This window comes from Cytobacillus sp. NCCP-133, assembly GCF_026011715.1.
Lineage (GTDB): Bacteria > Bacillota > Bacilli > Bacillales > Cytobacillaceae > Cytobacillus.
The window spans coordinates 644,363-759,705 of the sequence record NZ_BRVM01000001.1 but is presented as its reverse complement, the minus strand read 5'-3'; the positions used below and the strand labels follow the sequence as shown (position 1 = coordinate 759,705).

Here is a 115,343-nt window from a genome sequence, read left to right as displayed (position 1 = left end):
AGATTAACCCCAACTTGAAGAGAAAATCGCAGTAAATTATCCTTGCTTTAGTCAAAATGCATGATGGAAAAAGGGCTCCTATCCAAGGAGCCCAAATTTATAGCCCTTTGCTTCGCCTAACCGGCATGGTGCAGCAGCGGAAGGCACCGCCGGATTTAATGATCTCAGTAATATCTACTTCGATTACTTCATAGCCTCTGGCCCGCAGTTCTTTATTCACATTTTTATTGACAGGAAGGCTAAAAACTTTTTTATTTCCAATGGAAAGGACATTGGTTCCAAGTGTAAATTGCTCTTCCTCAGATACTCTGATTAAATCATAGCGGGACTCAAGCATTTTGACTTTTTCTCCATGGATTTCTCCCGGAAAGATTAGTGCTTCCTCCGGGGAGAGGATGTTAAATACACAGTCAAGATGGAGGTAAGTATCTGTGAAAGGGACAGATATGATTTCATAATTAGGAAGAAGATTGCGCAGATGATCGATTGCTTCCTCGAATGTCCGGTTACTCACCCCCGCATATATCGTATTTCCGTCAATGAGTATGTCCCCTCCCTCAATGCGGTCACCCGTTAAATTGTAAAATGGCATCTGTTTCTGCTCCAGCCATTGTTTCAAAACATTTTCTTCCCCTTGGCGGATATCAGTAGCCATTTCGGCTACGTAGACCTTTTCGCCAAGGGTAAATCCAATATCCCGGGTAAATACCTGTTCGGGATATTTTTCAAGAGACGGCAGTAAAACAACCTCCACTCCCTGGTCCTTTAAAGCGCTGATAAAATGTCTATGCTGCTTCATTGCCAAGTCTATATGGATGCCTTCTTTTTTATAATGCTTTTGAGTTTCATTAATCGTATCGACAATTGTCATATATTGTGGTTCACATAATACCACTTGCTCCAGCTTGTCATATTCAGAAAAGCATGCGGCTATATTTCGTTCAGACATAATAGGCCTCCCAGCAATTTATTCTCAATTTATGTAAATGCAATAGGTTTTGATTGAGGCGGAGATCAACAGCATGGTTCTAAAAGATAATATTTCCTATGGGCAAAATTTTACTCTATAGCGCGAAAATATTAACAATAATTTCCACTTTAAAAAAGGTTTAAAAACCCTGATAATATAATCAATAGATATTAAGGGGGAAGCTGTTAAATGTACCAAATCGAGAAAGGATCAATGGAAGAAGTTTTGCTGCATCTTCAGAATATTGGACTGCATCTTAATGAATTCGAGAAGACAAATGAATCCATTCCGGTGAAAAACTATAAAGAACTGCTGGAATTCAGCATCTCCATAGCCCGCCGTACAAATGACGTTTCTGTTACAATCGATGAGATTATCCAGGATATCGAATCTAAGTTATAATATAAGGTAGTCTTATTTTTGCCATATGACATATAAAAAGCGATGCCCCAATGGGGGCATTGCTTTTTGCTTTATTCTTTATCATCATCCACATAACCATCTGTCTGATGGTATGGGACATCTCCATAAGGGGCTTCAATGTCATGTTCATCCAGCATGGCTTCGTATTCTTCATGCTTTTTCGAAGGGTAAATTTTTCTTTCTGTGCCTTTCATGTCGTTTCCTATAAAGGTTTCATAGTCTTCGGTGAAGCCTTCATCGTCATGCCCCTCATTATAAAGGGAGTTGTAATCTTCATAGTCGCCTCTTAAATCGGATGGTGTTTCGGAAGTGCCAAACCGGGCAACTTCCTGGAAGCTGTCCTCATTATCAACGACTTCCCTGAACTGATGATGCTGGAATGTATTGCCGTGTGCAGGTTCAAGGACATCTTCTTCTGCGGGGCGGTCTCCCGGGACATTTTGCTCAGGGCTGTGCTCTTTACAGTAAAGAGCAGCAGGCACCACTTCAAGGCGTTCGTATGGAATTTCAGTACCGCACTCTCTGCATTTTCCATATGAACCATCTTCCAGTGCCTGCAGTGCTGTATTTACTTTATTCAATTCTGAATCATGATGCTCTTCTAACGCAAAATCCTTTTCACGCTCATAAAGTTCAGATCCCATATCTGCAGGATGATTATCGTAAAGGGATAGCTCGCCTACAGTATCTCTGGCACTCGCACCCTCCAGACTACCTTCTTTATTGCCTTGAAGCTGTGCTTCCAGTGATTTTTTTTCATCGGTTAATTCTTTTTTTAAACTGTTGAGTTGTTCATTTGTCAACATAATGAGTCACATCCTTATCAGATTGGTTTCATTTGTTTTTATAAAAAAGCTCTGTTAGGCCGAATATTAAACAATAGTCTATATGGGTTTAGTATGGACGTTATTGGCAAAATCATGACGGAAGAAAGTTTTAATTTTAGGTTCTTTTCTCAAAGATTGTGGTATTTTAGCCCGTTGACTTCCGCTGCGGGCACGCAGCGGAAGTCAACGGAGGAACAGAGCTCCTCGACGCCCTGCGTCTGTGGGGTCTCCCGATCCCTCTCTGCAGGACATTGAATAAACTTCTCCGGATACACACCGCACGAAGAAAATGCAAATGCATTTTCGAGGATCAAGTGCCCTCCGTCCAATCAACTCACCAAATGAAACTAAGTTATTGAAAAGCAACAAAACAAACCCTACAAAAACAGCCTAATTTTATGATACATGGCCAATCAGCTTCCTTGAATAAAAAATACCCGTTATCGAAAGGACGAAACCCTGAAAATGATTTCTGTTGTTTTTTCCAAACAAAAAACCTCTGCTTCTAGAAAAGCAGAGGTTTAAAAACTATAATAAATAACCAAGAAACAGCCCAACTGATAATAGGAAACCAAAAATGGTATTTGTTTGGGCAGTTGCTTTCATTGCCGGCATCATTTGCAGGGGCAGTGTTTTTCCGATAAATCCTTTGGTTGCTTTAATGGCTTTAGGCGCACTAAGAACAACAATAGCAAGCCATGGCGATATGATGTTAATGGCAATTAATACAAAAACCCATACATATGAGACAATAAACATTCCTGCAAGCAGGATAATCGCACCTTTCTTGCCCAGTAAGATTGCCAGGGTTTTACGTCCGAATTTTTTATCTCCATCCAAATCCCGGATATTATTCGCAAGCAATATGGCACCAACAAGAATCAGAATTGGGAAAGAAACTAAAACGCTTGTTGCCGTTACTGTATCTGTTTGAATATAGAAGGAAATAAGGATAATCAGCATACCCATGAAGAATCCGGCAAATAGTTCGCCGAATGGCGTATAGGCAATAGGCAGCGGTCCGCCTGTATACAAATAGCCTACTGCCATTGCTGCAAGGCCAATCACTGCAATCCACCAGCTTGTATTCATGCAAATATAAATACCAAGCAAAATGGATATTCCATATAAGCCAAATGCCAGGTATAAAACTGTGTTTGGCTTGATTCCTTCACGGACGATTGCTCCGCCGATTCCAACAGATTCTTCTGTGTCCAGCCCTCTTTTATAGTCGTAATACTCATTAAACATATTTGTAGCAGCCTGAATCAGCAAGCTTGCTGCCAGCATGGCAAAAAATAATCCAAAATGAATTTCAGTGAGTTCCATTGCTAATGCTGTTCCGAGCAGAACCGGTACAAATGCTGCAGTAAGAGTGTGAGGTCTAGTCAACTGCCACCATACTCTCCAGTTCCTTGAATTGGAAGCAGGCGGAAAATTGGTCTGTGCTTGTGGTTGCATATAATTCTCCCCTTATTATATCTATAGTCTGTCCTATTAAAATTGACTGCGTCATATAAACTTGTTTATTTTAACCGATATTAAGGGTATTGTCAAAGGAACTTAAGTCTTCTGGCAAGAGAAAGTATACCATTCCGTCCAGAAAGGTAAAGAACACCTTTCCGTACGGCTCGTCTTGTGCTTGAGGCAGATAGGGGGCGCATTGCGCACTTCTTATTCCATAAACCACTTTAAGTGTAGGAAAAGTAACAGGCGCTGTCAACGTATTTTTACCGTAAAAAGAGGCGGGATTTACCATGTGAAAAGGGTCTGAAAAGTTAATCTTTCGGGAAACTAAGTGCAATTCATATTACCGGAGGCAAAATTAAGCTATAATATAGTAGAGATATAAAAAGGGACCCAGTGATTGACTTCGTTGACATTCACCGATCCAGAGGTGTATCTTAGAATAAGTTTAAAGAAGGATAACGGCTGTTCTGGGCTGTTATTGGAGGGATTTTTTTGGTTACCATACAGGATACGGAACTAAAAGAAGGGATCCAAGAGGCAATTGAAAGGGCAAAGGCCTTATCGAAGCCTATATTAGTGAGTGAAGTTCAAAAAATAAATCATATAGAACCCCTTTCTTTTTATGCGGCAGGAAAGAGCCGTTTTTTTGGTGAACGATTTTTCTGGAAGGATCCTTCTGGTGAAACTTATATAATCGGTCTTGGTGTTTGCAAGCAAATTCAGTCAGATCAGAATGCCGGACGATTTGAACGTGTCGAAAAAGAATGGAAGCGCTTTATAGGGGATAGTATTGTATTTAATCCTTATGAAGAGAACGGAACTGGACCTGTAATGTTCGGCGGTTTTTCCTTTGACCCATTAAAGCCGAAAACCAAGCTGTGGTCGAAGTATTCTGATTCGCTTTTCCATGTACCAACCTACATGTACAGTGAAGTAAATGGACAGGCCTATTTAACAACCAATGTGGTTTGTACCCAGCATGATGACCAGACCCTTTTTGAAAAGGTTGGGGCTGAACGCGGATTGATCCTGTCATCAATGGAAGGCGATCTTCCTGAAAGTGATAACGCCCTTTTGAAGGAAGCCGACATCAATCCTGAAAAATGGATGAGCATAGTTGAAGCAATTGTTGATGAGCTGAAAGCAGGCTCTTTAAAAAAGGTGGTACTTGCCCGGGAGTCCCGGCTTGTATTTGAAAAGCCGATTGAGATTGAAAGTGTCCTTTCAAACTTGATGAAACTTCAAAGAGAAAGCTTTACCTTTGCTTTTGAATCAAATGGAGACTGCTTTATTGGAGCCTCTCCAGAACGGCTGATAAAAAAATATGGAGAAAACGTATTTACGACATGTCTGGCGGGATCCATACCAAGAGGCAGGAATGAAAAAGATGACAACATTCTTGGAGAAGCCCTCCTTAGTGACCAAAAGAACTTGACTGAGCATCAATATGTGGTGGATATGATAAAAGATGCGATGGAGGAATCCTGTACGGAAGTTGAGCTTCCGAAAGAGCCGCAGATAATGAAAATGAGAGACATTCAGCACCTATACACCCCTGTAATTGGAAAAACAAGGGGAGATGCATCTCTCCTTGCTTTAGTTGACCGCCTGCATCCAACTCCTGCACTTGGAGGTCTGCCGAAAAAAGAAGCGGTAGAAAAAATAAGAGAGGCTGAAGAATTGGATCGGGGCTTTTATGCAGCACCGTTAGGTTGGATGGATTTCAGAGGCAATGGCGAATATGCTGTAGCCATACGATCTGGTCTGATTCAAGGCAATGAAGCATCCATTTTTGCGGGCTGCGGGGTGGTCCAGGATTCAAATGCCGAAAGCGAATATCAGGAAACAAAAATTAAATTCCGGCCAATGCTGACGGCTCTTGGGGGTTATGAAAGATGAATCATCAGGAAGCTTTAACTTCATATATTGCCGCTTTTGTAGCGGAAATGGCAAAAAGCGGGGTGGAGCATGTCGTGGTCAGTCCCGGCTCACGTTCTACCCCGATGGCTATGGTAATGGCAGAGCATCCTGAGCTTCGTGTGCATATCCATGTAGATGAACGTTCGGCTGCCTTTTTTGCGTTGGGGATTGCGAAAGCTTCTCATAAACCTGTGGCCTTGCTATGTACATCAGGAACTGCGGCTGCTAATTACTACCCTGCAATTGTAGAAGCCTTCTATTCAAGGGTTCCCCTGATTGTGATAACGGCCGACCGGCCTCATGAACTCAGGGATGTGGGGGCTCCTCAGGCAATCGACCAAATTCATTTGTACGGTAAAAATGTGAAATGGTTTGTTGAGATGTCTCCTCCAGAAGATACGGCAGAGATGCTGCGTTACGCCAGGACGGTATGTGCAAGGGCTCAAGCCATGGCACAGCGTTCTCCGGCAGGCCCTGTCCATCTCAATTTTCCATTCCGTGAGCCGTTGGTGCCGGATCTAGACAGGGAAGATTTATTTGAGTTGAGTGAGCGCAGGGATGGATTTGTAAGCGTTCAGACAGGTCAGCTTTGCCTGCAGGAAAAAGAGCTAAAACAAGTGGCAGGAGGTTTACCACAAGCCGCTAAGGGCATCATTGTATGCGGTCCGATCGAGAAGCCGGATTTTCCGGAGGCTGTCATTCAGCTTGCAAAAAAGCTGAACTTCCCGATTCTGGCAGATCCGCTTTCTCAGATTAGAAGCGGAATCCATGAAGGAAGCCACGTTATTGATGCATATGATACCTTTTTGAAAAATGAAGATGCCCAAAAGGCTCTTAAACCAGATGTTATTATCCGTTTTGGTGCAATGCCTGTGTCAAAGCCATTAATGATTTTTATGAAGGAAAACAGCACTGCCCGCCAAGTCATTGTGGATGGAGGCGGAGGCTGGCGAGATCCCGCTCTGCTTTCTGCTGAAATGGTCCATTGCGATGAAATTCAGTTTTGTAAGTCTGTTCTTCCATACCTCGATCACTCAGAAAATAATAAATATCTAACCTTATGGAAAGAAATAAATGATCTCACAAGAAGAAGATTGGCCGATATAAATAACATAGAAGAGCTAAGTGAAGGGAAATTATTTTATCAGTTAGCCGAAATGCTTCCTGAAGGCTCTACACTTTTTGTCGGCAATAGTATGCCGATAAGGGACTTAGATACCTTTTTTCATTTTAATCAAAAGGGCATTAGAGTGATGGCCAATCGGGGGGCAAATGGAATAGACGGTACTGTTTCAACTGCACTTGGGGCTGCTGCTTTTTCACAGCCGCTGTATCTTGTCCTAGGCGACCTTACGTTCTTTCATGATTTGAATGGTTTAATTGCCTCTAAACTGTATGGAATTGATCTAACTATTTTATTGATTAATAATAATGGCGGTGGTATATTTTCGTTTCTTCCGCAAGCGAACCATCCAAAGAACTTTGAAAAGCTATTTGGAACACCGCTTGATTTAGACTTCAGGCATGCTATTAAGATGTACGGAGGCCATTATGATCTCATTTCGGATTGGGGACATTTTATTTCTTCATTCAAGCAGAGTTTGAATACAAATGGCTTAAAGGTAATGGAACTTACGACAAATCGGGACAAAAACGTAACCGAGCATCGAGAATTGTGGGAATCTGTTTCCCGGGAAATAAGTCGATTGCTGGAAGGGTGAATGCCGATGAATTATGTCATTAACGGTGTTCGATATCATGTCGATACTTGGGGAAATGGTTTTCCGCTCCTGCTGCTACATGGCTTTACAGGAAATGGAGAGAGCTGGAGAGAATTTGTGCCGTGCTGGGAAGGCCATTCGCAATCCATCGCTATAGACATCATTGGACATGGAAATTCAGAATCCCCCGCTGATATTGTTCACTATGGTATTGAGGAATCCGCTGATGTGATTAACATTCTTTTAGAAAAGATGGAGATCGATACAATAGATGTTCTTGGTTACTCCATGGGCGGGCGGCTTGCCATGACGTTTGCGCTGAAATATCCGGAGAGAGTTCGCAGAATTATTTTGGAAAGCGCCACTCCAGGGCTTCGTACAGAAGAAGAAAGACAAGCCAGGCGACAGCAGGATGCGAAGCTTGCAGAAAAAATAAGGGAAGAGGGAATCATACGTTTCATTGACTATTGGGAAAACATTCCTTTATTTCAAAGCCAAAAAAAACTTCCTGAAAGCAACCGGGCAGGAATAAGAAATCAGCGTTTGGCCAATTCTATTGAAGGCTTGGCAAACTGTCTAAATGGAATGGGGACAGGAGCCCAGCCATCCTGGTGGAAAGACCTTTCTAAAATGGACTTACCTGTCCTTCTAGTTACTGGAGGACTGGACCGGAAGTTTTGCAGGATTGCTGAAGAAATGTCGAAGGTTCTGCCAAATTGCCAGTGGGAGTCTGTACAAGGTGCCGGACATGCAATTCATGTGGAGAAACCTGAAATATTTGGTACAATAGTAAGTGGGTTTTTGTCGCAAAAAGTTGATAGGTGAAAAGCATATTGAATAATGTCACTTATTGCTGTCAAAAAAAGTGCAAAAAAGATTGCGGCAAATAACACGATTATTAATACATAATGAGGAGGAATCTTATATGTCAGCAGTTGAATGGGTTGCAGGAAAAAAATACGAAGAGATATTATATGAAACATACAATGGCATTGCTAAGATTACGATTAACCGACCGCAAGTTCATAATGCATTTACGCCAAGAACAGTTATGGAATTGATTGATGCGTTTGCTTATGCGCGAGATGACGAAAATGTAGGCGTAATCGTCTTGACCGGTGCCGGAGACAAAGCGTTTTGCTCAGGCGGGGACCAAACAGTAAGGGGACATGGCGGATATGTGGGCGATGACCAGATCCCACGTTTAAATGTTCTTGATTTACAGCGCTTAATCCGTGTAATTCCTAAGCCTGTTATTGCGATGGTAAAAGGGTATGCCATCGGCGGAGGCCATGTTCTTCACATTGTATGTGACTTGACTATTGCAGCTGATAACGCTGTATTCGGGCAAACAGGCCCTAAAGTGGGAAGCTTTGATGCAGGCTATGGTTCAGGTTATCTTGCAAGAATCGTCGGCCATAAAAAAGCCCGCGAAATTTGGTACCTGTGCCGCCAGTATGGTGCCCAGGAAGCATTGGATATGGGATTAGTCAATACAGTTGTGCCGCTTGAAAAAGTGGAAGAAGAAACCATACAGTGGTGTGAAGAAATTCTTGAGAAAAGCCCGACTGCTATCCGCTTCTTGAAGGCTGCCTTCAATGCTGATACAGATGGACTTGCAGGGATTCAGCAATTTGCCGGAGATGCAACTCTTTTATATTATACAACTGATGAGGCTAAAGAAGGCCGCGATGCGTTCAAAGAAAAGCGCAAGCCGGACTTTGGGCAATTCCCTCGTTTCCCTTGATTTGAAAATAAGATCTGTTGCAGCTTGATGGCATATCCATCAGGCTGTTTTTATATATTTAACCATTCTTAACAATGGGGTGTTTATGATTGATGCACAGATAATGCCGAATTTTCTTTTGAAACGGGCCTTTTTAACGCCTGAGCGACCAGCTATCTATTTTTCTGGCGTTACCTACTCCTTTAAGGAAGTATATGACCGGGCTTATACTATTGCTGGGCAAATGGAGGCTGTGGGGTTAAAAAAAGGGGATTACGCTGGCGTGCTGCTTAGAAATCATGTGGATACTGTTTTTATCCTTTTAGCTTTACAGCTGATAGATATAAAAGCAGTCATTTTAAATAACAGGCTGACGGCAGAAGAATTAATCTTTCAAATGAATGATTCACAGTCACCTTTCCTCTTAACTGAGAGTGTCTTTGATGATGTAAGTCAAAAGATCTCCGATTCCCTAACAGTATCCTCGATCCTTAAAGAAGATTTATTTAAGTGTGCCCATACAGAACCTGCTGTTGTTGAAGAAATTAGTCTTGATGAGGTTTGCACAGTTATGTATACATCGGGTACCACGGGGAATCCAAAAGGAGTTTTACAAAGCTACGGAAACCATTGGTGGAGTGCTGTTGGCTCTGCTCTAAATTTGGGCTTGAATGAACAAGACAGATGGCTGTGTGCAGTTCCCATCTTTCATATCAGCGGATACTCGATTCTGATGAGAAGCATTATTTATGGCATGAAAATGGTTCTTTTTGAATCCTTTCATGAGAGCAAAGCAATTGAAGCGATTTCGAGCGAAAAGGTTACGATCATGTCTGTTGTTAGTACAATGTTAAGCCGAATAGTGGTGAAACTTCAGGATGAAATGCTGCCGTCATATTTCAGATGCATGCTATTAGGGGGAGGACCTGCAGCAAGATTCCTGCTGGAGGCATGCAAGGAAAAGGATATTCCGGTTTATCAGACCTATGGAATGACGGAAACCTCCTCACAGATTGTAACGCTTGCCCCTGAGTACAGCTTTAGCAAACTTGGTTCAGCTGGCAAGCCCCTATTCCCGTCCCAGCTGAAAATTGTTGGAGCAAGCGGGGAAAAAACCGATGCAGGCGAAGCTGGTGAAATTCTTGTTAAGGGGCCGAATGTTACGAAGGGATATTTAAACCGTGACGATGAGAACTCAAAAGGAACTAAGGATGGATGGCTTTCGACTGGTGACATTGGATATCTTGATCAAGAAGGATTTTTATATGTGCTAGACCGGAGATCAGACTTAATTATATCAGGCGGTGAGAATATTTATCCTGCTGAAATCGAAGGAGTCTTAGTTTCCCATCCAAGTATTAATGATGCTGGTGTAATCGGCATGAAGGACGATGTTTGGGGAGAAGTACCTATAGCCTTCATTGCAGGGGAGGAGAACCTGGATACAGAGGAAGTTACACAGTTTTGCTTAGGAAAGCTTGCCAAGTATAAGGTGCCAAAAAAAATCTTGACCATTAGTGAAATTCCGAGAAACGCTTCTAAAAAAATTTTGAGACGGAAGCTTCGGGAACTGCTGGAGGAAAGCGGGAAATAGACATGGATATAAACAAAATCACCTTATATAAAATTTCCATGCCTCTAAAGACACCTTTTACCACTCATTTAGGGACAGTCAAGGACAGAGAGGGAATCATTGTCGAAGTGGCAGATCAAGAGGGGCGGAAAGGGTACGGTGAAGGAGTGGCTTTTTCGTCTCCCTGGTATACTGAAGAGACAGTTGACACGAGCTGGCATATGCTTAAAAAATTTCTAATCCCGTTATTAGAGAAGAAGGGCTTGTCCCATCCTTCCGAAGCCGGACCAATATTTGATCCCTTCCGTCGGAACCTGATGGCAAAAGCTGCTTTGGAAACTGCTTTATGGGATCTGGCGGCCAAAAGGGTAAATGTTTCACTTTCTAAATGTATTGGAGGGGTAAAAGAAAAAATTCCCTCCGGAGTGGTAGTCGGTGCCAAAACGAAGGAAGAGGTAAGAAGACAAATAGAGTCGTACCTTCAGGATGGCTATCAAAGAGTAAAAATAAAAATCAGCCCGGAAAATGATTATGATTTCATTTCAGAAATCCGCCGCTATTATCCAAAGCTTCCGCTGATGGCGGATGCGAATTCAGCTTATACGCTGGATCATATCGAACATTTAAAAAGGCTCGATGAGTTTGGGCTTATGATGATTGAACAGCCGCTCGAATACGATGATATTGTTGATCATGCGAAGCTGCAGAAAGAATTGAAGACGCCCATATGTCTGGATGAAAGCATTGTCACTTTTAACGATGCACGAAGGGCTGCTGAGCTGGGAAGCTGTAAAGTAATCAATATAAAAATTGGCCGGGTTGGCGGTTTGGGAACAGCAAAAAAGATTTATGACTATTGCACTGAAAAGGGGATACAAGTCTGGTGCGGTGGAATGCTGGAATTCGGTATTTCCCGAGCACATAATATTGCACTCGCTTCCCTGGAGGGCTTTACAATTCCAGGTGATATTTCAGCATCGAGCAGGTATTGGGAAGAAGACATCATATTGCCGGAGGTGACCGTAAAAAATGGAGGCATAATGGTTCCTGATAAGCCTGGGATTGGGTTTGAGATCAACGAGAAAAGATTGAAGGAAGTTACCATCTTAAAGGAAACATTTGCTTTCTGATAATATAAAAGCAGTTCTAATTTAGAACTGCTTTTTATCACTAAGTGAAATAATAAATATATACCGCTAGGGCGACAACAGATAGAAATATAGCAATAATATAAATAGTTGTCAGGTTAGCGGTGTTCTTTTTAGTTTCACTGGAATAGTCTTCATCGCTTTTTCCGGTTAATAATAAAGTAAAAACAACGGAAGCAATAAGAATGATAACGACAAGAATAATGGCAAAAGTCAAAATAAGCACCTTCTTTTTAGTTTCTATCTTAATTATAGTGTATATTTCTTTATTTTGAACCGCGAATATTTTGCGTTTTTGTGAAAGTCGCTGGAATACAAAAAAATAAGACGCTTCGGCAGCGTCTTTTATGATAAATTATTGAGTTATTTGATCCTCATTAAATGAATCTTCTTTGATTGCGAAGGAACTTAAACCAGCAGCAGCGGCAAAAGCAGCTCCAAGCATGATAACTGTTGATAGCATATGTATCACTCCTGTAAGTTGTTGTTGCTTTATACATTCCCTGTAATGGATCATATAAACATTTTTTTTTAAGAAAATGGCAATCCAGCCTAAAAAAGCGGTGCCCTAAATTGTACCTAGGCACCGCCTTTCTTATGGTTAACGGGAAGCCATTCTAAATCCTCCACACTTGGCACACTTGAATTCGGAAAAATTCGATCTATATCGTCACCCAAGATCGTGCGGTTCAAAGGTTTTACAGTCAGTTTCCTTGCTGTTGTCCGCTGTTTCTCCGGTATGGCTGACTACATAGATTTGGTCAGCACTGCAGCGGTTTCCGTTTTTCCAAAAAGAACAGTTGTTAACTTCACATAGAACATCTTTAGCCATTGTCTATCACTCCTTAGCAAATTTAAGACCCTAAATCCAGATTCGACATAATTCGGGTGGTACCTGGTACCAAGGTCGTTATTATTTTTTGCAAAGAGCGCCTATTAAGTCGTGGCATTTGCAGGGAATGTCAGGTCGCTGTAAAAAACTCCGCTTAGGATTTTTCGCGGACTAAAAAACCTCCCATGGCGGGAGGTCGATCAAACTATTCATATAGCGCTTTTTCAAGGGAAGCAAGATTCTTTTTCATTAAAGTGAAATAGGTTTCATTCTTTTGGATGTCCTCTTCTGTTAACACAGATAAATTATGCAGCATCAGAGGTTCTGCACCGATTTCTTTCTGCAATATTTCAGTTAGCCTTGAGCTGACATTCTGCTCGAAAAAGACGTATTTCAGATCATGCTCTTTCGCTTCTGCTATAATCTTCTGCAATTCCTTTTGTGTTGGCTCGCTGGAAGAATTTAAACCGGAAACACTGATTTGGTCCAACCCGTAGCGTTCTTCCCAATAACCATATGCAGAGTGGGAAACGATGATTTCTTTATGCTTTGCATTCTGAACAGTTTGCTCAAAGGCATTGTGCAAATCATCCAGCTCCTTTACGAGCTCCTGATAATTCTTTTCAAGCTGTCCTTCGTGTTCAGGCATCTTCTCCACTAGAGCATTTTTAATTGTTTCTGCCAATTCTTTGGAATATACAGGATCCAGCCATACGTGGGGATCAATGTCTCCGTGATTATGATCATCATGATCTTCTTCTTCGTGCTCATCTCCATCCGCATGGCTATCAGCGTCTCCTTCCTCTTCATGAGCGGGATCATGATTTTCTTCTGGGTGAACAAACTCAATGTTCTCACCTGCAGGGACCATCTTGACGTTCTCATTTTTCAAGGTTTCTTTAGCTTTTTCAACAAACCCTTCTAACCCAAGTCCAATAAAAATAAATAGATCTGAATCGGCCAATTGAATCATATCTTTTTGAGATGGCTCAAAAGTATGTTCATCAGAACCAGGAGGATAAATGGTTTTTACATCTACAAATTCAGCCCCGATGCGTTCAGTAAAATATTGAAGCGGATAGACTGTCGTGTAAACAGCTGCTTTATTGTTATCACCCTCATCTTTGGGCTTTTCGTCTGTACAGCCCGATAAAAACAAGACAAAACTTAATGCTATAAAGAAAATTCCTTTTTTCATGCTGTTTCTCCCCCTCTTTATAAAACGTATTTATTACGATTTATAAAACAAAAAAATTCAATACGTAATCATTACGATTTCACTTAGTAATCTTACAAAATTTATTGCCAAAAAGCAAGGATAAAAATTTGTTTAAGGACTAAGCTTTTTGTATCATTGATAATAAGGGGCATTTAAAAAGAAATTGTCCCTGTAGATATTATTGGCAATATGTTTGGCCATTATAGCAACTTAGATTACTGGTGAGTTTTCAAGCAATACATAAAATGACAGGGAGTGGTATGAATGAAACTTTTGGAAGAAATCTTAAACCATAATCAGCAATTCGTTGAAGAGAAGAGATATGAAGAGTTTGAAACAACAAAATTCCCCAATAAAAAAATGGTCATTTTAACCTGTATGGATACCCGATTGGTTGAGCTGCTGCCTAAAGCACTAAACGTAAGAAATGGTGATGTGAAAATTGTTAAAAATGCGGGCGCTCTAGTTACTCACCCTTTTGGAAGTATTATGAGAAGCATTCTGATTGCTGTTTACCAGCTGCAGGCAAAGGAGGTATTCGTGATCGGCCATCATGATTGCGGAATGAGTGGAATGAGAGCAGAAAATGTTGTCAGCAGCATGAAGGAAAGGGGCATTACAGATGATGCCCTTGATACGATTACGTATTCAGGAATTGCAGCAGAAGATTGGCTGAAGGGCTTTGAAAACGTAGAAGATAGCGTAGGACACAGTGTTCATATGGTCAAGAAGCATCCATTAATGCCAGCGGATGTGCCTGTGCATGGCCTTGTCATTCATCCGGGCACAGGCAAGCTTGACTTGGTAGTTGACGGATACGAGTCTTAATCTTTTTTCTTTCCCGGCCATTCCTTGGGTACAAGGTCAACCCCGCCGGGATGGAACGGGTGGCATTTAAGGATTCGTTTTATTGTAAGCCAGCCTCCCCTTAATGCGCCGAAACGCTTTACAGATTCCAGCCCATAATGGGAGCATGTCGGATAAAACCGGCATGTAGGCGGCTTTAGCGGTGAGATGACAAACTGGTAGATTCGAAATAGCATGATCAATACTTTTTTTAGCATGGAAAAGCCTTCCCTTTTACGAACATATTTTCTTTTAAAATAACATATAATCATGAAAACGTCTAAATTTTCGTATTAATTTGATGATTTTAGTCGGAAATACAGTTATAATAAAAGGAAAACTTTAGGGGAGTGTTTTTAATGCCTTCAGTAGAAAGCTTTGAATTGGATCATAACGCTGTTAAAGCGCCATTTGTAAGGCACTGTGGTGTGCACAAGGTCGGAAGTGATGGCTTGGTCAATAAATTTGATATTCGGTTTTGCCAGCCAAACAAACAGGCAATGAAGCCAGATGTGATTCATACATTAGAACATCTTCTTGCTTTTAATATCCGGACACACGCAGAAAAATATAATCATTTTGATATTATTGATATCTCTCCAATGGGCTGCCAGACAGGCTATTATCTGGTTGTTAGCGGGGAACCTTCAGTTGAGGAAATCATTGACTTGCTCGAACATACAATGAAGGATGCTATTGAAATAACCGAAATACCAGCAGCAAATGAAAAACAGTGCGGCCAGGCCAAACTTCATGACCTTGAAGGTGCAAAGCGCCTGATGAGATTTTGGCTGGATCAATCAAAGGAAGAATTAAAGCAGGTATTTGCATAGGAAAAGCGGGCTGTCCTCAGCCCGTTTTCTTGTGATATCAGAATTACTTTAACTGTCTAGCTCCAGGCGTCTACCCCCTCGAGGTCATAAGCTTGTTCCTTCGTGGTCAAGGCGCCTTGCTTTTCTTAATGATAAGAATGTATAAATTTTTCAACGCCGATCACTGTCTAGCTCCACAACGCCTTCCGCTTTTCTTACAGAATTGGAGAAAGAAGCCTTGAAATCGACTCTTTCAACTTTATGACCAGCGGTCTTTTGCTATATTCCGCAGCAGTCAGCTTTTTAGATAAGGCCATATCATCTTTAAAGCCTTTGGATAGACTGCTTGAAACCTCCTTATCATATATAAAGGCATTGACTTCAAAATTCAGCCTGAAGCTTCTGACGTCAATATTGGCTGTTCCCACTGATGAAACCTCTTCATCCACAATTAATGTTTTGGCATGGATAAATCCATTTTCGTAGATATAAATATTTGCACCGGCTTTTAGCATTTCTCCAATATAAGAGTAAGTCGCCCAGTATACAAACATGTGGTCAGGCTTGTTTGGAATCATGATATTGACTTCCACTCCGGATAGGGCTGCGATCCTTAATGCATCAAGCAGGCTTGCATCCGGGATGAAATATGGAGTTTGAATATAAATGGATTTGCGGGCTGATGAGGTCATTTTGATATATCCATTTTTTATTTGTTCCCATTCCGAATCAGGCCCGCTTGTTACAACCTGGATGCCTACGCTGTCTGTGGATGAAGCGATTGGAAAGTACTCAGGGGCATAATAAATATCGTGCCGATAGGAGGCCTGATTCCAATCAAGAATAAATCGCGTTTGCAGGGAATGAACAGCACTGCCCTCAATCCGCAAATGGGTATCGCGCCAGTAACCGAATTTCGGGTTCAGGCCAAGGTATTCATCACCAACATTGAATCCGCCGACATAGCCGATTTTGCCGTCGATAATGGCAATCTTGCGGTGATTGCGGTAATTAATCCTTAAGTTGATAAAATGCAGGCGCGAAGGAAAGAAGGCTTCAATTTCTCCACCGGCACCAATCAGATCTTTGAAAACTTTTTTATGCAAGCTTCTGGATCCCAGTTCATCATAAAGTATCCTTACTTTAACTCCTTCTTTGGCCTTTTCGGTCAGTAGATTGATCAGCCCTCTCCCAAGATTGTCTCTCTTGAATATATAATACTGCAGATGTACATGGTCTTTTGCGCCTTTAATATCCCGAATCAGCGAATCAAATTTCTGTCTGCCATCTGTAAAGATATTGACTGAATTATCTTGTGTCAATAAGGAGCCATTATTAACTAAGTGCATATAAATAAGGTCTTTGTTATTGAGGATGACGTCATTTGAAAAACGGATATCCTTGGTTTTAATCCGCTGAATTTGATTTGTGAGCAGTTCATCAATCCCAATTTTTTTTCGGTCTTCCCATTGAAACATCTTTCGTCTCGTTAAGTTTTGTCCAAAGAAAAGGTACATGAAAAAACCAAGCAGGGGCAGGAAAAATAGAACCATCAGCCATGCCCAGGTTGCACCTGCATCTCTTCGCTCTAAAAAAATAACAAAGACAGCAAGGATAATATTTAATACTAAAAAAACAGTTAGCATTATGGAGTAAATATCCATATGAAAGTCCTCTCCATATCAATAGTCATTATATCCAATCCCCTATTACAGAAAAGGAAAACCTCCGTAATCCCGGAGGTTCTATTTATATTAGCATATGCTTATCGTTTGTTTCGGTTGTCAGCTTTATCCTCTTCCTTTTGCTCACTTTCTTGTTCGCTATCAGGAAGCGAATCGATCGGGTCTACTGTATGTTTGTATTGGTAGGCTTTTGAAGTAGTTACAACGCTCAATAATAGAACCACTATGACGATGATGATTGATATAACTAGAACCGTATACATGCTTCTCCCCCTTTTCTATCCATATTTTATCATGAATTGGGCACCTTCATGAAAAATTTCGTGTAACAGGTCATCCAGGTTTTATTTCATTTTTTTGAGGGTACTCTATTGGTGGGAGGATGATTAATAATGAGTAAAGAATTAGTTAGTGCTGTTAACCAGCAGGTAGCAAACTGGACTGTTTTATATGTAAAGCTTCATAATTACCATTGGTATATTAAAGGGAAAAATTTCTTTACCCTCCATGCCAAGTTTGAAGAACTCTATAACGAAGCCAATGAGCATATAGATGAATTGGCAGAACGTATTTTGGCACTGGAAGGCAATCCGGTTGCAACGATGAAAGAGTGTCTGGATATAGCATCAATCAAAGAAGCAACGGGATCAGAAAAGGAAGAAGAAATGGTCCAATCAATTGTTGATGACTTTGAAAAAATGCTCGGCGAGCTTCAGGAAGCGATCGAGCTAGCTGAAGATGCCAAAGACGAAGGCACAGGCGACATGCTGATTGCTGTGAAGCAAAGCTTGAAAAAACACAATTGGATGCTAAAAGCATATCTGGGATAAAGAATCAGGACCGGTTAATAAACCGGTCTTTTCATATGTTCAAAATAAAAAGCGGCATATAGCCGCTGCATCATTTAAAAGATATCATTTAAATATCCTGATATGTATAGGTTAATGGATGTTTCGATGATGAATAATCGGATTGCGGCGCTGGCCATAATTTTCGCTTGCAAACTTTCCTTTCAAGCTTTCAATTAAATATAGCCCCATTAAGTCATATAGCTCCTGGTTTTCCATGTCCCGGATCATACTTAGCAAATCCTCTCTGTTCATTTCTTCCAGGAAAGCGAAAGCGAGCATATCAATATCTTCTTCGTCACCCGTCAACTTGTTGCGGTAAAGTTCGTAAAGCTCATCAATTAGTTTCATGGGATCCACCTCCTTCTAAAAAAATCCCCGTTTTAAATAGTATACTTATTTAATACCCTTGATGAAGAGAAATATTCCTGGCAGCTGTCCCGCCTTTAATAAGAGATCTGCCGTTAATTAAAGTTAGTATATGTAAACGAAGAGAGAATGATCTTAATTTCGTATAATTTTATCACAAGTGTGGAAACGATAACTAATAAATCATTAAATGCTTTGTTGACACAGGATATTTTTTCTTAAACTAAAAGGGGCTGACAGGATGGAAGGGAATAAAAAAACGTATTATATAACGCTTGGTACCGGAGAAATTTCCCAAAGCGCCACAGATTCAACCTGGAATTTTAAAATAGAAGCTACTGATGATGAGATCATCGCGCTAAGGGAATATTTTGATCAGAATTACTCATCTGAGTGGCAAAACTTTTTCAGGGCGCATGTTCCGTATGTCCAATACCATTATGACCGCGAAAACGACGCATATGATGATACCATGAAGAAAATCTATGGAATGATCTATAACCTTGGGGACGATGAGGCCCGGAAACATATTGAAAGTATGGGCATTCTCACAGAAGAGGAGCACAAATAAAAAAGCTGGGGGAAAGACCCGGCTTTTTTCACATTTCCATTTCTACAGCTGATTCTATGACTTCCTGGGGGACAGTGATGGATTCTACCTCATTGTAATTTGAATAGTGGCCATTCATGTTCTGTTTCATCGCTATTGTCTGGCCTTCAGCTGAGATTTCCATTTCCATGATCATGTTCAGAATGCTTGGATAGAACGTGTCCTTATCAATAACAATTTCGTATTTAACATCCAGAATTTTCATATTTTCAAGTGTTTCCCCATTGGCAGTCATTTCAGGCGGAAGTGTTTCTTCGGCTGTTTTCTTTACGAAGTCATTAAACTTCTCTCCGTTAGCCTTAAGTTTTAAAATATAGCTTTTGGCATCCTGCCCAAAAGTAAAGTCATCAACAAATTCCTGAAGCTTCTTTAGTTCTTCGCCAGGATTAGTCTGCTGGCTGGACATTTGCAGGAGATCATCGGACATTTCCTTCGGGAACTTCATCCATTGTTCGCCAGCTGCATCATAAAGAAACATCCCGTCTTCTGTAAAATAACTTTCAATATCATATGATTCTTCCGCGCCTTCCATGGTCATGGACATTTTTTGGTAAAAGGCAGTCGGATCGGTTGTAACATCCATATCAATAACAGAATCAATACTCATGTTTTCTGCTTCTGAATCCGATTTGATGTTCTGGCTCATATCCATTTTTACAGAAAAACTTTTTAGTTCTTCAGAAGCTTCTGTTGATTTTTTTAATACCTCTTCTAGTGTAAGCTCTGAAGTTTCTTCTGTTTTTGTTTTACTTTTATCTGTTTCATTGCCTGATTCTGTTTCACTGACAGGCTTTGCTGTTTCACTGCATGCTGCCAGCATAAAAATCAGCAGAAAGCCTGTAAGAAATGCTAAAGTTTTTCTCAAAATATACACTCCCTTTGCGTTAGTCAGTTATTTTACGTTGGAAGAAGCAGAAAGTTTCAAAAATAGGTAATATCCTTCGATAGGCCTAAAGTGTTTGAAGATGAAATTTCCCTTATAATGATAACATCAAGAATTATAATCGGGTGAGGGATTATATGGAAACATTTTTGGATGCTAATGGTGGGGAAGTTCGCCTCTCTTTTAAAAAGGGTGCTTTTTCGGATGATCCCAAGCACGTCCTGGTTATTTGCCGCTATAATGGCCGATGGCTCTTAACCCATCATAAAGTCCGCGGCTGGGAATTTCCCGGGGGCAAGGCCGAGCCGGGCGAAGAGATTGAAGAAGCAGCCCGGCGAGAGGTTTATGAAGAAACGGGTGCCATTCTAAAAAGTCTTGAATTTATTGGCGAATATGAGGTCCATGCGGATAACCGAAGCTTTGTAAAAGCAATTTTTTATGGAGAGGCTGGAAAGCTGGAGAAGAAACCACAGTATTACGAAACAAACGGGCCAGTGCTCCTAGAGGGAAACTTAATACAGCAAAGATGGGATAAAAAATTCAGTTTCATCATGAAAGATCTAGTTGTGGAAAAAAGTCTGGAGAAAATTTTGGAAGGAAAATAAAAAACGGCAATGATTCGTTGCCGTTTTTATTATGAATTATTTTTAATTAATTTCTTTTCAAGAAGTTCGACAAGCTGGTACATGATTGTCGCGAAGACAGCAATCACGAGCAAAGACAGCATAACAAGAGTGAAGTTAAATACTTGGAAGCCGTAAATGATCATGTAGCCGAGCCCTTTAGAGGAAACCAGGAATTCTCCTACAATTACACCCACCCATGATAAGCCAACATTCACTTTTAAGGTGGAGATGACTGTAGGAAATGAAGCAGGCAATATGGCTTCCCGGAAAATTTGGACTCTGTTAGCTCCAAAGGTCTGAAGAACCTTTATATAGTTTGGATCGACTTCCTTAAATGAGGTATATACCACAATCGTGGTGATAATGATTGAGATGATGGCACCCATAGCGACAATAGACGTAAAGCTGGGCCCTAGTGCTACAATCAAAATCGGGCCAAGCGCCACTTTTGGCATTGAATTGAGTACAACCAAATAGGGATCAGAAATTTTTGATATCAACGGTGACCACCATAGGATGGCTGCCAGGAATGTTCCTAAAAAAGTACCCAGCATAAATCCAAAAACCGTTTCTGACAAGGTGTATCCCAAATCGACCATTAATGAGCCGTTCTGGATTTTGGTTAAAAACAGTGCCCACACCTTTGAAGGTGCACTGAAGATTAAAGGGTCAATCCATTGTTTTTGGCTTGCCAGCTCCCAGCCTGAAAAAATGACGAGAAAGATGACTGCCTGATAAAAGCGGACCCATCTCTTTTCCCGATTCAGCGATTGAATATATTTTTGATGAAGGTATTTAACGTTCTCCTGGGGGCTCAAGGGACTCCAGCTCCTTCCATATCTTTTGAAAAATAGCTGGGTATGCTTCGTGATTACGGGCGTTAAATGGCGTTTCTTCTCTAATTTCTTTTGGGATGACAAACGTTTTATGAAGCTGGCCGGGCCTTGCAGAGAAAAGAAAAATGCGGTCACTCATGCTTATGGCTTCACCTATATCATGGGTAACGAGTATGGCTGTTTTACCGAATGATTTAAGTGTACTTGAAACCAGATCTTCAAGCTTCAGCTTCGTTTGGTAATCCAAAGCGGAAAAAGGTTCATCGAGCATCAGGAGCTTCGGTTCAGTCGCAAGCGTCCTAACGAGTGCAACTCGCTGCCTCATTCCGCCGGAAAGCTGCTTTGGAAATTGTGATTCGACCCCTTTAAGGCCCATTTTATCGAGAAGCTCCAGTGCATATGATTTTTTATCCTGTGATAGGCTCTTACCAATCTTCAGACCCAAAAATATATTCTCTTCGATCGTCTTCCAAGGAAAAAGATAATCCTGCTGCAGCATATAGCCAATTTCGTTTTCTGCTGTTTCTATTCGCTTTCCTTCCAGTGTCACACGGCCATCTGTCGGTTCAAACAGGCCTGCAATGATGGAAAGCAAAGTTGTCTTGCCGCATCCGCTTGGGCCGAGGAAGGAAACGAATTCCCCTTCCTCCACTTCAAGCGAAACATCGGAGAGGGCCGTAACAGCAGTGGTCTTCGTAAAGTAAGTGTGGTGAATGTGATCAGCTTTTAGAAAGTCCATGTCGGCCTCCTCTTTTAAAGATTTTTTTACTTCATTACACCTTCCGCAATTTCTGTATTAACAAGCCTGTCATGTTCGATGCGTTTCGGAAGCTCTCCTGCCTCATCCATGATGTTCTGCAGATTATCCCATTCTTCCGTATCCAAAATCGGATCTGCCGCAAAGGAGCCCTGGCTCTTATAACGGTCAACCACCATTTCGATTATGTCCAGCTCCGTGTTGTCAAAATAGCCTTGAATGGCTTCTGCGGTTTCTTTCGCACTGTGGCTTTCCACCCATTGCTGTGCTTTATACACCGCTCTTGTGAATTTCTCGACTGTTTCTTTATTTTCGTCAATATAGCTTTGTTTTGTCATGAATGTGGTATATGGTACATGACCAGACTCGGTTCCAAAAGAAGCCACAATATATCCTTTGCCCTCTTTTTCAAAGACACTGGCAGTCGGCTCGAACAACTGGACAAACTCGCCTGTGCCGGAAGCGAAGGCCGGAGCGATATTGGCATAATCAATATTTTGAATCAAATCCATATCTTCGTGCGGATCAATACCATGACTTTTCAGCACAAATTCGCCGACCATTTGCGGCATGCCGCCTTTTCGCTGGCCAAGGAATGTTTTCCCTTTCAGCATATCCCACGAAAAATGATCAATTTTATTGCGGGAGACCAAAAACGTACCATCCGTTTGTGTCAGCTGGGCAAAGTTAATGACCGGGTCATTGGAGCCCTGTGCAGATACGTAAATCGATGTTTCAGAGCCAACAAGCGCTACATCAGCACTGTTCGAAAGCAGCGCGGTCATCGTCTTGTCTCCGCCTGCCGTAGTCGTAAGCTCAACATTAAGCCCTTCTTCTTCAAAAAAGCCTTTCTCTATTGCAACATATTGAGGAGCATAGAAAATCGAACGCGTTACCTCGGCAACCCTGACGTTCAGCACGTCATCCTTGCCGCAGGCAGCTAAAGGAACAATAAGTATCGCCGTAAGCATTAATAGCAAGCTTGCTTTTAACCATTTTTTCATATGCCATAAGACCTCCCTTATGCTAAAAGATTCAGATTTTAAAAGCCTAGAATATCGTATGAAAAGGGAAAAAATGTGTGAATGCCTATATGAAAACTTTTTAGGAGCAGGGTGAAATGCTCATACTAGTAGTTGCAAGTAGAGAAAGCCGTGCAGTGTTAAAGACGCTGTTATTGCGAATTTTATAAATTTATATGTAAATTCACCTTCTAATGGCTTTCAGCCTGGTAACCTATTATAAAAGGGAGATGAGTGCGTGGACTTTGAAAACGGTCAAATCATAAAAAAATACAGATTTCCTTCACCAAATCAAGCCATTGAACTATCAGCTGTGACGTACTATGTGAACGGATTACATATTAAAGGCCTGCTTGCGGAGCCGAAAGGTAAGGAATTGTGTGAAGGTTTCCTCTATTTAAGAGGGGGGATTAAAAATGTCGGCAAAGTGCGCCCAGGGAGGATTGTCCAATTTGCCTGTGAAGGTTTTATTGTGTTTGCACCTTTTTACAGGGGAAACCAGGGAGGAGATGGAAATGAAGATTTTGCAGGTGATGACAGGCAGGATGCATTTGCTGCTTTTATGCTTCTTCAGGAGCATCCTCGGGTAAAAAGAACCCATGTCTTTGGATTCTCGCGCGGCGGCGTAATGGCCCTGCTGACGGCTATCCAATTTCCCGAAGCAGCATCTGTTGTAACATGGGGAGGAGTCAGCGATATGTTCCTTACCTATGTGGAACGCAAGGACCTTCGCCGCATGATGAAACGGGTGATTGGCGGTACCCCGACTAAATTTCCTGACCGATACAAATACAGGACCCCGCTTTTTCAGCTGGAAAAACTTCAGGCGCCAGTCCTCATTATTCATGGAGAACAGGATCAAAATGTTTCGGCAGAGCACTCCTATCGCCTGGAAAAAAGGCTAAAAGCACTCAAAAAAGAAGTGGATAGCTGGTATTTTGAAGACTATACCCATTACTTTCCGCCAGCTGTTAACCGGAAGATCGCTGAAGATTTAACAGCGTGGATGAAGAGCCATGAATAAGAAATGAATTTTTCTTAAGGACTTTCGGAGGGAATGAAGGTGGGGTAAAATAGAGAAAAAGATATTTTTTTAATGAAGGAGAGATACCAATGGGTATGCCTTTAGAGTTAAATACAATGATTGTAACAAAGGGCAGAGAAAAGAGGCTTGATGAGAATTATTTTTCACTTGTCAAAGAAGGGTACAGACTATACCCGCTGGAGATTCCCCTTGAGGTAAAAAGAATAATTGATGGCGATCTTAGCGGTACAGGCATTATTAAAAAAGTAGAATGGGAAAATAATCAGACAATTATTAAGTATCAGCTGGTTGCACTAAATTCAACAAATTAATGAGCGCCTGGACGATATCCGGGCCCTGGCGTTTTTTGCTGATTAAAAATTTCTCCATTAAAACTGTAAGAGGGACTTGATTGCATAAAGTGCAGGCACGTATGAATCGGATGCCCAGGCTTTGACGAGCTTCAGACGTTTGAAAAACATGGTGTTTGGAACTTGAAATTCTTGCTTGGGGATGCTAGGAAAAGATCAATCACGAACACAGCGGAGAATGCGTGTTGGAAGCGAAAGTGTATTACTCGTGCCCGAGCTTGGTGAGGAAATAGGAGGAAAGGAACGAAAGGGTCTAATCGTGCCCGGGTTCGGTGAGGGAACGAGAGAAGGGGAATGAAAGCATACCAATGGTGCCTGTACTCATTCCGAAAAACGGACCAAGGGAACGAATCCCTCCCAATCCAAATAAAAACTCCGTGAAATGATAAGTGAATACAATCAAGAAAGGATCTTCCCAATAAACAAGAAAATTTCATGATCAAAAAAGGAATTGCCGTTTGTGCGGCAATTCCTTTGCTATATTATGCGATTGGTCCGCCTTTTTCTGCGATGTCTGCTGAAACGCTTGTGAACTTTTTAAAGTTTTCGCGGAATTTAGATGCAAGTTCTTTTGCTTTTGTTTCATAAGCAGCCTGGTCAGCCCAAGTTTGGCTTGGCTGAAGGACTTCATCTGGTACACCTGTAACGTGCTGTGGAATTTCAAGGCCAAAGATTGCGTCTTTGATTGTATCCACGCTGTTTAGCTCCCCTTCAAGGGCTGCCTCTATCATTGCGCGTGTGTAAGCAAGCTTCATGCGCTCGCCGGCTCCGTACTCTCCGCCAGTCCATCCAGTGTTTACTAAGAAGACTTTTGCGTTATGCTCATCGATTTTTTCTCCGAGCATTTCAGCGTAGCGGTTTGCAGGAAGAGGTAAGAATGGCGATCCAAAGCATGTAGAGAATGTTGCCTGCGGTGAAGTAATGCCGCGCTCAGTTCCTGCAAGCTTGGAAGTGTAGCCGCTCAAGAAATGGTACATGGCCTGTTCTTTTGATAGTTTCGAGATTGGAGGCAATACGCCAAATGCGTCAGCTGTTAAGAATACAATTGTATTAGGATGTCCGGCTATGCTTGGGTCTACGATATTATCGATCGCCTGAAGCTGGTAGGCCGCACGAGTATTTTCAGTTAATGTACTGTCATCGTAATCTGCCACACGCGTTTCGCTGTGTACCACTACATTTTCCAAAACAGCCCCAAATCGGATAGCATCGAAAATTTGCGGTTCTTTTTCACGTGATAAGTTGATGCATTTTGCGTAGCATCCGCCTTCTATATTGAAGACACCATTTGCAGACCAGCCATGTTCGTCATCACCGATCAACTTGCGGTTAGGATCTGCAGACAGAGTCGTTTTTCCAGTTCCGGATAAACCGAAGAACAAAGCTACATCTCCTTCACGTCCCACGTTTGCAGAACAGTGCATAGGAAGGATTCCGTTCTCTGGCAGCACATAGTTCATCACTGAGAAGATGGACTTTTTCATTTCACCAGCATATTCTGTACCCCCAATTAAAACAGTACGGCGCTCGAATGAAATGATGATGAAAGTTTCGGATTTCGTGCCGTCAACAGCAGGATCTGCTTTGAAGTTAGGAGCCGAAATCACAGTGAACTCAGATTCATGATCCAGAAGCTCATCTTCTGCCGGGCGAATAAATAATTGGTGTGCAAACAGGTTATGCCATGCAAATTCATTGATAACCTGTATTGGCATGCGCTGTTTATTATCGGCACCTGCAAAGCCTTTGAAAACAAAAACTTCTTCTTTTTCTTTTAAGTAGTTTAAAACCTTATTGTATAAGTTGGTAAAAGCTTCTTCTGAGATTGGCTGGTTCACGTTTCCCCAATCAATTTTATCCTTATTTGATGTTTCTTCTACAATGTATTTATCTTTAGGTGAACGTCCTGTATACTTTCCTGTAGTAGCGCGTACCGCACCGGTAGAAGTTAGGGATCCTTCCTTACGGTTTAAGACTTTTTCCACAAGCTGAGGAACAGATAATTGTACTTGAATGTTGCTGCCATTTAATAATTCGCTCAATTCGTTTGATATGCTTACAGAGTTCATCTGATGAATACCTTCCTTTTTTTGATTTTTTTTCTTAATAAATATATATATATATATATATGAAAGTGATTACATCTCAAAATTAGTATAACACATTAAAACAATTAATCTATACTATTGCGATAAATTTTTATCGAATGTTATAAAAAAGTCATAATTGCCCAAAAATCTACATTTAAAAGCTTAATAACCGGTGTATGTTAAAATTGAAGAAAGCGTTAAATTTTGACTTGGGGATGATGGATATAATATGAAGACAATTACCCTATATGATGGAACATGTTCCCTTTGCAAGGAAACCAAACGGATGTCGGAAAAATTGGATTGGCTGAATAAAGTGGAGTGGATATCCCTTCAGGAATATGAAAAAAGCCCAAACTCCTTTTCATTCACGAACCAGGACTTGCGAAAAGAACTTCATATCATTGTCCCTAATGGTAATGTAAAAAAAGGCTATTATGCTGTGAGGAGGCTGCTGCTTCATTTTCCTGCAACCTCGATCGCCAGCATCCTATTATATATCCCTTTTATCGATAAAATAGGAAATCTCTTATATCATTGGGTCGCAAAAAACAGGCATAAATTTCTAAGAAAAAAATGTGATGACGGAAGCTGTTCACTTTAGGCATGGGACCTTGTTTTCTAAAGATGGATTTCAGCTAAAAAATAAACGAAATTTGTTGACAGGTTTCGATGAAATACGGTATGATTCAACCTTGAACGGATACTCTCTTATCCCGAGCTGGTGGAGGGACAGGCCCTATGAAACCCAGCAACCTGCTTAAAAGGCAATACTCAGCAAAGGTGCTAACCTGACGCAAGGACGTAATTCCTTGAACGATAAGAGTGAAAGGCGCGAATCGATTTGCTTTCAACCTTTTCACTATTGAGAAGGTTTTTTATTTTTTACCCAGCTCAAGCACCCAGCCCTCAATGGTCTACACATTCCCTTATAAAAGGCAAAAAAACGCCTTCCTCCAGGGAGTGTCTTATGCTTATCAGATTTGCACAGAATGTGCTGATTTCGGCGTTCGCCACAGGACGTGGCGGATTTTAGCCGATGTTACCTGTCGGGTGCTGGCGCTTTTACAGCAATGAAATGAACGGCTTTTGGAATGTACTATCTATGTGAGTTTTTGGCCACAGTTTCCAGTTTTCTTAATAAAAACTCCATGTTTATTTCATACTACTAAGGGAATGAGTTCCGTATCAAACAGAGATCCTTGAAATGGCAGGAAAAAGTTATCTTGGCCGCTTCTCCATTTCTGCTTCTCGCTCAATTTTCTATTTATAAGGAGGAAGCCAGATGTCAACAAAGCGTCGTTTGTTTACTTCTGAATCAGTTACTGAAGGTCATCCGGATAAAATCAGTGACCAAATTTCTGATGCAATCTTAGATGCAATTTTAGCTAAAGATGCCAATGCCCGCGTTGCTGCAGAAACTTCTGTAACAACAGGTCTTGTATTAGTTGCAGGTGAAATCACAACATCTACATACGTAGATATTCCAAAAATCGTTCGTGAAACGGTAAAAGATATCGGGTATACTCGGGCAAAATATGGTTTCGACTCTGAAACTTGTGCTGTATTAACTTCCATTGACGAGCAATCAGCTGATATCGCAATGGGTGTTGACCAGGCGCTGGAAGCACGTGAAGGAAAAATGAGCGATGAGGAAATCGAAGCAATCGGTGCAGGAGACCAGGGTCTAATGTTTGGTTTTGCCTGCAACGAAACGAAAGAGCTTATGCCTCTTCCGATTTCTTTAGCACATAAATTATCCCGCCGCCTGACTGAGGTGCGCAAAGAAGAAATTCTTCCTTACCTCCGTCCGGACGGAAAAACACAGGTAACCGTTGAGTATGATGAAAATGACAAGCCGGTTCGCATTGATACGATTGTTATTTCTACTCAGCATCACCCTGAAATCAGCCTGGAGCAAATCCAGCGCAACCTGAAAGAACATGTCATCAATCCGGTTGTTCCAAAAGGACTAATCGATGAGGATACAAAATACTTCATCAACCCAACAGGCCGTTTCGTAATCGGAGGTCCTCAAGGGGACGCAGGCTTAACCGGCCGCAAAATCATCGTTGATACTTACGGCGGTTATGCACGCCATGGCGGCGGCGCATTTTCCGGTAAGGATCCTACAAAAGTTGACCGTTCTGCTGCTTATGCTGCACGTTATGTAGCGAAAAACATAGTCGCTGCAGGGCTGGCTGAGAAAGTAGAAGTTCAGCTTGCCTATGCGATTGGAGTAGCACAGCCTGTATCGATCTCTGTAGATACATTCGGTACTGGAAAAGTAGGCGAAGATGTACTTGTTGACCTTATCAGAAAGCATTTTGACCTTCGCCCTGCCGGCATTATCAACATGCTTGATCTGCGCCGCCCAATTTATAAGCAAACGGCTGCATACGGCCATTTTGGACGTACAGATGTTGATCTTCCATGGGAGCGTACGGACAAAGCAGAAATTCTTCGTTCTGAAGCACAATAGAAAAACAGAACCACCTTGCTCACGAAGGAACGCAGACTAGGAATGCCACGTTCTGTGGCAACGTCTGCATGACCCGCATCCTTGGGAACTCAAGCACAAGACGGTTCCTGTAAGAAGGTGTATTTCCTTCTGGAGGGGATTGGCTTATGATCCCCGAGTCCCTAGGAGCCGCAACTAGACAAATTTGTGACCTCGAGGTGGTAGGCTGCTTGCGCTAGACAGCTATCAACGTTCGAAATTTTCTGCTTTCTTAACTTTTAAAAAAAGCGGGAGTTGCATATTACATGTAACTTCCGCTTTTTTTTTACGTCTTTATACATAAAGGTGAAAATTGCCCGTTTAGGGTCTTTCTGCCCTTTAGGTGTTTATCAAATTATGTTATCGTATAAACTTCTGATAATAGCTTTAATTTCCTCAGGTACTTTTTTTCATATTCCACGTGCTAATTTTAAATGATTAGTGGTAGTATTATAGGGTATGTTTTCTAGAAGCAGAGGACCCGTAAAAGGGCTTTTAAATATGAAAAAAGAATGGAGTAGGTGACGTACATAATGTGTGGTTTTATTGGTTGTGTACATGAAAAAACGCAAAATTACCGTGAAGCAGATAAAGAGCAATTCCAAAATATGAATGATATCATTACCCACCGCGGACCTGATGATTCAGGATATTACTTTGATGACCATATCCAATTCGGATTCCGCCGTTTAAGCATTATTGATATAGAGAGCGGGCATCAGCCGCTAACGTATGAAGATGAGCGTTATTGGATTATTTTTAACGGGGAAATCTACAACTATGTGGAACTTCGTGAAGAACTTCTCCAAGCAGGCTTAAGCTTTGAAACAAGTTCTGATACAGAAGTTATTATTGCCCTTTACAGCCATTTAAAAGAGAAGGCTGTTGAAAGGCTTCGCGGCATGTTCGCTTTTGTTATCTGGGATAAACAGGATCAGTCATTATACGGAGCAAGGGATTCATTCGGGATTAAGCCTTTCTTTTACTATGACAATGGAGATCGCACTTTCTTTGGTTCAGAAAAGAAAAGCATCCTTTTGGCTTTGCAAAATGATGTATTGAATTACGACTCTCTTCAGCATTATTTGACTTACCAATTTGTACCCGAACCGAACACGATGTCAGAAGGAATCCAAAAACTTGAGCCGGGTCACTATTTTATGAAAAAAATAGGCGCCCCAATGGATATCAGACGCTTTTGGAAGGCAGCCTTTAAACCAGTGAAAAAATCGGAAGCAGATTATACGAAGGAAATTAAAGATGTCTTATTTGATTCGGTTAAAATGCATATGCGTGCCGATGTTCCAGTTGGTTCATTCCTATCCGGCGGAATCGATTCTTCGATCATTGCTTCGATTGCAAAAGAATTCCATCCTGCTATTAAAACCTTTTCCGTAGGCTTTGAGAGAGATGGCTTTAGCGAGGTAGATGTAGCGAAAGAAACGGCTGAAAAGCTGGGTGTTGAAAATATCAGCTACATTATTTCACCTGAAGAATACATGAGTGAAATTCCAAAAATCATGTGGCATATGGATGATCCGCTTGCTGACCCAGCCTGTGTGCCTTTATATTTTGTAGCTAGAGAAGCGCGCAAGCATGTGACAGTAGTTCTATCCGGTGAAGGTGCCGATGAGCTGTTTGGCGGCTATAATATTTACCGTGAGCCGCAGTCGCTTGAAGTCTTCAATAAAATTCCCGCAATCGGCAAGAAGCTGTTGAGAATGATCGCAAACATGATGCCGGAAGGAATGAAGGGCAAAAGCTTTATCGAACGCGGCGTCACACCGATGGAAGAACGCTATATCGGGAATGCAAAAATGTTTACGGAAGAAGAGAAGCATCATTTGCTTCATGTATACAAGGATGGCTTAAAATATACTGATGTCACAAAGCCGCTTTATGAAGAAAGCAGAGGCTATGACCCGGTTGATCGCATGCAGTATATTGATATTCATACATGGATGCGCGGAGATATCCTATTAAAAGCGGATAAAATGACGATGGCTCATTCTCTGGAACTTCGAGTCCCTTTCCTTGACAAAGAAGTGTTCAAAGTAGCTTCTCAAATACCGACTAGTTTGAAAACAGCTAATGGCACAACGAAATACATTCTTCGGAAAGCAGCAGAAGGTGTTGTTCCTGATCATGTGCTGAACCGCAAAAAGCTGGGATTCCCGGTACCAATCCGCCACTGGCTAAAAGACGAAATGAACGATTGGGCTAAAAATATCATCCGTGAAAGCAATGTGGATCATTTAATCAATAAAGAGTATGTTTTAAGGCTTCTTGAAGACCATTGCCAGGACAAAGCAGATAACAGCCGCAAAATCTGGACTGTTCTAATGTTCATGGTTTGGCACCAGGTTTATGTTGAAAAGAAATATTCCTTTGAAAGAGAGTATTTGCTGAATAAAGACCTTCAGCCTCTAAAAGGTTAAAAAAACGTCCATCAGGGTTATCTGGTGGACGTTTTTCAATGAGGAAGATAAGTAAAAGCTTGTCTTTCCATCTGGACCCAGGCTTCCTCGAAGTCTTGGATGGATGCTGCTTTATTTTTTTCGCCGGTGAGCGGATCATTGAAATACATAAATTCCTGGTCATAGCCTGTCACTAAAACAGAATGCTCTTTATAGGTAATCTCAATTTCACCCTTTGGCGTATGCCATGTTTGGAAGAATTCATCTGAAAGCTTTTTGTAAGCTGTATTCGTAATGACCCAAATAGGCCTTCCATCCGATAGATGGGTTTTTATATCTTTAAAATCGGATCCGGTAAGGTCCAGAATAGAACCTGGCATGTAGTTCTCAGCCAGCTCTTTTACAGGCTTATGGTAAACGCCTAATCCTGGATTATCAAATGAGTACATATCGCCTACAAACCCATCATTTGGATGTCCAAAGTGAATTTTGCCATTTTCAATTTTATATGTTTCGGGATTTTTCTTTATTTCTTTTGCAAGAGTGAGCTTGTCAGCCTGGATTCCTGCATGCTGGAGAAGCATGGATAGGCTTGTCACTTCACAACCTCTTGGCAGTTCAGGAAATTGGTTAATAACTGGTGCATCGATAAGTGTTTCTTCCTTCATCGTCATAACAGCTGTATTGTGTTCCATGAAAGTACCGGTTTTTTTACCGGTTCATTTACCCATAAGAATAGCTGAGCAAACGCTGAAACTGGACGGCTTTGGCTCAGGCTATCATACACAAATGCAGCGGAGATCAGAATAAAGATGGATAAAAATATTGGCGCTGTTTTTAGCAGTGACTTTCTGAAAATCACAATTAAAAATAGAAAAGTCACTAGGGTAGCTGCATATAAAGACAATTTCATCACCCGCCATTTCGGTCCCTTACATTTATTATCGGCAGCATTCTAACCGAATTTAATTTTTATTGCTTCATTCACTTTAGATAGGGAATAGGTTAGAAGAGTTATTTATCAGCATTCTGCAAAGACTTATAGTATTGCCCTTTTTCGGCATATTCCCTGCTGATCCGTTCCATATCCTGAATATCATCCGGAGTCAATTTCCGGATCACCTTTGCGGGTCTTCCAAAGGCAAGCGTGTTTGGCGGTATTTTTTTTCCCTGCGGAATTAGGCTGCCAGCGCCAATAAAAGCCCCCTCGCCAATTTCTGCGTTGTCTAGTACAATAGAGCCCATCCCGATTAAGGCTTTCTTTCGGATTATACAGCTATGCAGGATCACCTGATGGCCCACTGTGACTTCATCTTCTAATATTAATGGGTTATTGGGACTTTGGTGCAGAACGGAATTGTCCTGGATATTGACTTTTTTGCCGATGATTGTTGGTGCAACATCCCCTCGGATAACCGTGTTAAACCATACACTGGATTCCTCGCCGATTTCTACATCACCGGTAATGGTAGTAAAATCAGCAATAAATGCCGAATCAGCAATTTTAGGCTCTTTATCTTTGTATGGATAGATCATGTTTGAACACTCCTGTATGTAGTTTGGTTATTTTGATTCTATCATAAGAATCCATTTAAGGTTATTTCCGCAAAGTGAAATACGGGTTTGATTCATGAACATTTTAAGCATCTAGGCTATAATATATGTACATAAGGCAGTTCGAAAAGGGCTAGGAGGATTGACTATGTGGAAGTGGGAAACTGAAGGAGAAGCAAAGGGCGTTATTGTTATGGTGCATGGGGCAATGGAGCATCACCGCCGCTACGGCTGGCTGATTGAAATGTGGCGCTTGGCTGGTTTCCATGTCATCATGGGAGATCTTCCGGGCCAGGGCATGACAACCAGGTCTAGAAGGGGCCATATTGATTCTTTTGATGAGTATATACTTGAATTGAAAGATTGGATCCAGGCTGCGTATGAATTCGAATTGCCTATTTTTCTTTTGGGTCATAGTATGGGCGGATTGATTGCAATTCGATTGCTTCAAGAGGAGAAAATGAATTTAGCGGGCGTCATCCTTTCATCGCCTTGTCTGGGCCTTATCAAACAGCCTTCCAAATTCCTTAACTTTTTATCGCTTGGGCTCAATTCAGTCGTGCCAAGCCTTAAAATGGATGCCGGCTTATCCGTCGAAATGGCAACGAGAAACCAGGATGTACGTGATGCTGATTTAAATGACTCCCTCTATGTAACCAAGGTCTCCGTCAGATGGTACCGTGAGCTTGTGGCTGCCATCAAGCTGGCTTTTGAAAACCTTAATAAAATCCAGGATGTCCCGCTTCTTGTCTTGCAGGGAGGGGATGATAAAATTGTCAATAAAACCACTGTCAGGGACTGGTTCAACATGGCGCCATTCTCCGAAAAAAGGTTCAAAGAATGGCCAAAGTGCTATCATGAAGTTTTTAATGAACCTGAGCGTGAAGAAGTATTTGAATATGCGAAGGATTTTGTTAACAGCCAATTAAAAGCTTTAGGCTATGTTGTTTGATTGGAAGTTACGTTAAATGGTCAAATGTAAGTGATTGAAGCAGCAACTACCCAAGCAAATTACCCTGTACAAAAGGAGGTATGGTCATTCATGAGTGTCCCTTCCATGCCAATTAGTTTGATGTCATATGTTTATCGAAAGGTTCTGCCTGCAGTGCATAAAGAACTAACCTATTGGAAGAGCCGTGCTGAAGCAATTCCTGATCCGGAGTTACGGAAACAAGCTCTTGCCAGCATCGAGCATAAAACCTTCCACTGTGAAGGCGGAGCGATTATGTCTTTAATGGCCAAGGAAAAATACGTTGAAGCAATTAAGTTTATTGTTGCTTATCAGACCATCAGCGATTATCTTGATAATCTGTGTGACCGCAGCACCTCACTGGATCCAGAGGATTTTGCTGCGCTCCATGAATCAATGGAGGATGCGCTGAATACCGAGGCAACCAGCAAGAATTATTACCGTCTAAGAAGTGAGCAGGATGATGGAGGCTATCTGTCAGATCTGGCAGCCGCCTGCCGGGAAGTGCTTTCAGGTTTGGAACATTATCCGCATATAAAAAGCCATCTGCTGGAGTTATGCCGCTATTATTGCGATTTACAAATACATAAACATGTGATGGTGGAGGAGAGGGTTCCCCGCCTCCAAAGCTGGTTCGATCAATATCGGTCAGACATTCCCGAAATGGAGTGGTATGAGTTTTCGGCCTGTTCGGGATCGACACTAGGCATTTTTTGCCTAGTCTCTTATGCCTTAAGAGATGACTTTCAACGGGAGCACGCCATTAATATCCGCAATGGGTATTTTCCATATATCCAGGGCCTTCACATTCTTCTCGATTATCTGATTGACCAGGAAGAGGACAGGGCAGGCGGCGATTTAAACTTCTGTTTTTATTATGAAAATGAAGAAAAGCTTTTTTCACGGCTTAGGCATTTTATTCTCGAAGCAGATAAGCATACTGAAAAGCTTCCCCATAAACATTTTCATAAGCTGATCAATCGCGGGCTGCTGGGCATTTATCTATCTGATGAAAAAGTAAGAAAGCAGCAGAATGTTCGAAGATTAGCGAAAAGCATGATCAAAACAGGCGGACTGGTTAGTTACTTCTTTTATATAAATGGCCGGGCTTACCGTGCAGTGCAGAAATGGGTGCCTGCCGGTGTTTCTAAAGCTTTCATCAAATAAAGCCTGCTTTTTAGCAGGCTTTTTGCATTTCACCGTTTTTCAATTGCTACAATAAACGGCGGATTATTCTTTTGATTGATAAATTGATATTGCAGGACGTGCACAAGACTTTGATCCAGCTGCTTGACAAACCGGAGTAAATAATCCCGCTCAACAGCACCTTCAATATGGCCATGATAAATAACTAAAAGGATGATTCCTTCAGGTGCCATCACCTCTAATAACTGGTCAATAGCAGAAATCGTCGTTTGCGGCCGGGTAACAATGGATTTATCTCCGCCAGGCAAATAGCCTAAATTGAAGATAGCAGCGGTTATTTTTCCATGATGGACAGGAGGGACATTCTCAAGAATCAATTCATGCCCTGAGTGAAAAAGCGTTGCCCTGTCGGCTAGTTCTTGAACCGTCAGGCGAGCATTTGTGGTTAGGACTGCCTCTTCCTGAATGTCAAACCCATAAACTCTTCCGTTTGGTCCGACTAAATTAGCCAAAAATACGGTGTCGTGCCCATTTCCTAAAGTGGCATCGATAACGATGTCTCCTGGCGAAACTGCTTTTTCCAGCAGCTGCCTCGCAAAAGGTAATATTCGTTCAAGCTTCATGACAATGCCTCCAATTGGCCTGGTTGATAAAATTTCCCCTGCCAGCTGTTTCTTCGCTTTAATTCAGCATCAATGCTATTGAGGACCTCCCATTTATTAACGCTCCACATCGGTCCGATCATCAAATCAATCGGCCCATCGCCTGTGATGCGATGAACAATGATTTCCGGAGGTAAAATCTCCAGCTGATCGCATACTAAATTTACATACTCCGCAAGAGACAGGAACTCAAGCATGCCTTTTTCAAATTGCTTTACCATTGGCGTTCCTTTTAATAAATGGAGAAGATGAATCTTAATTCCCTGAACATCCAGCTTTGCGACTTTCCTGGCTGTTTCCATCATCATTTCCGGCGTTTCAAGCGGCAGGCCATTAATAATATGAGTACAAACCCGAATATTATGCTTTCTGAGTTTGTTTACACCTTCTACATAGCATTGGTAGTCATGGGCACGGTTAATCAGCAGGGCTGTACGCTCATGGATAGTCTGCAATCCCAATTCTACCCAAAGGTACGTTCTTTCGTTAAGCTCTGCAAGGTATTCCACTACATCATTTGGTAGACAGTCAGATCGAGTCGCGATTGACAGGCCGACAACCCCTTCCTGCCCGAGCACTCTTTCATACTTTTCACGAAGCACTTCTACAGGTGCATGTGTGTTGGTGAAAGCCTGAAAATACGCCATATACTTAGAGTCTTTCCATTTGTAATGCATTTTTGTTTTTATTTCGCCGAATTGCGTTTCCAAATCATCTGCACGGTTTCCGGCAAAATCTCCGGAGCCTGCCGCACTGCAAAATGTACAGCCGCCATAAGCTACTGTGCCATCCCGGTTCGGACAGTCAAATCCGCCGTCCAGTGCGACCTTGAACACCTTATGGCCGAATTCATTCCGCAAATGATAATTCCACGTATGATAGCGTTTATGATCAGTTGCATATGGAAATGGATTGGGTTTATCCATGCCTATTTCCCCCTTTTAAAGATCTATATCGAAAGGTTTTTTAGGAGCTTTTTAGAAAAATGGTGCCTGCTGAATAGCAAAACCATTAGCAATGCTTGTATTAAAAAAATTAATTTTAACATGATTAATCTTAACATGAGGCAATTCCGTATCCAAGGGGAATTGGCAGGAAATAGGGTAGTAAGGATGGCGGAAAATGAACAAACTAATACATGAAGCATGCATGCTTCTATACCCATTCTTTAAGGAGGGGAACCTTTAATGGCAACTCGTGAATCGATGGATACACTCTTACAGCAATGTGAGGATGCGATCCGTTTTGCACAGGAGCAGTTCGAAGCCGGGCGGACTCAGGAACACTACAATGATGACGGTTATTCCAATGCTCTTCAATATTTGGAAGCTGCGTATAATGATATAACCCAAATGGCTCATAGTGCTAATTCCCAGCAGCGCGAACAGCTTCATCGAATGAGGCTTCAGCTGCAGCAGCTCCAAAATCAGATGATTATACTTCCTCATTAAGGAGTGTTCGATTTGGTTAAAAAACGTTCTAAGCAAAATAATCCTGAGCAAAAAACACGTAATGGGATTAATAACCAGGATCTCGAACTTGGGCATGAATTTGATGCTGTGAAGCAATCAAAAAAGAAATATGAAAAAACTGGCGGACAGCCAGTCAAATCAAAGTTCCATCCGGAACCGGAACAATCCTCCTAAAATAGAACATGGAAATGCCCCGATGCCTCTGCGTATCGGGGTTTTAATTAGTCTGAAATAGCGGAATTATTCTGTCTATAAAAAACGGATAAAAACCTATTGCAAGGACAGGAAAAAACATCTAAAATTATTTTGGATTTCGAAATATAAGTCTCTGGGGCAGCTGTCCTCAGGATAAAATAAAAATGGAGTAAAAGGGGCGTTTTGAATGCCGCGTACCTTATGGCTATTGATTATTGGTATGGCAGTGAATGTAATGGGCTCTTCTTTTTTGTGGCCGTTAAATACTATTTACATTCACGAACATTTAGGCAAGTCTTTATCTATCAAAAATCGAGCGAAATCAACAAATAACATAGTGATCACCTTAGCCGGCGCCCTCCAAATACTCTTCTGTTTGCTTGTCTGCAAATATAACCTCACCGAAAAAGCTTTTTAAAACCAGCCATCTTGCTGGATAGGAATCAATGAAATCTTTCAGTACTTTTTCGGAGTAGAGCAGAAGAATATCCAAATCTGTTTTATGCTGCTTCAAGTCATAAAGCAAAGCGTGGGGGATTGTGTAATAATCATTTAGCTGCCATTGATTGAGTTTTACAGGAAAGATATTCTGCTCTTCGATATATGCCTCCAAAGCTTGTTTTTGAAGCTGAACACTTTCCTCTTTGGACAAATTTCCGGATTGCCAGTGTGGGTTAATCAAATAAATGCCCTTCATTCGTACACCTCCCAAGCTTTCGGTTAGTATTGGTATGGTCAATTAAAGAGGGAAGAATACCTTTATTGCTAAAATAATTATCAGAAAAATGTGATAAAATAGAGAAAAGAGCTTGTCCTAAAAGGGGAAAGAAAGATGAGAAATGCATTGTTTGAGTTGCCAATCCAAATTGTTGAAACGATTGTAGAGAACGCTTTCGGCTGGCTGGTGGTTGTGAATGAACAAGGAGAAATTATTTATATCAATAAAAATTATTGCGATTTTCTTGAAGTAGAGAGGGAGCATATCTTGGGAATGCATGTCTCTCAAGTGATCGAAAATTCACGCATGCATATTGTCGCTGAAACAGGCAAGGAAGAAATTGCAGATCTCCAATATATAAAAGGGAATTATATGATCGCCAACCGGATTCCAATCGTTTCAGATGGGAAAGTAATTGGTGCCTTTGGGACGGTGTTTTTCAGGGATACAAAGGAATGGATGCAAATGAACAGCCATGTGAAGAGCATGCTGACAAAAATCCAAAGCTATATCCAGGACCTTGACCGGAGCGTTAAATATAGCCTTGACGATATTTTGGGCAGATCCAAACAAATTCATAGCCTAAAAGAAAAAGTTAAGATGGTAGCTGCCAGTGATATTTCAGTCCTCATCCGCGGGGAAAGCGGAACGGGGAAAGAACTGTTTGCGCACAGCATTCATCAGCTCAGCAATAGGAGCCATCAGCCTTTTGTCAAAATAAACTGTGGAGCTATACCGGAGCAACTGCTGGAATCTGAGCTGTTTGGCTATGAGGAAGGGGCCTTTACAGGTGCAAAAAAGGGAGGCAAAAAAGGAAAATTTCAGCTTGCTGATGGGGGAACCTTATTTTTGGACGAAATTGGCGATATGCCGCTGAATATGCAGGTAAAGCTATTGAGGGCACTCCAGGAGGGGGAAATTGAAAGCGTTGGTTCGACTTCACCGGTTAAAGTGGATGTCCGGATTATAGCAGCAACCAATAGGCCTCTTGAAAAGATGATGGAAGAAAAGCGCTTTAGAGAGGATTTGTTTTACCGCATTAATGTTGTGCCGTTTATGGTGCCGGCATTGCGTGAAAGGATGGAGGATTTGTCTCTCTTGATTGATTATTTTATTGAAAAAATAACCAAAAAATCAGGTAAGAGGATCGGGGCAATCGATTATGATGTTATTGAAAAATTTCATCAGTATAGCTGGCCGGGGAATATTAGAGAGCTCGAAAATGTCATTGAAGCATCTGTACATTTAACGAGCAATGAAACCATTACCGCGGAATCACTTCCAGATTATTTGAAAGAATCTGCGGTCTATCCGGTTGGCAAAAAGAATTTAAAAGATATTCTCGAAGAAACGGAAAAGAGGATTCTCACACAAAGTCTAAACAAATATAATAATGACCGCTTAGAAGCGGCGAAGGTCCTTGGCATTAGTAAATCTTCCATGTATGAAAAGCTAAAAAAATACGGAATTGTATAGATCTTCAACAGTCCAGAAATTCGGAATCCATTCCGAATTTCTGGACTGTTTGGATTCTAGTAAAAATATAAACAATATGTTGTATTTATGACGGAATAGTCTGAAAGATAATCTAGTAAATGATAGGACTTGCTATTTTCCTATTCCAGAATTCCGGAAAAAATATTCGGATTTTTTTCATTAGGCCTATACCTAAAAGGAAGTTCATGTTGGCACACTTCTTGCAAAACTAATTAGCAGATAAGTGATTGCTGCATATTTTTTGTAAACGGTTACAAATAGGAGGGAGCATTTAATTTTTGTCATATTTAAATTCAAGGGGGAAATGAAATGCTAAGTATGATTGGGTTAATAGGCGGGCTCGCCCTGCTGATTTTCTTAACGATGCGGGGGATGAACCTGCTGGTTGTTGGGCCATTATCCGCACTGTTTGTCGCTGTTTTTAGCGGCATGCCGCTGTTTCCGCAGCTTGCAGGAGAAGGCGAGGCCAATTTGGTTGGAAACTATATGTCCGGCTTTTCAGGTTTTGTCACGTCGTGGTATTTAATGTTCCTATTGGGAGCTATCTTTGGAAAAGTAATGGAGGATAGCGGTGCTGCGGACAGTGTATCAAAAATGGCTGTGGATAAACTGGGTATGAAATATGCAGTTCTCGCCATAGTGGTTTCCTGTGCCATTTTAACGTACGGAGGCGTCAGCCTGTTTGTCGTTGCCTTTTCTGTATATCCCATGGCATTAAGCTTATTTAAGCAGGCAAATCTGCCAAGAAGATTTATTCCTGCAGCGCTTGCTTTTGGTTCTGTTACTTTTACGATGACATCTGCAGGATCACCGGAAATACAGAACTGGATTCCAATCGAATACCTTGGAACTACTCCCTATGCAGGCTGGGAAGTCAGTTTGATTGTTGCCGTGTTTATGATGATTTTCGGTTATTGGTGGCTAAAGCGCATGATCACGAAGGCAGTGAACAAAGGGGAGGCCTTCGAATCCCGCAAACAGGACCCTGTAACGGAAAACAAGGATTTGCCGCATCCATTCATGGGCGTAGTTCCTTTGATCGTCGTACTAGTAATCTCATTTGTGTTCCATGATTCTCTTAAGCAATCTGCACTTATTCTCGCATTATTGGGCGGTGTCATTGCTGCGTATTTATTAAATCGCAAGTACTTTACGAATTTCTGGAATGCAGTTTCCGATGGAACGCTTGGTGCATTAATCGCGATTGGCAATACAGCCGCTGTTGTAGGGTTTGGCGGAGTGGCTAAGGCTGTTCCTGCTTTTGCAACTGCGGTAGATTGGATGACTAGCATCCCTGGCAGCCCATTGATTGGCGGCGCTATCGCTGTCAGTGTGATCGCAGGTTTGACCGGTTCAGCCTCAGGGGGGCAGGCGATCGCTTTGCCCATTTTGGCACCGCACTATATGGACATGGGCGTCAATGCAGAAGCCCTTCACAGGACTGTTGCCATTTCATCTGGAGCGCTCGACTCATTGCCGCATAATGGCTATGTCGTTACGACTGTAAGAGCAATTTGCGGAGAAACTCATCAGGCAGCATATGGAGCTGTTGCTGCTGTTACGGTAATTGTTCCGCTGATCGGACTTGCACTTGCTATAATCTTGTTCTCTCTTGGACTTGGAATCTAAATTCGGCAGGGGCTCACTCTAGCGAAGCCCCGGCTTTGTTTTCTGAAAGGAGATCATTCATGGTAAAAAATAAAGTAGTTTTCATTACTGGTGCAGCCCAGGGGATAGGCTATGAAATAGGAAAAAGGTTTGCTGAGAACGGGGCGCGAATTGTTCTAACAGATATACAGGCAGATGCCGTTAAAAAAGCTGCAGAGCAATTGCAGAAGGAAGGATTTAAAGCGATTGGCCTTAAATGTGATGTGACATCGGAAGCTGAAATAAAGGAGGCTATTCAGGAAACCGTCAGCCAATTTGGAACGCTGGATGTCCTCATTAATAATGCAGGGCTGCAGCATGTCTCGTTTATTGAAGATTTTCCAACTGAAACATTTGAGTTTCTCATTAAGGTCATGCTGACGGCACCATTCATAGCCATCAAGCATGCCATGCCAATCATGAAAAGACAAAAGTCGGGACGAATAATCAACATGGCTTCAATTAATGGCTTGATTGGATTTGCAGGAAAAGCTGCATATAACAGCGCGAAGCATGGCGTAATTGGCCTTACGAAAGTTGCTGCATTGGAAGCAGCCGGGGAGGGAATTACCGTTAATGCAATTTGCCCTGGCTATGTAGATACTCCGCTGGTAAGAAACCAGCTGAATGATCTTGCCAAAACGAGAAATGTACCACTTGCAAAAGCGATCGAAGAAGTCATTTATCCATTAGTGCCGCAAAAAAGGCTTTTAACTGTGGAGGAAATTGCTGACTACGCGATCTTTTTGGCTAGTGACGGGGCAAGAGGGATTACGGGTCAGGCAGTGGTAATTGATGGGGGATATACAGTACAGTAATTTATAAAAGTGGAAATAAGCTGGATGAAAGAGGGCGGAAATGCCCTCTTTTTCTATTGCAATAGGAATAGGAATAGGAATAAAACAGCTAAAAAGATGGGTATATTGGTGATAATGGAAAATGGCAGATAATTGGTGGAGATAAGATGTATTTGATAGTGGTTGTTCTAGTTTATCTATTTTTTGCATGGAAGTTTGTTGATTGGAAAAGGTGGAAGGATTATTACCCCACTGTTCAATTTTATATGATCTCCAACTTTCTTTATAACTTTTTATTTTATAATCATACTCTTTGGGCGTACAGGGCAGTTACCTTTGATTGGCTAAATCACACACTAATTGAAATTACCTTCACCTTGATCATCATTCCGATTGTCGTCATGATTTATCTTCGCTATTTTCCTGAAAAAAGCTTAAAGAAAAAGATCTTTTATATTGTCGTCTGGATCGCTTATTTTTCGGTGCTTGAGTATTTGTTCTCTAAGAAGGGCCTGTTTGTTTATGATAACGGCTGGAACTTTTGGTGGTCTGTGCTGTTTAATCTAATCATGTTCACGATGCTCCGAATGCATTATAAAAAGCCTGGGATTGCATTGCTGGTGTCGATTCCCATAATTGCTATACTTCTATGGTTCTTCCATCCTCATTTCACTGATTTGAAATAGCTTAAGAAATTTGGTTATGTTTGTGGAATATAAGCGAATGCAAGCACATAACCAATGAACTCTGCATAGTCTTAATATTAAATTTCCTGTCAGGGATAAGCCCGCTTGCATCCTGGCGGGAAATTTAATACAATAGTCATATCTTATACTGAAATGCTTTGATAAGGATCAGTAATGATGACGCAGCCCGATTTTAGAGAGTTGACGGACGGTGCAAGTCAGCCGGGCACATCATGAACTCGCCTTTGAGCAGCAAGTGTGAATTAGCAGTAATGCTTGCCGTTTTCCGCGTTAAGGATGAATGAAGTGAGTGACATTGTCACTAATGTGGGTGGTACCGCGGGAGATTTATACATAATCCTCTCGTCCCTTTTTGGGATGAGAGGTTTTTTTATTTTTTTAAGAAGTACAAATTTTTGAAGTCAGAAAGTAGTCTAGCTCGGTAATCCATCGGCTCTTGGGTATAAGCCAATCCGTCAAAAAGGTTAAAGAACAACCTTTCCGCCGGCTCGTCTTATGCTTGAGGCCCGCAGGACAAGGAAGGCTTCGTCAGCATTACCTTCGCACGACCAAAAGCGAAAGCTTTTGGGAGGATGCGGGTCATGCAGACGTTGCCACAGGACGTGGCGGTTTTAGTCTGCGGCCCTTGGATAAGCGGGCGCCCTGCACTTTCTGATATTAGGAGGAAACAAAAATGAGCTTCAATCACCTGGAGATTGAAAAAAAGTGGCAAAGCTACTGGGACGAAAATAAAACATTCAAAACAACTGAAGATAAAGGCAAGCGCAAGTTTTATGCGCTGGATATGTTCCCTTACCCATCGGGCGCAGGACTTCATGTTGGCCATCCGGAAGGTTACACAGCAACAGATATCCTTTCCCGCATGAAGCGCATGCAGGGCTATAATGTTCTTCATCCGATGGGATGGGATGCATTTGGTTTGCCTGCAGAGCAATATGCACTTGATACAGGAAATGATCCCGCAGAATTCACGGAGAAAAATATTAATACGTTCCGCCGCCAGATTAAGGCATTAGGCTTTTCATATGACTGGGAGCGTGAAGTGAATACAACAGATCCTGAATACTATAAATGGACTCAATGGATTTTCTTAAAGCTATATGAAAAAGGGCTTGCTTATATTGATGAAGTAGCGGTTAACTGGTGCCCTGCTTTGGGAACCGTTCTTGCCAATGAAGAGGTCATTGACGGGAAAAGTGAGCGAGGAGGACACCCTGTAGAGCGACGCCCAATGAGACAATGGATGCTGAAAATCACGGCTTATGCAGATCGCCTGCTTGAGGATCTTGATTTGCTGGATTGGCCTGAAAGCCTTAAAGATATGCAGCGGAACTGGATTGGCCGCTCTGAAGGCGCAGAATTGACATTCAATATCGAAGGTCATGATGGCACATTTACTGTTTTTACAACACGCCCTGATACATTATATGGTGCCACATATGCTGTTTTGGCCCCAGAACATGTACTTGTTGACAAAATTACAACTGATAAGCAGCGTGAGGCAGTTCAGGCTTATATTGAAAAAGTTAAAAGCAAGAGCGACTTAGAGCGTACTGATTTAGCTAAAGAAAAATCAGGCGTTTTCACAGGTGCGTATGCCACTAATCCTGTTAACGGCGAAAAAATGCCAATCTGGATTGCGGACTATGTTCTTGCAAGCTATGGAACAGGTGCGATAATGGCCGTACCTGCTCATGACGAGCGTGACTATGAGTTTGCCAAGCAATTTGGCCTTTCTATTAAGGAGGTAGTTGCCGGCGGAGATGTTGAGAAGGAAGCCTACACAGGCGACGGAGAGCATGTTAACTCCGATTTCCTTAATGGTTTGAACAAAGAAGATGCGATCGAAAAGATGATTGCATGGCTTGAAGAAAAAGGCATTGGCATGAAAAAGGTTACGTATCGCCTTCGTGACTGGCTATTCAGCCGTCAGCGCTATTGGGGAGAACCCATTCCAGTTATCCACTGGGAAGACGGTACCATGACTGCCGTTCCGGAAGAGGAGCTGCCATTGGTCCTTCCAAAAACAACGGAAATTAAACCATCCGGCACAGGTGAGTCACCTTTAGCCAACATTGATGACTGGGTTCATGTTGTTGATCCTGAAACAGGCAAAAAAGGCCGCAGAGAAACAAATACGATGCCGCAATGGGCAGGCAGCTGCTGGTACTATCTGCGCTATATTGATCCCAAAAACAGTGAAGCCCTTGCAGATCCTGAAAAATTAAAAGAATGGCTTCCGGTTGACATCTATATAGGCGGAGCAGAACATGCAGTTCTTCACCTTCTCTATGCCCGCTTCTGGCATAAGGTCCTTTATGATGTAGGAGTTGTCCACACGAAAGAACCTTTCCAAAAGCTATTTAACCAGGGCATGATTCTTGGTGAGAATAATGAGAAAATGAGTAAATCCAAAGGCAATGTTGTTAACCCGGATGAGATTGTTGCCAGTCATGGGGCAGATACACTTCGTTTATATGAAATGTTCATGGGACCGCTTGAAGCTTCCATTGCATGGTCTACAAATGGCTTGGATGGATCAAGGAGATTCCTTGACCGCATCTGGCGCTTATTTGCTGAAGAAACTGGCGAACTAAGCCCGAAAATCCAGGAGACTGAAGAAGGCGGCAGTCTTGAAAAGGTTTACCATCAAACGGTTAAAAAGGTAACTGAAGACTACGAAGGGTTGCGCTTTAATACAGCCATTTCGCAAATGATGGTATTCATCAATGAAGCCTATAAAGCAGATGTCCTTCCGAAGAGCTATGTCGAAGGCTTTGTAAAAATGCTTTCGCCAATCGCTCCGCATATTTCTGAAGAGCTTTGGACAAAACTTGGCCACGGTGAAAGCATTGCCTATGAAACTTGGCCTGCATACGATGAAGCTAAAATGGTTGATGATGAAGTGGAAATCGTTATTCAAATTAACGGCAAAGTTAAAGCTAAGCTTATGGTTCCGGCTGATGCCAAGAAGGATCTATTGGAGCAAATCGCCATGTGTGATGACAAAGTAAAAGAACAAATCGACGGTAAAACAGTCCGCAAAGTCATTACGGTACCAGGAAAACTGGTTAATATCGTTGCGAATTAAATTTTTGCAGCAACCACCTCTATTATGAAATAGGGGTGGTTATCTTTTATTGTAAAATATTAACAACACGTGGACTGACCAAAGGGTGGAGGAGCGATTAGTGCCTCTTTTTCATAGGGAGAGGGTAATACAGATGCCATCTTGCGGGGGCTGATGGAAAAGAGGTAACAAAGAGATGGATAGAAGCAACATCCAGAAGGGATTGATGGAGAAAATGCATCAAAAAAGGGTGGGCTGAAACATTTCCCGCTTATTATCAGTTAAGAGAGATCGACCAATAAAGGAAGCTCCCTATTATCTCAGGTTAATAGGAGGAATGCTAAAGGTTTATTAGATATAAGAAGTAGACACAGCTAATTGTTTGTACCTAAGATAAGAGAAACTCCATATTTATATTTTGTGTGCCATATAAGGTATTATAGAAGTGGCGGCAAGTATTAATGCTATATGCCTGTATTTATAAGTTTTTCGGAAAGGGTGTAAATAATGGACCGTATTGAAGAAATTACAACAGAAGAATTGCAAAAGAAGCTGGAAGCAGGAGAGAAGCTTGAGCTTGTGGATGTAAGGGAAGATGATGAGGTTGCATCTGGCATGATTCCTGGTGCGAGACATATCCGTATGGGGACAATTCCGGAAAATCTTGATAATTTCGATAAGGAAAAAGAATACATTTTCATTTGCCGCTCCGGCGGCCGCAGCGGAAATGTGTGCAACTATATGAAAGAACAAGGCTATAAGGTTCGCAATATGGTAGGCGGCATGCTGAACTGGCAAGGCAAGACAGAATAAAAAAAACGGAGCCGACAAGGCTTCGTTTTTTAATACTCATAATTTTAAAAATTAAGAAAATTGTCCAAACTGATTAAAAAAAGCCAGAAAGGAAGAGTTCTATGATAAAGGTGAAATTATTCGATCATGAACACGAAAAGGATCTAGAAAAGGATATGAACCACTTTTTGGAGAAGATCGAAGAGAAAAAGCTGCTGGATATAAAATATAATGTGGCAGCAGTCCAAGAGGATGAAGACGAGCAGATTTACTGTTTTTCTGCGATGGTCATATATAGAGCCTGAAGCCGCGGCAGGCATCAGGCTCTATATTTTTTATTTTGCTGTTTGTGCAGACTCGGCTGCGTTTATCCCTGCCAGCCTGCCGGTTACGAGAGCGGATGTGATATTGTATCCGCCTGTATAGCCGTGTATATCCAGGATTTCACCGCAGAAGAAAAGGCCGTCCATCTTTTTTGATGCCATCGTTTGCGGTTCAATTTCTTTAACGGATACACCCCCGCCGGTAACAAATGCTTTATCAAGCGGCAATGTGCCGTTAACAGTAAATTGAAAGGATTTGCAGCTTTTTATAAAGCTTCTGATTTTTTCATTAGAGATATTCGCTCCCTGTGCAGCAGGGTCGATTCCATTTTTGTAAAGAAGAAACAGCAAGTATCTTTCGGGCAGTAACCCTTTTAATAGATTCTTAATGCTTTTCTTCGGTTCATTCTTAATCATTTTGGACACTTCCTGGAATAAAGGTTCTTCCTTTGTTTCGGGAATGGCATCGAGATTCATTGTGACTTCTTTTAGTTTCCACTTTTTCATTGCCTTGACTACGTACTGGCTGCAGCGCAATACGGCTGGGCCGCTAAAGCCGAAATGGGTAAAAATCATATCCATCCGATGGGTGATAAGCGGTTTTCCTTTAGGATTCAAAACACTAAGCTCCACACTTCTAAGCGATAATCCCTGCAGCGTTTTTTCTTTAATAAATTTATCCGCCGAGGTCAAAGGGACTTCTGTAGGAAAAAGTTCTGTGATGGTATGACCCGCTTTTTCCGCCCATGCATAGCCATCTCCCGTTGAGCCTGTGTGGGGTACGGACTTTCCTCCGACTGCAATGACCACAGCATCGGCTTCATACAAATTGCCTGACTTAAGCTCCACCGACTTTACCCTGCCATCTTTATAATGGACATCCTGAATAGGGCTATTGGTTTTTAAATCAACCTTCAATTCTTTTAGTCTGGTTATCAGGGCATCCACAACAGATTGGGCTTTGTCTGTCACAGGAAACATCCGCCCATGGTCTTCCTCTTTCAGCTGTATGCCCAGATTCTCAAAGAACCTGATAATATCTTCATTGCTGAAGAGGGAGAAGGCGCTGTACAAAAAGCGTCCATTGCCAGGGATATGCTTAATGATTTCATCCACAGGAAGCCTATTTGTGACATTGCATCGGCCTCCGCCGGAAATCGCAAGCTTTCTGCCAAGCTTGTCCCCTTTATCGATCAAAAGCACCTTTGCTTTCTGTTCTGCTGCTCCAATGGCGGCCATTAATCCTGACGGCCCTCCGCCAATTACAATTACATCATATTTCATGTTTTCACCAACTTATCTTAATTCACTTTTTAAGCAATAGTTCTATTATAATGCAATTATTCGTTTTCTAAAAACAAAGCCTTTATATACAGGTTTTGTAAGTGGCATTTCTTCGTCAAGAAGAGTACACTACAAATAGTGTGTCTAAAAAGATAGAAAAATGACGAAATCTAATTTTATTTATGCTAAAATCATTGTCGCTATAAGCTTCAGTCTAATCATATTATTCTTGCATAGATTGCAGGCTGCAGTTTTCTAAGGAAGGGATTATATGTCATCTAAGCTTTTAAGAGGTACTTTTATATTAACGCTGGGAACCTTTATTTCAAAGTTTCTTGGGCTGTTCTATGTTATTCCTTTTTATTCTATAGTTGGGAAGGAAGGAACACTCCTTTACCAATACTCATACGTGCCTTATACCATTTTCATAAGCATTGCAACGGCAGGCGTTCCGCTTGCAGTTTCTAAATTTATATCAAAATACAATGCGCTGGAAGAGTATGCAGTTGGAAGAAAACTGTTTAAATCCGGGCTCGTTATTATGCTTATTAGCGGATTTATCGCCTTTCTTGTCCTATTTTTTTCTGCTCCTTTACTTGCTGAAACGATTCGGGCTGATAAAGGGCTGGGGTCAGCTGATGAAATAGTAACGGTTATTCGTGCTGTTAGTTTTGCGTTAATTATCATCCCTTTTATGAGTTTGATTCGCGGTTTTTTCCAAGGTCATCAATCTATGGGGCCTTCTGCTGTTTCCCAGGTGGTCGAGCAGATTGTTCGAATTGTGTTTCTGCTTGCGGGTGCTTTCATCGTTTTAAATGTTCTTAAGGGCAGTATGGTGACAGCAGTCAGTGTGGCTACTTTTGCAGCATTTATTGGGGGATTGGGAAGCCTTGCTGTGTTATACTGGTATTGGTATAAGAGGAAGCCGTATCTTAATGAGCTCCTTTTCCAGGATAAAGGTACTATAAACATTTCATTAAAAGAGATTTATAAAGAAATACTCATTTACTCTATCCCGTTTATTTTAGTGGGAATAGCCAATCCTGTTTTCCAGTTCGTAGATTTGCTAACCTTCAATAGAGCGATGGTTTCTATCGGAATACCAAGAAACCTGTCAGAAGATGCTCTTTCTATTTTAAATTATCAAACCCATAAATTAGTTATTATTCCCGTTTCTTTGGCGACAGCTTTTTCATTAACACTTGTACCAAGCATCACAAAGGCATTTATAGAGGATGATCAATTGAGTCTGAACAAACAATTAAATCAGACATTTCAAGTGCTAATGTTTTTAACTTTGCCGGCTGCTGTTGGATTGGCCATCTTATCCGAGCCTATTTATACCCTTTTTTATGAGCATGACTTGCAGGGAAGTGAAGTGCTGCAGGCATACGCTCCAGTAGTAATCCTGTTTGCTTTATATTCAGTTACAGCGGCAATCCTGCAGGGAATTAACGAACAGCGTTTTACAGTTCTGAGTTTATTGGTTGGAATTCTGATCAAACTAAGTTTGAATATCCCTTTAATAAAATTAATGGAGACAAAGGGAGCTGTCCTGGCCACCGCTCTGGGATATGGGGTTGCAATTTTAATTAATCTTTTTGTAATTAAATATTTTTCAGGATATAAATACAGCTTAGTGTTCAGAAGAGGGCTCTTAATTATCATTTTTACCGTATTAATGATGATAGCAGCAGGTGTTATGTACCAGGTTGCCACGATCTTTTTATCACCTAAAGCGGATCTGCAGGCGATGATCATTGTCGCCATCTGTGCAGCTGCAGGAGCGGGAATCTATTTCTACTTAAGTTTCAGAACCAAGTTAATCTATATCCTGTTTGGGTCAAGAGTTGATAGAATGCTGAACAAGCTTAGGCTGAGGGCATAATAAAAAAGGTCTCCGCAGATGGAGACCTTTTTCCTTAAATTTAATACTCGCGATAACCGCCATCGCCTATTCCGAGACGCCTTTCAATCCGGTCAAGCCTGCGATCGAGCCGGTCAACTTGCTGCTCAAGCCTTTGCATTTGGCGTTCCAGGTGTTCAATCCGCCTGTCAGTATTGCCGCCTCCCGGGTAACCAGGATAACCTGGGGTAAAGCCGGGAAGAGGGATATAGATGCCTTGCCCTTGCTGGCGCGGGTACATACGAACCATCTCCTCTAACGTATTCATCCGAATATATGATAGTAGTCTATGCAATACCGGGCTGCGTTGGAATAGATAGATGCCCATTAATTTAGAAATTAATTGGAGGTCCAACAATGAGAATTGATAAAATGCTGGCCAATCTTGGATTTGGCAGCCGAAAAGATGTTAAAAAGCTATTAAAAGACGGGGGTGTAACCGTTAACGATGAAAAAGTGAAAGATCCGAAACACCATGTAAATCCTGAGGAGGATGCTGTCATTATCAATGGTGAGAGGGTTGAATATAAAGAGTTCGTCTATTTGATGATGAACAAGCCGCCTGGTGTGATTTCTGCAACGGAAGACTCCCAATTTGAGACAGTTGTGGATTTGCTGGAGATGGAGGACCTTGTATTATCTCCTTTCCCTGTTGGGCGACTTGATAAGGATACAGAAGGCCTTTTGCTGCTGACGAATGACGGCCAGCTTGCACATCGGCTGCTTTCTCCAAAGAAGCATGTTCCTAAAACCTACTATGCTGTCATTAACAGCGAGGTAACAGAGGACGATATTGCTGCTTTTAAGGAAGGTGTTATCTTGGAAGATGGCTATGAAACGAAGCCAGGAGAACTGAAAATATTGAAATTAGGCATAACTTCTGATATTGAATTAACGATTACAGAAGGAAAATTTCATCAGGTGAAAAGAATGTTTGAAGCAGTTGGGAAAAGAGTCATTTATTTAAAAAGGCTCACAATGGGACCTCTCGAGCTTGATGAAACACTGGAATTGGGAGAGTATCGGGAGCTGACAGATGAAGAGCTCAAAATGCTGCTGAGTTATGAAGTAAAATAAAGACAAAAAAATCGCCCAGTTCGGGGCGATTTTTCTAAATCTATTATGTGGGTTATCTTTCTTGTTAAGATGATATCTTTACTTTCTTTTGTGTAATGGTCCATTTGCCTCTGCTTGGGCTTTTCACCAAGTCATTGTAGGCAAGGACATTCAAATCTCTTTGTATGGTGCGAGGAGTAATACCAAATTCCTCTACAAGCTCCTGAGTTGTTACAGTTCCGCGCTTACTGATAAACATGTAGACGGATTTTACACGGTTTAACATCCGGTTAGTTGAAGGTTTCAAAAAACCACTCCCTATCCTTTTTTCAAACCCCATGGCAATTCCCTGCAACCGACAGCTACATTGAAGGATATCCCTCCAAAGGTATGTAGTTTTCTTTTCCCCAGACAACTCCTTTGTATTCTGGTTATTTTCAATAAAAGAAAGTAAAAACTTTGAACATCGACATCTGTTTTGCGTTAGTGCCTACCCCCTCAAGTTATCAGGGATGGTCAAGGCCTTACGCTTTTTCTAACTAGATGTCATACATCTGACTATATTGTAACTCTATTATCTGATAATTTCTACTTTAAGGAAACAAATTTACAAAATATTTACGCTTCCCTTCCTAGTCTGTGCTTCTCCCTCCTTTTTAATGTATGTTTATTTTCCCTTTATGTGCCGGGATAAACATTCTTGGGAAACGGCTTTACTATACCTTATGGTGGAGGGGGCTAGTAATATGTACTGAAAATTCAAAAAGTCTAATATATTTGTTTGGTAATCAATGGGTAACTTATCCTCTCTGGAGGAATTTGGATTCGGGATAAATCTTAAAAAAATTCCTTTGAAAAAGCCTTAAAAAACCTTTAAAGATAGGCAACCTTTTCCTTTCTGGTCCGTAAGTATTGTCAGGAGGAGAAAATATGAACTTATTGAATGTGGATATTGCCTCAGGCTATGGCATTATTTATCATTGCGATTTTGCTATTAGGCCTTATTGTGGCTTTCTGGCTGTTCTTATTTTCTCAATTAGGTGTTCCCCGAGGACTGTGAGCAGCTAGGATTTAATAGTGGAGGAAAATATCGGCGAAATTATTTATAATGATATTGTTGGAGAAGGAGGGATGGACATTCTATTTAGAAGGTTTCTTAAAAGGCTTTATACGCTTAATAACTGGCTGATCTTTCTTTCAAGCGGACTTTTGATTATATGCAGCACGATATTGATGACACTTATAGAACCTCAGACCTTTACCAATTATTTTGATTCTTTTTGGTGGGTGATGACAACGGTAACGACAGTTGGATATGGCGATTTTTACCCGGTCTCAGTTGCCGGAAGAGTGTATGCCATATTCTTGTACTTGATTGGAATTGGCCTAATCGGAATTGTCATTGGGAAATTAGTAGAAGGCTTTGCGCAATTCCGTGTTAAGCAGGAGGAGGGGAAGATGAGTTATAATGGGAGAAATCATATTGTCGTTGTCGGCTGGTCTAAGAAAGCGGAGCATGCTTTGGAAGAAATCAGGTTAGCCGATCCAAAAAAAGAAATCGTGCTGGTCGCCATGCTGGAGAAAACGCCGGTGAAACATGATATTGTTCATTTTGTCCATGGAGATGCTGCTGATGAAGCGGTTCTGGAAATGGCCAATATTAAAGATGCTAAAAGTGTTATCATTTTCGCGGATGACTCAATTGAAGATAACCAGCTGACAGATGGGAAATCCTTATTGATTGCTACTGGAATTGAGCGTCTTGCAGGCGATCTGCATATTACAGTTGAATTAAAGGTAGAGAAACACATGGACCTGTTTAAGCATGTGTCTGTTGATGAGTTTATTATTTCAGATGAAATGATCTCCAGAATGGCTGCACAGGCGGTTCTTTCCAAAGGAGCGACTACGATCTACTCACAGTTGATGAGCCGTAAAGTGGGGGAGGATTTATATCAGATTCCCGTATCTTCGGAGTGGGTGACTTACAGGGATGCATTTCATCATTTGCTTGAAAAAGGGGCAACCTTAATCAGTTCAGGCCAGGATATGAATATTAACCGCCGGCTGGAGGAGAATATCCCGCAAGGAGCCATATTATATATTATTTGTGACCATGATACATATATAAAATTGACAGCTGAACAATGATAAGGAGGAAACCCGATGAATGTTCTGGATTGGAAGAAAGAAGTGGAAAAAAGAAAGGATGCTTTAATAGAAGATACCCAAAAACTTTTAAGGATTAAAAGTCTCCTGGATGAGGAAAACGCTTCAGAAGCTGCGCCGCTTGGGGAAGGTGTCAAAGAAGCCCTCGATTTTATGCTCGATCTTGGTGAAAAGGATGGCTTCACAGCGAAAAATGTCGGCAATTTGGCAGGCCACCTAGAGTTTGGCCAAGGCGAAGAGATCGTTGGGGTGCTTTGCCATGTTGATGTTGTCCCAGAAGGTGACGGCTGGACAAGCGATCCTTTTGGAGCGGAAATCCGCGATGGAAAGATTTTTGCCAGAGGTGCCATTGACGATAAAGGCCCGACAATGGCTGCTTATTATGCCATGAAAATCGTAAAGGAATTGGAGTTGCCTCTGAGCAAGCGTGTCCGCATGATTATTGGAACAGACGAGGAAAGTGATTGGCGCTGTGTTGAACATTATTTTAAGCAAGAGGAAATGCCGGCAATGGGATTCGCCCCGGATGCTGACTTCCCAATCATTTACGCCGAAAAGGGTATAACTGATTTTGACTTCGTCCAGATCGGAAAATACGAAGAATCAGAAAAAGACGTATTGGCTGAAGTCATTTCTTTTCAGTCTGGAAGAAGGTACAATATGGTTCCCGACTTTGCGAAAGCCAGCCTAGTTGTCCACCTTGAACAGACAGAGGCAGTGCAGAGGTATATCCATTTTCTTAAAAAAACGGAGCTTGAGGGTAAATATTACATCGATAATGGGGAATTGATTCTTGAACTTCAGGGAGTATCGGCTCATGGAATGGAACCGGACAATGGAAAGAATGCCGGCATTCTTTTGGCATCATTTCTTGCCTCCCTTCAAATAGATGCTAAAGCATCCCAGTACTTTGAATTCGTAACCCGATTTCTATGTGATGATTCCAGGGGAGGGAAGCTTGGAATCGCTTGTACGGATGAAAAAACGGGCGACTTAACCGTCAATGTCGGCAAACTATCCTATTCACAGGAAAATGGCGGCCGTCTGGGCTTTAATGTTCGTTACCCTGTTACAAATGATATGGAAGAAACAAAGGGTCAGCTGCTGAACCTGGCAGAGAAAGAACACTTCAGGTTGGAGAATTTTACTGATTCCAAGCCTCACCATGTAAAAGAGGATGATTTCCTGATTCAAACACTGAGAAAAGTATATGAACAGCAGACAGGCAATAAAGCAGAACTATTATCCATCGGAGGGGGCACCTATGCACGCTCCTTGAAGTCTGGTGTTGCTTTCGGGCCGCTATTCCCCGGAAGGGAAGACATTGCCCACCAAAAAGATGAATATATGTTTATAGAAGACTTGCTGAGAGCAACAGCTATTTATGCACAGGCTATATATGAGCTTGCGAAAGAGACTTAAACCCTGTTATGATGGCCCAAAGATTTGTTAAAAAAACAGCAAAACAATAATAAAGAAACCAGGCACAGGGAGTGGCAGGAAATATGGAATATGTTATTTTGAATGGGGAATTTATTGATCGTTCTAAAGCAAAAGTGGATATGGAAGACCGCGGCTATCAATTTGGTGATGGCGTTTATGAAGTGATTCGAGTTTATAATGGAAAAATGTTTACAGCTGAAGAGCATCTTGAGCGGCTTTTGGAAAGCGGAAAAAAAATTGAACTGAACATCTCTTATCCCGTTAAAAAGCTAAAACATCTGCTTGAACAGATGATTGTGAAAAATAAACTGGAACTGGGGATTGTGTACATGCAATTTACGAGGGGCACTTCGCCAAGAAACCATGCATATCCTGGCGAAGATGTGCTCCCTGCATTCACAGCCTATACACGTGAAACAACAAGGCCTGAAGAAAACATGAAAAAAGGTGTAAAAGCCCTTTTAGTTGAAGACATCCGCTGGCTTCGCTGTGATATTAAGAGCCTGAATTTGCTTGGCAACATCATGGCTAAACAAAAAGCAGCACAGTCAGGATGCTTCGAAGCCATTCAGCACCGCGGAGAAACAGTAACAGAAGGAAGCTCGTCCAATATTGCCATTGTCAGGAATGGAAAGATTTGCACGCATCCTGCTACGAATCTGATTCTTAACGGCATTACACGCCGCAAGATCAATGAACTTTGCCAGGCAAACGAAATTGCTCTGGAAGAAACTGCTTTTACAATTGAGGATTTAAAACAAGCAGATGAAGTATTTTTGTCCAGCACGTCTGCAGAAATTACACCTATTACTGAAATTGAAGGGAAACCGATAGGCGCTGGTACCCCTGGACCTCTTACAAGGAAGCTGCAAGATCTTTTTGAGACAGAAATTGAGAGGCAATGCGGGAGCTTGCAGGTTTAATAAAGATGTTGAAACGCAAAACCCCCGGAGGAGCGCCGGGGGTTTTTCAATATTTTATTCAAATTGGAATAGGTCACTTGAAAGATATCTTTCGCCTGTATCACAAACGATAAATACAACAACGTCTTCCGGCGGTAGCCTCTTTGCTACCTGGATGGCAGCAAAGCAGGCTGCCCCTGATGATGGACCCACAAGAATGCCTTCCTCTCTCGCCATCCTGCGTGTTGTATCATAAGCATCTTCATCTTTGATTTGATGAATTTCATCGTAAACATCTGTATTTAAAATTTCCGGAATAAACCCTGGACTTGTGCCGACAAGTTTATGTTTTCCGGGTTTTCCTCCAGATAATACTGGCGAGCCTTTTGGCTCAACAACATGAACTTCCAGTCCTTGGTAATGCTCTTTAAGAACTTCTCCAGTACCTGTAATGGTTCCGCCTGTTCCCGCAGTAGCAACGAATGCGGAAAGGTTTTTGCCAATTTGCTTCATGCCGTCGATAATTTCCAGTGCCGTCGAATGCCTATGCGCATCCGGGTTGGCACTGTTTTCGAATTGCATCGGAACATAGCTGTTTGGAATTTCGTCAGCCAGTTCATTGGCTTTTTGAATGGCTCCCGGCATTTTGTCATCTCCTGGCGTCAGAACGACCTCTGCACCATATGCTTTTAAAAGATTGATCCGTTCAGCCGTCATCGTATCCGGCATAACAAGAATGGCTTTATAGCCACGGGCGGCAGCATTCATTGCCAGTCCAATACCCGTGTTCCCGCTTGTCGGTTCAATGATGGTTGAACCGGGCTTTAATTTGCCTGCCTTCTCTGCTTCAACAATCATGTTAAAGGCAGCGCGATCTTTTACGCTTCGGCTTGGGTTGTAAAATTCAAGCTTGGCATAAACGCTTGCGCCATTTTCCGGAGCAAGCCTGTTTAATTTTACAAGCGGAGTATCGCCGATTAAATCTGCAATATTATTGACTATTTTCATCTGACTCTCCCTTTCGATAAAGGCTGAAAAATTATATAACAAACAAGATCGCTTCTATCCCGCTGTTATTTTGTGTGTTTCCGTTTAATTCCATTCGCATTTAGGGAATCTATAATTAAGTTATATCATATTCATCATACCTAAAACAGACTATTCCAATCAAATCAAAGGGTTTTAAATTATTTTAAATATTAGGGATGGCTTTAATAAAGGAACTGCCAATTTTAAGGGATGTTTGATAAAATAGGTAAAAATATAGGGGTTGATTCAGTGGGAAATCAGCAAAATGCGCATTTTTTCTTTGCGCTAAAATTGCCTTCCGAGACAAAAAAGAAACTCAATGAGCATTGTGAAGAATTGAAAGGGAAATTCCCCTTTAGCCGCTGGGTTCATCATGACGATTACCATATTACTTTGGCATTTTTGGGATCGGCGCCTGAGGACAAGCTCATTGCTGCAGCAAAGCTGGTGGCTGACTCTATCAAAAATGTAAAATCATTTCCGCTGTTCATAAATCGGCTAGGTGTTTTTGGAAATGAAAGTGCTCCGAGAATTTTTTGGAGTGATACCGAGCGGGAGGAAAGGCTTCATTATTTAAGGGATCAGGTTTTTTCCGCATGCAAGGAAGCCGGGTTTAAATTGGAGAAAAGACCTTTTAAGCCTCACATCACAATAGCAAGAAAATGGATTGGTTCTGAGAACTTTCAAAAAAGCATGCTTGATCAGTATAACCCTTTTAAAGAAAAAACAATTGAATTCTCTGCTTCTGGGGTTGTTCTCTACCGTACACATTTAGACAAAACACCAAAATACGAAAGTATTGCCATCTTTCCGCTTTTGGTGGAATAACATTTAGATACATAGATTTTTTACGTACTTTGATTTTCTTACTGAAATTTGCAGAGAAAACCACAGTCAGTATTAAAAGAGCTTTGAACATATAGCAGATAGATAGAAGTTTTTACGAAAGCAGGGCTAGGAGAAATGGGACAGTTAATTAAATTGCAGGATTATGTTTCACGTTATGAACAGGATATTTTTATCTATCCTTCCCGTTTTGTCAGACTGAAGAAACAGCAGTGGGGTAAGTGGCATCATGCATGGGAATCAAAGGAAAGCTCCATCTTCGAGCCGGAGGACCAGTTTTCAGGCAGCAGCGGCTGGACTGATGAAGAAAAAGAACCTCTTATGGATAAATTAAAGAGTTTCTTAAAGCGGGAAAAAAATGAAGAAGAATTGAGCCCGCAGGTGTTTCAACAGAAAGAAGAAGCAGAGGATGCTCTTGATTTTAAAGCTTCTTTTTCAGTGCGTCCGGAGACGCTCGACACCTTAAAGCATCAATTTCTGGATCAGCTCTTCCGTTTTCAAATGAAGTGGGCCACGTCGACTCTAACAGAAAAATCCTTTCCTGATAAACGATACTATTATGATGAAAAACTTAAATATTTTCTGCAAAGGTTTCCGGATACTTATCTTACTTTGTACAATCCTATTTTTTTGCTGAAGCAGGCACCAGTAGAAACAGAATCCATATTGATAAGCCCGACGGAAGCTTGGTGCATCAGTTTTTTGGAGGCAGAGGATTTAGCAGTGTTTTCAGGATCTAAGGAACGGTTCTGGACCAAGAAAGGAACAGCGGGAGACAAGAAGATTCTTAACCCCTTGCTGGCGTTAAACAGGACAGAAAAGATTGTAAGCAAAGTTTTTGAGCTCCATGATATCGACTTGCCAATTCAAAAAGCCATACTGTGCAGAAATGGTTATATTGATTTTCCGACAGCTCCTTTTGATGTTCAATTTATAGAAAAGCGTAATTATCAGGACTGGTTCCAAAGTATGAGAAACCAGCGTTCCCCTCTCAAACATATGCAGCTAAAAGGAGCCCAGGCCCTTTTTCACTATTGCCAGACCACATCAGTAAGGAGGCTGGAGTGGGAGAATGCGGATGATCAATAATAACAATGCTGCAGCCAATAAAAGCTCTGTCATTTTTATTATCAATCCGCAGGCAAAGAATGGAAATTGCCAAAAAGTCTGGCTAAAGGTAAAACAGGTCCTGGAGCATGAAAGCATCTCATATTCAGCCTGCTTTACAGAATATCCCGGGCATGCTAAAGAACAAGCCAGAGCTTTTGCTGAAGCAGCTAAGGGGCAGCGATTGGATCTGATAGCGGTCGGAGGCGACGGAACTCTTCATGAAGTTGTGAATGGGAGCGCCTTGTATCCAAATGTGAATATTGCCTTTATCCCGGGAGGATCAGGGAATGATTTTTCCCGTGGCTTCGGAGTTCCAAAAAAACCTGTAAGTGCTCTAAATGAAATTCTAAAAGGAGTTGATTACAGGCCGGTCAAAACGGATATTGGCGTCATAAGACACACAGGAGATAAAGAAACATATTTTATAAATAACATGGGTGCTGGATTCGATGCCCAAGTTGCTGAAAAGGTTAACAGTTCAAAAGTCAAAGGGCTTTTAAATCATTTTTCACTCGGCAAATTTGTTTATGTCTTTTTTCTGGTAAGAGAGCTGTTTACCTATAAATGTTCAAATCTTGAAATCGAGATTGACGGGAAGAAGCATTCCTTTGGATCGGCATGGTTTGTTACTTTATCCAACCAGCCCTTTTATGGAGGCGGAATGAAGATTTCCCCTGACGCAAATCCTTTTGACGGAATTCTAAATCTTACGGTTGTCCACAATATATCAAAGGTAAAGCTATTATTTGTCTTTGCAACTGTCTTTAAAGGGAAGCATGTTGCCTTTGAAGAGGTGGCTGTACTAGAGGGAAAGGAGATAACCATCCGTTCTTCGCATTCTATCCCGGCCCATGCTGATGGGGAACTTTTGGGGACTACCCCGATGAGTGTTTCAGTATGCGAAAATGCTCTTTCTGTTATCTTGAAAAAGAAGGGGAAGTAAAGGAGATGAGCTCAAAATGATATCAATAGAACGGAATTATTATGCCTATTTAGATGAAATGCACATCATTACGATCTTACTTCCTTTCCAATACCATCAAGGACGATCATCAAGGTTTAATCTGCTGGCAGGTGCGGAAGAAATTCCGATGAAGATATTGGCTAGCCTGCCGATTGAGGAGGCCATTAAATATACCTGCCGGATTGATCAGGAGCTGGCACTGGGAAAACAGTACTGGGTAGTGGATGAATATGGTGAGAAAACGGATTTGCAAATGGGGGCCGTCATCCGAACCGAGCAATTCGACAGGAACTATTTTTATGAGGGTCCCCTGGGCTTCTCCTATTCCAAAGAAAAGACTGTTTTTAGGCTCTGGGCACCCACTGCCACAAAAGTGAAGCTTAAGCTGAAAGTAAATTTAAAGGAAGAAGCTCAAACAGTCGAGATGGCCAGAGGGGAAAAAGGAGTTTGGAGCAGTGAAATACCTGGTGATCTTGACCGGTATTATTACACTTATCTCGTTTGTGTGAACCTTGAATGGAGAGAAGCGGTGGATCCTTATGCTATTTCCGTTGCGGTCAATGGCGAATACGGAGCTATAGTCGATTTGGAAAGCACCAAAATAGGCAAGCCTGAACTCCAGCCAATTCTTCAGCCAACGGATGCAATCATTTATGAAACGCATATACGGGACTTTACGATCCATTCCGGAAGCGGAGCAAAAAGAAAAGGATTGTACCTTGGAGCCGGTGAGGGAGGTACGATGGGGAGAGATAGAAAGCCGACTGGACTTTCCTATGTAAAACAACTTGGAATCACCCATATTGAACTTCTGCCTTTCCATGATTTCGAAGGAGTGGATGAGATGGGTCCAAAGTCCGATTATAACTGGGGCTACAACCCTTTGCATTTTAATGCACCAGAAGGCAGCTACTCATCCGATCCCAGTGATCCTTATTCCAGGATACGGGAGTTAAAAGCCATGATTCATTCTATTCATTCCGAGGGGATAAGGGTAATTATGGACGTGGTATATAATCATGTCTATATCCGGGAAGAATCTTCTTTTGAGAAAATCGTGCCTGGCTATTATTTTCGCCACAACGAATTTGGAATGCCTTCCAACGGAACAGGAGTCGGAAATGATTTTGCATCGGAACGCCTAATGGCCAGGAAGTTTGTTCTTGATTCCGTGGAGTTTTGGATGAAGGAATACTATGTTGATGGATTCAGGTTCGATTTAATGGGTATACTCGATATCGAAACCATGAACCGTATACGGAAAGTGGCAGATTCAATAGATCCAACTTCGGTTATTATAGGGGAAGGCTGGGATTTGAATACTCCAATCCCAGATGACCAAAAAGCAAGCATCCGCAATCAGGAAAAGCTTCCGGGGATTGGGCAGTTTAATGACTATTTTCGGGATTCCATAAAGGGCAGCACATTTAATTTGTATGATAAGGGGTATGCATTAGGGAATGACCATTATTATGAAGCTGCAAAAAAGGTGCTCGCTGGCAGCATTGGCCTTGAAAAAAAAGAAAAGGGCATTTTCAGTTCTCCTTCGCAATCTGTAAATTATGTGGAATCACATGACAATCATACTCTATGGGATAAAATTCTCGTGTGCACCGAGGGATTGGATGAAACGATTCAGCAAAGAAAACACCGTTTGGCGACAGCTATGGTTCTCCTTGCACAGGGGATTCCTTTTCTGCATAGCGGCCAGGAATTTTTCAGGACTAAAAGGGGCAATGGAAATAGCTACCGCGCCCCGGATTCCATTAATAAGCTGGATTGGGAGCGGAAAATCCAATTTTCGGATCATGTGGAATATATAAGAGGAATTATTGAAATAAGGAAAAACATACCTCTTTTCAGGCTTTCCAGTGCTGATTCAATCCGGAAATCCATTTGCTTTCTTAATATAAAGAGGCCGCTTATTGGATTTGTTCTGATTAGTTCCGACGGAAAAGCAGAATGGAAAAGGGCTGCAGTATTGCTAAATCCGACTTCGGCCAAAGAGGTGATTCCTCTGCCGGAGGGGGTGTGGGAAATTTTTGCAAATCATGAAAAAGCCGGTTCTATGTCAATAGGGAGAGCTTCCAAAAATCTAACCGTAATGCCTGTAAGTTCATATGTGTTAGTTTGCAGGGAGGAGGTCCAAGATTAGACCGCCTTCCTGGCGATGTTATTCCTATATAAAAAATACTGAAGAAATAAGCCGGATTTTTCTCTATTTTTTGGCTAATATTCCGGAAACCTAAATAGATGCACTTGACGAAAAAAGCCAGTAAGAATAAAATTTATAAAGATGGCTATTGTGAGAAACTTGAATCAATAGCGCTTTTTTTATTTTAAGATATCAATCTGTGCCTATCAAAGAGGCAGTCTCTTATAAAACGCATCCGGCTATTTACCTGTGAGGTATAGATGCTTGATTTGATTTATGGGGTTAACAGGCATGATATAGACGTATGAAAACCGTGAATATAACCTTTAATGTATATGGGCTTTAGCTTATTTTGGATAGAATACTCTTTTTCTGCGATTCGTCTTGAAGAATAGTGTGAGTGATAAAAAACGGGGCTTATGTTTATCAACTATAGCTGTTTAATAAAATGGCTTACTAGATTGCAGGTGAACAATTTTGGAACATTTATTTGGACATGACTGGGAGATTGTTCCCGCCGGAGGTGCGACGGGAGAAGCTTTTTATGCCCAGCATGAAGAGCAAAGGCTATTTTTAAAACGAAACTCCTCGCCATTTCTGGCTGTTCTGTCTGCTGAAGGGATTGTCCCAAAGCTGGTGTGGACGAAAAGGATGGAGAATGGAGATGTCATTACAGCACAGCAATGGTTAAATGGCAGAGAACTGAAAGCTTCCGATATGAACCAGGAAAGCATTGCAAAGCTGCTGAAAAAAATTCATTCCTCCAAGCCTTTGCTGGGGATGCTGACGAGACTGGGAAAGTCTCCGCTTCAGCCTGAAACATTATTGCATATGGTTGAGGAGGAACTGGATTCCGATTTAAAACAGAAAAGGGCGGTCATTCAATCGATTGAATTCCTTAAGAGAGAGATCGCAAATATCCAGTGTGAGGAAATGACAGTTTGCCATTGCGATGTGAATCATAACAACTGGCTGCTTTCAGAAAACAACCAGCTGTACTTGATTGACTGGGATGGGGCTATGATTGCCGATCCGGCCATTGATTTAGGAATGCTGTTATATTGGTATATCCCAAAGGAAGAATGGCCAAATTGGGTAGAGCGTTATGGAATCGAATTAACAGATGACTTGATGCTCCGAATGAAATGGTATGTGATCGCTCAAACACTAACTTCGATCCAATGGCATAAGAGCAAACTTAGATACCAGGAAATGGACAAGTGGATTTTCTATTTGGATGAGCTCTTATAAAAGCTCAGGAAAACTGATCAATGTCATGAACCCATTGTGATAATTCATTCTGATGTGATTCAATGTGATTATCCAATTGGGAAGAATTAATGCCATGCTGGCTGTACTCATAAATTTCTTCTAATACTGTTTTTACATTTTGATTAATATGGCCATTGACCATTAGAGACTTCACCAATCGTTCCAATTGTTCACATTCTGATATAGAGCCACAGCAATCCGTCTGATGATTGCTTAATATATCCTTTAATAAATTTAATTGGTCTTGCTGTCTAAGCGGCATCAAAAACACCCTTTCTTCCTGAATCTGAAGATATAAAACAAAAGGAATTCACCTCTAGGTTGTGGATTCCTTTTTTCATTTATTCATGGAGACAAATGCAAATTATAGGTTCAGCAGCTAATTGGTTAAACTATAAGAAGTATTCTATGGAAAATCAATGCCGCAAAATAAAGTTGCATCACTGCAATTTGCATGATATTGTTTGAACGATATTAATTTTTGGGAGTGTCAATATGCGACAGCGAAATAAACCTTGGGCTAAAGACAAATTAGCCGAATATCCTCAATATGTAATTTCTGAACCTGAAACATATAAAGGAAAGTGGCATGAAGCATTCGATAAGAGCCAGCCGCTTCATATTGAGATTGGAACCGGTAAGGGACGCTTTATTACTGGAATGGCAAAAGCGAATCCGGATATCAACTACATTGGGATTGAACTGGCTGAAAGTGTTATTGTTACAGCTCTTGACCGGATCATTGAGGAGGAATTGCCTAACATAAAGCTTTTGAATGTAAACGCCAATGATCTTCGGGACTACTTTGATAAAGGCGAGGTTGACCGCGTTTATCTCAACTTTTCCGATCCTTGGCCGAAAAAACGCCACGCAAAACGCAGGCTGACATACAGAACCTTCCTGGAAATATATAAGGATATCCTGGTGGATAAAGGAGAAATTCACTTTAAAACCGATAACCGGGGCTTATTCGAATCCTCTCTGATGAGCTTCTCGGATTACGGCATGCTTCTGACATTTGTCAGCCTTGACCTGCATAGCAGCGATTTCGAAGGAAACATCATGACAGAATATGAAGAGAAGTTTTCAGCAAAAGGAAGCCGCATCTACCGGTGTGAAGTGCAATATAGATAGTTTTAAGTCTATCCATTTGGGTAGGCTTTTTTTGACTGAATAATTTCAAATATTTCAACAAGTAAACGATTAAGTGTTACTATAAAATAAAATAGAAAATTGGAGGAGATAATCATGGAAAAATTGGAACTGAAAAACATAAAGCTTACCTGGCTTCGCGGGGGAGTTACATATCTAGATGGCGGGGCTATGTTTGGAGTAGTGCCCAAACCACTATGGTCAAAAAAATACCCGTGCAATGAGACAAATCAAATTGAATTAAGATCTGACCCGATTTTAATACAAGCTGCCGGGAAAAATATTCTTTTGGAATCCGGGTTGGGCAATGGAAAATTGAATGAAAAGCAGAAGCGCAATTTTGGAGCTCTTGAAGAATCATACGTTATACAGGATTTGGCTGAACTTGGCCTTACTCCTGAGGATATTGATTATATTCTTATGACACATCTTCATTTTGACCATGCTTGCGGACTGACAAAGCCTGCGGAGGAGGGATTTGCTTCTGTATTCACGAATGCAAAAATAATTGCTTCAGCAGTGGAATGGGAAGAAATGAGAAATCCAAACATCCGTTCAAGGAATACATACTGGAAAGAAAACTGGGAAGCGATCCAAAATCAGGTAGAAGCCTTTGAAGGAGAATGGACGCTTGGCCCAATTAAGATGGTTCACACCGGCGGCCATAGTGATGGCCATTCCATCCTTGTGATCGAAGATGAGGGCGAGACGATAATCCATATGGCGGATATTATGCCGACGCATGCCCACCAGAATGTATTATGGGTATTGGCTTATGATGATTACCCGATGGATTCCATCAGCGCTAAACAAGAATGGATGGAATATGGATTGAAAAATAATGCCTGGTTCACTTTTTACCACGATGCATTTTACCGTGCTGTCAAATGGGATGAGACAGGGAAAAGTTTATCGGATCAATTGGAAAGGAAAGAAAGTTAAAAAAATCCCCATAAGGGGATTTTTTTAATGGAGTGGATAAACGTCCAATATCGTTCCGGTCCCGGCATCCGCAATAAACTCATATTGCTCAGCCTCTTCCCCGGAAAATCTAGAAATGCCGCCTCTATAGACTTGATATTTCAAATGTCCTTTCTCATAAGGCTCTGCTTTCATTTGAATCCACGAACCGCTTATGGGTCCTTCCTGTTTGAACGATTCTTTTGCATTCGCCAAAGCTCTTTCCGGAGAAACAGATGTCTTTTGCGACAGAAGTTCCCTTGCAGCATACCCGCTGGCAATACCGACTCCGACACCAAACATAAATGATTTCCAGTTCATAATTGCACCTCCCAAGGCGGATGATAAAAAAGCAGATTCCAAAATGATTTTAAAAGTTCGATTAAATGTTTCCAACTCTATCTTACCAAAAAAAAGCTGACACTAAAATAAATAACCTATTGCCTTAAGTAAAACTTAAGAAAATCCAATTACGCAAATTTAGATTACCGAAGTTCACTTTTTTGAAATGGTGGCAAGACGTAAGAAAGTTCTGTAAAATAAAATAATACATATTCTCACAGCCGATTTTGGCACGTGTTAAAGGAGCAGAAAAATGAACGAAAAAACATTGAAGCTTTTTAAAATGTTGACTGAATTGCCGGGAGCACCCGGAAACGAACATTTAGTGCGGAATTTTATGCGGGAACAAATCAGCCAGTATGCCGATGAGGTCGTTCAGGACAAGCTTGGAGGCATCTTTGGCGTAAAAAGAGGCGATGAGAACGGCCCGGCTGTGATGGTGGCAGGTCACATGGACGAAGTGGGATTCATGGTAACCTCTATCACGGATAATGGAATGATCCGTTTTCAGACACTTGGCGGCTGGTGGAGCCAGGTTTTGCTTGCACAAAGAGTCCAGATTAGTACGGATAATGGCCCAGTTACTGGTGTAATTGGATCTATCCCTCCCCACCTTTTAAATGAGGCAAAGCGAAGCAAGCCGATGGAATTGAAGAACATGCTGATTGATATCGGTGCAGACGACCGTGAAGATGCCAAAAAAATCGGCATCAAGCCGGGCCAGCAAATACTCCCGATCTGTCCGTTTACCCCAATGGCAAATCAAAAGAAACTATTGGCTAAGGCATGGGATAACCGTTATGGCTGCGGTTTAGCAGTGGAACTATTGGAAGAAGTTCAGAGTGAAACTTTGCCGAATATCCTATATTCAGGAGCAACTGTCCAGGAGGAAGTGGGCTTAAGAGGTGCGCAAACAGCAGCGAATATGATCAACCCAGATATTTTCTTTGCTTTGGATGCAAGCCCCGCTAACGATATGACTGGCGATAAGAATGAATTTGGCCATCTGGGAAAAGGAGCCCTTCTCCGAATCCTGGACCGCTCAATGGTCACACACCGCGGAATGAGAGAATTTGTTCTGGATACAGCCGAAAAGCACAATATTCCATATCAGTATTTCGTTTCGCAGGGCGGAACCGATGCCGGAAAAGTGCATATTTCCAATGAAGGAGTTCCAAGTGCGGTGATTGGCATTTGTTCCCGCTATATCCATACACATGCTTCCATTGTGCATGTAGATGACTACGCAGCGGCAAAAGAGCTTCTCGTAAAGCTTGTAAAATCATGTGACCGCACCACTGTAGATACAATTCGCCAAAACAGCTAATTTTTTTAGAGACAGCTCTGCTGTCTCTTTTTCCGTTAAGAAAGGAGCAGTTATGAAAATCATCATTGGTTCAAAAAATCCAGCCAAAATCCTGGCGGTGGAAAGAGGATTTAGCGGATATGAAGCCGAAGTCATTTCGAAAAATGTGCCATCAGGCGTAAGCGACCAGCCTTTTTCTGATGAAGAAACAATCAAAGGGGCCATAAACAGAGCTTTCGCGGCTCTTGAAGCAGCTGGCGGCCATATTGGGATTGGCTTGGAAGGCGGGGTACAGCAAACAGATTATGGGCTTTTTCTATGCAACTGGGGTGCTCTAATTGAAGATGGGAAACCACCTATTATTGGCGGAGGAGCAAGAATACCGCTTCCGAAAGAAGTTTCCTTAAGGCTTCTTGCCGGCGAAGAGCTGGGACCTGTAATGGATAATTATGCCGAAAAAGCTAATATCCGCAAAAATGAAGGGGCAGTCGGGATCTTTACGAATGGGCAAGTGAATCGTGCAGAAATGTTCTCGCACGTTATGCAATTGCTGATCGGGCAATATGAATATGGAAAAAGGGGCTAGCCGCTAGGCTGCCCCATTCTTTAAAAGATAAGGAAGTATAATGTTAAACGGCGATAACTATCTAGCGGGACGACTCCCCCTTAATGGGCAGGCCGCTTGCACTTTTCTACTCAGTTTCATAGATGTAGGATAGCACTTTTAATGCCTGGTTAACGGTTTCAACTGTTACATTTGCCTTGCTTGAAAGTTCTTTTAATGGGTGATGGAGCTCTTTTGGACGGATAAGGATCAGCGGCTTGCCAAGTGTGAGGGCCGCACTTGCATCCATTGCGGTATTCCACTGTTTATATTTTTCTCCGAATAATGCGATCACAAGATCTGACTTTTGCATAAGAAGCTGTGTCCTTAAATTATTAATGCTTGAAGCAGCCTCATCCCGGAAGATCGCATCTGTCTGTTTACCCAGAATTTCTTCCCCAATCATATCGGAACGGTCGTGGTTTTCCATAGGACCTGTAAAATGAACAGGCAGCTGAAGGGATTTTGCTTTTTCTTTTAATTCATCGCGCCAGTTGGAGTGAATTTCACCCGCTAAATAGACGGTAATTTCCATTCCTTTTTCCTCCTTTATGCATGATTCTTATATTTTAACATTTCTGCTAAGAAGTAACGCACTGAAAAGGCTCTCATTTCCAATATGGAGGGTTGTCAGACTATTAAGAAGAAATGTATGATAAGAAAGGATGATCGATTTCCTGGCAAGGGGGACTTTAGTATGAAAAGAAAAATGACTGCAGCCTTGCTCTTGTTTATTTCTGTTATACTGCTCAGTGCTTGTTCAGCATCATTGGAGGAAGAGCAAACCGCCGCAAAGAATGCTGCAGAGGAAGCATTCAATAAAACACCTGAAAAGACTAATCACAAGAATGAAGATATAGAGTATTATTTGCCTTTCGGAGTGGAAGTGAAAGAGGAAAGCCCTAATAATATCATTTTAAAAAATGGTTCCAAGACGTATATCCTCTTTTACAATCCGCACGAAGGCACGGACAGCCAAGTTGTCTACGATGCTACATTACAGCAGAAAAAAGAATATGAAGTGAATGAAACCTATACGAAAGATGGGCATAGGGGCTTTCTATTAATCAACAATGGAAATAAAGACGAAAATGAATTGGTCGCCGGCATCGGTGGTGTAAAAATATCAACGCAATCCAAAACGAAACATTTATCATCTGATGCTGCCACCATGATGGAAATCATTAATTCCGTCAAGGTGAAGAAATAAAAACGAACGAAGGGCATTGCCCTTCGTTTTTTTATAATATCAGAATTTATATCCTTTTGAATTAGATAACTGTCTAGCTTCAGGCGCATTACGCTTTTCTTATGTTCGTTTATCTGTAACAAGTGAGATATGAATAAAAGGCTGTGTTTCAAAGTCCTGCGAGAGTGCAGAGATGAACATGCCAATTAACAGATTAAATAAAATGAATATAGTATCATAGAATACCCTCTTGAATACAACAATAAGAATAGAAAAAATATGTATAACAAGTGTCTTGACATGTGTTATCTTTATAGATGAAAAAAGTATACATAGGGGGACAATAATGAAAGCCTTTCTGGATAGAAAAGGGGTATCTCTTTCAGCTAAAGTTTATTTTATTGATGCGCTAAGCAGCATGGCCTTAGGTCTTTTTGCTTCGCTGATCATTGGGCTGATCATTAAAACAATCGGAGATCAATTCAATTGGGCGTATCTGACTGAGATGGGTGTACTGGCAATGGGGCTAATGGGTCCTGCGATTGGAGTAGCAGTCGCCTATGGTTTGAAAGCTCCGCCGCTTGTTGTATTTTCGGCAATTGCAAGCGGGGCTGCTGGGGCCGCACTAGGCGGGCCAGCCGGGAGTTTTATTGCTGCACTCATCTCTACAGAAATTGGTAAGCTCGTCAGCAAAGAGACTAAAGTTGATATCATTGTGACCCCGCTTGTCACGATTGCATCTGGTTATGTTATTGCAACAGCCATTGGCCCAGGTATTGATTATGGAATGAAGAGCTTTGGCAGCCTGATCATGTGGGGCACTGAACAAAGGCCTATCATAATGGGAGTGATTGTTGCTGTATTAATGGGATTAGCACTAACAGCTCCCATCTCTTCGGCGGCAATTGCACTTATGCTGGATCTTCATGGGCTTGCCGCAGGTGCTGCAACCATTGGCTGTGCGGCACAAATGGTCGGATTTGCTGTAAGTAGCTTTAGGGAAAATAAAATCGGCGGGTTTATTGCTCTTGGCATTGGGACTTCTATGCTTCAAGTTGCCAATATTATCAGGAATCCGCGAATTCTCATTCCCCCAACCCTGGCTGGGGCGATTCTTGCACCTTTCGGAACAACTCTATGGCTGATGGAAAACAACGCAGCCGGAGCGGGCATGGGAACAAGCGGACTTGTCGGCCAGATTATGACTTTTACAACGATGGGATTTGGGTCAGATATTTTAATAAAAGTGATTGTATTGCATTTTATTGGACCTGCTCTAATTAGCTTGATAATATCTGAATATATGAGGAAAAAGGGATGGATCCAGTACGGAGACATGAAAATCAATACAGGGGGAGAAAGTAAATGAGAAAGTTAGAATCATTGGAGCAATTTAACGAGCTGCGCAGCAAAGGAAGGCATCTCTTTATGTTTTCAGCTGATTGGTGTCCGGACTGCAGGGTAATTGATCCAATCATGCCAGATGTAGAAGCAAAATTCAGTGATTACAATTTTATATATGTAGACCGTGATCAATTCATTGATCTTTGCATTGAACTGGATGTGTATGGCATCCCAAGCTTTATCGGCTATAAGGATGGCCAGGAGCTGGGCCGCTTTGTCAGCAAAGACCGCAAAACACAGGAAGAAATTGAGAACTTCATTGGGACTCTTGAAAAATAAGCAGAGCTTGCACCCTTTTTCGTCTCTTTTGAGAAAGAGGGTTTTTTAGTGTAAAATGTTATTCGGAATCAATCCCCATAAGGAGGGGCTTATTATGAAAATGGACAGCAAAAAAATGAAGAATGAATTGGAAAAGCGGCTGTCAAAGGATCATCGCACTTTCTCCTTTGACAGGGAGAAAGACCAGCTCCGCATTGAAAATACAGAGACTGGAAAAGGAATTACGATTTCCCTTCCAGGCATTATTGCCAAATGGCAGGAACAAAAAGAAAAGGCAATTGACGAAGTCGTTTATTATGTGGAAGAGGGATTGCAAGCAATGGTGAAAGATCCCCATTTGGCGGGGCATGAAAAAAATATTTTTCCTGTCATTCGTTCAACCTCTTTCCCTGGTGAATCACAGGAGGGTGTTCCGTTTTTAACGGATGACCATACTGCTGAAACACGAATCTATTACGCGCTGGACCTTGGCAAAACCTACCGGCTCATCGATCAGCAGCTAATGGAAAAAGAGGGCTGGGTTCCGGAGAGGATTAAAGAAACGGCCCTGTTTAATGTCCGTTCACTATCAACCGATATGAAGGCGGATAACGTCGCCGGCAATACCTTTTATTTTTTAAATAAAAATGATGGATATGATGCCAGCCGAATTCTGAACGAATCTTTTATAAAAGAAATGAAGCGGAAATTGGAAGGGGCGATGGCTGTAGCGGTTCCTCATCAGGATGTTCTGATTATTGCCGACATTAAAAACGAAACAGGCTATGACGTCCTTGCCCAAATGACCATGAGCTTTTTTGCAAGCGGCCGTGTGCCTATTACATCCTTATCATTCTTATATGAAGAAGGAGAATTTGAACCGATCTTTATTTTGGGAAAAAATAAAAAGAAGTAGCATTAGTGGATCACTAGAAGTGGTCCTTTTTCATTTTCTAAAGTACCTTTTGCCATTATGGAACCCAGACGAGTCCAGGTTTAAAACGGCGAGAAGCCGGGTAGCCGTTTGGGGGCTGGAAACTTTTAAGAACCTCCTCAGGTCCTAGTGTAAGATGGATATGCCTGTGGTTTTTGAAGGTTTTTATAGGAAATGATTATTTCAACGAATAGCTGCTCCCATCCGCAGGCAATAAGTCTTACAGAAAGCCCTATGAACCATTCATCAGAGATTGAGTCCAAAGTATGGCTTAAACCCTCCATTTGTTTGTAAATTTACCCATTCTGTCTTTAAATGGTCTCATTCTCGGTTTTATTATTCAAAAACCGTGAATACCTGATAAAATAAGAAAGATAGACGAATAAAGTTCTAAATAGAAAGAGTTGATATGAATGAGTTGGATCAAAAAGCTGTTCCACATGTTCAAAAATGATGAAGATGAATATGAGAATATAGAAGAATATGCTGACGAAGAGGTTAAGAATTTACAGCTGCCGCCATCCAAGAGTACCAAGGACAGCTCAAGGGACGTAGATGCAAAGGTGGTTTACCAATATCCGAAAGGGCAGTTCCGTTTTCCGGTAATCCCTGACAATGAGAGCGAACAGGAAAATGGGAGGCCGAGGCCTCGCCCACGTCCTGTTGAAAAACGAGAGCAGCCTGATAGAAAGCCAGAAAAGAGGCAGCCGCGCATGGCAGAAAGAGAGCAGCAGAGAAAGCCCGCAGCTCCAGTGACAAAAGAAGAGAGACCATTGACAAGGAATGAAAGAGAAGCTGCCAACAAGAAGAGGCCATTCCAGCCCACAGAAATACCGTCGCCCATTTATGGTTTTAAGAGACCAAGGCCAGGTGCTTCAATCAACAAGCCAGATCGGAAGGCTTCAGAATTTAAACCGAGTGAACTTACATACGATGAGGTTATGCGCAAAATCCAGCAGATGCCTCCTAAAAGGGCAAATGCCCCAGAAAACGTGAAAAGAGACATTGCGCAAGAAGAAACCATCTCAGAAAAGCTCGAAGCCTTCCACGCTCAGTCAGCTGCGTTGGAAACCGATAAGCCTAAAGCCATAAAGTATTTAATTGGCGAGGCTTCAAATTTAATGTTCGAAGTACCTGAAGAAAATAGCGAAACAGCCAAGCAAACTGAGTCAGATCAGACAGATGGGGAAGCGCCATTCGTGCCAGTATACAATGAACAAGATGAAATGGAGGCAGCCCATGAACATAAAAGCTCCTCAAAGGCTAATATAAGTGATTTGCTGGACTTTGCTCTTCAAGAAGAGGAAGTATCCAATGTTATTAAAGAGGGCGAGCAAGAAAAAAATTTAAGAGACAATGAGTTCACTGAACTTGAAGATGAAGCAAATGCAGCTGAATTTAAGATTCACTTTAAGCAAGCCGTTACGGATGTATTACGGCCAAGTTTTGAAGAGGAAAGACATGGGCGTTCAGCTGAACACGGCCAAAAGGCAGAATTCAACAGTATTATGGATGAATCTTCAGAAAAAAGCGGTGAAATGAAACAAGAATCAAATCGGGAGGATTTAGAGCTTGCGCCCGTAATTGAAGAAACCAGTGAAGGGAATCTGGAATTTGATTCGAAGGAAGTATTGCAGGTAACCCCTGAAATGGATAAGACAGTAATGCAGGAGGAAGCTGGAGCTTTTGATAAAGAACAGCCTGATTCCGAGGTCATCCAGAAAGCCCAAGCAGAATTTGAATTATGCGAAGAAGCTATGCCTCAGGCTACTAGCGGTACTCACCTTCCGGCAGATTCCATAGTACAAGCAAGTCCTGAACCGAGTGATCTCGGAGCCGATGCTGCAAACGCTGAACAGTTACAGGCTAAAAGCTCAGAAGTGTCCGAAGCGGTGCAAAAGCAGGAATCAGCTTTTTTGGAATCTGAAAAGGAATCATTCGAAGATTCAAAGCCAGCCGCCAAGGTTCCAGGAGAGAAGATGACTTCAAGCAGGGGCCATATACCGTTCAATGTCATCATGCTAAACAATGATAGAAAAAAACTAAACCATCAAAGGCAGTTAGAGAAACCGGCAGAAACGATAACAAAAAGTGAAGAAGAACAGCAAAAAAAAAATAAAGTCGCCAGATTCCCTTTAGAGAATATCCAGCAAACAGCTGCAGGGGTTGAAATTGCTGAGGACCACAGAAATGTTGACAGCGCATCAAGCCAAACAGCTGAACCGGTACAGCATCCTGCTTCACAAAATCATCAATTACCTGAAACGGACGGTCTCAAAGTGATCACCCAAAAGGAAGAATATGAAATCTCTTATTACGCGTTTCCTTCCAAAACACTGCTGACGCCCCCTGTAATCAAGGATGAGAATTCCGATTGGCTGTATGAGCAGGAGCAAATGCTGAACTCCACATTGAAGAATTTCAATGTCAGGGCCAGGGTTGTCAATGTAACACAAGGTCCATCTGTTACGAGATTTGAGGTACAGCCGGAACCAGGTGTGAAAGTGAACAAAATTACGAATCTTTCAGATGACATTAAGCTTAGCCTTGCTGCAAAAGACATACGGATTGAAGCGCCGATTCCAGGCAAGCATACAATTGGGATCGAAGTACCGAACCAAAGCAGCCGTCCCGTCTTGATCAGCGAGATTATCAACACTTCAGAATTTCAAAATAGTGAATCGCCTTTAACAGCTATCTTGGGTCTTGATATATCAGGAATGCCGATTGTTACTGACTTAAGAAAAATGCCGCACGGATTGATTGCAGGCGCGACCGGTTCTGGAAAAAGCGTATGCATTAATACGATCCTTGTGAGCTTGCTTTATAAGGCAAGCCCTGATGAATTAAAACTGCTGCTAATTGATCCGAAAATGGTTGAGCTTGCGCCTTTTAACCGGATTCCCCATCTGGTCAGCCCTGTTATTACAGATGTCAAGGCGGCTACAGCTGCTTTAAAGTGGGCTGTAGAAGAGATGGAGCGCAGATATGAATTATTCGCCCATGCAGGCGTCAGAGATATAAACCGTTTTAATGAATTGGCAGAGGAGCATAAACGCTATTCGGAAAAACTGCCATTTATGGTAATTGTAATTGATGAGCTTGCAGACTTAATGATGATGTCTCCTGCAGATGTGGAGGAAGCGATTTGCCGGATTGCCCAGAAAGCCAGGGCGTGCGGCATCCACCTTATTATTGCAACCCAGCGCCCATCTGTAGATGTTATTACCGGACTGATAAAAGCAAATGTTCCAACGAGAATTGCGTTTTCAGTCTCATCTCAGGTTGATTCAAGAACCATAATCGATATAGGCGGAGCAGAAAAGCTCCTGGGCCGAGGAGACATGCTATTTCTTGAAAATGGATCGTCCAAACCAGTCCGCCTCCAGGGAACATTCGTATCGGACAGTGAAATTGACGACGTTGTAGCCCATGTTCGCAGGGAGGGCGATCCGGACTATTTATTTGAACAGGAAGAGCTCTTAAAGAAAGCCCAAATTGTTGAAGAAGAGGATGAGCTATTTTTTGAAGCATGCGAGTACGTAGTGGATCAGGGAGCAACTTCGACTTCCAGCCTGCAAAGAAGGTTCAAAATTGGCTATAACAGGGCAGCACGATTGATTGATATGATGGAGAAGCAGGGATTTATTTCTGAGAATAGAGGCAGTAAGCCAAGAGATGTCCTGATTACCCAAGCAGACCTCGAATCTTTACAAGACACTAGTACATTAAATTAATACATGGTATTCTTTACTTGCATGTTAAAAACAATAGAAATAATAACATTGATAAACTAAGAAAGCTATTTAAAGCTGGCGGCTGCCGGCTTTAAGGCCTGCTCCCTTGCTAATCCAAGTCAGCAGGCTTTCTGCTTTCTTTAATATTTGTAAGGAGCCTTAGGAATGAAAGAAATTGAAATGAAGGTAAAAGGGGAAATAAAACGTCTGACAAACCAGACATTTAAATTTGATGAACGTGTAAGAGATGGCTGGTTTTCAGCAGTTTATTTTCTCAAGACCAGGGAAATTGTAAAGAAACACCATGAAGAAAAAGTCGTAACGATGCAATTCTTCCAGAAGAACCAAGCCGTTTTATGCGGGACTGATGAAGTGATTGCCCTTCTCAAAACATTTGCAGATCGTCCAGATGATCTGGAGATTAACTCTTTAAAAGATGGCGATAAGATTTCTCCGTTTGAAACAGTCCTGACGATTACCGGAAGATATCAGGATTTCGGTTATTTGGAGGGCATCATAGATGGAATCCTGGCCAGAAGAACTTCAGTCGCAACGAATGTATATAATGTGGTTAAAGCGGCAGGTGCTTCAGGGATTCAAAAGCAGGTCATTTTTATGGGAGACCGTGATGACCACTTTATTACCCAGGCCGGAGACGGATACGCAGCTTTTATTGGCGGCGCGACTGCCCAGGCTACACATGCTATGAACGAATGGTGGGGAAAAAAAGGCATGGGAACGATGCCGCACGCACTAATCCAAATGTTCGAGGGCGACATCGTAGCAGCTACAAAAGCTTATCACGAAACGTTCCCTGAAGATGAACTGGTAGCCTTGGCTGATTATAATAATGATGCAATCACGGATTCATTGAAAGCTGCAAGGGCGTTTGGAAACACTCTAAAGGGTGTCCGGATAGATACTTCAAGAACTATGATTGATCAGTATTTCCTAAGGAACCAGCATCTGCTTGGAACATTTGATCCTCGAGGCGTAAATGCCGAGCTGATCTATGCCTTAAGAAAAGCCTTGGATGATGAAGGCTTTCACCATGTGAAAATTGTGGTAAGCGGTGGCTTTACCGAGTCTCGGATTCGTGAATTTGAAGAGCGGGGAGTTCCAGTAGATACGTATGGAGTCGGAAGCAGCCTCTTGAGGATCACAACGGGATTCACAGGCGATAATGTTATGATAGATGGAAAGCATGCTGCAAAGGCTGGCCGTCGCTATCGGCCGAACCCCCGTCTTGAAAAAGTGGAATAATTGATCAGCGCACTAATACCTATTAACAAACAAGTAAGGAGCATCCTGGATGGATATGGACGGCTCAATTTTGGATTTTAAGTCTTACCGTGAGGCTAAGCAGCTGCAGGGAGAGAAAATTGCTGTACAGTTACATAAAGGAGCCATGGTTTATACAGAACGGACTGCAAATATCAGGGAGAAGGTTCGGGCAAAATATCTTTTTCGAAAAGCGCTCGGCCTTCAGCCTGAAATACTGTTTACGCCATTGCAATCGGAAGTATTTCAGAATTGGCTTCTGTTTGATTATAAAACCATACAAGGCTCAACCATGTTCAGCCTTTTTTTGAAAAACAATTCCCGGAAGCTTTCAGAGCCTGACTTAATCCAAGGGGCTCTGTTTTTAACATCTGCAATAGAGCCGGTAAGGATCATAAGCAATGACCATAAAGTGATTACTGTGGCAGGAGCAGAAGATCAGCGGCCATTCCGTATGAGGCAAAGTGATTTGCCTGACTTGCTGCCTGGCCAATGGTTTTTCATTCGAAAAATTCCGATTCAGATTTATGACTTGGCGGTAGGTCCCATACTGTCTGTTAAGGATCCGCTGACTGTAGAGGAAATGCTAGAAGCTTATTCCGAGGCAAAAGTCAAATATCCTGAATTAACGTGGAGATCTTTTCTAAAAACAAATGTTTTATATTTTTTATCGCAGTCTAACGGGCAGTAAGACCCCCACTTCAAGACTTCAGAAGGAATTGAAGGAGGAATAGCGGGAGTCCAACTGCCCGTAAAGGCCCGATTGGTTCAACTAACAATTAGCGGGAATAAAGCCCCCGCTAATTGAAGTTTCACTTTATTTAGGGAATAGTCAACTGGCAATACGTTACATAGATTTTTATAAATAAATAATGTTATAATGATTCAATACATTAAAGTGTGTGTTCAACAAAGAGGACAATTGAACATCTTGCTGGCACAGTCAGTGGAGCATGTCCTATTAGGGGATATGCGCAAATCTAGATATATGTCATATACTGTTTTACAGATATACGATGGTTGGAGGTTCTTTATATGACTATTTACCATTTCGTCGGTATTAAGGGGTCTGGAATGAGTGCGTTGGCGCAAGTTCTGCATGATATGAACTATCAGGTTCAGGGCTCCGATTATGAGAAACACTTTTTTACTCAGGTGGCCCTTGAAAAATCAGGAATAAAGATCCTTCCCTTTCAAAAGGAAAATATAAAGCCGGGCATGACAGTAATCGCTGGGAATGCCTATCCGGACACGCATGAAGAGATTGTTGAAGCAATGAAACTTGGCTTGCCTATTGTGCGTTATCATCGTTTTTTAGGTGACTTTATGAAAAGGTTCACGAGCATCGCGGTTACAGGTGCACATGGAAAAACGTCTACTACAGGTTTGCTTGCACATGTTATGAGGGGCGCAAAACCAACTTCATTCCTTATTGGAGACGGAACGGGCAAAGGGGACGAAGAAGCGGAGTATTTTGTATTCGAAGCTTGTGAGTACAGAAGGCATTTCCTTTCGTATTTCCCTGATTATGCGATCATGACAAATATTGATTTTGATCATCCTGATTACTTTGCCAACATTGATGATGTTTTCTCTGCCTTTCAGGAGATGTCATGGCAGGTGAATAAGGGGATTTTTGCGTGCGGTGACGACGAACAGCTGCAAAAAATCCAGGCTAAAGTGCCAGTTGTATTTTACGGTTTTGGGGAAGACAATGATTTCCAGGCACGCAATGTGGTTAAAACAACGGAAGGGACGACATTTGATGTGTTCGTCCGCAACACCTTCTATGAAACATTCTCTATTCCGGCATATGGGGACCATAATGTCTTAAACTCCCTGGCTGTCATAGCAATTTGCCATTACGAAGAAATAGAGGCAAAGATTGTTCAGGGGCACCTTCTCTCTTTTGAAGGTGTTAAAAGAAGATTCTCGGAAAAGGCTGTGGGGTCACAAGTCATTATTGATGACTACGCCCATCATCCGACAGAGATAAAGGCTACAGTAGAGGCAGCGAGACAAAAATATCCAGAAAAGGAAGTCGTAGCTATATTCCAGCCGCATACTTTTACGAGAACTCAAGCATTTTTGGATGATTTTGCTGCAAGCCTTAATTTGGCTGACAAAGTCTATCTGTGCGAAATTTTCGGCTCTGCCCGTGAGAACCATGGAAAACTTACGATCGATGATTTAAAGGCTAAAATACCAGATGCAGAGATTTTGAACGAAGAAGAAACAGCTGTATTAAAAAAACATGAAGACAGTGTGATTATGTTTATGGGTGCCGGCGATATTCAAAAGTTCCAGAAGGCATATGAAAACCAGCTATAATAATAAAAGGATGCGCCATTGGGCTGCATCCTTTTTTGCTTATTTCAAATTCTCCGGATTAAGTGCTTCTAGTTCAGGAATCACAAATCGGCCGTCTTTGCGGATTAATGCATCGTCAAAATAGATTTCTCCGCCGCCGTAGTCGGGGCGCTGGATGTTGACCATATCCCAATGAATGTTGGACTTATTCCCATTGTAAGCTTCATCATAGCATTGGCCAGGTGTGAAGTGGAAGCTGCCGTCAATTTTTTCATCGAATAGGATATCCTGCATGGGATGAAGAATATATGGATTAACTCCTATGGCAAATTCACCGATATAACGTGCCCCTTCATCCGTATCAAAAATCTTGTTAATGCGTTCGCTGTCATTTGCTTCTGCTTCAACAATTTTGCCGTCTTTGAATGTAAGCTTTACATTTTCGAAAGTAAAGCCATGGTATGGTGATGGCGTGTTATAGGTAATAACCCCACTAACCGAATCGCGCACTGGAGCTGTATAAACCTCTCCGTCAGGAATATTCATCTGTCCGGAACATTTGATGGCAGGAATATCTTGAATGGAGAAAGACAAATCTGTACCAGGACCGGTAATCCTGACCTTATCGGTTTTATTCATTAATTCCACAAGGTTGTCCATTGCTTTGTCCATTTTACCGTAGTCCAAATTACAGACATTAAAGTAGAAGTCTTCAAATGCTTCCGTGCTCATTTTAGCTAATTGCGCCATAGAAGAATTTGGATAGCGAAGTACAACCCATTTCGTTTTTGGTACACGGATTTGTCTATGAACTTTTTGGCCGATTGTTAAGCCGTGGATTTTCATTTTATCATCAGGCACATCGGCATGTTCGTTAATATTATCGCCTGATCGGAGACCTATGTATGCATCCATCTTAGACATTACATTTGCTTCAAAGTCAGCCATCATATTAAACTGTTCTTCTTGTGCACCTAAAAGCAAGGAACGGTCCACCAGATGGTCTTTCAACAAAACAAAAGGATATCCGCCAGCCTCATAGGCCTCCTTTACAAGTGCAGTTACCAATTCTCTTTGCAGCCCAAAATTTTCAATAAGGATTTTTTCGCCTTTTTGAAGCCGGACAGAATAATTGATCAGGTTTTTTGCCAGCGTTCCAATACGAGGATCTTTCATTTCCTATTCCCTCCTAAAAATATGTTTTAGACATCTATTATTGTACCCGAAATTTTAGATTTTGTTGATATATTTCCAAGTGTGCTAATATTTACTCTAAAAGAGAATTTAGGATTTTATCCCGTATTAATTGTCAATAAAAATCACGTTTGACTGAACAGGGGTTGAAGAAAACTCCCTTCACTGTTGGAAGTTTCATTTTATTGAAGGAAATTGGGCTGCGAAAATGGAATCTATTAATGTACGCCTGGTTTAGAGGCAGTGCAGCTGGGTAAAAAGTAAGTATACAGACAACTGGAGGTGTATGGATTGGAAATTATTTTATATTTGAGTGTAGCGGTCATTGCTATCGCATTCCTTGTTTTAGTCATTTACCTGGCTAAGACGTTAAAATCCCTGCAGGGAACATTGGATAACGTATCACATACACTAGCAGGCCTTGAAAAGCAATTAGACGGAGTAACAAAGGAAACGACTGTCCTGCTTCATAAGACTAATACACTGGCAACTGATATTCAGCAAAAGTCTGAAAACCTTAACAGTGTAGTAACAGCAGTAAAAGAAGTTGGGGACTCTGTCCGCAAGTTTAACGGATCGATTCAGAAAATCACATCTTCTGTAAACACACAGCTTGAACAGAATAAAGATAAAATCTCCCAAGTGGTACAGTGGAGCAACGTTCTTCTCGAAATTAAAGATAAGTGGAAAATGAGAAAAGAAAACCCTTATCAGTACAATGTCGATGAGAAAAAAATACTTCCGCCAGAACGCCAAAGAGAAAGAGCAAGATTCTAGAATTCGAGGAGGAAAATGGAGAATGAATAACCAGGACCGTAATCAGTTTGATGGAAACCAATCAAAATCAGAGGAAAATATCAATGCAAAAGATTTTATGATCGGGGCTTTAATTGGCGGTATGGTTGGCGCTGCCACTGCCCTGTTTCTTGCTCCTAAATCCGGCAAAGAGCTTCAAAACGATTTAAATGAGAAGGCATCTTTATTAAAAGTAAAGTCTGGCCAGTTCCGTGAAACAGCAATGACAAAAGGAACTGAGTTTGCAAATGTGGCAAAGGAAAAAACAAATGCAATAACACAAACCGTCTCAAAGCAGTCCAACGAACTCGTCAACAAAGTGAAAAGCATGAAGGAAGGGAAAAATGCGAATGAACAAGCTGCAAATGAATCGGCAGCAGGCGAACTGGAATCAGCTCCTGAAGCCATCAATGACAAGTCATTTCAGACAGAAGGCAATGCGCCAGTGAATGATGCCGAAATTCAAATGAAGCTTGAAGAAACGAAAAAGGCTTTTGACGAAACTGAGCAAAAGTATAATTAATCCATATTTGTTTTCAGAACGGTGAAGTGATACGATTACTTCACCGTAAATTTTTTTGATTAAACAGTTTCTCTTGGAAATTCGATAATTGGCTAGCTCCGGCACCTCCCCCCTTGAGGGCACAAGCATGCCCAGTTGCGGCTCCTAGGGACTCGGGTCATAAGCCATTTCCTTTCAGAAGGAACAACACCTTCTTACGGGAAGCGTCTTACGCCTGTCTCACTATGCAGTCGCCTTAACATTTCGAGCAATCTTCACTGAAAGGCAAAAAGCGCCTTCCTGTGAGGCTCGTCTTGTGCTAGTCAGGGGTGATCGAGGCACCTGCGCTTATCTATTTAAGGGAGGTAAGAAGGTGAAGAAATTCGATAGCAATGAAGCATTCGATCAAGCTGTAAAGTCAGGAGATCAGCTGCTGTTATTAAAGCACAGTTCAACATGCCCTGTCAGCGGCGCAGCTTATGGTGAATATGAAAGCTTTGTAAATGAACATAAAGAAGTGAATGCCACCTATTTGGTTGTTCAGGAGGATCGTCCTCTTTCTAATCATATTGCAGAGACTTTCCATATAAAACACGAATCACCCCAGGTTATATTGTTCAACAACGGAGATATAGCGTGGCACGCTTCTCATTGGAATATTACATACGACTCCTTGAAACAAGCTTTAGAGGAAAATAAATAAAACTTCCGGATTCCGGATGTTTTATTTATTTTCAGATGAAAGATCCATATTAGGAATTTTTTTATTTATTGCAGGCCAAACGATTTTTAAATCGTCTCCAGGCTCGATTGGTTCATAAAAAGTTGTTTTTTCTCCGTTTTTTAATAAGAGGAATGTTCCTGCTGAGTCTTTAGGCATGTCAATTTCCACAATGCCGAATAAATCCTGGAACATAAAAGGGCCAAGCTTTTTATGGGTAACAGTCAGTACATCGCCATCATAGATGGTATCAGTCTCAAATAAGGCTTTTCCTGCTCTATGAACTTCGGTAACGGTCCTAGAAAGCTCGATCCTTTTACCATTAAACATAACAGGGATTTTTTGAATTAGCATCAGCTGTTTTAATTCAGCGATTTCTATGAGAGTTGGTGCTTTTCTCCTTTCAATTATAAGATTGTCCCCGTGCTCTATCATGTTATGGGGTTTTATTTCAATGCCGTTTCGAAATATCTTCCCTGAAACACGGGGAAGAAAAGTCTCCTTTCCATTCATATTAATCCGAAAAGGCTTTAGCTCCTTCAAGAGGTCATTCAATCCTAAGGCGTGGAGAACTTCTGCAGCTGTTTCCGGTATTCTGCATCCAATCCGATCATGGTCACTTAGAATTTGATTTGTTGCTGCTGGCTTTTCATTGAAAGTAAGTTTAGCTTTAATGGGGTAGACCTTGTTATTAATGGTGATCGTTTTGGCAGGTATGTCATCAATTAAATCGCCCATTCTTACTTCTGCCGGCTGTCCATCCCTGCCTCTCTCCACGGTTATGACATCTCCTGATGCAACTTTTTCATCCAATGCACTTGGGCTTCCATTTTTTATGATTATGGGAGCTTCTCCGTGGCTTCCAGGGATTGTTATGTTTTGTCCATTTAACTGAACGATTATGGCTAGGCCGGGCTTGCCGTATAAATTTTTCATTTTGGTGCCGGAAGCAAGGAGGCAATCACCCACTGTCAGCTTTTTTACTTCAAAAAGGCGGACAGGCTGTTCATTCACATAGACGGTGCAATATTGCACAGGTGATTTCTTTGCTGCAATGGCAATGCCTATTGGTGTAACCAATTCGGGTCCCTTATCGATCGTGCGGGAGACTGTGAGTCCATTTATGGCTTCAATCCCCCGGATAGCAACCCTATTTTCCGGCAGGCTTAGCTTACTGGCGATTTTTTCAGGCAACTCTGGCGTTAAGCTTCCTCCGCCAACAAGCATAACCGCTTTTGGAGCTCTGTTATTCAGGTTCAAAATCTCATGGCAGATGGCATCTGCCAGCCGGTCTAATACAGGTGAGATTTGGGTAATCAATTCGTCTTTTCCAATCTCTGTTTCAAATCCAAGAATATCAGTTACTTTAATGCTATTATTGATTAGCAGATCTCTTTTGGCTTTTTCAGCTAATGGAAAATCCAAAAGCAGCTGATCGCTGATTGCCTCTGTCACTTCATCGCCAGCTATTGGCACCATCCCATATGCAATAACAGTGCCCATATCTGTAATGGCAATATCGGAGGTGCCGGCTCCAACATCTACAAGAGCCACATTTAATCGCCTCATGGATGGCGGAATAAGCACATTAATTGCTGCTATGGGCTCAAGGGTTAGTGCTTCCATCTCCAGTTTTGCTCTTTGGAGAGCAGAAATGAGTGATTCCACTACAACCTTCGGCAAAAAGGTAGCGATAATTTCCACTGAAGCTTCGTCACCCTGCTGATCAATCAGATTTCCGATTTCTTCTCCATCCAGGCGATAATAAAGGACTGAATAACCTACACAATAATAATAATAGCTTTTTTCAAGCTCATGTTTGTCGGCAACCATTGCCTGTGCCTGCTGAACAGCGCTGAGTTCAAGATGGAGAATATCTTCTTTTTGCATCATCGGTTTACCCTTGAAATTTATGGAAGCCTTTGCCCTTTCTGTCTTTAGCGCTCTTCCTGCAGCAGCTACGCAAACCTTTTTTAAAGGACCATGCTTTATTTCAAGCTCATCCTTTATTTCTGTTATAATTTTAGAAACAGCTAAAACATCATGGATCTGGCCGTCAAGCATCGCCCTTTCAGTATGCTCCTTTACGACAATGTCTTCAGCATGATACTGGCCCTTATGTTCTTCGAGAATTATTCCAACGACAGAACGCGTACCGATATCCAGTGCAAAGAGCTTTTTTTGTTTATCCAAAGCAATACACCTTCTTTATTTTTAGTCAAAAAATGGCGTTAAAATGCTTTATTACTTAAAAGCGTTTAATTAATAAAGATTTTTTTCGTGACATGTTTGAATAATTCATATATAATAACCCTAATTATAAAAAATGTATCACAAATCCAGATGCCGTAAAAGAGAAAGAATGGAAATGTTTAACTTGGCGAATGATAAACTATATTCGCTCATGTTTCTTATCAGACGGCTCTAAATTAAGATTTGAAAGGAAGGGACAGGAAATGAGCAATAATGAGCTAGATAAACTGCGAGATCGAGTAGATGAGCTGAATCTGCAGCTGCTATCCTTAATCAACGAAAGAGCAGAACTTGTTCAAGAAATCGGAAGAGTAAAGGAAACACAAGGGGTTTATCGTTATGATCCTGTCCGTGAACGCAAAATGCTGGACTTGATTAAAGAACATAATGACGGTCCATTTGAAAACTCAACAATTGAGCATATGTTCAAAGAGATTTTCAAAGCAGGCCTAGAACTGCAAAAAGACGATCATAGAAAAGCGCTTCTTGTATCCAGAAAGAAGAAGCCTGAGAATACAATTGTTGACCTTAAAGGAGAAAAAGTGGGAGATGGCAACCCTCATCTGGTATTTGGCCCATGTGCGGTTGAGTCTTATGAACAGGTGGCGACAGTTGCCGAGGCTGTTAAAGCAAAAGGCCTTAAGCTGCTTCGTGGCGGAGCATATAAGCCTAGAACATCTCCATATGATTTCCAGGGTCTTGGTCTTGAAGGACTGAAAATTTTAAAAAGAGTGGCAGACGAATATGATTTGGCGGTAATCTCTGAAATTGTAAGCCCAAATGATATTGAAACAGCTGTTGATTATATTGATGTGATTCAAATCGGTGCACGGAATATGCAAAACTTTGAACTTTTAAAAGCAGCTGGTGCTGTGAACAAGCCAGTACTTTTAAAACGGGGCATTGCAGCAACAATCGAAGAATTCATCAATGCAGCCGAGTACATCATGTCTCAGGGCAATGGCCAAATCATCCTGTGCGAGCGCGGAATCCGCACATACGAGCGTGCAACAAGAAACACGCTGGATATCTCTGCAGTGCCAATCCTGAAACAGGAAACACATTTGCCTGTTCTCGTTGATGTAACACATTCAACAGGACGCAGAGACCTGCTCCTGCCTGCTGCTAAGGCTGCACTAGCTATTGGAGCAGACGGCGTAATGGCAGAAGTGCATCCGGATCCAGCTGTTGCTCTCTCAGATTCAGCCCAGCAAATGGATTTAAATCAGTTTGATCATTTTATGGCTGAGCTTCAGTCCTCTGCTTTACTAAGAGTATAAATTAATTAACATAAGCCTTCTGCTCATTAGCAGAAGGCTTGTATTTTTTGAAAAAAGATTTTTTCAAAAAATACAAGCCTTGAGATTGCGGCAATTCCTGGACTGTCGTATGATTGTATACATAATTGAACAGGTGTATCCAATCACAAAACAGGATAAAAAATGAGTAGGTTATCTAGTGTTGCTGTAAAATAGAAAGTAATAGAAGTGACCGCTAGATGAAGAAGGAGTGACTAAAATGAACATAACAATATATGATGTAGCAAGGGAAGCGAATGTTTCTATGGCAACGGTTTCTCGTGTTGTAAATGGAAATCCGAATGTAAAACCCGCAACAAGAAAAAAAGTAATGGAAGTAATCGATCGGCTTGGATACCGCCCGAACGCTGTAGCGCGCGGACTTGCCAGTAAAAGGACGACAACTGTCGGAGTGATTATTCCTGATATCTCAAGCACCTTTTTTGCTGAGCTGGCAAGGGGAATTGAAGACATTGCGACAATGTATAAATATAATATCATTTTGAGCAACTCTGACCAAAATGTGGAGAAAGAGCTGCACCTTCTTAATACCATGCTTGGAAAGCAGGTCGACGGGATTGTTTTCATGGGCGGCAATATTACATCAGAGCATGTTGAGGAATTTGAAAAGTCACCGGTTCCAATTGTTCTGGCAGGTTCCATTGAGGAGTCAGGCAAAATTCCATCTGTAAATATTGATTACGAACAGGCAGCATTCGATGTGACCGAATCATTTATTGAAAAAGGCCACAAAGAAGTTGCACTAGTTGTGGGGCCGTTGCGTGAGCCAATCAATAAAGAAAAGAAGCTTGCTGGCTATAAGCGTGCATTGGTTGAAGCTGAGGTTTCATATCGCGAAGGATTAGTTGTAGAAGGAGATTATACGTACGATTCAGGAATGGAGGCTTTTGAAAAGCTATTGGAAGCGAATCCGCGCCCGTCAGCCATTTTTGCAGGATCCGATGAAATGGCGCTTGGCATTGTCCATGGAGCCGAGGATAAAGGCTATAAAATTCCGGAAGACTTTGAAGTCATCAGCTCCGATAATACGCGCCTGGCATTGATGGTCCGCCCTCAGCTGACTTCTGTCGTGCAGCCATTATACGACATCGGAGCCGTTGCCATGCGCTTGCTTACCAAATTAATGAACAAAGAATCCGTAGATGAACATATTGTAGTGCTTCCCCACCGAATTGAAGAACGAGACTCAACAAAATAATAAAAATGCCGATATAATAGAAAAGTGGAGGCGCCATGCGCTGCAGCTAGACTAAGGGCAGAAAAAAACGCCTTGCTAACATAATGGAAAGGCGTTTCTTTCTGCCATTTCATTACTTTATCAGCATTCTTGCCGGGCTATATATAACAGAAGTCTTGGCAAATGCGTTTGATCAGGGAGAGAGAAAATGAGGAAGTTTGATTTTTTAACACCAGTGGGGCTGCTGATTGGTTTGGCAATGCTGATCTTTGGAATTATGTCAAACGGGGGAACGAAGGGTTTCTTTTCATTTATTGATTTATCTTCAATGCTGATTGTTCTTGGAGGGCTAATAGCAGGTTTGCTTGTAAGTTTTCCGTTGAAAGATATAAAGCATATGCCCACTGTCATTAAGCAAGTTTTCTCCAGTGATGAACAAAGCATTGGCAGGCTGATCGGGATATTCGTAAATCTCTCAGACCGCGCCCGCAGAGAAGGTCTTTTATCGCTTGAAGCTGAAGTGGAAAAAGTAGATGATGCTTTTATTCGGAAAGGCATTTACCTTGCGGTGGATGGAATTGAGCCAGATGTCATAACTGATATTATGAATGCAGAAATTACAGCCATGGAAGAAAGGCATCGAAAAGGCAGAAGCATTTTTGAAAGAGCAGGGGAGTATGCGCCGGCCTGGGGGATGATCGGAACGCTTATCGGGCTTGTCTTAATGCTGAAAAACCTGAATGATCCTGCCTCTCTTGGCCCTAATATGGCAATTGCGCTTCTTACCACATTATATGGCTCGCTGCTGGCTAATCTGGTGTTCTTGCCAATGGCTGCCAAGCTGGCTTTAAAGACTGAGAAAGAAATATTCTATAAAGAGATTAGTATCGAAGGGGTTATCGGAGTTCAATCAGGCCAGAATCCTAAAATCCTAGAAGAAAAACTAAGTGCTTTCTTGTCGTCAGAAGAACGGAGAGAAATGGAAGAATCTCTTGCTTCGGGGGAGGCTTTGGATTATGAAGCGTAGGAGAAGGCCTCCTGAGCCTGCTAAGGGTGCTCCCCGGTGGATGGTTACTTTCTCAGATCTTGTCACACTGATTTTAGTCTTTTTTATCTTGCTCTTTTCGATGTCGCAAATTGATATGTTTAAGTTTAAAGCCATTTCTGAATCATTTCGGGATCGGCAGCTGCTCGATTTTTATCCCTCCATTATTCCGAATGAACATCCAACCGATATGGAACAAAATGATCAAAATACAGAAGAAGAAGGCAGTGAGCAGGGCGACTCTCTTGATCAGCTTTTAATCGAAATTCAGGCATTTTTAGATCAAAATGGTCTTGAGGATGTAATTGTTGCAAACAGGACGGAACGTGGAGTGGTTCTTGTTCTGCAAGAACAGGTGCTTTTCGAATCGGGGGAGGCCAGCCTCATAGAAGGCTCTTATCCATTTTTGGACAAGGTGGGAACTGTCTTATCAAGTATGCCAAACCTGGTTAAGGTAGAAGGCCATACAGATAATCGCCCCATTACAACTTACAGATATCCATCAAATTGGGAACTGTCTGCGGCGAGAGCCAGTACTGTAATCAGGTACTTAACAGAAAATCATAAACTTGAAAGCCGCCGGTTTATTGCTGTTGGCTACGGAGAGACAAGGCCGGCAGTTCCTAATTCCGGACCGGAAAATTGGGAAAAAAACCGCCGGGTTGAAATCATTATTTCAGATCCGAAATATGATGAGGAAAGTTTAATCAATCATTAGTTTTTGGCCTGGCTTTTGCCAGGCCTCTCTTTATTTGGAGGAAAGGAAGTGTATTGGCCGGTAAATTTGATAAACAGGAAAATAAATGTTGGTTTTTAGCCTGTGAAATGGAAAAAGCTGATATCCCTTTCAAAATAAGAGCGGGTTCTATCAGCTTTTTAATTACATAGATTCTGTCATTTTCCTATTTCGGATAGGATAAAGGGCTTTGTCCACTGTTTGGGCATTTTTTTCAGTAATTTCATTTTTACGCGGAATCGGGGGGTAAAGATCCTCCGGGTCGTCCCACCGAAGGGGAAGGGGCACCGGAGCATCCTCCTTCCAGTTGTTCACCCATTCCAAAGGAAGTTCGCCATAAGAATTTGGGTTTTCAGTCATTTCCAGCCAAATCATAGCCCAGGCACGGGGAACGACACGCCAAATGTCGTAGCCGCCGCCGCCGACCGCAATCCACTTACCATCACAATATTCATGTGCAATTTCATGTGCTAGCTTAGGAACTTCTCTGTATATCTTCATGGTCGAAGACAAATGTGTAAGCGGATCAAGATAATGGGAGTCCGCACCATTTTGAGTGAGGATCACATCTGGCTTAAAGAACTCAGCAACCTCCCGGAAAGCTGTCCGATAAGCATAGAGCCAGGATTCGTCTTCTGTAAAAGCATCTACTGGGATGTTGAATGAGAATCCATACCCCTTTCCTTGCCCGCGTTCGTTGACATTGCCTGTACCCGGGAACAAATATCGTCCCGTTTCATGGATGGATAAAGTGCAGACATCCGGGTCATCATAGAACGACCATTGAACCCCGTCTCCATGATGTGCATCCGTGTCGACATAGAGCACCTTTGCTTTGTATGTTTCCTGAATATACTTAATGGCTACCGAACTATCATTGTAGATGCAAAATCCTGATGCTTTTCCGCGGAAACCATGATGAAGACCTCCGCCAATGTGAAGGGCATGCTTAGCACGGCCGCTCATGACAGCATCAACAGCAGTCAGGGTCCCTCCGACTAAAAGAGAGCTCGCTTCATGCATATTTGGAAAAATCGGCGTATCCTCTGTTCCAAGCCCATAATTTTCTCCTATATCCTCAGGAAGCTGTTCACGGCCTGCAAGCTTTACAGCGTTCACATAATTTGGATCATGAATCAAATGAAGCTCCTCTTCGGAAGCAGGGCGAGGCGGAATGATTTGATGATCCTCAATGGCCTGCATATTTTTAAGTAAATCAAGTGTCAGTTTAAGCCTTAACTGGTTAAAGGGATGATTTTTGCCGAATTTGTAATTCAGCAGATCTTCCGTATATACAAAAATGGAATCATGTGTCATAGAGAAATCCCCGGCTGATTAGGCCATAGTACTTCATGGCCTGCGTTTTGCAAATCTTCAATAACAAGTGTGGGATTCATGGTTTGCACTCTTAGTACAAGTATTTTGAATTTCTCATCCTTTTTATCCGGATAAACAAGGACACTTTGAATGTTTGCTTTTCTTTTGCAGATCACTTCCGCAATTTCAAAGAGCATACCAGTTTTATTTGGCACTTTCACTTCAATTTGGGAACCTGGCTGATGTGCTCCTGTCAATTGGACCAGCGTATGGAGCAAGTCAGTTTCTGTTACGATTCCAACAAGTTTATTATCTTTTAAAATGGGAAGGCAGCCGATGCGCTGCTCATAAAAGATTGCGGCAATTTCTTCCGCAAAGTCCAGAGGATGCCCTGTAATGATTTCTGTCTTCATAATGGTATCCAGCGGCCTTTGAAGATCATCCTTAAATAATTCAGTATGGAAAATAGAAGGAGTGGCATCCCGGATATCCCTGTCCGTGACCAGTCCAATTAGCTTGTTGTCATTGTCAGTTATGGGCAAATGACGCACTTTCTTTGCATTCATTACTTTTATGGCGTCTGCAATACTGTCGTCCTTTGACAATGCTGTGACATCTGTTTTCATAATTTCTTCAACAATCACTTATAGTGCCCCCTTTATGGATATAAATGGAGTCACGCGAATCTTGAAAGCGTGAATGAAGCGTATGTAGTAGATTGATGCAAACTTTTATTATTTGTTAATACATAAAACGGTTCATAAAGCGCAGACGGTCAAATTGCTGGACTGATTCCTGGTCTATCCTTTTTCCGATTCTTGCCATCAGGCAGTTTGCCGGATGGGAACTGATTTCCGGGTCATCTGTGGCATACCATCCCAGGCCCCCGGCATTCATCATTTTTTCCATAACTTTCCGATACTCCCATACATTCAGTCCGGTTCCTTTTAGATCCCAATGCCAGTAATATTCTGTTGTAATGACGATATAATCTTCCATTGCATCATCCATCATGGAAACTTTTAAAAGATTTTTTCCGGTTCCCGATCCGCGAAAGGCAGGGATGACTTCAATGGCACCCAATTCTATCAAATTATCCATTTTGCCTTCTGACCAGCGCTCAAGCGGGTCGGGATAGAGATAGGTGACATAGCCGACAATCGTATGCCGGTCTCTGGCTATTATAATCCTACCCTCAGGCAATCCTGCAATTTCAACCAGTGCTTTATGCTGCTGTGCCGGAGGCCTGAAAGCGACCAGATCTTTATGAAACTCATAATCAGCTAGCTTTTCAGGGGAGATTGGCCCTTCGATTATTAAATTTCCATTAGCTGTTTTTAACTCTTTAGCATTGTACGTTTTTCTGTGTTCCATTTATTCACCGCCTAAAAGACATGATCAATGTAATTTCTATTATACATAAAAACTATTAATTTAAAGCGCTTTCACATAATTTTCTGGTTAAATTGAAAAAACTTTGTGACAATTGTTCAAAAGATGCATATAAATTATTTTTTAACAGCAATATTTTAAAAATTGAGAAAAGACACTATTTATACTATAATATTATCAAATCATAAAAAAGGGGGAAATGAATAGATGAAAGTGGAAGCGCTACCAGTGACGCAAGGGGAGTTTAATCTAAAAAGATACGATGAACTATATGGAAATTTCAATTGGGCAGACGCGGAAAAAGAGTTTTCCTGGAAAGAGACAGGCAGGATGAATATGGCCTATGAGGCGATCGATCGCCATGCTGAATCCTTCAGAAAGAATAAGGTTGCCCTGTACTATCGTGACGGGCAAAGAAATGAGAAATATACTTTTAAAGAAATGAAGGAGCTTTCCAATAAAGCAGGAAATGCCTTAAAAACCTACGGTGATGTAGAAAAGGGAGACAGGGTATTTATCTTTATGCCTCGTTCACCTGAACTTTATTTCGCTGTTTTGGGTGCCGTCAAACTAGGGGCGATTGTAGGGCCGCTATTTGAAGCTTTTATGGAAGGGGCGGTTCGAGACAGGCTTGAGGATAGTGGAGCGAAAGTTCTAATTACTACACCAGAACTTCTGGAACGTGTTCCTGTTGACCAGCTTCCGGCTCTAAAGCATGTTTTCCTTGTAGGCGATCATGTTGAGGAAACTGGCCCTTATGTTGATTTTAATAAAAGGATGGCTGAGTCTAGCCGAAAGCTTTCAATCGAGTGGGTTGAAGGAACAGATGGATTAATTTTGCATTATACTTCCGGTTCCACAGGGAAGCCAAAGGGTGTGCTGCATGTACATAATGCAATGATCCAGCACTACCAGACAGCTAAGTGGGTATTGGATCTGAAGGAAGAAGATGTATACTGGTGCACTGCTGACCCGGGCTGGGTAACGGGTACTTCATATGGAATTTTCGGCCCGTGGCTTACTGGGACGTCCAATCTCATTGTTGGGGGCCGGTTCAATCCTGAAACTTGGTATAAGATGCTTGAGGAGTATGGCGTAACGGTTTGGTACAGTGCTCCTACCGCTTTTCGCATGCTGATGGGTGCAGGCGATGAAGTTGTGAAGAAATTTGACTTAAGCTGCCTTCGCCATATCTTAAGTGTTGGTGAACCGTTAAATCCAGAGGTAATCAGATGGGGCATGAAGGTGTTCAATCTGCGAATCCATGATACTTGGTGGATGACAGAAACAGGTGCGCAGCTGATCTGCAACTATCCTTGCATGGAAATTAAGCCTGGCTCAATGGGCAAGCCGATTCCTGGTGTTAAAGCAGCGATTGTTGATGATCAGGGGAATGAGCTGCCTCCGAACCGCATGGGCAATCTAGCCATTAAGAAAGGCTGGCCTTCCATGATGCATGCCATTTGGAATAACGAGCAAAAATATGAATCTTACTTTATGCCAGGGGGCTGGTATGTAACAGGGGATTCTGCTTATATGGATGAAGAGGGCTACTTCTGGTTCCAGGGACGTGTAGATGATGTGATCATGACATCAGGCGAACGTGTCGGCCCATTCGAAGTAGAAAGCAAACTGATCGAACACCCTGCCGTTGCAGAAGCAGGGGTTATCGGAAAGCCTGATCCTGTCCGAGGTGAAATTATTAAAGCATTTGTTGCATTAAGAGATGGCCATGAGCCTACAGAGGAATTAGTGGAAGAGATCCGCCAATTTGTAAAGAAAGGCCTTGCAGCACATGCAGCACCTCGTGAAATTGAGTTCCGTGACAAGCTTCCGAAAACTCGAAGCGGTAAAATCATGCGCCGTGTGCTTAAAGCCTGGGAGTTGGATCTTCCAACAGGCGACCTGTCAACAATGGAAGATTAATAGAGGAAGAGGACTGCTCAATGGGAGCGGTTCTCTTTTTTTTTGGATTCGCAGCAGGGGGGAACATTCTGGGATATTTGTGAACTTAGCGAATAAAAGTAAAAACTAGCGAACAAAGCAGTGAATTTAGCAAACAAATCCTATAAACTAGCAAACAAACCTATAAACTAGCGAACAAATCCTAAATTTAGCAAACAACAATATAAATTAGCGAACAAATTTTATGAACCGGCTAATTAGAAGGGAAATCGATACTCGTTCATAACAGAATAGAAAAAGCTGAATTCCAAAAACGATTGTGTTTAGAAATTCAGCTTTCTCTTATAGCGATATATTAGTTTGTGCTGCCTTCTTCTTCTCCGGCACCAGGTTCTTCCGGCTTTTCAGAAACCGGTTTTTCCTCAGCTGGAGGATCTGCAGGTTTTTCTTCTTTAGGCTTTTCCTCTTTAGGCTTTTCTTCTTCCGGCTTTTTGCCGATCTCCACCACGTTGGAAGGGGTGGACTCTTTGCCTGCAATATCAACCGCAGTTACATGTATAGAGCCATTGCCGGCCTTAAAGGTAAGGGAAGAGCCGGCTTTTATTGTAGCAACTTTTTTACCTCCGATGTATACTCGATAGCCAATGACATCTTTTTCAGGGTGGGAACCCCAAATAATTGTCTCGCCTGAAGCTTTGATTGCCAGCGCTGCAGGAGCTTTGCCATTATCCTCGAGTTTATTGCCGGTAGTCAAAATGCTTCTCCAGCGTTCTTTATTAGGAATCAGGTCGCTTGGATTTGCTTTAATTCCAAATAACTTTTCAATATACGCTGGATTTAATACCAATCCAGATTCTGTAAACTCTTCAGGGGTTGAGTCAAGAGCCATATATTTTTTGTCGCCGACTCTCACAAGTTTTCCATTGCCAAGACTGTCATCAACTTTTGTTGGAACAAACTTTGCATTGAATAAGTCTGTCTCGACTAGGCCAGCTTTAGAACATGCCTCTGAAGGCAGAAGGCCGGAAATGGCACAGAAAGAACGTCTTACTATGCCGCCTGGCATTTTAAAGCTTTCGCTTGGATCGACAAGATCAGGGGCAACATCATATGCTGCGTTCATTAGGTCAGCCCACAGATAATTATTTCGCAAGCTGTAGCTTAATGGGCCGGGAGCTTTCAATGATTTAGGAGTATCATAGCCTGACCAGATGCCAAAAGTGACATTTGGGTTGGTTGCTACAAACCAGGCATCGTGGAAATCCACCCCAGTTCCCGTTTTCCCTGCCCAGTCTGAGCCGAATTTTAATCTGCTCTTGATGGAAGTAGCTGTTCCGCTGTTAATAACGTCTCTCATCATATCGATGGTTAAATAGGATGTCTGCGGGCTAAATACATCAACCGGCTCGATTTCGTGCTGAAAAATCGCTTTGCCGTCTTTGTCAATGATTTTGTCAATCATATATGCATCGATAAATTTACCGCCGTTGGCAAATGTGCTGAATGCATTTGTATTTTCTTCAACAGTTACACCGTACTCAAGTGAACCGATAGCTGTAGCTAAGTTTGTGTAATCCGGACCAATTAATGACGTGAATCCCATCTTCTCCAGATAAGCTGCAGGACGCTGTCCGACTATATCCTTGTACAGCTTAACAGCGGGAACATTATAGGAATACTTTAAAGCCTGCCTGGCTGAAACCAATCCGCTATAAGTCCTGGTATAGTTATTTGGCCAAGGGCGGTTTAATCCAGGAGCTAGGTATAACGGCACATCGGGTAAAATTGTTCCTGGTGCTGCCTTGCCAAGTTCCATTGCCGGTGCATAAACCAGGATCGGCTTCATGGTTGAACCATTTTGCCTTACAGCGTTTGTGGCATGGTTCAATTGCTCGCGCTTATGGTCACGTCCGCCGACAAAGCTGATGATTTTACCAGTCTTATTTTCGATTAAAATAGCGCCAACTTCAACTGGCTCCATGACTTGCTTGTTCTCGCCAGTATCGGCGTCCTTAATAGTCTCTGGTTTATCCGGTCCATAGTAAGGGTAGTTATCCTTTACCTGCTGCATTTTGTCATAGATGTCTTTATTAATCGTTGTATGGATTTGATATCCATTTTGGCGGATCGTCCTGTCTGCCAGATTTTTATATTCCTCACGGAGTTCATCATCTTCTTTTAAGTCCTGCTCTTCATACCCATCATTTTTAGCGAGAATTTTAGTCATGATGTTTACGGCACGCTCTTCAATTTCAAATGTTAAGTACGGATACTTTTCTAAAGGGCTTTCAGAAGGCGTAGTGAAATCCTTTGTAAGATCATACACCAGTGCTTCCTCATATTGTTTTTGATCAATCTTTCCGTCGTCATACATTCTTTTTAGAACTGTCCTCATTCTTGAAAATCCGGGCTCAAGATTTTCCTTAATAGTCCCTTCTCTTGTAAAAGGAGTATAGCCGAATGGGCTCTGAGGAAGTCCCGCTATGAAAGCTGCCTGCGGCAATGTCAATTCCTTTGCGCTTACGCCAAAAATCCCTTTGGCAGCTGCTTCAACACCGGCGATATTCCGGCCGGATGCATTTCTTCCAAAGGTAGACACATTCAGGTATGCTTCCAGAATTTCCTTTTTATCAAAGAACTTCTCAAGGCGCAAAGCCAGCAGGATCTCTTTTGCTTTTCGCTCAAATGAAACTTCATTCGTTAAGATTTGGTTCTTTATCAGCTGCTGTGTCAGTGTACTTCCCCCGGATTGTACAGATGAATTTGTTACTTCCTGGAACAGGGCACGCATAATCGCTTTTGGCACCACTCCATCATGTTCGTAGAAATATTCATCTTCCGTAGCGACCACTGCGTTAATTAAGTGGTCAGAAACATCATCGAGCTTAACTTCCTCACGTTCAAGGTCGGTCCGAAGCTTGCCCAAATAAACATTATCGGCAAAATAAATTTCCGATGTTTCTTCATAGTCGTAAATATCCTTTTTCATGCTTGCATAAGAGCGTATTGGTTCATCTTTTACAAGGGAGGCAAAATAACCAGCTCCCAGTCCTCCAGCGAATGCACCCCCAATGACGGCTAAAACGATAAACAGCAAAGCTAGATTCCAGACAACCTGGTAAGTGATGCTGGCCCCTTTTGCTGCTTTTTTATTTCTGAAAAGGCCTGGAGTTTGCCTCAATTTATCAATAAATATTTGAAACTTTTCTTTCATCGTATCAGTCCCCCTAAAATCACATCTATTATAGCATAAAGTGAAACTTCCAACAGCGTGTTTTCCGCTGTTGGTTGGTCACGTTCTAATGCCAGTAAGATTTTCATTTGCACTTCAATCTAACTGGCACTACTAGCCTGATTGGTTCAACTATACCTTTGAAAAAGCAAAGGTCAGTTTCACAATATCTCACCAATCGGGCTTTTACGGGCAGTTAGTTCGGAAATAACTCATTGAGTATATACTAGAAAACCAATTTTCTAAAGTTACTGACCGTTAACCTGCGATAATGCGACATACTAATTGACAAGGTTCGCCATTTATCTGAAATTTCCTTTTTTGCACAGATATTTGACATACTGCTAATTTTTATGATAAAAATGTTTTAACTAGCCATAGACGTAAGAAACATGAGTTCTGTTTTAAAAATACTTAGGCAATGATGGGAACCCAGTAATGCTTCTATCCCTGTTTCAGAAAGCCGGCGGATGCTGCGAGCCGGTACAAATAGAAGGATGAATTACCTCCCTGAGCTTTCACTGTCAACCTGCAGAGCAGGCTAGCAGTGAACGGTTTATCCGTTATCTTGAAAGAGTGGAGGGCAATTTGTCCCTCAATTTGGGTGGTACCGCGCAATGTGATTATGCGTCCCTGCAGATGTGCAGGGGCGCTTTTTGTACGCTTGGACCTGTCCTATGATATGCCTGAGAAAATTGCTGTTTCATTTAGGAGGAAATTAAAATGAGCTTACTTGAAGATTTACAATGGAGAGGAATCGTTTATCAGCAGACAGATGAAGAGGGGATCAAAGATGCCCTTAAAAAAGAAAAAATCTCTCTATACTGCGGTGTGGACCCAACTGCAGACAGTATGCATATCGGGCATCTGCTGCCATTTTTAACCTTAAGGCGTTTTCAAAAAGAAGGACATCGTCCAATTGTTCTTGTTGGCGGAGCTACTGGCCTGATTGGGGACCCAAGCGGCAAGAGCGAGGAACGCAAGCTGCAAACTCTTGAGACTGTTCAGCTTAATGTAGACAGTATTCAAAATCAGCTTAAGAGAATCTTTGATTTTGATAGTGATAATGGAGCCATCATGGTAAATAACTATGATTGGGCAGGATCGATGGACATTGTTACTTTCCTCCGCGATTACGGAAAGCATGTGGGAGTCAATTACATGCTTGCGAAAGATACCATTTCATCTAGACTGGAAACCGGGATTTCTTTTACTGAATTCACCTACACCATCCTGCAGGCGATGGACTTCCTTCACTTATATGAGAATCATAACTGCAAGATGCAAATTGGCGGCAGCGACCAATGGGGCAATATTACAACCGGGCTTGAGCTGATCCGTAAAATGGCGCCGGAAGGCTCGAAAGCGTTTGGTCTGACAATCCCGCTTGTTAAAAAAGCGGATGGAACCAAATTTGGAAAGACTGAAAGCGGAGCGATCTGGCTAGATCCGGAAAAGACGTCTCCATACGAGTTCTATCAATTCTGGATTAATACGGCTGATGCTGATGTTATTAAATACTTAAAATTCTTCACCTTCTTATCACGCGAAGAGATTGAAAAACTTGAAAAAGCTGTTCAGGAAGAGCCGCATCTTCGCAAAGCGCAAAAAACTCTTGCGGAAGAAATGACCCGATTGATCCATGGAGATAAAGCGTTGGAGCAAGCTATTAAAATTACGGATGCCCTATTCAGCGGAGATATTAAAAATCTTTCTGTTTCTGAGATTAAACAAGGCTTTAAGGATGTTCCAACTTATGAACATTCAGAAGGCGGCGATATCGGCATCGTTGATCTGCTGGTTACAGCAAAAATTTCACCGTCTAAACGTCAGGCCCGGGAGGATGTTACAAACGGCGCCGTTTCTGTTAATGGAGAACGCGTAACGGAGCTTGATTACACACTTTCAGATAAAGATAAGATTGAAGGCCAATTTACGGTTATTCGCCGTGGTAAGAAGAAATACTTCTTAATCAAGTACTAATATGAAAGCCCTCCTGCTGAATGAGGGCTTTTTTCCGACTTTGGGGGAATGTAAAGAGATTTATCAAAAATGAGTTAAAGATTCTGAACAGAAAGTTGATCCTGTTGGTTAACGAGAAAAATGAGAGCCGGAGGAAGATGGCAGTTAATCCAGCCTTTACGAAGAAAATGAGTGCAGAGAGAGGGGAGTGGTAGTTTATACAGATGATTAACAATGAAGTGAGGAAAGAGCTGGAAAAAAGGTAATTACTCAAAATCCTCTCTAAAATCTTCAAACTAAAACCCTTAAAACAAAACAAAAACTGCCGACATATATCGGCAGTTTTTAAGCAGCTATTAACGAGAGTAGAATTCAACGATTAGAGCTTCGTTGATTTCAGCTGGAAGTTCAGAACGTTCAGGCATACGAGTGAAAGTTCCTTCTAGCTTGTCTGCATCGAAAGATACGAAGTCAGGTACGAAGTTGTTAACTTCGATTGCTTCTTTAACGATGTCAAGGTTGCGAGATTTTTCGCGAAGTGTGATTGTTTGACCAGGAGCAACGCGGTATGATGGAATATCAACACGAGATCCATCAACCATGATGTGACCATGGTTAACTAGCTGGCGAGCTTGACGGCGAGTACGTGCAAGACCTAAACGGTATACAACGTTGTCAAGACGTGATTCTAAAAGAATCATGAAGTTTTCACCGTGCTTACCAGGCATATTGCCAGCTTTATCAAATAAGTTACGGAATTGGCGCTCAGTTACTCCGTACATATGACGAAGCTTTTGCTTTTCCTGCAATTGCAATCCGTATTCAGATATTTTTCTGCGTTGGTTTGGACCATGTTGTCCAGGAGCGTAAGGACGCTTTTCTAATTCTTTACCAGTACCGCTTAGAGAGATTCCAAGACGACGTGATAATTTCCAGCTTGGACCAGTATAACGAGCCATTTAAGACTCCTCCTTTTGTGTTTTTATTTTGTAAAATAAAAACAGTAACAGATGTGCACAACAATCATGTCCATTTTGTTTTCATGTACCTTCGCCCTAGCAGCAGAGGGTTACACAGTACCCCATCCCCAGAAATGCGTAAGGCGCCCGCTTATCGGTGACAAGCATAAGTCGAGCCGATGGCGCCTGAAGCTAGACAAAACTAACTTCAAAATCTGGTTGAGGAACAAAATGAGTACATCAAGGTGATCACATAGGCTGCAATATTTTACACAAGGAGTATTATATAATTTTTGCAGGATAAAAGTCAAGGTATTATTGCTTATAATATAGGCACTAATAGTTTTTATTTACTAAATCAATGAAGTTATATAGAAGAAATAATTTAGAAGCTATTTTAGTGTAAAATGATTCAATGCTTAAGAGAACATTGGTAAGATATGATATAATAAAGAAAAAATTGGAATACATTCAGTTGTGAATTATATAAATGAAACGGGAAATGAAAAGCGGCTTCGCTGCTGTAGATTATTCATACTGATAGTTGAAAATGCCGAATTGAAACGAAATAGCCACAAATTTACGGGGAAACATTACCCTGGTTCGCTATAATAATCTTATTGATTTCAAAATTCATGATCTGAAACAGTTGATAGGTGATGATGGAGATGGATACGCTCGAACGCCAAATCATTTTTAAATTGAAAAGCCGTTTTTTTGATATCATCGATACAGAGAATGGATTTTTCCATTATGAAAAACTGCTGGATGAAATGCTTTCGGCTATAAAAGCTCTGACCGGTGCAGCAGAGGTCATTTTATATGGCTGCAATGAATGGAAACAGGAGTTTTTTATTGAAGCTGCGACTAAATCCGATTTTCAATTAAGTACGCTGCCGCCTAGTATTTCCTGTACTGGACTTAAGGGGTGGATTAGGGAAAATCGGCAAATCCGAAGCAGGGCGGGAGAAACGCAGAGTGAGGAATTGATGCTTCCGCTAATCAAGGGGGAACAATTGCTTGGCTGTATGTTTCTTATAGGGGGTATGGATTCCTTTAACACCCTGCCGGAAAAGATTTTACAGGAGCTTAGCGGAGAGTGCGGGCAATTTTTAGAAAAAGCCCAGGGGCTGGCAAAGATTGTGTCGGAAGAAAAACGCTATAAGCAACTATACCGTGTGACTGAAAAGTTTCACTCTTCAATGGATATGGACATGGTACTTGGCGAGATTATTTATACCTTGCAGGAAGTATATCCTACTTTCACTTATTACCTTCTTTTATCACAGGATAATAAAAACCATGGAGATTTACCGATTAGGGATCTGGAGTATGACAGCGAAAATATCGCAGCCATGCAGGCATATGTGACAGGTGCTGTCCAATTCGAAGATTCTGTCCTAGAAAAGCGCTCGGTTCTCTATGCCCCATTAAAAGGAAAGCAGGGGGTTTATGGAGTGCTGCAGGTGATTGCACCTAATACCTTAATGTTCCCAAAAAATGAAGTGGAATTTATCACGCTGCTTGCCCGCACGGCGGGGAGCGCATTGGAAAATGCCCAACTGTATCAGCAATCGAAGCGATTGATTGCTGATCTGCAATTAATTAATGAAACATCCCACCGTCTGAATTCCAATTTGCGCCTGACAGAAATGATGATGTTTATGTCTGAGCAAATCTTGCAATCATTTGATGCGGAGGAAGCTGGTTTTATCCTATTGTCTGCTGATGGCTTACATACCAATATAATGAACGGAAGTACTGATTTCTTTCACACGAAGGATGCATCTCTTTATATTCGCTATATACAGAAGAAAATCATGAAGGAACGAGAATCTTTGTTTATTGGGGATTTCAGCCTGCAAAACCAGAAAAAGGTTTTCCGCTTTAAGTCCATAATGGCTGTACCAATGACTCAGTCTGGAGAATTGAAAGGTTTTGCGCTGGTTATGCATCGGTCTCCTTACCATTTTTCTTTTGAAACTTTTAAACTTCTCCAATCATTGATTCACCATTCAACTTTGGCTTTTACTAACTCAATGCTGAGGGAAGAACTGGAGAAGATGGTTGTCACCGATCATTTAACGAAGCTTTACTCGAGGAGTTATTTGGACGAGCGGATCCATTTATCAATGAATGAAGATATTGAAGGCTCTTTTATTCTGATAGATATTGATGACTTTAAAACGATTAATGACACATACGGGCATCAGGTAGGCGATGAGGTAATTATTCAGGTCGCTGATGTCATAAATGGAAATATTCGCGCCACTGATATAGGAGCAAGGTGGGGCGGTGAAGAACTGGCTGTTTATCTTCCCGGCGTGTCGCTGGCAGGAGGAAAGGTGATTGCTGAAAGGCTTGTGAATAGGGTGTTTGAATGCTCTAATCCTCAGGTGACTATTTCCTGCGGGGTATCCTATTGGAACAGAGGGCGGAAGGACACTTATCCGGCTTTATTCAAGAGGGCCGACAGAGCGTTATATTCTGCAAAGCAGTCAGGCAAAAATAAAGTTGTCCTTGAGTCAGGTGAAAATTTCTTTATTTAGGATACTGCCTTTTTGAAAGGCAGTTCTTTATTTTTAAAATATGAAAGTATAAAAATTTTGAACGTCGGTAACTTTTTAGCTCCCGGCGCCTACCCCCTCGAGGTCATAAGCCGATTCCTTCCAGAAGGAAATATACCTTCTTAGAGGAACCGTCTTTTGCCTGTCGTCCCTAGACAGTCGCTTCCACATTTCGGTTTGCCAAGTTGCGGCTCCTAGGGACTCGGGATCATGCAGACATTGCCACGGGCGTGGCGCTTTTAATCTGCGTTCCTTCATGGTCAAGGCACCTTGCGCTTTTCTTTGAACAAAATACTTTCAAAAAATAGACGTTTATCATATGCTGAAAAAAGAGGAAATTTTATTACAGAAAAATGAAAACGGTTACACCGAAAGGGAGAGTTTGTATGAAAAGGAAGCAACAATTGAAAATGGAGACACAGGTCATTCATGAAGGTTATGATTCAGAGAGATTTAAAGGAAGCCTGGCTCCGCCCATTTTTCAAACATCCACTTTTACATTTGAAACTTCACAGCAAGGGGAGAAGCGCTTTGCGGGTGAAGAGGAAGGATATATTTATTCGCGTCTTGGCAATCCAACTGTAAAAATTCTGGAAGAACGGATGGCGGCCCTTGAAAAGGGAGAGTCCGCCCTAGCCTTTGGGTCAGGAATGGCAGCGGTATCTGCTGTACTAATCGCGCTTACCAAAACAGGCGATCATATTTTATGTTCTCAGGGTGTGTATGGCTGCACATTTGGTTTGCTGGAGATGATGGATGAGAAATATAAAATTAGCCATGATTTTTCAGCTATGGAGACGAAAGAACAGCTGCTGGATCAAATAAAGCCTGAGACAGCCTGCATTTATGTTGAAACTCCGATAAATCCAACAATGAAATTGGCAGACTTGCAGATGGTAGCAGAAGTAGGTCGAGAGAAAGGGATCCCTGTAGTAGTTGATAATACATTCTGCTCCCCTTATTTGCAGAATCCAATTGATGCAGGCTGTGACATTGTCGTTCACAGTGCAACAAAATATATAAGCGGACATGGGGATGTTGTGGCTGGAATTGTTGTAGGTCCGAAAGAATTTTTGGATAAAGTTTCAATGACTACCCAAAAAGATATCGGAGGCATTATTTCTCCATTTGATGCGTGGCTTCTTCTGCGCGGACTAAAAACACTTGCTGTAAGGCTTGACCGCCATTGCGAGAATGCCGAAAAGCTGGCGGCTTGTTTATTGGAGCACCCAAAAGTCGAAAAGATCTATTACCCGGGAGACAGCAATAATCCCGATTATGAGATTGCTAAGAAACAAATGAGAAAAGCAGGCGGAATGATTTCGTTTACCTTAAAGGGAGATAAAGGAACCGCCCAGGCATTTATGAATGAGCTGAAAATCATCAAAATTGCAGTTAGCCTTGGAGATGCTGAGACGCTGATCCAGCACCCGGCAACAATGACCCATGCAGTGGTTCCTCAGGAATCACGAGAACAGATGGGGATTGATGATACACTGCTGAGGCTTTCTGTCGGGCTTGAATCTTGGGAAGATATCCGTGATGACCTATTTCAGGCCCTGGAAAAGATTTAATAAAAATAAAAAGGAGATGTCCTGTTAAGAGACATCTCCTTTTCTATTAAAGTTTTTTGACCATCGATAACTGTCTAGCGCAAGCAGCCTACCCACTCGAGGTCGCAAGTTTGTCTAGTTGCGGCTCCTAGAGCACTCGGGGTCATAAGCCAATTCCTTCCAGAAGGGAAAACACCTTCTTACAGGAACCGTCTTATGCCTGAGGTCCGCAGGACAAGGAAGGCTTCGTCAGCAAATCTTTTGGCACGAAGAAAAAAGCGTTAGCTTTTTTGAGGATAAACATCGCACGACCGAAAGCGGCAGCTTATGGGAGGATGCGGGTCATGCAGACGTTGCCACAGGACGTGGCGTTTTTAGTCTGCGTTCCTTGAATGGGCAAGTCACCTTCACATTTCGAGCAATCCTCCCAAAAAGGCAAAGAAAGCCTTTCCGTGAGGCTCGTCTTGTGCTTGTCGGGGGTGGTCAGGGCGCCCTGCGCTTTTCTTATTTATAGGTAAGATACCAGTACTTTGGAAAACTCATCTAAGTATTCATGGTCAAGTTTGTCAAAACGATTTTTTTCAGGTGAGTCGATATCCAAAACACCAAGCAGCTTTCCTTCTTTAATAAGGGGGATAACGATTTCAGATTGTGAAGCGGCATCGCAGGCAATATGTCCAGGGAACTGGTGGACATCTTCAACGCGGATGGTTTCCATCTGTTTGGCAGCAGTACCGCAGACACCTTTTCCAAGCGGAATCCTAACACAGGCCGGGAGACCCTGGAAAGGCCCAAGCACGAGCTCTCCGTCCTCCATCAAATAAAATCCTACCCAATTGGTACGGTCCAGGAATTGATTGAGCAGTGCCGATGCATTGCTAAGATTTGCAATTATGTTCCTTTCTCCTTCAAGCAATGCAATCAGCTGTTTGATCACTAATTTATATTTTTCTTCACGGGTTCCGTTGTAGGATTCGACATTAAACACCACTATTCACCTAGCTTTCTTAAAAATATGTAAATTTCCTGGCAAACGCGCAGGAAATAAGGAAGACATTGTCGAGAAGTTTATAAAGGATAAGACGATTTTAGCAAGAATGTTTAATTATAACAATCATTCCGCATATTTTGGTGGATTTTTTACGATGAAAGCGAGGCGGGAATATGAAGAAAAACGCTAAACAGTCAATTGTGGCAGCTGCTATATCTTTGTTTAATACGAAAGGTTTTTCAGGAACATCGATCCGCGATATCGCCGGAAAAGCAAATACCAATCCGGCAAATATAGCTTACTATTTTGATAATAAGCATGGATTGCTTGAGTACTGCTTCACCGCTTTTTTTGAAGGTTATATTAAGGAGATTGACAGGGGATTTACATTGCTGGATCAGGGAGCAGCAATCAGCTTGAAAAAAATAGCGGAGAATATTATGTCTTATCAGTTCGAAAATAGCCATTTGACAAGGCTTATTCTCCGCGAAGTTTCCATTGATTCACAAGTGGTCAGGGAAATTATGTCCACTTATCTGGCCAAAGAGAAATTTTACTTCAGCAAGGTTTTGGAAAGGGGCATGAAAACGAAGGAATTTCGACCTCATTCAAGCAATTATATGATTATCCAGCTAAAGGGGCTTTTGTCCATGCCATTTTTGAATACACATTATATGGCAGAGGTGCTGCATGTGTTCCCGCATGAAAAATACTTCGCTGAAAAATACACAAAGGAAATTTTTAATTGGATTGATGGTGTACTGTGCAATCATCATGCCGGGAAACCATTTGCCGCAATCCTATGACAATGTGTCATGCAGTCTATTTAAGATACTTCATAACTCTTGTGCCCTGCCCCATTTCCTTTGCCTGATGTGCGTCTGAGCCATAAATGAGTGTAATTCCCTTATTGCTTGCTTCTTCAGCTGCCCAGTCAGGAGGGTAAGGTTCTTTGCAAAGCGGCTTAGTAAACCCGGCACCATTATAGTCCAGCTCATATCCCTGTATTTGAATCTCACTCAATATTTGAATGATTTCATCCTTAAATTCCCTCTCAACGGGATATTTTTTTTGGAACTTTTTAACCAGGGTAATATGGCCGATTCGTTTGGGCTTGAAGGGTCCTAAATCAGAACGGATGGATAAAAGCAGTGTTCGGAAGTAATTTTCATAAACTCTTTCGATTGAGCCGTATTGCCTGACCATTTTCCCAAAAACATCCGGACTATAATCCAGACAATCGTATTGATAATCATGCTTTAAAAAGTGGACGGATAAGATGGAATCATCTAAAAATTTTCCTATTTTATTCAAAAACCTGCGAATCTCATTGTCGAACCCCTCAATAAAATCCACCTCAAGCCCTGCATTGATTTTGATTTTTCCTTTATAAGCTGATTTGACCCGAGAAATTTCATCAAAATATTGTTCGAGGTTTTCCTGTCTCATGGCACTGTCTGAAGCGGGAGCCGGGTCAGAAAAACCTTCCGGTAAGGGGGCGTGTTCAGTAAATGAAATTTCCTGGAAACCAAGTTCCAAAGCCCTTTCGACATAATCTTCCAAAGAGTCTTTTGTCCCGTGTGGACAATAGGATGAGTGGATATGGCCGTCTTTTAGCATTAAGGAGAATCACCTTTCTTTTCTAATTAGGAAGGAAATAGGCAATAATAAGCGAATTGTTTGTAATTATGAAACTCATATTGTTCAATAAAATGAGCGGTAAGTTTTTATTATTTCTTATTTGCTTTAGGAAAGCAGTTTTCTTAAATTGAAATAGTGTAATAAATTCATAAAAAAAAGAAATAAATAGTCAATAAATGTCGTTTACATGGTATCATAAAAACATTGAAAAAAACACTTGTTATGTGAAAGCGCCAAACCTATGAAACGCAGACTAAAAATGCCACGAATGTCTGCATACCCGCATTCTCGCAAAACCTGACGCCAGGTCTTGCGATGAGGATGCTGACATAGCTATCCTTGGGCAGTTGGACCCATTTAGAAGGATCACTTTACGGTCGAAATTTTAATTGAAACCTGAATATATACATATCGGCTCGGAACAGAACAGGGGGCTTTAACATGGAGTACATAATTGGAGGCATAGTCATCCTCATATGCCTATATCTGACGGGATATTTTTTGAAGAAAAAACATTACAAAGAGATTGACAGGCTTGAAACATGGAAAATGGATATTACCGATCGACCTGTTCTGGATGAAATGTCCAGGGTTAAAAAGCTGAATATGACAGGACAAACCGAGGAGCTTTTCGAACGCTGGAGAAATGAGTGGGATGAAATTGTCACTGTCCAGCTTCCTGATGTTGAAGAGTATTTGTTTGATGCAGAAGAGCATATTGACAAATACCGCTTCAAGAAAGCCCAGGAAGTTCAGCAGAAAATTGAAAAGCGCTTAAACGAAGTGGAAGAGAACATTAAAAAGCTTCTCAGTGAATTGAATGAGCTGGTTAGAAGTGAAGAAAAAAACAGGGCAGAAATTGAAGAACTAAAAGAAATGTACCGCGAATGCAAGAAATCATTGCTTGCCCATCGCCATACATTCGGTAAAGCTGAAACACTCTTAGAACAGCAGCTTGATGAGGCCATGGCAAAGTTTGAAGAATTTGATGGGAAAACAGAACAAGGAAATTATCTTGAAGCCCGTGAAACACTTCTTGCCATTAAGTTGCTGCTTGAAGATGCCCAAAACAAAATGGAAGCCATCCCGAACTTAATGGTAGAATGTCAATCTAAGATTCCCTCCCAACTTGAGGAATTAAAAGATGGCTATAAAGAAATGCTTGAACAGGGCTATATCCTGGACCACCTGCAAGTAGACAAAGAAATTGAGCGGCTTGAACAAGAAGTGGCTTCATATGCCGGTTCCGTTGACAAAGCAGAGACCGCAGAAGTTCAAAGAGGCGTAGATGAAATCAAAGACAAGATTGAACTCCTGTATGACCTTCTGGAAAAGGAAGTCCATGCAAGACACTATTTAAGCCAGCAGGATGAAGCAGCCAGAAGCATGCTTTACAATAATAAAGATATTAATAATAAGCTGAAGGCAGAAATGCAAGATGTCCGCCAAAGCTATCATGTTGAAGATAAGGACCTTGAGGTTCAGGTGCAATTAGAGAAGAATATCACCCAGCTCTTTAAAAAATTCGAGGTGCTGGAGCATAAGATCAATAACCAAGGTGCTCCCCATACTGTTTTGAGGGAAGAACTGGCTGAAGTTAAAGAACAGCTTGAAGAAATTTCGGATGAACAGGCAGCTTTTGCAGAAAAGCTCCAGGCATTAAGAAAAGATGAACTGTCGGCAAGAGAAAAAGTTAAAGAATTAAGCAAAAAAGTTGCTGAGACAATGAGGCTTGTTTCTAAAAACAATGTGCCTGGCGTTACCCAGGAGTATAAATACCTGATTCAGGATGCGAAAGAAAGCATAGGGAATGTGCTAACAAAGCTTGATGAGAGGCCATTGAATATCCCGGCTGTCCGGCAGTATCTAGAAGTAGCAGTTCTGACTGTTGAAAAGGCTGCTGATTCGACGCATGACATGATTGAAACGATTCTGCTGGCTGAAAAAGTAATCCAGTATGGAAACCGGTATAGAAGCAGATATCCATCTATTGATAAAGGTCTCAAAGATGCAGAATCTTCGTTTAGAAGCTATGATTATAAAACAGCCCTTGAGCAGGCGGCTGCCTCCATAGAGGAAGTAGAGCCGGGAGCCCTAATGAAAATCGAAGAGTTTATAAAGGAATAATATTAAAAACCAGATCCAATCGGATCTGGTTTTTATTTGCAGAAAAGAAGGTATAACTTTGAACTTAGATATTTCTCTAGCTCCAGCGCCTACTATCTCGAGGTCACAAGCATTTCGTTCAGAAAGGTAAAGAACACCTTTCCGTGAGGCTCGTCTTGTGCTTGAGGCCCCCAGGACGTGGCGCATTTAGTCTGCGTTCCTTCGTGGACAAGGCGCATTGCGCTTTTTGTATGAAAAACTATTTCGGATGGAAGGCATACTAAAGAAACCCTTCACTTTCTGATTTTTTTTGAAGGGGAGATATGTCGTTTTATAATTGATCACCAATAAAAGTATTTAAGCGATTTCCTGTGAATTTGCGATTGTATAACCTTTCCTTTTTAAGTATTCGATCATTTTTAATTCTTTAGTTTTTCTTTCTCTTTGAGGTAATCTGGTCCTAGTTCTTGATAGGGTTCACCTGTTTTTAAAATGTTGTAAGCGATTGTTAAAATTAAATGGGCGGAAGCAACGCGCCCTTTCATTTTTCCTTGACGTTTACTAATCCTTTTCCTATGGGACGAAATTCGCTTATTTTGTCTTGAAGTAGCCAGGACGCATTCGACAGCCATCGTTTTCAAGGCTTTATTTCCTTGTGTGGTTTTGTTTGTTTTTTTTTACCGGCGCTTTCGTTGTTTCCGGGACAAACACCAGCCCATGAAGCAAGATATTTGGAGGATTTAACTACAGACATATCAACCCCCATCTCGGCGATAAATGTGGCGGCTGCGTTCTTGTTTACACCTGGGATGGTGTCTAGCAATTCTACCTGTTTACGATATGGAGACAGAAGATTGTCAATTTGTTCTTCCAACTCTTCAATTGTTTTTTCTAGATAATTCATATGATCCCAGTGGTAACTCAACATATCACGATGGTGACGGCGCATCCGTCCATTGATGACACTTGCAATCTCTGCAATACTTGCTTTTGTTCACTTATCCACCAGTTCGTGTAGCTGTTTGGTTTCAATTTTTTCACCGTTGATAATTGCCTCAAGAATCTTACGTCCTGAAACACCTAAAATATTTGATAGAACCGAGGTTAGTTTGATGTTGGCATCCTGAAGAATTTTGTGAATGTGATTTCGCTCCGAGGTACGATGATGAATTAATTTTTTTCGATAGCGAGTCAGATCGCGTAAATCGCGAATATCCTCTGGTGGGACAAATGTGCTCTCAATAAGTCCGCATCGTAAAAGTTGCGCCAACCATTCGGCATCTTTCACATCGGTTTTGCGTCCTGGAACATTTTTTACGTGTCGTGCATTTGCAAGAACTAATCGGAAAGTGTCTTCGAGGATATTCCATACGGGTTTCCAGTAGACCCCGGTACTTTCCATAACCATATCGGTTACCTCACGTTCAGATAACCAATCACTTAATGCCAATAAATCCGTTGTCGTAGTTTCAAACGTTTCAATTGTTTTTTCTGGCTTTCTGTCTAATCGTCCAAATAATACACAAGCTACCATCGTTTCTTGGTGTACATCTAGGCCTGCACACCGTTCAATCATCGCTTCCATAGGAGAATCACCTCAAAAAATAAATTAACAATACAGGTGACAGTAGAAATGATGCAAAAATTTTGTATACGTACTATTCGTACAGTAAATGGTTCTTCAATACTGTCACAACCAGTTTCTTATACAGGGTATCTTCGCGGAAGACCTACCAAAAAAGCATTCAGCCTGGTTGTATTGTACGATCATTATGGACAGTGGTTTTGTGGGTTAGACTTCTTTTGGGGAAGGAGATGAATTTTTTTCATTGTAGATGGTGGCGGCTTTAAAGCCGCCATTGGGGTTTCTTATGTAAATTTTTATTCTTGTACAGGTATCGTTTTCTTAGATTCTCCCACTGCCAGTGCAATGAAGTAGCCAATTATGGCCCCAGTGATTGCCGGTGTTAGCCAGCCTATCCCCTGAGCGAAAAAAGGAAGGAACTGTAGAAAATCCACGATGGCAGAAACATTTATTCCGGCTGTATTTAATCCGTCTAAAAAGCTGATCAGACCTGTTGGAATTAAAGCGCCAATATACACAAATGAATATCCATTAAATGCATTATGCATAAAGGATAACAGAATCAGTACGATTGCCAGAGGATAGATCATGATTAATATTGGCAAGGAAATCTGAATTAATTGTGTTAATCCAATATTTGCAACTATCATGCTGAACAGAGAGAGGAAAATGACAATCGCTTTATAAGAAACTTTCGGCAGAAGCTTCGAGAAATACTGTGCACAAGCAGATACAAGACCGATTGAAGTTGTCAGGCATGCAACTGTAATGGCCAGTGCCAGTATCGCTGCTCCGGCAGAACCGAATAAGTATTTTGCAGATCCGGAAAGAATAGCGCCTCCATTCTCCATTTTCCCTAAAGTTTCAAGACTGGATGCGCCTATATAAGCAAGGGAAAGATAAACGACTGCCAGTCCTGAAGCAGCAATCAATCCGGCTGTAATGCATATTTTCATAAGTGATTGTTTGTTTGTAATGCCCATTCCCTTTATTGAACCAATAACGACAATCCCAAATACGAGGGCTGCGATCGTATCCATGGTCAAATATCCATCAATGAACCCTTTGAAAAATGGGCCGTCCGCATATGCTCCCTGCGGAGTGTTAAGATTGCCAAGCGGTGTAATCAGGCTTTTCGCCACAAGGACAGCAAGAATAAGCAGCAGTATGGGTGTGAAAATTTTGCCAATTCTATCCACTAATTTCGTTGGATTTAAAGAAAGCCAAGCTGTAATGCCAAAAAAGATAACGGTGTATAGCAGCAGAAAAACCCCACTGCTGGAAGCGGTTTCAGACAAGAACGGAATAACCCCTATTTCAAATGCTACAGTCCCCGTACGCGGGATTCCAAAAAACGGTCCTATGGCCAAATACATGATGACTGTAAAAATGATTCCATAGACGGGGTGAACACGGCTTGCAATTGTCTGCAAATCCCCGTTCTTAGCAATTGCAATAATTCCTAAGAGCGGCAAACCAACACCAGTAATTAAAAATCCAATAATAGCCGTCCATACGTTTGTTCCGGCTTCCTGTCCCAGGAATGGAGGAAAAATCATATTCCCGGCCCCAAAGAATAGAGAGAATAACATAAGCCCTACCGCCAGAATCTGCTTCGATGTTAGCGTTTTAGTATCCATATATATATATCCTCCTGAAGATGTTTCTATATCTTAATGTTTAGAACATTTTTCATATTAGCATAGGTAGTGAGAAAATTGTCGAATATAAATGAAGTCTTAATATTTTGTATTTTATGATAACATCTCCGTTTAAGGAAGGCTGATACTTATCAGCCTTCCACATTGAAAAAAAGTCCATTCATTTAATAAAAAAGTCTGAATTTGAATAATTTTATAAAGTGCATTTCTTGTATAAATTTCATTGTGAATTTTATATTAAAGTTTTCATTCCGATTGGGTTATGATATGATTTACAGTTGGCAAAAAGGTTTTCGGAACGGAAGGAGAAGACCATGATTTATTTTGATAACAGTGCAACAACAAAACCATATAAGGAAGTACTCGATTCTTATATAAAAGTATCTTCGGATTTCTTCGGCAATCCCTCCTCATTGCATGGCATTGGCGGTCAGGCAGAGAGGCTATTAATGCATGCGAGGGAGCAAATAGCCCAATTGCTAGATGTTCGGCATAGTGAGATTTATTTTACCTCAGGAGGAACCGAAAGCAATAATCTGGCTATAAAGGGCACGGCTTTAATGCACCGGAACAGAGGCCGCCATATTATTACAACCGCAATTGAACACGCTTCAGTCCGTGAAACCATGGAGCAGCTGCGGGAACTTGGCTTCCGCGTTACATTTGTCCAGCCGGACAGAAGAGGCATTGTTAGCGTTGAGGAAATTGAGAAGGCGATAACATCGGAAACTTTTTTAGTTTCCGTTATGCATGTAAATAATGAGATTGGTTCAATTCAGCCAATTAAAGAAATTGGGCAGCTCGTGAAAAAGCATTCAAAAATTATTTACCATGTTGATAATGTACAGGGTATTGGCAAGGTTCCTATGGATTTTTATGAAGCCAATATAGACCTTTGCACCCTTTCCGCCCATAAATTTCACGGCTTAAAGGGGAATGGGGTACTTTTCATTCGGGAAGGCGTTCGCCTGTCACCGCTGTTTTCCGGAGGCAATCAGGAATGGAAGCAGAGAAGCGGAACGGAAAACGTCGCCGGGATTGTGGCAATGGCAAAAGCGTTAAGAATTACGCTGAATAATAAGGAAAGATATTTGGATGAGCTCTTGTCTGTTAAAAACTATTTGATGGAGGAACTCGAAAAGATGGAGGGCATTGCTGTCCATACGCCTGACATTCATGCGGCTCCTCATATTATTAATTTCTCCGTAAAAGGGTTTAAAGCAGAGGTATTTGTCCACGCTCTTGAAGAGAAGGATATTTATGTGTCAACAACAAGTGCCTGCTCGTCCAAGAAGGCGGCTGCCAGCAGCACTCTGGTTGCGATGGGAGTGCCTGAAAAAGATGCAAAAAGTGCTGTAAGGATTAGCTTAACATATGAAAACACACGAGAAGAAGCCGCCGTTTTTATAGCAGCAGTAAAAGAGACTGTTAATCGGCTAAGAGAGGTTATGAAATAATGATAAATTATGATCGAATACTTATAAGATATGGAGAAATCTCAACGAAAGGAAGAAACCGCAACAAGTTTATAGATAAATTAAGGAAAAGTATATTAAGTGTGCTTCATGATTTTCCTGACATCAAAATTGAAGCATCCAGGGACCGCATGTATATCATTTTGAATGGCTCGGATGGGAAAGAAGTTTCTGAACGTCTTAAGAGTGTGTTTGGAATCCAATCTTTCAGCCCCGCTGTCAAAACCAATAAAAAAATGGAAGAGATGAAGGCTGCTGCGCTTGCCTTATTTCTAAAGGATTATGAAGAAGGAAAAACATTTAAGATTACAACAAAGAGAGCGGATAAGACCTTTCCTTTAAATACGGAGGAACTTAATCATGAATTTGGAGGGCATTTGCTTAAAAATGTACCAGGGTTAAAGGTGAATGTAAAAAAGCCGGATATTAATGTGCAAATCGAAATTCGGGGGGAAGCTGCCTATTTATCGTGTGAAACGATTCAAGGAGCGGGCGGCCTTCCGGCTGGATCTGGCGGAAAGGCGATGCTGATGCTCTCAGGAGGGATTGATAGTCCTGTCGCTGGGTATCTATCGATGAAAAGGGGGCTGGATGTGGAAGCTGTCCATTTCTTTAGCCCGCCTTTTACAAGTGAACGGGCAAAGCAGAAAGTCATAGATCTTACTGAAAAACTAGCGGGGATTACAGGGGCAGTTACACTTCATATTGTCCCGTTTACAGAAATCCAGCAGCTGATTCAGCAACAGGTTCCCCAAAATTATACCATGACAGCTACAAGGCGTCTCATGCTGCGGATTACGGATGAGATACGCAGAAAAAACGACGGGCTTGCCATCATTACTGGGGAAAGCCTTGGCCAGGTAGCCAGCCAGACGCTGGAAAGTATGTACGCAATTAATGACGTAACCAATACGCCAATCTTAAGGCCGTTAATCACTATGGATAAATCGGAAATCATTGAAATCGCCCAACGTATCGATACACATGACATTTCCATAAGGCCTTTTGAAGACTGCTGTACTGTATTTGTGCCAGCATCTCCAAAGACAAAGCCTAAACGGGATAAAGTCCGTCATTTTGAAAGCTTTGTTGATTTCGAACCACTTATTGCAAAAGCAGTTGAGGGTACTGAGAAAATGGTCACCAAGCCGCAATCCGGCAAGGAAGAGTCTTTCGAGGATTTATTTTAATTATACTGAAACAAGCATATAAGAAATCATTAAGGAAGATTCCCAATAGACCGCGGCGACAGAGCTATTGAAGCAGAAATTAGTGCAACGTTACAAAACTTGCAAAAATGAAACAATTACCAGTAAAAACTTGAATATGGCCATGTGATTCTACACATTCTATACTCACAAGGAGGTGAAATCACATGGCAAACAACAACAGCTCAAACCAACTTCTAGTTCCTGGAGTACAGCAAGCTCTAGACCAAATGAAGTATGAAATCGCTACTGAATTCGGTGTAAACCTTGGTGCAGAAACTACTTCTCGCGCTAACGGTTCAGTAGGAGGAGAAATCACTAAGCGTTTAGTTCAGATGGCTGAACAGCAATTAGGCGGTTTCCAAAAATAATTTAATAATATGGCTACAAGGAGCAGGAATTCTTCCTGCTCCTTATTTGTGTGCAAAAATTATTTTTCAAAAAATAAATAATTTAAAATTTTGTAATAATTTAGTATAATAATTTTGATAGAACATCATCTTGATTCAGGCATCAGTATAATGACATTTTTAGGAGGAAATCCAATGAAACGGGAAGATTTAATTGCACCGGAGAAATACAATCTCGTATCAGAAATGGAGCGGTATGCGAGAGAAAAGGACAAACTTGCCATCAAATGGGAAAATGAGGAGGGACAGAAAAAAGAGGTAACATACAGTGAACTGATCCGTAATGCGAATAAAATTGGAAACGTTTTCTTAGAAAACGGTTTGCAAAAGGGAGATGTTATTCTTATTATCGTTCCTAGGCTGATTGAATCCTATCAAGTCTACATTGCTGCATTAAAGGCCGGAATTGTCGTCATTCCAAGTTCAGAGATGCTGCGCACGAAAGACCTTCAATACCGAATTAAACATGGGGATGTAAAAGGTATTGTAAGTTATTATCCATATGTTGAACAATTTAAAGATATTCAGGAAGCAGCAGGCGTGCCAAAGTTTGTGGTTGGCGGGCAGGCGGAAGGCTGGATTCAGCTGGACGAAGCAATGAAAAAAGCTTCTGATGAATTGCCATTGGCTGATACGGCAAAGGATGATATGGCGTTTCTATCTTATACATCTGGAACAACTGGAAACCCTAAGGGGGTTGTACATACACATGGCTGGGCATTCGCTCACCTGAAAACAGCTGCCCCAAACTGGCTGTGCATTAATGAAGGAGATACAGTTTGGGCAACTGCAGGCCCGGGATGGCAAAAGTGGATTTGGAGCCCATTCCTTTCCGTTCTTGGTTCAGGAGCTACGGGTCTTGTTTATAATGGAAAGTTTGAGCCGAAGAAATACTTGCAGCTTTTAGAAGATTACAAGGTTAATGTCCTTTGCTGCACTCCTACAGAAT

At 41.7% G+C, this 115,343-nt stretch carries 107 protein-coding genes, 1 pseudogene, 1 riboswitch and 2 other annotated features (1 of these 111 cut by a window edge); of the genes and pseudogenes, 68 read left to right on the top strand and 40 right to left on the bottom strand.

The genetic code is table 11. The features are described from left to right. Nucleotides 1–97 precede the first annotated feature (97 nt). Nucleotides 98–949 carry a dimethylarginine dimethylaminohydrolase family protein gene (locus NCCP133_RS03780; RefSeq protein ID WP_264803618.1) on the bottom strand — a complete coding sequence of 284 codons (852 nt, stop codon included), beginning with the start codon at nt 947–949 and terminating at the stop codon, nt 98–100. Between the two features lie 210 nt (nt 950–1,159). On the opposite strand from NCCP133_RS03780, the gene NCCP133_RS03775 reads away from it, so the two are divergent. Beyond that, nucleotides 1,160–1,372: a hypothetical protein gene (locus NCCP133_RS03775; protein WP_264803617.1), complete on the top strand. Its 213-nt coding sequence runs from the start codon at nt 1,160–1,162 to the stop codon at nt 1,370–1,372. A gap of 71 nt (nt 1,373–1,443) precedes the next feature. Here the strand turns inward: NCCP133_RS03775 and NCCP133_RS03770 are convergent, their stop codons facing one another. Together NCCP133_RS03770 and NCCP133_RS03765 are read right to left on the bottom strand one after the other, a co-directional pair. Then, the gene (locus NCCP133_RS03770) at nt 1,444–2,199 is read right to left on the bottom strand and encodes a TraR/DksA C4-type zinc finger protein (protein WP_264803616.1); all 756 of its coding nucleotides are present in this window, start codon (nt 2,197–2,199) and stop codon (nt 1,444–1,446) included. Between the two features lie 549 nt (nt 2,200–2,748). After that, a complete protein-coding gene (locus NCCP133_RS03765; RefSeq protein ID WP_264803615.1) occupies nt 2,749–3,681 on the bottom strand; it encodes a 1,4-dihydroxy-2-naphthoate polyprenyltransferase in 933 nt (310 codons plus the stop codon). A gap of 501 nt (nt 3,682–4,182) precedes the next feature. Between NCCP133_RS03765 and NCCP133_RS03760 the strand changes: the two genes are divergently transcribed. From NCCP133_RS03760 to menC, 6 genes are all read left to right on the top strand, one after another. After that, nucleotides 4,183–5,589 (top strand): isochorismate synthase, encoded by a 1,407-nt coding sequence (locus tag NCCP133_RS03760; protein WP_264803614.1) that lies wholly within the window; start codon nt 4,183–4,185, stop codon nt 5,587–5,589. Further along, nucleotides 5,586–7,331, top strand: coding sequence for a 2-succinyl-5-enolpyruvyl-6-hydroxy-3-cyclohexene-1-carboxylic-acid synthase (gene menD, locus NCCP133_RS03755; RefSeq protein ID WP_264803613.1), 1,746 nt, complete (start codon nt 5,586–5,588; stop codon nt 7,329–7,331). The genes NCCP133_RS03760 and menD overlap by 4 nt, the downstream gene beginning before the upstream one ends. Before the next feature lie 6 nt (nt 7,332–7,337). Continuing rightward, the gene (menH, locus tag NCCP133_RS03750; protein WP_264803612.1) at nt 7,338–8,156 is read left to right on the top strand and encodes a 2-succinyl-6-hydroxy-2,4-cyclohexadiene-1-carboxylate synthase; all 819 of its coding nucleotides are present in this window, start codon (nt 7,338–7,340) and stop codon (nt 8,154–8,156) included. 100 nt (nt 8,157–8,256) lie between these two features. Beyond that, a complete protein-coding gene (gene menB / locus NCCP133_RS03745) occupies nt 8,257–9,078 on the top strand; it encodes a 1,4-dihydroxy-2-naphthoyl-CoA synthase (RefSeq protein ID WP_264803611.1) in 822 nt (273 codons plus the stop codon). Nucleotides 9,079–9,163: 85 nt separating this feature from the next. Next, nucleotides 9,164–10,651, top strand: a complete 1,488-nt coding sequence (locus NCCP133_RS03740) for an o-succinylbenzoate--CoA ligase (protein WP_264803610.1) — start codon at nt 9,164–9,166, stop codon at nt 10,649–10,651. Nucleotides 10,652–10,653: 2 nt separating this feature from the next. Further along, complete coding sequence (menC, locus tag NCCP133_RS03735) at nt 10,654–11,760, top strand: o-succinylbenzoate synthase (protein ID WP_264803609.1); 1,107 nt, start codon at nt 10,654–10,656, stop codon at nt 11,758–11,760. A gap of 40 nt (nt 11,761–11,800) precedes the next feature. Here the strand turns inward: menC and NCCP133_RS03730 are convergent, their stop codons facing one another. The 3 genes from NCCP133_RS03730 to NCCP133_RS03720 form a co-directional block, all read right to left on the bottom strand. Next, nucleotides 11,801–11,995, bottom strand: a complete 195-nt coding sequence (locus NCCP133_RS03730) for a hypothetical protein (protein WP_442874232.1) — start codon at nt 11,993–11,995, stop codon at nt 11,801–11,803. A 453-nt stretch (nt 11,996–12,448) separates the two neighbouring features. Next, nucleotides 12,449–12,610 (bottom strand): DUF1540 domain-containing protein, encoded by a 162-nt coding sequence (locus tag NCCP133_RS03725; protein WP_264803607.1) that lies wholly within the window; start codon nt 12,608–12,610, stop codon nt 12,449–12,451. 205 nt (nt 12,611–12,815) lie between these two features. Then, a complete protein-coding gene (locus NCCP133_RS03720; RefSeq protein WP_264803606.1) occupies nt 12,816–13,808 on the bottom strand; it encodes a metal ABC transporter solute-binding protein, Zn/Mn family in 993 nt (330 codons plus the stop codon). Nucleotides 13,809–14,093: 285 nt separating this feature from the next. Here NCCP133_RS03720 and NCCP133_RS03715 point away from each other — a divergent pair, with 285 nt between their 5' ends. Next, nucleotides 14,094–14,657 (top strand): beta-class carbonic anhydrase, encoded by a 564-nt coding sequence (locus tag NCCP133_RS03715; protein WP_264803605.1) that lies wholly within the window; start codon nt 14,094–14,096, stop codon nt 14,655–14,657. On the opposite strand, the gene yidD is transcribed toward NCCP133_RS03715, so the two are convergent. After that, on the bottom strand, nt 14,654–14,893 hold the full coding sequence (yidD, locus tag NCCP133_RS03710) for a membrane protein insertion efficiency factor YidD (protein WP_264803604.1): 240 nt from the start codon (nt 14,891–14,893) through the stop codon (nt 14,654–14,656). The genes NCCP133_RS03715 and yidD overlap by 4 nt on opposite strands. 141 nt (nt 14,894–15,034) lie before the next feature. Here yidD and NCCP133_RS03705 point away from each other — a divergent pair, with 141 nt between their 5' ends. After that, nucleotides 15,035–15,508 (top strand): S-ribosylhomocysteine lyase, encoded by a 474-nt coding sequence (locus tag NCCP133_RS03705; protein WP_264803603.1) that lies wholly within the window; start codon nt 15,035–15,037, stop codon nt 15,506–15,508. A gap of 194 nt (nt 15,509–15,702) precedes the next feature. Here the strand turns inward: NCCP133_RS03705 and cls are convergent, their stop codons facing one another. Beyond that, complete coding sequence (gene cls / locus NCCP133_RS03700) at nt 15,703–17,151, bottom strand: cardiolipin synthase (RefSeq protein WP_264803602.1); 1,449 nt, start codon at nt 17,149–17,151, stop codon at nt 15,703–15,705. Between the two features lie 101 nt (nt 17,152–17,252). Further along, nucleotides 17,253–17,435, bottom strand: a complete 183-nt coding sequence (gene ytzI / locus NCCP133_RS03695) for a YtzI protein (protein ID WP_264803601.1) — start codon at nt 17,433–17,435, stop codon at nt 17,253–17,255. A 129-nt stretch (nt 17,436–17,564) separates the two neighbouring features. Between ytzI and NCCP133_RS03690 the strand changes: the two genes are divergently transcribed. Continuing rightward, nucleotides 17,565–18,002, top strand: a complete 438-nt coding sequence (locus tag NCCP133_RS03690; protein ID WP_264803600.1) for a Dps family protein — start codon at nt 17,565–17,567, stop codon at nt 18,000–18,002. Nucleotides 18,003–18,113: 111 nt separating this feature from the next. On the opposite strand, the gene NCCP133_RS03685 is transcribed toward NCCP133_RS03690, so the two are convergent. Further along, nucleotides 18,114–18,371 (bottom strand): DUF6154 family protein, encoded by a 258-nt coding sequence (locus NCCP133_RS03685; protein ID WP_264803599.1) that lies wholly within the window; start codon nt 18,369–18,371, stop codon nt 18,114–18,116. Nucleotides 18,372–18,630: 259 nt separating this feature from the next. Between NCCP133_RS03685 and NCCP133_RS03680 the strand changes: the two genes are divergently transcribed. Next, entirely contained in the window at nt 18,631–18,960 is a 330-nt protein-coding gene (locus NCCP133_RS03680) for a hydrolase (protein ID WP_264803598.1), read from the top strand. 28 nt (nt 18,961–18,988) lie between these two features. On the opposite strand, the gene NCCP133_RS03675 is transcribed toward NCCP133_RS03680, so the two are convergent. After that, nucleotides 18,989–19,873, bottom strand: coding sequence for a DUF6612 family protein (locus NCCP133_RS03675; protein WP_264803597.1), 885 nt, complete (start codon nt 19,871–19,873; stop codon nt 18,989–18,991). A 146-nt stretch (nt 19,874–20,019) separates the two neighbouring features. On the opposite strand from NCCP133_RS03675, the gene ytkD reads away from it, so the two are divergent. After that, a complete protein-coding gene (ytkD, locus tag NCCP133_RS03670) occupies nt 20,020–20,487 on the top strand; it encodes an RNA deprotection pyrophosphohydrolase (protein WP_264803596.1) in 468 nt (155 codons plus the stop codon). Nucleotides 20,488–20,516: 29 nt separating this feature from the next. Here ytkD and NCCP133_RS03665 read toward each other — a convergent pair whose 3' ends face one another. From NCCP133_RS03665 to NCCP133_RS03655, 3 genes are read right to left on the bottom strand one after another with little or no spacing between them, the layout of a single operon-like run. Beyond that, nucleotides 20,517–21,326 carry an ABC transporter permease gene (locus NCCP133_RS03665; RefSeq protein WP_264803595.1) on the bottom strand — a complete coding sequence of 270 codons (810 nt, stop codon included), beginning with the start codon at nt 21,324–21,326 and terminating at the stop codon, nt 20,517–20,519. Continuing rightward, nucleotides 21,304–22,083 (bottom strand): ABC transporter ATP-binding protein, encoded by a 780-nt coding sequence (locus NCCP133_RS03660; RefSeq protein ID WP_264803594.1) that lies wholly within the window; start codon nt 22,081–22,083, stop codon nt 21,304–21,306. The genes NCCP133_RS03665 and NCCP133_RS03660 overlap by 23 nt, the downstream gene beginning before the upstream one ends. A gap of 26 nt (nt 22,084–22,109) precedes the next feature. Next, a complete protein-coding gene (locus NCCP133_RS03655) occupies nt 22,110–23,105 on the bottom strand; it encodes an ABC transporter substrate-binding protein (RefSeq protein ID WP_264803593.1) in 996 nt (331 codons plus the stop codon). Between the two features lie 256 nt (nt 23,106–23,361). Between NCCP133_RS03655 and NCCP133_RS03650 the strand changes: the two genes are divergently transcribed. Continuing rightward, complete coding sequence (locus NCCP133_RS03650) at nt 23,362–24,147, top strand: alpha/beta hydrolase family protein (RefSeq protein WP_264803592.1); 786 nt, start codon at nt 23,362–23,364, stop codon at nt 24,145–24,147. 89 nt (nt 24,148–24,236) lie between these two features. Continuing rightward, a complete protein-coding gene (locus NCCP133_RS03645) occupies nt 24,237–24,479 on the top strand; it encodes a DUF2584 domain-containing protein (protein ID WP_264803591.1) in 243 nt (80 codons plus the stop codon). A gap of 521 nt (nt 24,480–25,000) precedes the next feature. Here NCCP133_RS03645 and pckA read toward each other — a convergent pair. Next, the gene (pckA, locus tag NCCP133_RS03640) at nt 25,001–26,587 is read right to left on the bottom strand and encodes a phosphoenolpyruvate carboxykinase (ATP) (RefSeq protein ID WP_264803590.1); all 1,587 of its coding nucleotides are present in this window, start codon (nt 26,585–26,587) and stop codon (nt 25,001–25,003) included. Between the two features lie 250 nt (nt 26,588–26,837). Between pckA and NCCP133_RS03635 the strand changes: the two genes are divergently transcribed. From NCCP133_RS03635 to asnB, 3 genes are all read left to right on the top strand, one after another. Continuing rightward, nucleotides 26,838–27,212 (top strand): thiol-disulfide oxidoreductase DCC family protein, encoded by a 375-nt coding sequence (locus NCCP133_RS03635; RefSeq protein WP_264803589.1) that lies wholly within the window; start codon nt 26,838–26,840, stop codon nt 27,210–27,212. Between the two features lie 104 nt (nt 27,213–27,316). Continuing rightward, a riboswitch (SAM riboswitch) is annotated at nt 27,317–27,434 on the top strand. Nucleotides 27,435–27,893: 459 nt separating this feature from the next. Then, nucleotides 27,894–29,090, top strand: a complete 1,197-nt coding sequence (gene metK, locus NCCP133_RS03630) for a methionine adenosyltransferase (RefSeq protein ID WP_264803588.1) — start codon at nt 27,894–27,896, stop codon at nt 29,088–29,090. Between the two features lie 551 nt (nt 29,091–29,641). Beyond that, a complete protein-coding gene (gene asnB / locus NCCP133_RS03625; RefSeq protein ID WP_264803587.1) occupies nt 29,642–31,546 on the top strand; it encodes an asparagine synthase (glutamine-hydrolyzing) in 1,905 nt (634 codons plus the stop codon). A gap of 35 nt (nt 31,547–31,581) precedes the next feature. Here asnB and NCCP133_RS03620 read toward each other — a convergent pair whose 3' ends face one another. After that, the gene (locus NCCP133_RS03620; protein WP_442874231.1) at nt 31,582–32,220 is read right to left on the bottom strand and encodes a C39 family peptidase; all 639 of its coding nucleotides are present in this window, start codon (nt 32,218–32,220) and stop codon (nt 31,582–31,584) included. Nucleotides 32,221–32,539: 319 nt separating this feature from the next. Beyond that, complete coding sequence (locus NCCP133_RS03615) at nt 32,540–33,061, bottom strand: gamma carbonic anhydrase (protein WP_264803586.1); 522 nt, start codon at nt 33,059–33,061, stop codon at nt 32,540–32,542. Between the two features lie 166 nt (nt 33,062–33,227). Here NCCP133_RS03615 and NCCP133_RS03610 point away from each other — a divergent pair, with 166 nt between their 5' ends. After that, complete coding sequence (locus NCCP133_RS03610; protein ID WP_264803585.1) at nt 33,228–34,031, top strand: alpha/beta hydrolase; 804 nt, start codon at nt 33,228–33,230, stop codon at nt 34,029–34,031. Between the two features lie 90 nt (nt 34,032–34,121). Next, the gene (locus NCCP133_RS03605; protein ID WP_264803584.1) at nt 34,122–35,216 is read left to right on the top strand and encodes a tetraprenyl-beta-curcumene synthase family protein; all 1,095 of its coding nucleotides are present in this window, start codon (nt 34,122–34,124) and stop codon (nt 35,214–35,216) included. A gap of 29 nt (nt 35,217–35,245) precedes the next feature. Here the strand turns inward: NCCP133_RS03605 and NCCP133_RS03600 are convergent, their stop codons facing one another. Together NCCP133_RS03600 and NCCP133_RS03595 are read right to left on the bottom strand one after the other, a co-directional pair. Further along, complete coding sequence (locus tag NCCP133_RS03600) at nt 35,246–35,818, bottom strand: tRNA (mnm(5)s(2)U34)-methyltransferase (RefSeq protein WP_264803583.1); 573 nt, start codon at nt 35,816–35,818, stop codon at nt 35,246–35,248. Then, entirely contained in the window at nt 35,815–36,783 is a 969-nt protein-coding gene (locus NCCP133_RS03595; RefSeq protein ID WP_264803582.1) for a TIGR01212 family radical SAM protein, read from the bottom strand. The genes NCCP133_RS03600 and NCCP133_RS03595 overlap by 4 nt, the downstream gene beginning before the upstream one ends. A 261-nt stretch (nt 36,784–37,044) precedes the next feature. On the opposite strand from NCCP133_RS03595, the gene NCCP133_RS03590 reads away from it, so the two are divergent. From NCCP133_RS03590 to NCCP133_RS03580, 3 genes and pseudogenes are all read left to right on the top strand, one after another. Beyond that, complete coding sequence (locus NCCP133_RS03590) at nt 37,045–37,308, top strand: YtzC family protein (protein ID WP_264803581.1); 264 nt, start codon at nt 37,045–37,047, stop codon at nt 37,306–37,308. Nucleotides 37,309–37,320: 12 nt separating this feature from the next. Beyond that, entirely contained in the window at nt 37,321–37,503 is a 183-nt protein-coding gene (locus tag NCCP133_RS03585) for a glycogen biosynthesis protein GlgD (RefSeq protein WP_264803580.1), read from the top strand. A 208-nt stretch (nt 37,504–37,711) separates the two neighbouring features. Beyond that, nucleotides 37,712–37,831, top strand: a pseudogene (locus tag NCCP133_RS03580) (MFS transporter); the annotation flags it as partial. Between the two features lie 39 nt (nt 37,832–37,870). Here the strand turns inward: NCCP133_RS03580 and NCCP133_RS03575 are convergent. Further along, complete coding sequence (locus NCCP133_RS03575; protein ID WP_264803579.1) at nt 37,871–38,221, bottom strand: hypothetical protein; 351 nt, start codon at nt 38,219–38,221, stop codon at nt 37,871–37,873. A 135-nt stretch (nt 38,222–38,356) separates the two neighbouring features. Here NCCP133_RS03575 and NCCP133_RS03570 point away from each other — a divergent pair, with 135 nt between their 5' ends. The 7 genes from NCCP133_RS03570 to NCCP133_RS03540 all read left to right on the top strand — a co-directional run bounded on the left by NCCP133_RS03570 (nt 38,357) and on the right by NCCP133_RS03540 (nt 47,057). Next, nucleotides 38,357–39,718 (top strand): sigma-54 interaction domain-containing protein, encoded by a 1,362-nt coding sequence (locus tag NCCP133_RS03570; protein ID WP_264803578.1) that lies wholly within the window; start codon nt 38,357–38,359, stop codon nt 39,716–39,718. A 330-nt stretch (nt 39,719–40,048) separates the two neighbouring features. Continuing rightward, a complete protein-coding gene (locus tag NCCP133_RS03565; protein WP_264803577.1) occupies nt 40,049–41,368 on the top strand; it encodes a GntP family permease in 1,320 nt (439 codons plus the stop codon). Between the two features lie 59 nt (nt 41,369–41,427). Next, nucleotides 41,428–42,204, top strand: a complete 777-nt coding sequence (locus NCCP133_RS03560; protein WP_264803576.1) for a 3-hydroxybutyrate dehydrogenase — start codon at nt 41,428–41,430, stop codon at nt 42,202–42,204. A gap of 146 nt (nt 42,205–42,350) precedes the next feature. Beyond that, complete coding sequence (locus NCCP133_RS03555; RefSeq protein WP_264803575.1) at nt 42,351–42,869, top strand: CBO0543 family protein; 519 nt, start codon at nt 42,351–42,353, stop codon at nt 42,867–42,869. 149 nt (nt 42,870–43,018) lie between these two features. Further along, nucleotides 43,019–43,243, top strand: a binding site (T-box leader). A 320-nt stretch (nt 43,244–43,563) separates the two neighbouring features. Further along, nucleotides 43,564–45,981 (top strand): leucine--tRNA ligase, encoded by a 2,418-nt coding sequence (gene leuS / locus NCCP133_RS03550; protein WP_264803574.1) that lies wholly within the window; start codon nt 43,564–43,566, stop codon nt 45,979–45,981. Nucleotides 45,982–46,467: 486 nt separating this feature from the next. Then, complete coding sequence (locus NCCP133_RS03545; protein ID WP_264803573.1) at nt 46,468–46,773, top strand: rhodanese-like domain-containing protein; 306 nt, start codon at nt 46,468–46,470, stop codon at nt 46,771–46,773. A gap of 101 nt (nt 46,774–46,874) precedes the next feature. Further along, a complete protein-coding gene (locus NCCP133_RS03540) occupies nt 46,875–47,057 on the top strand; it encodes a sporulation protein Cse60 (protein WP_009333366.1) in 183 nt (60 codons plus the stop codon). Between the two features lie 30 nt (nt 47,058–47,087). Here the strand turns inward: NCCP133_RS03540 and NCCP133_RS03535 are convergent, their stop codons facing one another. After that, the gene (locus NCCP133_RS03535; protein ID WP_264803572.1) at nt 47,088–48,359 is read right to left on the bottom strand and encodes an NAD(P)/FAD-dependent oxidoreductase; all 1,272 of its coding nucleotides are present in this window, start codon (nt 48,357–48,359) and stop codon (nt 47,088–47,090) included. A gap of 271 nt (nt 48,360–48,630) precedes the next feature. Here NCCP133_RS03535 and NCCP133_RS03530 point away from each other — a divergent pair, with 271 nt between their 5' ends. Further along, complete coding sequence (locus tag NCCP133_RS03530; protein ID WP_264803571.1) at nt 48,631–50,247, top strand: putative polysaccharide biosynthesis protein; 1,617 nt, start codon at nt 48,631–48,633, stop codon at nt 50,245–50,247. 40 nt (nt 50,248–50,287) lie between these two features. Here the strand turns inward: NCCP133_RS03530 and NCCP133_RS03525 are convergent, their stop codons facing one another. Continuing rightward, nucleotides 50,288–50,506 carry a tropomyosin gene (locus tag NCCP133_RS03525; RefSeq protein ID WP_264803570.1) on the bottom strand — a complete coding sequence of 73 codons (219 nt, stop codon included), beginning with the start codon at nt 50,504–50,506 and terminating at the stop codon, nt 50,288–50,290. 116 nt (nt 50,507–50,622) lie between these two features. Between NCCP133_RS03525 and NCCP133_RS03520 the strand changes: the two genes are divergently transcribed. Further along, nucleotides 50,623–51,342 carry a pseudouridine synthase gene (locus tag NCCP133_RS03520; protein ID WP_264803569.1) on the top strand — a complete coding sequence of 240 codons (720 nt, stop codon included), beginning with the start codon at nt 50,623–50,625 and terminating at the stop codon, nt 51,340–51,342. A 64-nt stretch (nt 51,343–51,406) separates the two neighbouring features. Here NCCP133_RS03520 and NCCP133_RS03515 read toward each other — a convergent pair whose 3' ends face one another. Beyond that, nucleotides 51,407–51,628 carry a DeoR family transcriptional regulator gene (locus tag NCCP133_RS03515; RefSeq protein ID WP_214727979.1) on the bottom strand — a complete coding sequence of 74 codons (222 nt, stop codon included), beginning with the start codon at nt 51,626–51,628 and terminating at the stop codon, nt 51,407–51,409. Nucleotides 51,629–52,398: 770 nt separating this feature from the next. On the opposite strand from NCCP133_RS03515, the gene NCCP133_RS03510 reads away from it, so the two are divergent. From NCCP133_RS03510 to dat, 3 genes are all read left to right on the top strand, one after another. Further along, nucleotides 52,399–53,472 carry a potassium channel protein gene (locus tag NCCP133_RS03510; RefSeq protein ID WP_264803568.1) on the top strand — a complete coding sequence of 358 codons (1,074 nt, stop codon included), beginning with the start codon at nt 52,399–52,401 and terminating at the stop codon, nt 53,470–53,472. A gap of 15 nt (nt 53,473–53,487) precedes the next feature. Continuing rightward, nucleotides 53,488–54,912 (top strand): dipeptidase PepV, encoded by a 1,425-nt coding sequence (pepV, locus tag NCCP133_RS03505; protein WP_264803567.1) that lies wholly within the window; start codon nt 53,488–53,490, stop codon nt 54,910–54,912. 83 nt (nt 54,913–54,995) lie between these two features. Continuing rightward, nucleotides 54,996–55,856: a D-amino-acid transaminase gene (gene dat / locus NCCP133_RS03500; RefSeq protein ID WP_264803566.1), complete on the top strand. Its 861-nt coding sequence runs from the start codon at nt 54,996–54,998 to the stop codon at nt 55,854–55,856. A 54-nt stretch (nt 55,857–55,910) separates the two neighbouring features. Here dat and cysK read toward each other — a convergent pair whose 3' ends face one another. Beyond that, a complete protein-coding gene (cysK, locus tag NCCP133_RS03495; protein ID WP_264803565.1) occupies nt 55,911–56,843 on the bottom strand; it encodes a cysteine synthase A in 933 nt (310 codons plus the stop codon). A gap of 270 nt (nt 56,844–57,113) precedes the next feature. Here cysK and thpR point away from each other — a divergent pair, with 270 nt between their 5' ends. The 5 genes from thpR to NCCP133_RS03470 all read left to right on the top strand — a co-directional run bounded on the left by thpR (nt 57,114) and on the right by NCCP133_RS03470 (nt 63,190). Beyond that, a complete protein-coding gene (gene thpR / locus NCCP133_RS03490) occupies nt 57,114–57,692 on the top strand; it encodes an RNA 2',3'-cyclic phosphodiesterase (protein WP_264803564.1) in 579 nt (192 codons plus the stop codon). A 135-nt stretch (nt 57,693–57,827) separates the two neighbouring features. Next, nucleotides 57,828–58,799: an NERD domain-containing protein gene (locus NCCP133_RS03485; protein ID WP_264803563.1), complete on the top strand. Its 972-nt coding sequence runs from the start codon at nt 57,828–57,830 to the stop codon at nt 58,797–58,799. After that, nucleotides 58,789–59,763, top strand: coding sequence for a diacylglycerol/lipid kinase family protein (locus tag NCCP133_RS03480; protein WP_264803562.1), 975 nt, complete (start codon nt 58,789–58,791; stop codon nt 59,761–59,763). The genes NCCP133_RS03485 and NCCP133_RS03480 overlap by 11 nt, the downstream gene beginning before the upstream one ends. A 16-nt stretch (nt 59,764–59,779) precedes the next feature. Further along, nucleotides 59,780–61,939 carry a type I pullulanase gene (gene pulA / locus NCCP133_RS03475; RefSeq protein WP_264803561.1) on the top strand — a complete coding sequence of 720 codons (2,160 nt, stop codon included), beginning with the start codon at nt 59,780–59,782 and terminating at the stop codon, nt 61,937–61,939. A gap of 477 nt (nt 61,940–62,416) precedes the next feature. After that, entirely contained in the window at nt 62,417–63,190 is a 774-nt protein-coding gene (locus tag NCCP133_RS03470) for a phosphotransferase family protein (protein WP_264803560.1), read from the top strand. 4 nt (nt 63,191–63,194) lie between these two features. On the opposite strand, the gene NCCP133_RS03465 is transcribed toward NCCP133_RS03470, so the two are convergent. Then, nucleotides 63,195–63,473: a YtzH-like family protein gene (locus NCCP133_RS03465; RefSeq protein WP_264803559.1), complete on the bottom strand. Its 279-nt coding sequence runs from the start codon at nt 63,471–63,473 to the stop codon at nt 63,195–63,197. Between the two features lie 233 nt (nt 63,474–63,706). Between NCCP133_RS03465 and trmB the strand changes: the two genes are divergently transcribed. Both trmB and NCCP133_RS03455 read left to right on the top strand, forming a co-directional pair. Beyond that, nucleotides 63,707–64,345, top strand: coding sequence for a tRNA (guanosine(46)-N7)-methyltransferase TrmB (trmB, locus tag NCCP133_RS03460; RefSeq protein WP_264803558.1), 639 nt, complete (start codon nt 63,707–63,709; stop codon nt 64,343–64,345). 114 nt (nt 64,346–64,459) lie between these two features. Then, nucleotides 64,460–65,305, top strand: coding sequence for a YtnP family quorum-quenching lactonase (locus NCCP133_RS03455; RefSeq protein WP_264803557.1), 846 nt, complete (start codon nt 64,460–64,462; stop codon nt 65,303–65,305). Nucleotides 65,306–65,329: 24 nt separating this feature from the next. Here NCCP133_RS03455 and NCCP133_RS03450 read toward each other — a convergent pair whose 3' ends face one another. Further along, nucleotides 65,330–65,644 carry a PepSY domain-containing protein gene (locus NCCP133_RS03450; RefSeq protein WP_264803556.1) on the bottom strand — a complete coding sequence of 105 codons (315 nt, stop codon included), beginning with the start codon at nt 65,642–65,644 and terminating at the stop codon, nt 65,330–65,332. Nucleotides 65,645–65,918: 274 nt separating this feature from the next. On the opposite strand from NCCP133_RS03450, the gene NCCP133_RS03445 reads away from it, so the two are divergent. Further along, nucleotides 65,919–66,992 carry a M42 family metallopeptidase gene (locus NCCP133_RS03445; RefSeq protein ID WP_264803555.1) on the top strand — a complete coding sequence of 358 codons (1,074 nt, stop codon included), beginning with the start codon at nt 65,919–65,921 and terminating at the stop codon, nt 66,990–66,992. Nucleotides 66,993–67,044: 52 nt separating this feature from the next. Beyond that, entirely contained in the window at nt 67,045–67,557 is a 513-nt protein-coding gene (locus NCCP133_RS03440; RefSeq protein WP_264803554.1) for a DUF84 family protein, read from the top strand. Nucleotides 67,558–67,663: 106 nt separating this feature from the next. Here the strand turns inward: NCCP133_RS03440 and NCCP133_RS03435 are convergent, their stop codons facing one another. Beyond that, entirely contained in the window at nt 67,664–68,110 is a 447-nt protein-coding gene (locus NCCP133_RS03435; RefSeq protein ID WP_264803553.1) for a YtoQ family protein, read from the bottom strand. Nucleotides 68,111–68,272: 162 nt separating this feature from the next. On the opposite strand from NCCP133_RS03435, the gene NCCP133_RS03430 reads away from it, so the two are divergent. The 8 genes from NCCP133_RS03430 (at nt 68,273) to murC (ending at nt 78,709) form a co-directional block, all read left to right on the top strand. Continuing rightward, a complete protein-coding gene (locus NCCP133_RS03430; protein ID WP_264803552.1) occupies nt 68,273–68,785 on the top strand; it encodes a hypothetical protein in 513 nt (170 codons plus the stop codon). A gap of 325 nt (nt 68,786–69,110) precedes the next feature. After that, nucleotides 69,111–70,133, top strand: coding sequence for a PTS transporter subunit IIC (locus NCCP133_RS03425; protein ID WP_264803551.1), 1,023 nt, complete (start codon nt 69,111–69,113; stop codon nt 70,131–70,133). Next, a complete protein-coding gene (locus NCCP133_RS03420; protein WP_264803550.1) occupies nt 70,130–70,447 on the top strand; it encodes a thioredoxin family protein in 318 nt (105 codons plus the stop codon). Before NCCP133_RS03425 ends, NCCP133_RS03420 begins: the two co-directional genes overlap by 4 nt. Nucleotides 70,448–70,541: 94 nt before the next feature. Next, nucleotides 70,542–71,342, top strand: a complete 801-nt coding sequence (locus NCCP133_RS03415) for a DUF1444 domain-containing protein (RefSeq protein WP_264803549.1) — start codon at nt 70,542–70,544, stop codon at nt 71,340–71,342. Between the two features lie 431 nt (nt 71,343–71,773). Then, on the top strand, nt 71,774–75,097 hold the full coding sequence (locus NCCP133_RS03410; RefSeq protein ID WP_264803548.1) for a DNA translocase FtsK: 3,324 nt from the start codon (nt 71,774–71,776) through the stop codon (nt 75,095–75,097). 165 nt (nt 75,098–75,262) lie between these two features. Then, on the top strand, nt 75,263–76,360 hold the full coding sequence (locus NCCP133_RS03405; RefSeq protein ID WP_264803547.1) for a nicotinate phosphoribosyltransferase: 1,098 nt from the start codon (nt 75,263–75,265) through the stop codon (nt 76,358–76,360). Between the two features lie 49 nt (nt 76,361–76,409). Continuing rightward, a complete protein-coding gene (locus NCCP133_RS03400) occupies nt 76,410–77,069 on the top strand; it encodes a hypothetical protein (RefSeq protein ID WP_264803546.1) in 660 nt (219 codons plus the stop codon). A 344-nt stretch (nt 77,070–77,413) separates the two neighbouring features. Beyond that, nucleotides 77,414–78,709 carry a UDP-N-acetylmuramate--L-alanine ligase gene (gene murC / locus NCCP133_RS03395; protein ID WP_264803545.1) on the top strand — a complete coding sequence of 432 codons (1,296 nt, stop codon included), beginning with the start codon at nt 77,414–77,416 and terminating at the stop codon, nt 78,707–78,709. A 39-nt stretch (nt 78,710–78,748) separates the two neighbouring features. On the opposite strand, the gene NCCP133_RS03390 is transcribed toward murC, so the two are convergent. Next, a complete protein-coding gene (locus tag NCCP133_RS03390; RefSeq protein WP_264803544.1) occupies nt 78,749–79,864 on the bottom strand; it encodes an aminopeptidase in 1,116 nt (371 codons plus the stop codon). 309 nt (nt 79,865–80,173) lie between these two features. Here NCCP133_RS03390 and NCCP133_RS03385 point away from each other — a divergent pair, with 309 nt between their 5' ends. The 3 genes from NCCP133_RS03385 to ytxJ all read left to right on the top strand — a co-directional run bounded on the left by NCCP133_RS03385 (nt 80,174) and on the right by ytxJ (nt 81,882). Continuing rightward, complete coding sequence (locus NCCP133_RS03385) at nt 80,174–80,659, top strand: DUF948 domain-containing protein (RefSeq protein ID WP_264803543.1); 486 nt, start codon at nt 80,174–80,176, stop codon at nt 80,657–80,659. 22 nt (nt 80,660–80,681) lie between these two features. Then, nucleotides 80,682–81,200, top strand: a complete 519-nt coding sequence (locus NCCP133_RS03380) for a YtxH domain-containing protein (protein ID WP_264803542.1) — start codon at nt 80,682–80,684, stop codon at nt 81,198–81,200. Between the two features lie 352 nt (nt 81,201–81,552). Next, the gene (gene ytxJ / locus NCCP133_RS03375; protein WP_264803541.1) at nt 81,553–81,882 is read left to right on the top strand and encodes a bacillithiol system redox-active protein YtxJ; all 330 of its coding nucleotides are present in this window, start codon (nt 81,553–81,555) and stop codon (nt 81,880–81,882) included. Between the two features lie 21 nt (nt 81,883–81,903). Here the strand turns inward: ytxJ and NCCP133_RS03370 are convergent, their stop codons facing one another. Next, a complete protein-coding gene (locus NCCP133_RS03370; protein ID WP_264803540.1) occupies nt 81,904–84,093 on the bottom strand; it encodes a cell division protein FtsA in 2,190 nt (729 codons plus the stop codon). Nucleotides 84,094–84,356: 263 nt separating this feature from the next. Between NCCP133_RS03370 and NCCP133_RS03365 the strand changes: the two genes are divergently transcribed. The 4 genes from NCCP133_RS03365 to motS all read left to right on the top strand — a co-directional run bounded on the left by NCCP133_RS03365 (nt 84,357) and on the right by motS (nt 88,412). Continuing rightward, nucleotides 84,357–85,433, top strand: coding sequence for a bifunctional 3-deoxy-7-phosphoheptulonate synthase/chorismate mutase (locus tag NCCP133_RS03365; RefSeq protein ID WP_264803539.1), 1,077 nt, complete (start codon nt 84,357–84,359; stop codon nt 85,431–85,433). Nucleotides 85,434–85,671: 238 nt separating this feature from the next. After that, nucleotides 85,672–86,670 carry a catabolite control protein A gene (gene ccpA / locus NCCP133_RS03360; RefSeq protein ID WP_264803538.1) on the top strand — a complete coding sequence of 333 codons (999 nt, stop codon included), beginning with the start codon at nt 85,672–85,674 and terminating at the stop codon, nt 86,668–86,670. A gap of 187 nt (nt 86,671–86,857) precedes the next feature. Continuing rightward, nucleotides 86,858–87,676 carry a flagellar motor protein MotP gene (gene motP / locus NCCP133_RS03355; RefSeq protein WP_264803537.1) on the top strand — a complete coding sequence of 273 codons (819 nt, stop codon included), beginning with the start codon at nt 86,858–86,860 and terminating at the stop codon, nt 87,674–87,676. Beyond that, on the top strand, nt 87,666–88,412 hold the full coding sequence (motS, locus tag NCCP133_RS03350; protein WP_264803536.1) for a flagellar motor protein MotS: 747 nt from the start codon (nt 87,666–87,668) through the stop codon (nt 88,410–88,412). The genes motP and motS overlap by 11 nt, the downstream gene beginning before the upstream one ends. Nucleotides 88,413–88,574: 162 nt before the next feature. Here the strand turns inward: motS and NCCP133_RS03345 are convergent, their stop codons facing one another. The 3 genes from NCCP133_RS03345 to NCCP133_RS03335 form a co-directional block, all read right to left on the bottom strand. Then, a complete protein-coding gene (locus NCCP133_RS03345; protein ID WP_264803535.1) occupies nt 88,575–89,747 on the bottom strand; it encodes an acetoin utilization protein AcuC in 1,173 nt (390 codons plus the stop codon). Further along, on the bottom strand, nt 89,744–90,391 hold the full coding sequence (locus NCCP133_RS03340) for an acetoin utilization AcuB family protein (RefSeq protein ID WP_264803534.1): 648 nt from the start codon (nt 90,389–90,391) through the stop codon (nt 89,744–89,746). The genes NCCP133_RS03345 and NCCP133_RS03340 overlap by 4 nt, the downstream gene beginning before the upstream one ends. Before the next feature lie 97 nt (nt 90,392–90,488). Then, a complete protein-coding gene (locus NCCP133_RS03335) occupies nt 90,489–91,121 on the bottom strand; it encodes a GNAT family N-acetyltransferase (protein WP_264803533.1) in 633 nt (210 codons plus the stop codon). 225 nt (nt 91,122–91,346) lie between these two features. Between NCCP133_RS03335 and acsA the strand changes: the two genes are divergently transcribed. Next, complete coding sequence (gene acsA / locus NCCP133_RS03330; RefSeq protein ID WP_264803532.1) at nt 91,347–93,065, top strand: acetate--CoA ligase; 1,719 nt, start codon at nt 91,347–91,349, stop codon at nt 93,063–93,065. Between the two features lie 334 nt (nt 93,066–93,399). Here acsA and NCCP133_RS03325 read toward each other — a convergent pair whose 3' ends face one another. Beyond that, on the bottom strand, nt 93,400–96,258 hold the full coding sequence (locus NCCP133_RS03325; RefSeq protein ID WP_264803531.1) for a transglycosylase domain-containing protein: 2,859 nt from the start codon (nt 96,256–96,258) through the stop codon (nt 93,400–93,402). Nucleotides 96,259–96,688: 430 nt separating this feature from the next. Further along, nucleotides 96,689–96,914: a binding site (T-box leader), on the top strand. Between the two features lie 85 nt (nt 96,915–96,999). Between NCCP133_RS03325 and tyrS the strand changes: the two genes are divergently transcribed. Further along, nucleotides 97,000–98,259 carry a tyrosine--tRNA ligase gene (gene tyrS, locus NCCP133_RS03320; protein WP_264803530.1) on the top strand — a complete coding sequence of 420 codons (1,260 nt, stop codon included), beginning with the start codon at nt 97,000–97,002 and terminating at the stop codon, nt 98,257–98,259. A 335-nt stretch (nt 98,260–98,594) separates the two neighbouring features. Here tyrS and rpsD read toward each other — a convergent pair whose 3' ends face one another. Beyond that, on the bottom strand, nt 98,595–99,197 hold the full coding sequence (gene rpsD / locus NCCP133_RS03315) for a 30S ribosomal protein S4 (RefSeq protein ID WP_264803529.1): 603 nt from the start codon (nt 99,195–99,197) through the stop codon (nt 98,595–98,597). 668 nt (nt 99,198–99,865) lie between these two features. On the opposite strand from rpsD, the gene NCCP133_RS03310 reads away from it, so the two are divergent. Both NCCP133_RS03310 and megL read left to right on the top strand, forming a co-directional pair. After that, nucleotides 99,866–101,746, top strand: a complete 1,881-nt coding sequence (locus NCCP133_RS03310; protein ID WP_264803528.1) for a sensor domain-containing diguanylate cyclase — start codon at nt 99,866–99,868, stop codon at nt 101,744–101,746. A 404-nt stretch (nt 101,747–102,150) separates the two neighbouring features. Next, a complete protein-coding gene (gene megL, locus NCCP133_RS03305) occupies nt 102,151–103,338 on the top strand; it encodes a methionine gamma-lyase (RefSeq protein ID WP_264803527.1) in 1,188 nt (395 codons plus the stop codon). Nucleotides 103,339–103,825: 487 nt separating this feature from the next. On the opposite strand, the gene NCCP133_RS03300 is transcribed toward megL, so the two are convergent. Then, nucleotides 103,826–104,305 carry a GAF domain-containing protein gene (locus NCCP133_RS03300; protein ID WP_309298031.1) on the bottom strand — a complete coding sequence of 160 codons (480 nt, stop codon included), beginning with the start codon at nt 104,303–104,305 and terminating at the stop codon, nt 103,826–103,828. Between the two features lie 176 nt (nt 104,306–104,481). Between NCCP133_RS03300 and refZ the strand changes: the two genes are divergently transcribed. After that, nucleotides 104,482–105,114, top strand: coding sequence for a forespore capture DNA-binding protein RefZ (refZ, locus tag NCCP133_RS03295; protein ID WP_264803526.1), 633 nt, complete (start codon nt 104,482–104,484; stop codon nt 105,112–105,114). Between the two features lie 16 nt (nt 105,115–105,130). Here the strand turns inward: refZ and hisJ are convergent, their stop codons facing one another. Next, complete coding sequence (gene hisJ / locus NCCP133_RS03290) at nt 105,131–105,928, bottom strand: histidinol-phosphatase HisJ (RefSeq protein WP_264803525.1); 798 nt, start codon at nt 105,926–105,928, stop codon at nt 105,131–105,133. Between the two features lie 462 nt (nt 105,929–106,390). Between hisJ and ezrA the strand changes: the two genes are divergently transcribed. After that, nucleotides 106,391–108,076, top strand: coding sequence for a septation ring formation regulator EzrA (gene ezrA, locus NCCP133_RS03285; protein WP_264803524.1), 1,686 nt, complete (start codon nt 106,391–106,393; stop codon nt 108,074–108,076). Nucleotides 108,077–108,474: 398 nt separating this feature from the next. Here the strand turns inward: ezrA and NCCP133_RS03280 are convergent, their stop codons facing one another. The 4 genes from NCCP133_RS03280 to brnQ all read right to left on the bottom strand — a co-directional run bounded on the left by NCCP133_RS03280 (nt 108,475) and on the right by brnQ (nt 111,280). Next, nucleotides 108,475–108,696, bottom strand: coding sequence for a hypothetical protein (locus NCCP133_RS03280; protein ID WP_264803523.1), 222 nt, complete (start codon nt 108,694–108,696; stop codon nt 108,475–108,477). Next, the gene (locus tag NCCP133_RS03275) at nt 108,693–108,959 is read right to left on the bottom strand and encodes a transposase (RefSeq protein WP_264803522.1); all 267 of its coding nucleotides are present in this window, start codon (nt 108,957–108,959) and stop codon (nt 108,693–108,695) included. Before NCCP133_RS03275 ends, NCCP133_RS03280 begins: the two co-directional genes overlap by 4 nt. A 90-nt stretch (nt 108,960–109,049) precedes the next feature. Further along, nucleotides 109,050–109,640 (bottom strand): IS110 family transposase, encoded by a 591-nt coding sequence (locus NCCP133_RS03270; protein ID WP_264803521.1) that lies wholly within the window; start codon nt 109,638–109,640, stop codon nt 109,050–109,052. Nucleotides 109,641–109,936: 296 nt separating this feature from the next. Further along, nucleotides 109,937–111,280 (bottom strand): branched-chain amino acid transport system II carrier protein, encoded by a 1,344-nt coding sequence (gene brnQ, locus NCCP133_RS03265; RefSeq protein ID WP_264803520.1) that lies wholly within the window; start codon nt 111,278–111,280, stop codon nt 109,937–109,939. 335 nt (nt 111,281–111,615) lie between these two features. Between brnQ and NCCP133_RS03260 the strand changes: the two genes are divergently transcribed. From NCCP133_RS03260 to mbcS, 4 genes are all read left to right on the top strand, one after another. Beyond that, complete coding sequence (locus NCCP133_RS03260; protein WP_264803519.1) at nt 111,616–112,758, top strand: cysteine desulfurase family protein; 1,143 nt, start codon at nt 111,616–111,618, stop codon at nt 112,756–112,758. A 2-nt stretch (nt 112,759–112,760) separates the two neighbouring features. Then, nucleotides 112,761–113,966, top strand: coding sequence for a tRNA uracil 4-sulfurtransferase ThiI (gene thiI, locus NCCP133_RS03255; protein ID WP_264803653.1), 1,206 nt, complete (start codon nt 112,761–112,763; stop codon nt 113,964–113,966). Nucleotides 113,967–114,151: 185 nt separating this feature from the next. Then, nucleotides 114,152–114,355 carry an alpha/beta-type small acid-soluble spore protein gene (locus tag NCCP133_RS03250; protein ID WP_159863440.1) on the top strand — a complete coding sequence of 68 codons (204 nt, stop codon included), beginning with the start codon at nt 114,152–114,154 and terminating at the stop codon, nt 114,353–114,355. 174 nt (nt 114,356–114,529) lie between these two features. Continuing rightward, nucleotides 114,530–115,343 carry the 5' portion of an acyl-CoA synthetase MbcS gene (mbcS, locus tag NCCP133_RS03245; RefSeq protein WP_264803518.1) on the top strand. The gene runs 773 nt beyond the window's last position, so 814 of the gene's 1,587 nt are visible here — the first part of the coding sequence; it begins with the start codon at nt 114,530–114,532; its stop codon lies beyond the right edge, outside the window.

Bases quoted from the DNA above. Each gene is read 5' to 3' on its own strand.
- NCCP133_RS03620 (WP_442874231.1), bottom strand. From the start codon at position 32,220: ATGGAACACAATACAGCTGTTATGACGATGAAGGAAGAAACACTTATC.
- NCCP133_RS03415 (WP_264803549.1), top strand. From the start codon at position 70,542: ATGAAAATGGACAGCAAAAAAATGAAGAATGAATTGGAAAAGCGGCTG.
- NCCP133_RS03715 (WP_264803605.1), top strand. From the start codon at position 14,094: ATGAAACTTTTGGAAGAAATCTTAAACCATAATCAGCAATTCGTTGAA.
- NCCP133_RS03260 (WP_264803519.1), top strand. From the start codon at position 111,616: ATGATTTATTTTGATAACAGTGCAACAACAAAACCATATAAGGAAGTA.
- menH (WP_264803612.1), top strand. From the start codon at position 7,338: ATGAATTATGTCATTAACGGTGTTCGATATCATGTCGATACTTGGGGA.
- dat (WP_264803566.1), top strand. From the start codon at position 54,996: ATGGAATATGTTATTTTGAATGGGGAATTTATTGATCGTTCTAAAGCA.
- NCCP133_RS03775 (WP_264803617.1), top strand. From the start codon at position 1,160: ATGTACCAAATCGAGAAAGGATCAATGGAAGAAGTTTTGCTGCATCTT.
- cysK (WP_264803565.1), bottom strand. From the start codon at position 56,843: ATGAAAATAGTCAATAATATTGCAGATTTAATCGGCGATACTCCGCTT.
- NCCP133_RS03275 (WP_264803522.1), bottom strand. From the start codon at position 108,959: ATGAATTATCTAGAAAAAACAATTGAAGAGTTGGAAGAACAAATTGAC.
- NCCP133_RS03615 (WP_264803586.1), bottom strand. From the start codon at position 33,061: ATGATCTATCCATACAAAGATAAAGAGCCTAAAATTGCTGATTCGGCA.
- NCCP133_RS03435 (WP_264803553.1), bottom strand. From the start codon at position 68,110: ATGGAAATTACCGTCTATTTAGCGGGTGAAATTCACTCCAACTGGCGC.
- NCCP133_RS03270 (WP_264803521.1), bottom strand. From the start codon at position 109,640: ATGGAAGCGATGATTGAACGGTGTGCAGGCCTAGATGTACACCAAGAA.
- pckA (WP_264803590.1), bottom strand. From the start codon at position 26,587: ATGAACTCTGTAAGCATATCAAACGAATTGAGCGAATTATTAAATGGC.
- NCCP133_RS03655 (WP_264803593.1), bottom strand. From the start codon at position 23,105: ATGAAAAAATGGTTAAAAGCAAGCTTGCTATTAATGCTTACGGCGATA.
- NCCP133_RS03520 (WP_264803569.1), top strand. From the start codon at position 50,623: ATGAGAATTGATAAAATGCTGGCCAATCTTGGATTTGGCAGCCGAAAA.
- NCCP133_RS03425 (WP_264803551.1), top strand. From the start codon at position 69,111: ATGAAAGCCTTTCTGGATAGAAAAGGGGTATCTCTTTCAGCTAAAGTT.
- NCCP133_RS03540 (WP_009333366.1), top strand. From the start codon at position 46,875: ATGATAAAGGTGAAATTATTCGATCATGAACACGAAAAGGATCTAGAA.
- acsA (WP_264803532.1), top strand. From the start codon at position 91,347: ATGAAAGTGGAAGCGCTACCAGTGACGCAAGGGGAGTTTAATCTAAAA.
- NCCP133_RS03555 (WP_264803575.1), top strand. From the start codon at position 42,351: ATGTATTTGATAGTGGTTGTTCTAGTTTATCTATTTTTTGCATGGAAG.
- NCCP133_RS03335 (WP_264803533.1), bottom strand. From the start codon at position 91,121: ATGGAACACAGAAAAACGTACAATGCTAAAGAGTTAAAAACAGCTAAT.
- brnQ (WP_264803520.1), bottom strand. From the start codon at position 111,280: ATGGATACTAAAACGCTAACATCGAAGCAGATTCTGGCGGTAGGGCTT.
- trmB (WP_264803558.1), top strand. From the start codon at position 63,707: ATGCGACAGCGAAATAAACCTTGGGCTAAAGACAAATTAGCCGAATAT.
- NCCP133_RS03405 (WP_264803547.1), top strand. From the start codon at position 75,263: ATGAAAGAAATTGAAATGAAGGTAAAAGGGGAAATAAAACGTCTGACA.
- NCCP133_RS03545 (WP_264803573.1), top strand. From the start codon at position 46,468: ATGGACCGTATTGAAGAAATTACAACAGAAGAATTGCAAAAGAAGCTG.
- NCCP133_RS03660 (WP_264803594.1), bottom strand. From the start codon at position 22,083: ATGGACTTTCTAAAAGCTGATCACATTCACCACACTTACTTTACGAAG.
- NCCP133_RS03565 (WP_264803577.1), top strand. From the start codon at position 40,049: ATGCTAAGTATGATTGGGTTAATAGGCGGGCTCGCCCTGCTGATTTTC.
- leuS (WP_264803574.1), top strand. From the start codon at position 43,564: ATGAGCTTCAATCACCTGGAGATTGAAAAAAAGTGGCAAAGCTACTGG.
- NCCP133_RS03635 (WP_264803589.1), top strand. From the start codon at position 26,838: ATGAAGACAATTACCCTATATGATGGAACATGTTCCCTTTGCAAGGAA.
- NCCP133_RS03455 (WP_264803557.1), top strand. From the start codon at position 64,460: ATGGAAAAATTGGAACTGAAAAACATAAAGCTTACCTGGCTTCGCGGG.
- ytkD (WP_264803596.1), top strand. From the start codon at position 20,020: ATGGAAACATTTTTGGATGCTAATGGTGGGGAAGTTCGCCTCTCTTTT.
- NCCP133_RS03770 (WP_264803616.1), bottom strand. From the start codon at position 2,199: ATGTTGACAAATGAACAACTCAACAGTTTAAAAAAAGAATTAACCGAT.
- NCCP133_RS03390 (WP_264803544.1), bottom strand. From the start codon at position 79,864: ATGAAAGATCCTCGTATTGGAACGCTGGCAAAAAACCTGATCAATTAT.
- ytzI (WP_264803601.1), bottom strand. From the start codon at position 17,435: ATGTATACGGTTCTAGTTATATCAATCATCATCGTCATAGTGGTTCTA.
- NCCP133_RS03400 (WP_264803546.1), top strand. From the start codon at position 76,410: ATGGATATGGACGGCTCAATTTTGGATTTTAAGTCTTACCGTGAGGCT.
- NCCP133_RS03780 (WP_264803618.1), bottom strand. From the start codon at position 949: ATGTCTGAACGAAATATAGCCGCATGCTTTTCTGAATATGACAAGCTG.
- megL (WP_264803527.1), top strand. From the start codon at position 102,151: ATGAAAAGGAAGCAACAATTGAAAATGGAGACACAGGTCATTCATGAA.
- NCCP133_RS03345 (WP_264803535.1), bottom strand. From the start codon at position 89,747: ATGACACATGATTCCATTTTTGTATATACGGAAGATCTGCTGAATTAC.
- NCCP133_RS03725 (WP_264803607.1), bottom strand. From the start codon at position 12,610: ATGGCTAAAGATGTTCTATGTGAAGTTAACAACTGTTCTTTTTGGAAA.
- NCCP133_RS03605 (WP_264803584.1), top strand. From the start codon at position 34,122: ATGAGTGTCCCTTCCATGCCAATTAGTTTGATGTCATATGTTTATCGA.
- pepV (WP_264803567.1), top strand. From the start codon at position 53,488: ATGAATGTTCTGGATTGGAAGAAAGAAGTGGAAAAAAGAAAGGATGCT.
- NCCP133_RS03530 (WP_264803571.1), top strand. From the start codon at position 48,631: ATGTCATCTAAGCTTTTAAGAGGTACTTTTATATTAACGCTGGGAACC.
- NCCP133_RS03705 (WP_264803603.1), top strand. From the start codon at position 15,035: ATGCCTTCAGTAGAAAGCTTTGAATTGGATCATAACGCTGTTAAAGCG.
- asnB (WP_264803587.1), top strand. From the start codon at position 29,642: ATGTGTGGTTTTATTGGTTGTGTACATGAAAAAACGCAAAATTACCGT.
- menD (WP_264803613.1), top strand. From the start codon at position 5,586: ATGAATCATCAGGAAGCTTTAACTTCATATATTGCCGCTTTTGTAGCG.
- NCCP133_RS03485 (WP_264803563.1), top strand. From the start codon at position 57,828: ATGGGACAGTTAATTAAATTGCAGGATTATGTTTCACGTTATGAACAG.
- NCCP133_RS03380 (WP_264803542.1), top strand. From the start codon at position 80,682: ATGAATAACCAGGACCGTAATCAGTTTGATGGAAACCAATCAAAATCA.
- NCCP133_RS03450 (WP_264803556.1), bottom strand. From the start codon at position 65,644: ATGAACTGGAAATCATTTATGTTTGGTGTCGGAGTCGGTATTGCCAGC.
- NCCP133_RS03595 (WP_264803582.1), bottom strand. From the start codon at position 36,783: ATGGATAAACCCAATCCATTTCCATATGCAACTGATCATAAACGCTAT.
- ccpA (WP_264803538.1), top strand. From the start codon at position 85,672: ATGAACATAACAATATATGATGTAGCAAGGGAAGCGAATGTTTCTATG.
- motP (WP_264803537.1), top strand. From the start codon at position 86,858: ATGAGGAAGTTTGATTTTTTAACACCAGTGGGGCTGCTGATTGGTTTG.
- tyrS (WP_264803530.1), top strand. From the start codon at position 97,000: ATGAGCTTACTTGAAGATTTACAATGGAGAGGAATCGTTTATCAGCAG.
- pulA (WP_264803561.1), top strand. From the start codon at position 59,780: ATGATATCAATAGAACGGAATTATTATGCCTATTTAGATGAAATGCAC.
- NCCP133_RS03610 (WP_264803585.1), top strand. From the start codon at position 33,228: ATGTGGAAGTGGGAAACTGAAGGAGAAGCAAAGGGCGTTATTGTTATG.
- yidD (WP_264803604.1), bottom strand. From the start codon at position 14,893: ATGCTAAAAAAAGTATTGATCATGCTATTTCGAATCTACCAGTTTGTC.
- menC (WP_264803609.1), top strand. From the start codon at position 10,654: ATGGATATAAACAAAATCACCTTATATAAAATTTCCATGCCTCTAAAG.
- NCCP133_RS03570 (WP_264803578.1), top strand. From the start codon at position 38,357: ATGAGAAATGCATTGTTTGAGTTGCCAATCCAAATTGTTGAAACGATT.
- NCCP133_RS03250 (WP_159863440.1), top strand. From the start codon at position 114,152: ATGGCAAACAACAACAGCTCAAACCAACTTCTAGTTCCTGGAGTACAG.
- rpsD (WP_264803529.1), bottom strand. From the start codon at position 99,197: ATGGCTCGTTATACTGGTCCAAGCTGGAAATTATCACGTCGTCTTGGA.
- NCCP133_RS03590 (WP_264803581.1), top strand. From the start codon at position 37,045: ATGGCAACTCGTGAATCGATGGATACACTCTTACAGCAATGTGAGGAT.
- murC (WP_264803545.1), top strand. From the start codon at position 77,414: ATGACTATTTACCATTTCGTCGGTATTAAGGGGTCTGGAATGAGTGCG.
- NCCP133_RS03465 (WP_264803559.1), bottom strand. From the start codon at position 63,473: ATGCCGCTTAGACAGCAAGACCAATTAAATTTATTAAAGGATATATTA.
- cls (WP_264803602.1), bottom strand. From the start codon at position 17,151: ATGGATATTTACTCCATAATGCTAACTGTTTTTTTAGTATTAAATATT.
- NCCP133_RS03740 (WP_264803610.1), top strand. From the start codon at position 9,164: ATGATTGATGCACAGATAATGCCGAATTTTCTTTTGAAACGGGCCTTT.
- NCCP133_RS03560 (WP_264803576.1), top strand. From the start codon at position 41,428: ATGGTAAAAAATAAAGTAGTTTTCATTACTGGTGCAGCCCAGGGGATA.
- NCCP133_RS03720 (WP_264803606.1), bottom strand. From the start codon at position 13,808: ATGAAAAAAGGAATTTTCTTTATAGCATTAAGTTTTGTCTTGTTTTTA.
- NCCP133_RS03365 (WP_264803539.1), top strand. From the start codon at position 84,357: ATGAGCAATAATGAGCTAGATAAACTGCGAGATCGAGTAGATGAGCTG.
- NCCP133_RS03645 (WP_264803591.1), top strand. From the start codon at position 24,237: ATGGGTATGCCTTTAGAGTTAAATACAATGATTGTAACAAAGGGCAGA.
- NCCP133_RS03325 (WP_264803531.1), bottom strand. From the start codon at position 96,258: ATGAAAGAAAAGTTTCAAATATTTATTGATAAATTGAGGCAAACTCCA.
- metK (WP_264803588.1), top strand. From the start codon at position 27,894: ATGTCAACAAAGCGTCGTTTGTTTACTTCTGAATCAGTTACTGAAGGT.
- hisJ (WP_264803525.1), bottom strand. From the start codon at position 105,928: ATGCTAAAAGACGGCCATATCCACTCATCCTATTGTCCACACGGGACA.
- NCCP133_RS03680 (WP_264803598.1), top strand. From the start codon at position 18,631: ATGGAAGGGAATAAAAAAACGTATTATATAACGCTTGGTACCGGAGAA.
- NCCP133_RS03575 (WP_264803579.1), bottom strand. From the start codon at position 38,221: ATGAAGGGCATTTATTTGATTAACCCACACTGGCAATCCGGAAATTTG.
- NCCP133_RS03430 (WP_264803552.1), top strand. From the start codon at position 68,273: ATGAAAAGAAAAATGACTGCAGCCTTGCTCTTGTTTATTTCTGTTATA.
- NCCP133_RS03685 (WP_264803599.1), bottom strand. From the start codon at position 18,371: ATGAAACTAATTGATGAGCTTTACGAACTTTACCGCAACAAGTTGACG.
- NCCP133_RS03480 (WP_264803562.1), top strand. From the start codon at position 58,789: ATGATCAATAATAACAATGCTGCAGCCAATAAAAGCTCTGTCATTTTT.
- NCCP133_RS03310 (WP_264803528.1), top strand. From the start codon at position 99,866: ATGGATACGCTCGAACGCCAAATCATTTTTAAATTGAAAAGCCGTTTT.
- NCCP133_RS03420 (WP_264803550.1), top strand. From the start codon at position 70,130: ATGAGAAAGTTAGAATCATTGGAGCAATTTAACGAGCTGCGCAGCAAA.
- NCCP133_RS03535 (WP_264803572.1), bottom strand. From the start codon at position 48,359: ATGAAATATGATGTAATTGTAATTGGCGGAGGGCCGTCAGGATTAATG.
- ezrA (WP_264803524.1), top strand. From the start codon at position 106,391: ATGGAGTACATAATTGGAGGCATAGTCATCCTCATATGCCTATATCTG.
- menB (WP_264803611.1), top strand. From the start codon at position 8,257: ATGTCAGCAGTTGAATGGGTTGCAGGAAAAAAATACGAAGAGATATTA.
- NCCP133_RS03440 (WP_264803554.1), top strand. From the start codon at position 67,045: ATGAAAATCATCATTGGTTCAAAAAATCCAGCCAAAATCCTGGCGGTG.
- NCCP133_RS03600 (WP_264803583.1), bottom strand. From the start codon at position 35,818: ATGAAGCTTGAACGAATATTACCTTTTGCGAGGCAGCTGCTGGAAAAA.
- NCCP133_RS03410 (WP_264803548.1), top strand. From the start codon at position 71,774: ATGAGTTGGATCAAAAAGCTGTTCCACATGTTCAAAAATGATGAAGAT.
- motS (WP_264803536.1), top strand. From the start codon at position 87,666: ATGAAGCGTAGGAGAAGGCCTCCTGAGCCTGCTAAGGGTGCTCCCCGG.
- NCCP133_RS03525 (WP_264803570.1), bottom strand. From the start codon at position 50,506: ATGTACCCGCGCCAGCAAGGGCAAGGCATCTATATCCCTCTTCCCGGC.
- NCCP133_RS03765 (WP_264803615.1), bottom strand. From the start codon at position 3,681: ATGCAACCACAAGCACAGACCAATTTTCCGCCTGCTTCCAATTCAAGG.
- NCCP133_RS03690 (WP_264803600.1), top strand. From the start codon at position 17,565: ATGAGTAAAGAATTAGTTAGTGCTGTTAACCAGCAGGTAGCAAACTGG.
- NCCP133_RS03445 (WP_264803555.1), top strand. From the start codon at position 65,919: ATGAACGAAAAAACATTGAAGCTTTTTAAAATGTTGACTGAATTGCCG.
- refZ (WP_264803526.1), top strand. From the start codon at position 104,482: ATGAAGAAAAACGCTAAACAGTCAATTGTGGCAGCTGCTATATCTTTG.